Here is a 113,192-nt window from a genome sequence, read left to right as displayed (position 1 = left end):
AAGGCCGACAACGTGGTGCTGGCGCGCTACATGCAGATCATCCCGCCGGACCTGTGCCAGAAGTACCGCCACCAGGTGATCAACATCCACCACAGCTTCCTGCCCTCGTTCATCGGCGCCAAGCCGTACCACCAGGCCTCGCTGCGCGGCGTGAAGCTGATCGGCGCCACCTGCCACTACGTCACCGAGGAACTGGACGCCGGCCCGATCATCGAACAGGACGTGGTGCGCATCAGCCACCGCGACAACATCGAAGACCTGGTGCGCCTGGGCAAGGACGTGGAGAAACTGGTGCTGGCGCGCGGCCTGCGCTATCACCTGGAAGACCGCGTGCTGGTGCACGACAACAAGACCGTCGTCTTCGACTGATCGCGTAACAGGAACAAGGAACGATCCCATGCTCAAGTCCGTCCAGGTTCGTGACTACATGACCCATCACCAGGTGAGCTTCCGGCCGGACACCGACCTGTTCCTGGCCATCGAGCGCTTGCTGGAGCACCGCCTGAGCAGTGCCCCGGTGGTCGACGCCCAGGGCCACCTGCTAGGCATGCTGTCCGAGTCCGACTGCCTGCGCGGCATTCTTTCCGGTGCCTACTACGATGCTGTAGGGGGAGTGGTGGGCGCGTGCATGCGGGCGCAGCCGGGGAGCGTTTCCCCGGGCGAGGACGTGGTCGATGTCTGCCAGCGCTTGCTGCGCGAGCAGCATGAGGCCTTGCCGGTCGTGGAAGGCGGTGTGCTGGTGGGCGTGCTCAGTCGTCGTGACGCCTTGCGCGCGATCAAGGCCTTCGCCCAGCACGACGCCGGCCGCCCGACCTAGGAGCTTGAGCATGTCCGACCCTCTCGACCGCGCGACCTCGAAAGCCCCGCCCACCCTCGGCGAGGGATGCGTGCGGCGCTATGACCCCGAGGCGCTGGACGAGGAGGACGGCACCGACTTCCCGGATGCCGAAGCCCTCTGGAAGCAGATCCAGGACGAAGCCGACGAAACGAAAAAGGCGCCTTGAGGCGCCTTTTTCATTCCCGTACGGTTCAGATGCGGAAGCTGTCCACCAGGTGCTTCAGGCGCGCGGCCTGCTGTTCCAGGTCGGCGCAGGCGCGCAGGGTGGCCTGGAGGTTTTCCACGCCTTCCTGGTTGAGCATGTTGATCTCGTTGATGTCCACGTTCAGTGATTCCACCACCGAGGTCTGTTCCTCGGTCGCGGTGGCCACGGACTGGTTCATCCCGTCGATCTCGCCGATGCGCTGGGTCACGCTGGAAAGGCGCTCGCCCGCCAGGTTGGCGATGGTCACGCTTTCCTCGCTGTAGCGCTGGCTCTCGGTCATGGTGTTGACCGCCTCGCGGGCGCCGACCTGCAGCTCCTCGATCATCTTCTGGATTTCCTGCGCCGACTCCTGGGTGCGGTGGGCGAGGTTGCGCACCTCGTCCGCGACCACGGCGAAGCCACGGCCCGCCTCACCGGCACGGGCGGCTTCGATGGCGGCGTTGAGCGCCAGCAGGTTGGTCTGCTCGGAGATGCCCTTGATGACTTCGAGGATCTGCCCGATGTTCACCGTCTTGCTGTTCAGCGTCTCGATGTTGCCGCACGAGGCGCGGATCTTCCCGGACAGGTCGCTCATGGCGACTATGGTCTTCTCCACCACCTGGCGGCCGTCCTCGGACTGGTTGCGTGCATCGGAGGCCTGGTGCGAGGCATCGGCGGCGTTGCGGGCGATCTCCTGGGCGGCGGCGCCCAGTTCGTTGATCGCCGCGGCCACGCTGTTGGTGCGCTGGGCCTGCTCATCGGAGTTGCTCATCGACGAGTTGGAAGCCGACAGCACCAGCTTGGCCACCTCGTTGACCTGGCGGGTGGTGGCGGAAACCTCGCGGATGGAGGCGTGGATGCGCTCGACGAACTGGTTGAAGGACTGCGCCAGCTCGCCGAACTCGTCCTGGGAGTGCACCTCCAGGCGGCGGGTCAGGTCGCCCTCGCCCTGGGCGATGTCCTGCATGGCGCGGCCCATCAGCAGCAGCGGCTGCATCAGCACGCGGATCAGCATGCCCAGCAGGGCGATGATGATCACCACCGCGATGACGGTGACGATGATCGCCGAGGTGCGGAACTCACGCAGCATCGAGAACGCCTCGGCCTTGTCGATGGACAGGCCGATGTACCACTTCACCGTCGGCAGGCCCTTGATCGGGGCGAAGGTGAGGATGCGCGCCTGGCCGTCCAGCTCGGACTCTGAGAACTCGGGGCTGATGCGCGGCGTGTTCCTGGGGTAGATGTCCGCCAGCTTCTTCATCACGAAATCCTTGTTCGGATGAACCAGGATGGTGCCGTCCTCGCTGACCAGGAAGGCGTAGCCCATGCCCTGGAAGTCCAGCGAATTGACGATCTGCTGCAGCGTCTGCAGGCTCAGGTCGCCGCCCACCACGCCCTTGTCTCCGGCGGGGGTGGCGATGGTCATGATCAGCGTGCTGGTGGCGGCGTCGATATAGGGTTCGGTCAGGGTGGTGGTGCCGGCGGCCATGGCGTCCTTGTACCAGGGACGGGTGCGCGGGTCGTAGCCTTCGGGCATGGCATCGTTCGGGCGCATGGTGAAGGTGCCGTCGGCGCTGCCCAGGTAGGTGAAGGAGAAGGTCGAGGCCAGCACCTTCTGTTCCAGCAGCGAGGTCACGGATTCGGCTTCGGCGTGGCGGGAGATGTTCTGCGCCACGTTCTCCACCAGCAGGATCCGGCCCGAAAGCCAGTTCTGGATGTTGCTGGCGGTCACGTCCCCCATTTCCTTCAGGTAACTCTCCAGGTCGTCTCGGATCGCATTCCGTTGCAGGTAATCGTTGTAGAGCGTGAATAGCGAGAACGCCGCTATCACTACCAGAGAGGCGGCCAACAGGATCTTGTGGCTGAACTTCAGGTTCTTGGTCATGTTTTCTTGCGTCCGATTGATGCAGGTACCAGTCTTGGCGGGTCGCCGTTTTTTCTTAACGGATCCGGCGTTGAACACTGTGTCGGTACAGAACCAGTAAAGCTTGAGGATGGCGAGATGCCTGCATCCAGTTCGATAATTCTTGGCGCTGACCCTTCCGGCCAGCCGATCGCCCAGGCACTGCGCCTGGCCAACCGTCACGGCCTGGTGGCGGGGGCCACCGGCACCGGCAAGACGGTGACCCTGCAACGCCTCGCCGAAGCCTTCAGCGACGCGGGGGTGGCCGTGTTCGCCGCCGACATCAAGGGTGATCTCTGCGGCCTAGGCGCTGCCGGCGTGCCCCAGGGCAAGGTCGCCGAGCGCATCGCCTCCATGCCCTGGCTCGGACACCAGCCCAAGGCCTATCCGGTGACGCTGTGGGACGTGGCCGGCAAGAGCGGCCACCCGCTTCGTACGACACTCAGCGAAATGGGCCCCCTGCTGCTGGGCAACCTGCTGGAACTCACCGACAGCCAGCAGGCGGCCCTCTATGCCGCCTTCCAGGTGGCCGACCGCGAAGGCCTGCTGCTGCTCGACCTGAAGGACCTCAAGGCCCTGCTCAACCACCTGCGTGACCACCCCGAGCTGCTTGGCGAGGACCGTGCCCTGTTCGCCGGCGCCTCCGCCCAGGCCCTGCTGCGGCGCCTGGCCACCCTGGAGCAGCAGGGCGCCGACGCCCTGTTCGGCGAGCCGGCCCTGCAACTGGAAGACATCCTCCACCCCGACCGGGACGGCCGTGGCCGCATCCACCTGCTGGACGCCAGCCGCCTGGTGCACGAGGCGCCCAAGGTCTACGCCACCTTCCTGCTCTGGCTGCTGGCCGAGCTGTTCGAGCAACTGCCCGAGCGCGGCGATGCCGACAAACCGGTGCTGGCGCTGTTCTTCGACGAGGCGCACCTGCTGTTCGCCGACACCCCGCGTGCGTTGCAGGAACGCCTGGAGCAGGTGGTGCGGCTGATCCGCTCCAAGGGTGTCGGCGTCTACTTCGTCACCCAATCCCCCAGTGACCTGCCGGATACCGTCCTCGCCCAGCTCGGCCTGCGTATCCAGCATGGGCTGCGCGCCTTCACCGCCAAGGAGCAGAAATCCCTGCGCGCGGTCGCCGACGGCTTCCGCCCCAACCCGGCGTTCGACAGCCTGGCCGTGCTCACCGAACTGGGCATCGGCGAAGCCCTGGTGGGTACGCTGGAAGAGAAGGGCACGCCGGCCATGGTGCAGCGCGTGGCCATCGCCCCGCCGCAATCGCGCATCGGGCCGCTGAGCGAGGCCGAGCGTGCCGAGCTGGTGCGCAGCTCGCCCCAAGCCGGGCGCTATGACAAGCCCATCGACCGCGAGTCCGCCTACGAAATCCTCACCGCCCGTGCCGCCGATGCGCCCGCCGCCCCTGCCACCAAGGGCAAGGCCGCGCCCGCCGAGGCCGAGTCCGGTTTCGCCGGTGCCGCCGGCGAACTGCTGGGCAGCCTCGCCAGCCAGGCGATGAAAACCGCCGTGCGCCAGGCCGCCAACCAGCTGGGCCGGCAACTGGTGCGCGGGCTTATGGGCTCGTTGCTGGGCGGCAAGCGCCGTTGACTGCGGATTCGCCGCAACGAAAAAGGGCGCCCGAAGGCGCCCTTTTTCATGGCTGCATGGCTCAGACGATGAACTTGGTCGAGAGCCAGAACAGCGCCGCGGCCAGGGCCATGGAGGTGGGCAGGGTCAGCACCCAGGCCAGCAGGATGTTGCGCACCGTGCCGCCTTGCAGGCCGCTCTTGTTGGCGACCATGGTGCCGGCGACGCCGGAGGACAGCACGTGGGTGGTGGACACTGGCAGGCTGTAGATGTTGGCCAGGCCGATGGCGGCGGCGGCGGTGATCTGCGCGCTCATGCCCTGGGCGTAGCTCATGCCCTGCTTGCCGATCTTCTCGCCGACGGTCAGTACCACGCGCTTCCAGCCGACCATGGTGCCGATGCCCAGGGCCAGGGCCACCGCGAGGATCACCCAGAAGGGCGCGTACTCGGTGGTGGCGGTCAGGTCCTTGCGCAGCTTCTCCAGGTCCGCCTTCTCGCGGGCCGGCAGGTCGGAGAGCTTGCCCACCTTCTTCGCGGTGTCGTCCAGGCAGAGCAGGTAGCGACGGGTCTCGACGCGGGTTTCCTCGCTCATGTCGCTGTAGCTGGCCACGCCCTTGAGGTTGGTCAGCAGGCCGTCGATGGTCGCTTCGGTCTGTTTCGGATCGCAGCGGAACGCCTGGGGCATCTCGCTGATGTTGCCGCCTTTGCCCAGGGCCAGCATCTCGCCGAGGGTATCGGTGTGGCGCTGGTAGAACTGGCTCAGGTGAGTGGCGGCATCACGGGTGCGTTCGATCTGGTAGGTGGTGCTGTTCAGGTCGAGCACGAACTTCGCCGGGACGATGCCGATCAGCACCAGCATGATCAGGCCGATGCCTTTCTGGCCGTCGTTGGAACCGTGCACGAAGCTCACGGCCATGGCCGAAAGCACCAGCACCAGGCGGTTCCAGAAGGGTGGGTGCTTCTTGTCGTCGACTTCCTTGCGGGTCTCCGGGGTCTTGTGCATCTTCGACGCCGGGTAGAACCACTTCAGCGACAGCAGCAGCAGCGCCGCGACCATGAAGCCGGCGGCCGGGGAGAAGATCAGCGACAGGCCGATATCGATGGCCTTGCCCCAGTTCACGCCTTCGCCCAGGGGCAGATCGGTGATCATCGCGTTGGCCAGGCCGACGCCGAGGATCGAGCCGATCAGGGTGTGGGAGCTGGACGCCGGGATGCCCAGGTACCAGGTACCGAGGTTCCAGGTGATGGCCGCCGCCAGCAACGAGAACACCATGGCCAGACCGTGGCCGGTGTTGACGTTGATCAGCAGCTCCACCGGCAGCAGGTGGACGATGGCATACGCCACGCCGACGCCGCCCAGCAATACGCCGAGGAAGTTGAAAATGCCGGAGAGGACCACAGCGCGGTAGGGCGACATGGCCTTGGTGTAGATAACCGTGGCGACCGCGTTGGCGGTGTCATGGAAACCGTTGATGAACTCGAAGGTCAGGACGAATGCCAGGGCGAGCAACAGGCTCACGACCAGCCAGGCATCAAGCCCGCTGAAGAGATCGAACATGAAGGTTTAGTGACAGGCTGGTTAGGGGGCGCGAATTATGCCAGAAATCCGGCCCGCGCCCAGCGCCCGACTGCCGATCGGTACCTGATGGCACTGCGGCATGGCAGCGCAGCCCAGTAAAACCGGGCTGCGCGACGCATTGTTCGAAATCGTTTCAGCTGTTCTGGCCGAGCTCTTTCTCGATCTTCTGGATCTCGCGCTCGAAGGCCTGGTCCAGGTAGTTCGAGCGTTTGCGCCAGGGCTTGCGCTCGGGGTCCGGTTGCGCGGCATAGGTGGTTACTTCGCCGCCATAAACATCCTTGAATCGTTTTTCCTGGCGCTCGAGTTCGGCGCGCAGTTCGTCTTTCGTCACGTAGTGATCCGCTTCGTCTGATAGAGGTCTTGAATGAGTGTCCGGCGATGGAAGGCGCGGGGCCTTCTGCAACTTTCGCCTGTCATGGAGTTGGGCCGAATGGCCGTCTTCCATTGTCTTCACGACTATCCCGGTCGCGTTCGCCGCACCGTCGCAAGCCAGGTATGCCGCGCCTTGCGCGAATTACCGGAGAACTTGGGGAGGGGCACCGAAGTATATAGGGAAATTCACCAGAAGCTCTATCGAATAGAAAGCCGAACGCACGACGAGTTCAACTTTCGTTGCACTCGCCGTGCACTTCCCTGGTGCGTACTCAAAGGCTGCGGATGATTCGCCCGAGTGTTTCCATGGCCTGTTCGCTGCGTGCCGTCCAGGGGTGGCCGTAGTTCAGGCGCGCGCAATTGCTGAAACTTCGCGTGGCCGAGAAGATCGGTCCGGGCGCGATGCTGATGCCCTGGGCCAGGGCCAGCTGGAACAGGCGCAGCGAGTCCACTTGCGCGGGGAACTCCAGCCACAGGAAGTAGCCGCCATCGGGCCGGCTGACCCGGGTCTGCTCCGGCAGGTGGCGTGCCACGGCCGCCAGCATCGCGTTCTGCTGGCTCTCCAGGGCATAGCGCAGGCGCCGCAGGTGGCGGTCGTAGCCGCCGTGCTGCAGGTAGTCGGCGATGGCGGCCTGGGCCGGCACCGAGGCGGAGATGCTGGTCATCAGCTTCAACCGCTCGATCTCCCCGGCGTAGCGTCCGCCCGCCACCCAGCCCACCCGGTAACCCGGTGCCAGGCTCTTGGAGAACGAACTGCAATGCATCACCAGGCCTTCGCTGTCGAAGGCCTTCACCGGCTTGGGCGCCTGCTGGCCGAAATACAGCTCGGCGTAGACGTCGTCCTCGATCATCGGCACCTGGTACTGCTTCAGCAGCTCGGCCAGGCGTCGCTTGCGCGCTTCGGTAAGGCTCGCGCCCAGGGGGTTGTGGAAGTTGCTCATGAACCAGCAGGCCTTGATCGGCAACTGCTCGAGGCTGCGTTCCAGCACCTCCAGGTCGATGCCCTCGCGCGGGTGCACGGGGATTTCCACCGCCTTCAGCTTCAGCCGCTCCAGCACCTGCAGGCTGGCATAGAAGGCCGGCGACTCGATGGCCACCAGGTCGCCCGGGCGGGTCACCACCTGCAGGCACAGGTTCAGCGCTTCCAGCGCGCCGTTGGTGATCACCAACTCCTCGATGGGCAGCGGCAGGCCGCCGACCATGTAGCGCAGGGCGATCTGCCGGCGCAGGCCATGGTTGCCCGGGGTCATGTCGGAGACGGTGGAGCGCGGGTCCATCTCGCGCACCGCATGGGACATGGAGCGCGCCAGGCGTTGCAGGGGGAACAGTTCCGGGCTGGGGAAGGCCGAGCCGAAGGGCACGGTGTCCGGGTCCTTGATGGAACTGAGCACCGAGAACACCAGCTCGCTCACGTCCACCTCGGTGGTGGCCGCCTCACGGACGGGCACCTCCGGTTCCTGCAGCGGGCGCTGCACGTGCTGGCAGACGAAGTAGCCGGAGCGCGCACGGGCGATGATCAGCCCGCGGCTCTCCAGCAGGTAATAAGCCTGGAACACGGTGGAGGCGCTGACCCCGTAGGTGCGGCTGGCGTGGCGCACCGAGGGCACCTTCTCCCCCGGTGCGAGCACGCCGGTGCGGATCAGCTCGGCGATCTCATCGGCGAATTTCTCGTAGCGCTTCATCTTGTCCTGCGGGTGGGCGGCCTGGGCCGCCCACTCTAAGCGCTGCGTCGGGCCGCCGCCACAGGTGCCGTCCATGCTCAACGGTGGGGGCTGACGAAGGTGCTGTCGGCGCTGGCGCTGGCCGCATCGCCGTCCAGGCTGGTGAGGCGGAACACCAGCTCGCGGGAGCCACCGCCCAGCGCGTCGTCTTCCTGGGCCACCGAAACCGGCAGCTCGAGGATCTCGCCCGCTTCGATCTTCACCTCGGCCGGTGCCTGCAGGCGCAGGCCCTCGCCTTCGGCCAGCTCCAGGCGGTAGCGGTGGGCGAGCTGGGTCTTGTTGATCAGCTTGAGGTTGTAGATGTTCTCGATCTCGCCAGCGGCGTTCTCGCGGAACATGCCCCTGTCCTTGATCACGTCCATGGAGATTTCCGAGCGCGCCGCCAGCAACCAGCCGAACGCGCCGATCATCAGCACCAGAGCGGTGGCATAGCCAACCAGGCGGGGGCGCAGCAGGTGGGTGTGGCCACCTTCCAGGGCGCGCTCCGAGCTGTAGCCCACCAGGCCACGGGCATAGCCCATCTTGTCCATCACCGAATCACAGGCGTCCACGCAGGCCGCGCAGCCGATGCAGGCGATCTGCAGGCCATCGCGGATGTCGATGCCGGTGGGGCACACCTGCACGCACACCGTGCAATCGATGCAATCGCCCAGGCCCTGGGCCTTCGGGTCGACGCCCTTCTTGCGCGCCCCGCGGGACTCGCCCCGGGCGGCATCGTAGGAAACGATCAGCGTGTCCTTGTCGAACATCACGCTCTGGAAGCGCGCATAGGGGCACATGTGGATGCACACCTGCTCACGCATCCAGCCGGCGTTCACGTAGGTGGCGGCGGTGAAGAACAGCACCCAGAACAGCGAAATGCCGCCGGCCTGCAGGGTCAGGATCTCGGTGGCCAGTTCACGCACCGGGGTGAAGTAGCCAACGAAGGTCACGGCCGTGGCCAGGCTGATGGCCAGCCACAGGCCGTGCTTGGCCAGGTTGCGCAGCACCTTCTCCACGCCCCAGGGTGCGGCGGCCAGCTTGATGCGCTGGTTGCGGTCGCCCTGGGTGCGCTGCTCGACCCACATGAACATCCAGGTCCACACGCTTTGCGGGCAGCTGTAGCCGCACCACACGCGCCCGGCGAACACCGTGATGAAGAACAGCCCGAAGGCGCAGATGATCAGCAGCCCCGACAGCAGGATGAAATCCTGCGGCCAGAAGGTCGCGCCGAAGATATAGAACTTGCTGTCCTCCAGGCTCCAGAGCACGGCCTGGCGGCCATCCCAATCGAACCAGAGGGTGCCGAAGAACAGCAGGCACAACAGCCCGGCGCCGAGCAGGCGGAAATTGCGGAACCGCCCGGTGAAGCTGCGGGTGTGGATCGGGGCACTGGAGGCATAAAGGGACTTGCTGGCGGCGGCGGGGCGACTCGGTTGGACGACCTCTACCTGCCTGACGGGAATCATCTCGCTCATGATGCTGGCCTTTTGGGCTATGACGGCGAGGCGGACTATAGGGAGAGGCTGATACTGGAAACAGATTCAGGTGATGGGGCAAAAACCATATCAGATTGGCCGCGATGGCCGTCTGGCCCGCAAGGTGCGTGGTTTCTGGCGGGGCACGGGTGTGCCCTGTGCAGAGCGCGGCAATCGGTCGCGGGCTAGAAGCGCAGCGCCGGGCGATAACAGGCGTGGATCTGCGCCTGGCACGGGTTGACCCCGGCCAGGGGTGTCAGCAGCGGGCTCTGTAACAGGCTGATGTAGGCAGCGCCCAGGGCGCAGGTGAGCAGGGTCAGGCACAGCTTCGTTCTTATTGTCATGGTCGTTCCCCGGTGAGGTTGGACGCCGCTTTTGTTGTGCCGCCCACCCTAGGGCGCCCTGTGGCATATCGCCTCGTCCGGACGGACTAGAGGTTCGCCAGGGCCATGAACAGCGCCGCGATCGCCCGCGCCTCGTGCAGCTCGCCGCTGGCCACCAGCCCGGCGACGCCCGCCAGGGGCACCCGCAGCTGTTCCAGGGGCTCCGGCTCGTCGCCCTCGGCGGTGGCGGGCTGCAGGTCTTCGGCCAGCACCACGGTGCAGCTGTGGCACAGGTGCCCGGGGGCCAGGCTCAGGGTGCCCAGCTCACGCAGGCGCCCGGCACGCAGGCCGACCTCCTCCATCAGCTCGCGATTGGCCGCCTGCAGGCAGGTCTCGCCCGGCTCCACGCCGCCCTTGGGCAGCCCCAGCACCCGCGCCTCCACCCCCACCGCGTACTCGCGCACCAGCAGCACGTGCTGTGGGGCGGGCAGGGCCACCACCAGCACCGACTGGTAGCCGGAACCGCGCAAGCGCTCATAGACCCGCCGCTGGCCATTGCTGAATTCCAGGTGCAGCGCCTCGATCTGGAACCACGCGCTGCGGGCCAGCAATTCGGTCTTGAGGATGGTGGGTGGGCGACGCATGGCAGGTTTCCCATAGAGGATCGACCACAGCCTCGCCCCGCAGGCGCACAAGGGCATCGTCCGGACGGACTAGCGCCGAGCCCCTGCGTGCTGACGGTTTCGTAGGATGGCGTAGAGCGAAGCGAAACCCATCGCGCGGTGCCGCAAACGGGCCTGCCCCTGACCGGCACACACCCTTCGTCCAGTGCGCGCCGCTCCCTTCACCCCAGGGTCGCCACGCTCCTCAGGATCAAGCGCACCAGCATGGTCTGGCGGGTCACCCCGGTCTTGGAGAAGGTCGAGCGCAGGTGCGCCCGCGCAGTGTTGCGGCTGATGCCCAGCACGTCGGAGGCTTCGTCCAGGGTCAGGCCGTTGGCCAGCAGCATCGCCAGCTGGGCCTCCGCCGGGGTCAGGTCGAACAGCGCCTTGACGATCTCCTGCGGCGCGCTGGATTCCTGCTCCGGGTCGCTGATGAAGATCACCACCGAGGGGCACTGCTTGCCCTCGTTCCAGGCCGAGAGCGGCACCGAGCGCACGATGATGCCCAGGTCCGCCTTGCCCGAGGGGCGCTGCACGCGCAGGGCCTCCACCACCGACGGCAGGTTGTTCTTCTGCGACTGCAGGGCCTGCTTCACCAGGCGGCGGAACTCCTGGGTGTCACGCGGGTTGCCCACCTGCAGGCCATCGTTGACCAGCTTCAGGCCGTCCTTGTCCTGCAGCAGGCGTTCGGCCACGCGGTTGGTCTGCAGCACCTTGCCGTCCTCGTCGAGGATGATGGTGCCCACCGCCAACTGGTCCACCGCGCCGGCGTACAGGTTGCGCTCGGTCTCGATGCGGTTGAGCTGCATGTGCAGCTTGATGGAGCGCTCCAGGTGCGGCACGAACTGGGTCAGCAGCTGCTTGTCGCTCTCGGTGAACTCCGGGTCCTCGCGCCCCCGGCTCACGCGGATGCGGCACTGGGCGCCATCGCAGGTGCGGATGTCGGCGCCGAGGATGTGGAACACCCCCACCGGCTCCAGGAAGCTCTTGAAGAACTCCGACTCCACCCACTCCTGCCGCGACAGGAACTCGCTGTTGGTCACCACCTGGCGGTTGGGCAGGCCGACGAAGGGGTCGAGGGCGAAGAAGTGCTTGTTGTAGGACGCGGTGACCTCGGTTGAGCTGCCGGTGGTGTTCACCATCAGGCCCTCGGCGTGCTCGCTCGGCGGCCGCAGGATGAAGGTCACGTACTTGCTCTGCAGGTACTGGTTCAGGTGATTGAGGAAGGTGGCCCAGGGAGTGTCTTCGAGCGGCCCCTGATAGAGATCGCCGAGCATCCCGCTGAATTCATCGAGCGTGAGTGTGTGTGCCATGACTGAACCATCTTTTTTATTTTTGTAGTGTGCTTCTTACCGGCTGACGGGATATTTCAGCAAGGCAGATCGTCACCTTCTGTAGGGAGGCGACGATCCAGCCGGTAACGCGCTTATGCGGTTTCGGTGATGTCCAGTACGACGAAGGAGCGGGGTTCGGCGAGGTTGCCGGGCAGGTCGGCGACGTTGGTGTAGAACTGCTCGTACCACTTGCGCAACTGGTAGACCGGGCCATCGCCGTCGCACAGCAGCGGGTTGTCGACACGGGTCTTGCTGTGCCAGATGGCCACGTCCTCGTAGAAGGCGTCCTGCGCCTGCTTCACGTAGGCCTTGGCCATCTCGCGGTTCTGCTCATCGGAGAGCCCGGGGATCTTCTTCACCAGCACGCCGTAGCGCAGGGTGAAGCTGTTCAGGTCGATGGGCACGTGGCAGTTGAGCAGGATCGAATGGATGGGCACGCCGTCCATCGCTCCCGTCATCTCGGTGATCTGGTAGGCCGGGCCGTAGTAGGTGGCCACTGTCGTCAGCTCGCTGTCGCCGGAGAGGCGCGCGCTGCTGCCGCGCATCACCTGTACCGCCATGTGCCGCTCGAAGGTGTTGCTGAAGTGATTGAGGTCGGTGCCGTGTACGGCGTCGAAGTGCGCCATGTCCGAGACGTTGTCGATCAGCTCGCGGCAGTGGGTGTCGATCTTCAGCTCCGCCACTTCCCATTCGGCCCAGGCCTCGTCGAAGCAGGCATCGATGCGCGGGATGGCCTGCTCGGCGATGGGCGGGTTGCCTTCCGGGTCGTGCCACACGAACAGCAGGTTGTTCTGCTCGCAGACCGGCCAGGCCTTGATCTTCGCGCGGGGTGGAATGCGCTTGGCGTAGGGGATGTCGTCGCACACGCCGTCGGCGCGCCAGCGCCATTCATGGAAGGGGCAGCGGATGGCGTCGCCCTCCACGCAACCCTGGCTCAGGTCCGCGCCCATGTGCGGGCAATAGCCGTCGAGGATGCGGATCTGCCCATCGTCCCCGGCGAAGGCCACCAGGCGAGTGCCGAACACATCCAGGCGGTGGGCCTTGCCGTCACGGTACTGGGCCGCCAGCCCCAGGCAGTGCCAGCCGCGTGCGTAGCGCTCTTCCAGTTGCCGGGTTTCGATCCGGTGCAGGGTGCTCATCTTCTTGTTCTCCCATCAGGGTTATCGAGAGCTGCACACGGCTCAGGCAGACCGGCGCAGCGAATGCACTGCAACGGATTCTGCTGAGCCTGGATTTCCCGGCATCGTCTGATCGGACGATGGCCCCGATGGCGGCCCCGGTTCTACTGCGGGGCACAACGACACATACAAGGGGAGTCAGCCATGAACGTCGAACCCGGCCAGGTGGCGGTGATCACCGGAGCCGCCAGCGGCATCGGCCGAGGCCTGGCGCAGGAGGCCGCCGCGCGCGGCTTGCGCCTGGTGCTCAGCGACATCGACGGCCCGCGCCTGGCGGCCCTGGCCGCCGAGCTGCAAGGGCAGGGCGCGGAGGTCGCCACCCTCACCGCCGACATCAGCGACACGCAGCAGGTGCAGCAGCTCCGCGAGCTGGCGGTGCAGCGTTTCGGCGGCGTCGACCTGCTGTTCAACAACGCCGGGGTCATGCAGACCGGCTTCAGCTGGGAGATCGACCGCCGCCAGTGGCAGCGCCTGCTGGACATCAACCTCGGCGGCGTGATCAACGGCGTCCACGCCTTCATGCCGCTGCTGCTGGCCCAGGGCCGCCCGGCCCAGGTGGTCAACACTGCTTCACTCGCCGGCCTGGTCTGCAGCCCCCTGCTCGGGCCCTACACCGTCAGCAAGCAGGCGGTGGTCGCGCTCTCGGAAACCCTCCACTACGAACTCGCCCTGCAGCAGTCCCAGGTAGCCGTCTCGGTGCTCTGCCCGGGCCCGGTGGCCAGCGACATCATGGGCTCCAACAGCCCCCTCGGCGCGGCCACCCAGCAGCTCGACGCGCTGCTCGACAGCAGCATCCGCGAGGGCATGGCGCCGCGTGAGCTGGCCCGCGAGGTGTTCGCCGGCATCGCCGCCGGGCGCTTCTGGCTGCTCCCGCACAAGAACTTCAAGCCGGCGCTGGAGCAGCGCCTGGCGAGCATCCTCGAGGAGACCAACCCGGTCTTCCAGATGGCCGACATCTAAGGAACCTCTTCATGTCCCTCGATCCCCAGATCGCCGCCGTGCTCCAGCAGTTCGCCGGCATGCCGCAGCCGGACTACAGCCAGCTCGACCCGCAGCAGTACCGCCAGTTCTGCGACAACCTGATGCCGCCGGTGCCCGGCGAGCGCCTGTTCGAGGTGCGCAACCTCAAGGTCGCCGGCGCCGCCGGGCTGCTGGATGCGCGTCTGTACCGCCCCGAAGACAGCGCCGAACTGCCGCTGCTGGTCTACTTCCACGGCGGCGGTTTCGTCATCGGTAACCTCGACACCCACGATAACCTCTGCCGCAGCCTAGCCCGCCTGTGCGGCGCGGTGGTGGTCTCGGTGGCCTACCGCCTGGCGCCTGAAGCCCGCTTCCCGGCGGCGCCGGAGGACTGCTACAGCGCTACCCGCGACCTGGTGGCCCGCGCCCTGGAGCTGGGCTTCGACGCCAGCCGCCTGGCCCTGGCCGGCGACAGCGCCGGCGCTAACCTGGCCATCGCCGTCGCCCGCCTGGCGCAACTGCGGGCCGGGCCACGCATCGCCTACCAGTGCCTGTTCTACCCCGTCACCGATGCTGCCTGCGACAGCGCCTCCTACAGCGAATTCGCCGAAGGCTACTTCCTCACCCGCGAGCAGATGCGCTGGTTCTGGAGCCAATACCTGCAAGCCCCCGAGCAGGGCGCCGAGCCCCTGGCCTCGCCCCTGCGTGCCGACAGCCTCGCGGGCCTGCCGCCCACCTCCGTGTTCAGCGCCGGGTTCGACCCGCTGCGCGACGAGGGCGAAGCCTTCGCCCGGCGCCTGCAGGAGGCCGGTGTGCAGACCCGGCTGCAGCGCTGCGAAGGCATGATCCACGGCTTCATCAGCATGGCCGCCTTCGTCACCGCCGCCCAGGCGGCGCTGGAGTCCGCCGCCGCCGACCTGCGCCAGGCGCTGAGCTGATGGACAGCCCGCAGCGCCTCATCGAAGCCATGGCCAACGGTCGCATGCTGGTGATCACCGACGACGCCGACGAGGGCGAGGGCTCGCTGGTGATCGCCGCCGGCCACGCCGATGCCGAGGCCATCAACTTCATGGCCCGGGATGCGCGCGGGCTGATCTGCCTGGCGCTCACCGAAGAGCGTTGCCAGGCCCTGGGGCTGGAACTCATGGTGCCGCACTCGCGGGCCCGCCACGGCATGGGCTTCACCCTGTCGATCGAAGCGCGCAGCGGGGTCACCACCGGCATCTCCGCCGCCGATCGCGCACGCACCATCGCCGTGGCGGTGGACCCGGCCAGCGTCGCCGCCGACCTGGTGCAGCCCGGGCACATCTTCCCCCTGCGTGCCCAGCCGGGCGGGGTGATGCAGCGTGCCGGCCACGTCGAGGCGGCCTGCGACCTGGCGCGCCTGGCCGGGCTCATGCCCGCCGCCGTGCTGGTGGGCATCCTCGACGAGCAGGGCGAACCGGCCCGTGGCCAGGCGCTGCGCGACTTCGCCCAGCGCCATGGCCTGCCCCTGGGCAGCGTGGCCGATCTGATCCACCACCGCATCCTCCACGAGGGCACCATCCGCCGCTCGGGCGAGTACCCGTTGCAGACCCGCCACGGCGCGTTCCGCGTGCTCACCTACCTCGACGGCTACCAGGGGCAATTGCACCTGGCGCTGGTGCGCGGCGAGGTGAAGCGCGACACGCCCACCCTGGTGCGGGTGCAGGCGGCGGAAACCCTGCGCGACCTGCTGGACAGCCATCCTGGCCAGTGGAACCTCGACCGCTCCCTGGCGCGGGTGGCCGAGGAGGGCGCCGGCGTGGTGGTGCTGCTGGCCCAGCAGGAAGCCCCGGAGGCGGTGATCGAGCAGTTGCAGCAAGGCACGCAAAAGCCCCGGCCGCCGAGTTTTCCCCAGCGCACCCTGGGCATCGGCGCGCAGATCCTGCGCGACGTTGGCGTGCGCCGCATGCGCCTGCTGAGCTTCCCGGTCAGCTACAAGGCGGTTTCCGGCTTCGAGCTGGAGGTCGCCGAGTTCATTCCCTTCAGCGCAGCGGAGCCGGAGTAAAAATCCACGTTCTTAGAACGTGGCTTTGCTTTTGGCCCCCTAGAAGGGGCGCAATCAGACCTCGGAGAACGCAGCCGCCGCTCACTTCGGACGTAGGGTGCTGCGCGCACCTCGGACTCGCCGGAAGCACCGTGCTGGCGGTGATGGGTTTCGCTGCGCTCTACACCATCCTACGGTTCGTGCTTGCAGGTGGCAGTTGCGTTTGGCCCAGCTCCGGGGTTGACCGGGATGTAGGGTGGATGACGCTCTTTTCATCCACCAAGCGATGTCGCCGGAAAGCACATTGCATTGGTTCGAGGATGGGGCCCAACGTGCCCTCGCTCGGCCTCGCACCGTTGGGCTTCGTTCCTCAACCCACCCTACAAAAATCAAACCGCGCGCAGGGTGGACCCCGCTCCACCGGTCCACCAGCGGAGTGCCATGTCGCGCCGGGTTTCACCCGACCTACACAGCCGATCGTGAATTCGCCTGCCCAACAAAAAGCCCCCAATGCGGGGGCTTTCTGTCACGCGTTCATCGTATCGATCAGGGCTTCACGCCCAGGAGCATCAGCTTGGTTTGCACCTGCACCAAGGGTGCGGCGGTGTAGTTGCCGTCGATGGGGGTGATCACCGCCTTGCCGAGGGACAGCTGCCAGGCGTCGCCCTGCTTCTGTTCGGCGGTGGGGGCGGGCGGGGCGACCAGGTTGACCCGCACCACGCCGTCCGGCCCTTGCTGCGGGGCGAACACCACGTTGCCCCAATCGCTGATGGGGGCGAAGGCCACGCCCGTCACCTGGCCGGCTTCCAGGGCCGGGTAGTTGATGTTCAACCCGGTGTTGCCCGGCAGGCCGATGACGTTGGTGTCGCAATAGGCCTTGGCCTTGCCGTGGCTCTTCTCGCACACGCGGCGGGCTTCGGCGCCGATGGCGGCGGCGCGGCCGATCACCCGGGTGGCGAAGCGCGCGGTGTCGTCCATGGCGTCGAGGGTCTTCTTGTAGCCGGCCTGCGGGTCCTGGGCGATCAGCTTGAGGTCGATGGCGGTGGACACGGCCACCGCCGGTACGCCCTTGTACATGGCGCGTACGGCGGCGTTGACGGTGCCGGACATCTGCGTCAGCGGGCCGACGTTGTCGCCGAAGTTGGTGCCGGAGACCACCAGGTCCGGGCGGTTGTCCTTGAGTAGCAGGTCGAGGCCGACGTTCACCGCGTCCACCGGGGTGCCGATGGCTGAGGTCTTGCCGGCTGGCGGCACGTAGCCGGCAGGGGCGCCGACGCAGTACTTGCCCTGGGCCAGCTGGGTGATGGCCACGGCCTGGCCGGGTACCACGATGCTGGCGGCGCCGATGCCGCTGCTGTCGTTCTGCGGGCCGACCAGGGTCACCTGGTGGCCGGCGGCGATCAGCGCCTGGTACACGGCCTCGATGCCGGGGGCGCGGCAGCCGTCGTCGTTGGTCAGGAGAATATTCAAGGCATTGGCCTGCAGGGACAGGCCGAGAACCGCCAGGCCGATGCTGGCGCGGAGCAGTGTTGTCATTGTTATTTCCTCGTTGGATGGGCTCGGTAAAAAGCTGACCTTAAAGTCCATTTGTTACAGGTCTTCGAGGTGCGACTGCGGCGGCAGAGGGCGCCTGTGCGGCGCCCGCTGACGTCATGCCCGGGTTCAGCGGCCCTGCTTGCGCAGGCTGGCCACGGTGAAATTGCTGGCGTCGAAGTCGCTGTCGTTGAGCTTCGGCGCGTTCTGGTCGTTGATCAGGCGGTCGGCCAGGTAGGAGCCGGCTATCAGGTCGTGGTAGACCGCCACGCGGGCATGGAAGGCCTGCAGCTCATAGGCGTAGATCGAGGCCTGCATGTTGGTGCGCCACAGCTGCCCCTTGCCGTCGTAGTTGTCGGCCAGGGCGGCGGCCCAGGTGTCCTCGTCCAGGTACATTACGCGCTTGCCGTAGATATGGCGCTTGCCCGGCTTGAGGGTGGCTTCCAGCACCCACACGCGGTGCTTCTCGTAGCGCATGTACTCGGGGTTGATGTGGCCGCTGGTGGCCAGCAGCTGGTCGAGCTTCACCGCCGGGTCGTCGAGGCGGTAGTTGTTGTAGGGGATGTACAGCTCCTTCTTGCCCACCAGCTTCCAGTCGTAGCGATCCGGCGCGCCGTTGAACAGGCGGTCCTCGTCCATCACGCGGAAGCCGCCGGCGCCGTAGGGCGTGTCATAGGCCACGGTGGGTGCGCGGCGCACGCGGCGGTTGCCGGGCAGGTACTGCCAGCTCTGCCGGGGCTGGGCCAGGGGGTCGCTGTACTCGTTGCCGAGGAAGATCTCGCCCTTCTTCCGGCTCGGTTCCAGGGTGGTGATCATGAAGTGCGCCTGGGTGCCGTCGAAGCTCGCGGCGTTGCCGCTGGGGTCGGTCCAGGGCGAGAGGATCTTGTAGTTCACCAGCTCGAACTGGCGGCTGCCGTTGGCCAGGGTCAGGGCCATCTTGTAGTTGGCGTCTTCCTTCCAGGCCACGGTGTGCAGGTTGTGGTTCCACATCAGTTCAAAGCCGTTCTTCGGGATCGGGAAGGGCGGGCCGCCATAGGCCTTGGTCACGCCGTTGCCGTCATTCACCAGTTCGGCATCGAGGGCGTTCTGCCTGATCGCGTCCTCCACCCACTGGGCGTAGCGGAAGTCCCGGTGGCTGGGGTAGACCGGCATGCGGAAGCTCTGTGGATAACGCTTGAACAGCGCCTTCTGGCCATCGGAAAGCTGGTCGGCGTACTGCGCCATGTTCTCGGCGGTGATGGTGAACAGCGGCTGCTCGCCGGCGTAAGGGTCGGGGTGCTTGGTGCCGCTGCCGGCGAACTGCACGTGGGGCGGCGCGCCGCGCCACTTGCCGCTCCAGGCGGGGAGGCTGCCGTCGGCGTTGCCGGCCTTCTCGGCGCCGGTGGGGGTCAGGTCCTGGCCCAGGCGGGCCGCTTCCTCGGGGCTGAGCCCGGCCAGTGCCGGAGCGCTGGCGAGGCTGGTGGCGAGCAGGGCGCCCAGTACGGGCGAAAGGAATCTCAGGGTCATCTCGTGGCCTCCATGGGTGTTGCGGGAAATCCCCGCCCCGGTTGGGGCGGGGTGGCGACGGGGCTATTTGCCCAGCTTGCGCAGGCTGGCTGCGGTGAAGTAGCTGGCGTCGAAGCTGGCGTCGTTGAGCCGGGCCGGGGCCAGGCCATTGACCAGGCGGTCGGCCATGTAGGAGCCGGCGAGCAGGTCGTGGTAGATGGCGACGCGGGCGTGGAAGGCTTCCACCTCGTAGGCGTAGACCGAGGTCTGGGTGTTGGTCCGCCAGAGCTGGCCCTTGCCGTCATAGTTGTCGCCGAGGGCGGCGTTCCAGCTGTCCTCGTCGAGGTAGAAGCGGCGCTTGCCGTAGATGTGGCGCTTGCCTGCCTTGAGGTTGGCCTCCAGCACCCATACGCGGTGCAGCTCGAAGCGCACGTGGTCGGGGTTGAGGTGGCCGCTGCCGGCGGTCAGCTCGCTGGCGGGCAGGTCCGGGTCATCCAGGGCGTAGTTGTTGTAGGGGATGACCATCTCCTGCTTGCCCACCAGCTTCCAGTCGTAGCGGTCGGGGGCGCCGTTGAACAGGCGGTCCTCGTCCATCACGCGGAAGCCGCCGGCGCCGTAAGGCGTGTCGTAGCCGATGGTGGGCGCGCGGCGCACGCGACGGTTGCCGGGCAGGTACTGCCAGGCCTGGCGCGGCTTGGCCACCGGGTCGCTGAAGTCGCAGCTGAGGATGATCTCGCCCTTCTTCCGGGCCGGCTCCTGGGTGCTGATCATGGCGCAGGCCTGGGTGCCCTCGAAGGTCGCCGCCGAACCCTTGGGGTCGTCCCACTGGGAGAGGATCTGGTAGCCGACCTTCTCCTCCACCCGGTTTCCGTTGCCCAGCACCAGGGCCATCTTGTAGGTCGCTTCCTCCTTCCAGGCGCGGGCCGGCAGGTTCTGGTTCCACATCAGCTCGAAGCCGTTCTTCGGGATGGGGAAGGGCGAGCCGCCGAAGGCGTTGGCCACGCCGTAGCCGTCGTGCACCAGCTCGGCGTCGAGGGCGTTCTGCTTGATGTTGGCTTCCACCACGGGGGAGTAGCGGAAGTCGCGGTGGCTGGGGTAGACGTGAATCCGGTAGGTCGCCGGGTAGCGCTTGAGCAGTGCCACCTGGCCGTCGGAGAGCTTGTCCCTGTAGTGCTCCAGGTTGGCCGCGGTGATGGTGAACAGCGGTTGCTCGCCGGCGTAGGGATCGGGGCGCTTGTGGCCGGTGCCGTCGAACTTCACGTGGGGCGGCGCGCCGAGCCACTTGCCGCTCCATTCGGGAATGCTGCCATCCGCGTTGCCGGCCTTCTCGGCGCCCATGGGCGTCAGGTCACGGCCCAGGCGCGCGGCTTCCTCGGGGCCCACCCCGGCCAGCACCGATGTGCTGGCGAGGGCGAGGGCGACGAGCAGCGGTGCGTTGTTGTAAGCGTGCATCTCGACTCTCCTGCTGCGGCTCAGAAGCTGTACTTGGCGCTGAGGCCGAAGTTGTCGCGGTCGGCCAGCGGGGTGTCGCCGGCGTCGCCCAGGAAGGCGTTGTAGCGGGCCTCGATGGTGAAGTTGTTGAGGTAACGCCAGGTGGTGCCGATGCCCAGGCGGTCATCGCCTTCGCCCATGCCGAAGCTGCCGGCCAGCGACGAATCGCCGCCCAGGGACTGGCTGTAGATCAGCGGGATGGTCAGGTCCCAACCCTCGAAGAGGTTCAGGTACTCCAGCGACAGGTTGAGGGTGTAGCCCCAGGCGCTCTTGTCGTTGTAAAGCTTGTCGGTGTTGTTGGTGGTCAGCGGGAAGGCACCACCGAGGCCGTCCGGGACGAAGACGTTGAAGCTCGGCGCCTTGTCGTTGTCGAGCACCTCGTTGTAGCCCAGCTCGCCGGTCAGGGTGGTGTTGTCGGCGATGGGCAGGTTGCCGAAGGCGTGGATGAACGACACCTGCGCCTGCATGGTCTTCGCCCGCACCGCGTGCGGGGTCAGCCCGGTGTCCACCAGCACCGGCTGGCCGTCGCGGTAGCTCACCTCGCCGCTGACGTTGGTTTCGCCCACCACCGTGGAGAAGCTCGCGCCGTACAGGTCGATGTCGTCGAAGTAGCGCACCTGGTACTCGCCGCTGTTCCAGTGGCTGAGGAAGTCCAGGGTCGGCGCCTTGTCGTGGAAGCGGATGTAGTACAGGCCGAACTCGGTGTTGTTCAGCGACTCCGCCACGTAGGTCATGGCCACGCCGTACTGGCCGCTGTCGCCGGGCTTGTCGTCGTGCAGGCGGCGGGTCAGGCCGAAGGCATCGGTGAAGCCGCCTTCGTCCATCTGGTCGGTGACCGAGAAGAAGCTGCCCACGCCATCGATCTCGGTCTTGGCCCACTCATACTGGTAGTAGGCCTGCAGGCCGAGGTTGTCGGTGAGGCTGATCTGGCCGAACACCTGGCCCACCGGCAGGAAGATCTCCTTGATCTCCACCCCCGGGGTGTTGGCCTTGGTGCCGTCGGCCGGGGCCATGGCCGAGGAAATGCCGTTGCTGATGAACAGGCTCTCGCCCCAGCTCACCACCTGGTCACCCACGCGCAGGTTGAGGTCGTGGCCGCCCATGTCCCAGGCGCCGTAGAGGTAGTTGTCCAGCAGGCGGATGTCGCGGCCGTGCTGGTCGACGGTGTCGTCGGAGAAGCGGTTGGGCTTGGAGCACTGGCCGCCGGCGAAGCAGTTGGAGGTGCCGGTGCCGTTGTCGTTGCTGCGGTTGTAGACGTCGTCGTAGAAGCCGCTGGCGCGGATGAACAGGCCGAAGTCGTCACGCCAGTTGAAGTTGGCCTCGGTGAGGAAGCTGGCGCGGTTGGCAATCAGGCTGCCCCGGTCGAAGGCGTTGTTGCCGTCGTCGATGTTGGCGATGCCGGCATTGGGAAAGCCGTTGGACAGCGCATGGTCGCGGGACTCGGTGCGCCAGGCCATGGCGTAGGTCAGGGTGGTGTCCCAGGAAATCTTCAGGTCATCGCTGGGCTGGAAGGCCAGCGCCTGGCTCTGCCCGGCATGGCCCAGCGCAAGGCCCAGGCCGGCCACGCGGATGGCCAGGTGAAGCGGTGCAAGGGGTCGGCATTTTCTTGTTCTTATCATGTCGTCGCTCTCGGCGTGTCTGGGCACGGCTCGGTCCGCCAGGCCCAAGGTTGAGTTGGTGTGGCGGGCTGACTATGTGGTCACCGTTGGCGCCCAACATCGTCCGAAGGGACTACGCGATGCGGGTGTGGCGGCTTAGTCCCAACGGACGATGTTGGGGGCTGGAGCGCTGCCGAGAATCCGTCGGGACCGCGTATCCATAACAACAAGGGAGCGACCCGATGAACGCGAACCGACCGCAATGGGATGAAAGCTGCGACGTACTGGTGGTGGGCTCCGGAGCAGGCGCCATGACCGCCGCCCTGCGTGCCCACGACCTCGGTTCCAGGGTGCTGGTGATCGAGAAGAGCGATCGCTACGGCGGCACCTCGGCGGTCTCCGGCGGCGGCATCTGGGTGCCCTGCAACCACCGCATCGCCGCCCTCGGTGGCGAGGATTCGGCCGCCGAAGCCATCGCCTACATCCGCGCCGTGACCCAGGGCCAGATCGACGACGGGCGCATCGAGGCCTATGTCGAGCAGGGCCATCAGGTGGTGCGCTACCTCGAAGAGAATTCCCACGTGCGTTTCGAGGCCCAGCCGCGCTACGCCGACTATTACCCGGAGGTACCCGGCGGCAAGCCGGGCTACCGCTCCATGGACCCGCTGCCCTTCGACGCGCGCCTGCTGGGTGACGAGTTCGCCCGCATGCGCGAGCCGTCCCCCGGCACCCTGATGATGGGCCGCGTGGCCATGACCATGAAGGAGGCCCAGGTGCTGCTCTGCCGTGGCCCCGGCTGGCTGGGCCTGACCCTGCGCATCCTCTGGCGCTACTGGCGCGACCTGCCCGGGCGCCTGCGTTCCAAACGCGACCGCTTCCTCACCCTGGGCAACGCCCTGGTTGCCGCCCTGCGCTGCTCGCTGCTGGAGCGCCAGGTGCCGGTCTGGCTGGAGTGCCGCCTGGAGCGGCTGGTGGAGGAGGGCGGCCGGGTCACCGGTGCCGAGGTCATCCGCAATGGCCAGCGCCTGCTGATCGAGGCTCGCCGTGGCGTGGTGCTCGGCGCCGGTGGCTTCGAACGCAACCAGGCCATGCGCAGCCAGTACCACCCGCAGCCGTCGCAAAGCACCTGGAGCGCCACGCCGCCCTACAACACTGGCGATGCCATCCGCGCCGGCCAGGCCCTGGGCGCCGCCACCGCGCTGATGGGGCACAGCTGGTGGGCGCCGACCACCCAGGTGCAGGGCGAGGAAAAACAGCGCGCGCTGTTCGTCGAGCGCACCCTGCCGGGCTGCATCCTGGTGGACTCGGCGGGCCAGCGTTTCGTCAACGAAGCCGCGCCCTACACCGACATCGTCTACGCCATGTACGAGCACGACAGCGAGGCCGCCACCAGCGTGCCCTGCTGGCTGATCTTCGACGCCGAGTTCCGCCGCAAATACCCCTGCGGTGCCTTGCTGCCGGGCTACGCCATGCCCGACCAGCGCCTGCCCAAGCACCTGCTGGGCTACTTCCACAAGGCCGACAGCTTCGGCGAACTGGCCCGGCAGATCGGCGTCGACGCCGGCGGCCTGCTGCGCACCGTCGAGCGCTTCAACCCCATGGCGGTGGCGGGCAAGGATGAGGACTTCCACAAGGGCGAATCGCTGTTCGACCGCTACTACGGCGACCCCAGCGTGCAGCCCAACCCCTGCCTGGCGCCGATGCTGAAGCCGCCGTTCTACGCGGTGAAGGTGGACGCCGGCGACATCGGCACCAAGGGCGGTCTGCTCACCGACCCGCACGCCCGGGTGCTGCGTGAAGATCGCACGCCCATCGCCGGGCTCTACGCCATCGGCAACAGCGCCGCCTCGATGATGGGCCGCACCTACCCCGGCGCCGGCTCCACTATCGGCCCGGCCATGGTCTTCGGCTTCCTCGCGGCCAGCCATATCCACCAGCAGGAGCGGGACCCTGTAGGGGCGACTTCAGTCGCCAAGCAGGCCGCAGGCCTGCCGAGTGCCACCTAGGGGGTCGCTTCGCTGCCCTTGGCGAATGAATTCGCCCCTACACATGAGCAACCCATAACGAGGAGTTCTCACGATGAACACCCCCCAAATCGCCCTGGTCACCGGCGCCAGCCGTGGCGTCGGCAAGGGCATCGCCATCGCCCTTGGCGCGGCGGGCATGACCGTCTACCTCAGCGGCCGCTCCGCCACCGAAAGCGCCAGCCACCTGCGCGGCCAGCTGCTGCCCGGCAGCCTGGCCGAAACCGCCGAAGCGGTGAACCGCGCGGGCGGGCAGGGCATTCCCGTGCCCTGCGACCACCGCGACGACGCACAGGTGCGCGCACTCTTCGCCCGCATCGAGCGCGAGCAGGGCCGGCTCGATCTGCTGGTGAACAACGCTGCGTTGCTCCACGAAAACCTCATCGACCCCGGCCCCTTCTGGGAGAAGCCCCTGGAGCTGCTGGACATCCTCGACGTCGGCCTGCGCTCGGCCTATGTCGCCAGCTACCACGCGGCGCCGCTGCTGCTGAAGAACGGCCGGGGCCTGATCGCCTTCGTCTCCTCCTACGGCGCCGGCTGCTACATGCACGGCCCGGCCTATGGCGCGCAGAAGGCCGGTGTGGACAAGTTCGCCGCCGACATGGCGGTGGATTTCGAAGGCACCGGCGTCGCCGCCGTCTCCCTGTGGCTCGGCCCCCAGCGCACCGAACGCACCGCCATCGCCGGCGCCGCCCGTGCCGATCAGTACGAAGCCTTCCTCGCCGTGGCGGAAACCCCGGAGTTCAACGGCCGGGTCATCCACGCGCTGCTGCAGGACCCGCAACTGCAAACGCTCTCCGGCCAGACCCTGGTCACCGCCGAGCTGGCCCAGGGCTACGGCATCAGCGAAGCCGAAGGCCGCCAGCCACCGTCCTACCGCGAGATGCTCGGCGAGCCGCGCATGCAGCACCCGGCGCGGGTGATCTGAGGTTATCCACAACCGCCCGGCGTCGCTCTGGCGGGTCTTTCGCTTCTCTGTGACGCCCCTTCGCGAATGAATTCGCTCCTACACACCCTGCTGATCCAATGCACGAACATGACCGCCGCGTAGGGTGGGCTTCAGCCCACCAAAAGGCCATGCACACGACGAACCCTGGTGGGTCGCAAAAGGGCAGGGGCAGACCTTGGATTTCCCCGGCCATCAGCAGGGCCCAAAAAACCGACAGGCACCGGGCGGATCGAAGAGCGGTGGGCTGAAGCCACCCTACGCCGTTGCTGATCCAGCCCACGGACATGACCGCTGCGTAGGGTGGAGGTCGTTCTTTACCTCCACCAGGCGGAGTCGAGCCTGGAACTCTGTAGCGCTGTTGTGCACGCACTATCCGGCGTTTGTAGGGTGGGCTTCAGCCCACCAGATCCCAAGCACGTCGCCGCCATCTCGCGAATCATCGCCCAATAAAAAACGGGCCTCATGGAGGCCCGTCCGTTCATACCGCCAGGACTCAGCCCTTGTTGGCCTGCTTGCGGAAGTACGGGATCACATGCTCGCCGATGTTCTTCAGCGTTTCGATCTGCGCCCATTGCGGCACGGTGCCCATCTGGCAGATGAAGAGGATCTCGTCGGCGCCGGCGTCGATCAGGCGCTGCACGTAGCCGATGCAGTCCTGCACGGTGCCGTAGGCGTGGTTGGGGTTCATCATCGCCATGGTCGGGTCGGAGAAGTCCACGGTGACTTCCTCCGAGGCGAAGCGCGACTTGATCACCGCCTGGCCGCTGCCGTCGACGAAGGTGTCGTCCTTCCACTTCTCCGGGTCCGGGCGCTCGCCACCGGCGTACCAGTAGGCCAGGGATTCCATGAAGTAGCGCTGGCCACGGATGCCGATGGCGCGGGCCTTCTCGTTGTCATCCAGGACGATGGCCGGGCACAGCGCGGCGATATGGCGGTTGGGGCGGAAGCCCACCTGTTGCTTCTCGTCGCGGTTGTCCCAGGCCTCGTGGTACACGGCCACCTTCTTGGCGATCTCCTCCGGGCCGCCGAAGCCCAGCACCAGGGCGCCCATGCCACGGCCGCCGGCGTTCTTCAGCGACTCGGTGTTGGTGCAGGCCAGGTACATCGGCGGGTGCGGGTCCTGGTAGGGCTTGGGGTGGATGGGGCGGCGGGGGATCTTCACGAAGTCGCCGTTATGTTCGATCTCGTCCTGCACGAACATCTTCGGGATCAGGTACATGGCTTCGTCGATCTGCGGCTGCAGGGTCGTCAGGTCGTAGCCGAAGGTGCCGGCCTCCTGCTGGGTGCCGCCCTTGCCCACGCCAAAATGCACGCGGCCCTTGGACAGCAGGTCGAGGGTGGCGATGCGTTCGGCCACCTTCACCGGGTGGTTCATCGCCGGCGGCAGGCACACCACGCCGTGGCCGATGCCGATGCGCTCGGTCTTGCCGGCGACGAAGGCGAGCATGGTCTCCGGGGCGGACATGTGCGAGTAGTTGGTCAGCGCGGTGTGTTCCACGCACCAGAAGGTGTCGAAGCCGAGCTTATCGGCGAGCACGGCCTGCTCGACGGTTTCGTCGAAGATGCGACGGTCGCCCTCGCGGCTGGCGTCGATCGTCTGTGCCTCGTAGATCAGGGAAAATTTCATGCGCTTTGGCCCTTGTCGTTCTTGGTCTGGTCGGCCCGGAACATCGGGCCTTGGGCCCATGGTGTGGCAAGCAAAACGGGGCTGAATCCCCCAAACAGACTAATCCCCGCAGGTCTCCCGAACGGCACGACGCCCGCGCGGGGTGGGCGTCGTGGCAGGTTTTTTGGGGCGGGCGCGGGTGCTCGTCGGGCACGCCGACGGTGGATGAAAAGAGCGCCATCCACCCTACGCAGGGCCTGACCCTTGCGTCGGCTGGACATTGCTTTCATGTCCACCAAGCGGTGCCGAGCCGAACTCTGACGGTGGATGAAAAAAGCGCACTCACCCACGCAGGGCGTGACCCCTTGTGTAGGGTGGACATCGCTTTTCATGTCCACCAAGCGGTGCCGAACCGAACTCCGAGGGTGGATGAAAAGAGCGCCATCCACCCTACGCAGAGCGTGACCTCGTGGGTATCAAAGGAAGAAGTCGCTGCTCTCCAGGCCCATGCCCACCGCGCCGAGGTTGAGGGCGTATTTGCCGGGGCAGTTGGCGACGTGGGCGCGGCCGGTGTGGATGTCGCGGAAGGCGCGGTTGATGCCGTGCTGGCGGAAAATAGTCGAGGCGCCGCTGTTGTACATCAGCGTCTCCACCGCCTGGGCGCACTTGTCCGGAACGATGGCCGAGTCGTAGCGCATCTTCACCCGCTCGGCCATGGTCAGCGGCTCGCCGGCGCGGGCGCGCTGCATCATCAGCTCGAAGTTGCGCAGCAGCACGCTGCGGCATTCATCCACCGTGACCATGGCGTTGGCCAGGGCGCTCTGGGCGCCGGGGTCCTGGACGATCTTGCGGCCGTCGTTGACGCCGATGCGGTTCCTGTTGGCCTCGATGAACAGGTCGATGGCGCCCTGCAGCGCGCCGATGGTGGCGGACGACACCGCACGCACGAAGATCTGCCCGAACGGCAGGCGGAACAGCGGCGCGGCGTTCACCGCGTTGCCCGGGCTGTTCTGCAGGAAGCCGTCGATGGAGCGGTGGGTGCGGTACTCGGGCACGAAGGCGTCCCGCACTTGCACGTCGTGGGAGCCGGTGGCCTCCAGGCCCATCACGTCCCAGTTGTCGAGCACCTGGTAGTCGCTGCGCGGCACCAGGAAGGTGCGGTAGTCCGGCCCGTCGCCTTCCTTCTCCGGCGGCACCATGGCGCCGAGGAAGGCCCACTGGCAGTGCGTGCTGCCGGAGGAAAAGCCCCAGCGGCCGCTGAGGCGGAAGCCGCCGTCTACCCGTGTGACCTTGCCCACCGGCATATAGGACGAGGAGATCAGCACGCTGGAATCCGCGCCCCACACATCCTGCGCCGCGCGGTCATCGAACAGCGCCAGCTGCCAGTTGTGGATGGCGATCACCCCCAGCACCCAGGCCGACGACATGCAGCCCTCGGCGAGGGTCATCTGCACCTCGAAGAAATCACCGGGCTCCAGCTCGTAGCCCTCCCAGCGCGCCGGCTGGAGGATGCGGAAGAACCCCGCCTCGTGGAAATCACGCAGGGTCTCCTCGGGCAGCTGGCCATTCTTCGCGGCCAGCGGCGCGCGCTCGCGCAGCACCGGCACCAGCTCACGGGCACGTTGTTTCAGGCGTTGGCGGATCAGGTCGTGGTCGAGCATTTTTGTTGTTCTCCGGTTAAGGGCTTGCCACCTCTCGCGGGCATTCAAGCAACCGGAAAAACAGCCGGCATCCCTCAAACGGACCATATGCCGGCGCACGCACGCACCGTAGGAGCGAGCTCTGCTCGCGAAGCTTTCCATCACCCCGTAGCCCGGGCTTCAGCCCGGGGACGCCGGCCATTCCACTCCTGGGCTGAAGCCCAGGCTACGCAGCTGGCTTTCCCGTGGGAGCGAATTCATTCGCGATGCTTCGTAGGGTGGGCCGGGCGGCGCTCCGCTTCAGCCCACCGTTCTTCCCGCTCGGCTCTGGATGGAGCCCTGTAGCCCCGCGCCGACCTGGCCCCGCCTGGTGGAGGTAAAAAGCGACCTCCACCCTACGCAGCGGTCATGCCTCTGCCCCTCCTCACCCAACTAGTCCCCTCGGACGATGACCGGCCCCGGGCCCTGGCGAAGAATCGACGGCACCTGAGAACCACAAGAGGGCAGTGCCATGAGCCAGGCCGAACTGAAGGGCGAGATGCTCCAGGCGATGCGTCGCCTGGCCAAGTCCGTGACCATCATCACCACCAGCAACGGCCGCGAGCGGTTCGCCATGTCGGCCACGGCGGTGGACTCGCTCTCCACCGAGCCGCCGTCCCTGCTCATCTGCGTCAACCGCACCGCGTCGCTGCACGCCGTGCTGGAGGCCGGGGCGGATTTCTGCGTGAACATCCTCGGCCTGGAGCAGGAAGAGCTGTCGCACCTGTGCAGCGGCCCGATAAAGGGCGAGGCACGGTTCCAGCGCGGCGACTGGCGCCCCAGCCCCGGCGGCATCCCCTACCTGGGCGACGCCCAGTCGGCGATCCTTTGCCAGCAGGACGGGCGCTTCAGCTACGGCACCCACACGGTGTTCATCGGGCGCATCGTCGAGATCCACAACAGCGCTGAGATCAGCCCGCTGGTCTACCTCGACGGCACCTACACCACCACCGCCTCCTCGCTGGCCGCGGCGAGCTGAGGGCGCCATGACGGCCATGGAGCAGGACCCGCACGCCCCGCTGCGCGTGCATGACGCCGCGCAGCTGGACTGGGACGACAGCGCCGACCTGCTGGTGGTCGGCTTCGGCGGCGCTGGTGTGTGTGCCGCCATCGAGGCCGCCGAGCAGGGGCTGTCGGTGCTGGCGCTGGACCGTTTCGCCGGCGGCGGCGCCACCGCCCGCAGTGGCGGCGTGGTCTATGCCGGCGGTGGCACGCCGCAGCAGGCCGAAGCCGGCGTCGAAGACACACCCGAAGCCATGTACGCCTACCTGCGCGAAGAGGTGGGCGATGCGGTCAGCGCCGAGACCCTGCGCGGGTTCTGCGACGCCAGCCGCGCCAACCTCGCCTGGCTGGAGCGCCAGGGCGCCGCCTTCCAGGGCAGCGTGCCGCCGTTGAAAACCTCCTACCCCAGCGACCAGTACTTCCTCTACTACTCCGGCAACGAGGCGGTGCCCGAATACGCCGCCAAGGCCCGCCCGGCGCCCCGTGGCCACCGCGCCCTGGGCTCGGGCATGTCCGGCATCAACCTGTTCCGCCCCCTGGCCGCCAGCGCGCTGCGCCTGGGCGTGCGCCTGCGCAGCCAGTGCGAAGTGCAGCGCCTGGTGCTGGAGGCGTCCGGCACGGTGATCGGCGTCGAGGCCTGGGAATTGCCCACGGGCAGCCGTGCGGCGAAGCAGCATGCGCGGCTGTCGCGCTGGACCGACGCCCTCCATCCCTACGCGCCGGCCCTGGCCGAACGCTGGCGCCGCCGCCTGCGCACCCTGGAACGCGAGCATGCGCGGCGCCGGCTGGTCCGCGCCGAGCACGGCGTGCTGCTCAGTGCCGGCGGCTTCGTCTTCAACCGCGCCATGCTCGGCGTACATGCGCCGCGCTACCTCGACGGCCTGCCCCTGGGCACCAGCGGCTGCGACGGCAGCGGCATCCGCCTGGGGGCCAGCGTCGGTGGCGAGTTGTCGCGCATGGAGCGGGCCAGCGCCTGGCGCTTCATCAACCCGCCGCTGGCCTGGGCCCGTGGGGTGATCGTCAACGACCAGGGCCTGCGTTACTGCAATGAAGAGGTCTACGGCGCCAAGCTCGGCCACGCCATGGTGGAGGAGCAGGGCGGCCGCGCCGTGCTCATCCTCAACCGCGCGCTGCTGAAGGAAGCCTTCGCCCAGGTCGGCCCCGGCAAGGTGTGGAGCTTCCAGCGCCTGCCGGCGGTGCTCAACATGCTGTTCAACGCCCGCCGTGGCGACACCCTGGCGCAGCTAAGCGAGCGCAGCGGGCTGCCGCTGGGCAACCTGCAGCGCACCCTCGCCGACTACAGCGCCGCGGCCCGTGGCGAGCGCGAGGACGCCCTGGGCAAGTCGCGCGGCTTCCTTGCCGAGCTGGACGCCGGGCCCTGGTACGCCCTGGACCTGTCCTTCGCCAGCAGGCTTTTCCCCTGCCCGGTGATCACCCTCGGCGGCCTCGCCGTGTGCGAGCGCAGCGGCCAGGTGCTCGTTGCCGACGGCCAGCCGGTCGCCGGCCTGTTCGCCGCCGGCCGCAACGCGGTGGGGGTCGCTTCCAATTTCTATGTGTCCGGCCTGTCGCTGGCCGACTGCGTCCATTCCGGGCGTCGGGTCGGCGCCCATGTGGCGGGCCTGGTTCGTGCCGCTCTGGCTTATCAAGGAGAACAACAATGAAACGAGTCGAAGGCAAGGTCTGCATCGTCACCGGCGCCGCCAGTGGCGTCGGTCGCGAAGATGCACTGCTGCTGGCCAGCGAAGGCGCCAGGGTGGTGCTCACCGACCTCAACGAAGAGGCCGGCCGCCAGGTGGCCGCCGAGATCGGGGGCGATGCGCTGTTCATCCGCCAGGACATCGCCAGCGAGGCGGATTGGCAGAACGTCATCAAGCTCACCCTGGAGAAATTCGGCCGCCTCGACGTGCTGGTGAACAACGCCGCCATCCTCGCCGTCGGCAGCGTCGAGGACACCAGCCTGGAGCTGTGGCAGAAGGTGCAGCGCATCAACAGCGACGGCTACTTCCTCGGCTGCAAGTACGCCATCGGTGCGATGAAGGACAGTGGCGGCGGCTCCATCATCAACATGTCCTCGGTGGCGGCCCTGGGCGGCATGCCGGCCTTCTGCGCCTACTCCGCCTCCAAGGGCGCGGTGGCGGCGCTGACCCGCTCCGTGGCGCTGCACTGCAAGCACCAGGGCTACCGCATCCGCTGCAACAGCGTGCACCCAGACGGCATCAACACGCCGATGACCCATGCCCTGACCGGGTTCCAGTCGGTCCCCCAGGAGGAGCTGGACAAGAACCCGCTGAACCGCATGTGCTCGCCCCGGGATATCGCCGCCCTGGTGCTGTTCCTCGCCTCCGACGAGTCGCGCTTCATCAGCGGCAGCGAGCTGCGCATCGACAATGCGCAGACCATCAGCGGCCTGCTCTGAACGGAGATGGCCATGGGCAGCGCGCAGCCACTCGTGATCGAAACCCAGCAGTCCGGCGCCTTCCATCTGGAGGTGGCCGAGGTTATCGCCGAGACCCACGACAGCCGTTCCCTGGTGTTGCGGGTGCCGGCCGAGCTGCAGGAGCGCTTCCGCTACAAGCCGGGGCAGTACCTCGGCTTTCGCGTGGCGCTCGGCGGCAAGCGGCTGACGCGCTGCTATTCCATGTCCAGTTCGCCGGATTGCGACGCCCTGCCCAAGGTCACCATCAAGCGGGTGGACGGCGGGCGGGTGTCCAACTGGTTCAACGACCAGGTGCACCCGGGTGACCGACTGGAAGTGCTGCCGCCCGCCGGGCACTTTCACCTGCGCCCGGGGGAGCACGACCTGGTGCTGTTCGGCGGCGGCTCGGGCATCACCCCGGTGTTCTCCATCCTCAAGTCGGCCCTGCAGACCAGCGCGCGGCGCATCAAGCTGGTGTACGCCAACCGTGACGAGGCCTCGGTGATCTTCCGCGACGAGCTGCGCGCCATCGCCCGCGCCCAGGTCGAACGGCTGGAGGTGGTGCATGTGCTGGACTCGGTGCAGGGCTTCCTCGACGAGGGCCAGGTGCGCCAGCTGGTGCGTGGCCATGCCGGCGCGGAGTTCTACATCTGCGGGCCGGGCCCCTTCATGGACACCGTGGAGCGGACGTTGCTGGGGCTGGGGGAGGACGCCGCGCGCATCCATGTGGAGCGCTTCGTTTCGCCGCCCGACCCGGACGCCAGCGAGCCCCTGCCGGTGCCCGACGGCGCCGCCGTGGAACAGCTGCTGGTGGAGCTGGACGGCCGGCTCACCGAGGTGCCGGTGCAGCCGGGGGACACCCTGCTGCAGAGCTGCCGCGCCGCCGGTCTGGACGTGCCGTTCTCTTGCGAGGAAGGCTTCTGTGGCGCCTGCATGTGCCAGGTGGAGGAGGGCGAGGTGCTGCTCGCCCGCAACGATATCCTCAGCCCCGCCGAACTCGCCGAAGGCTGGACCCTGGCGTGCCAGGGCCGCTCCGGCAGCGCGCGGCTGAAACTGAAGTTCCCGGGGTGACAGCCGGGTGCTACCGCCCTGCGGGGCGGTGTTGAGTCTGTAGTTCTGTGCCAATTTCGCCCGGCTCCGGCCGGGCTTTTTCTTGGCGTGCCGGCTAGTCCCAATGGACGATCAATCCGCCCCGCGCCTTGGGTAGACTCCGCCGAAAGCTCCATTCCAATAACAAACGAGGAGGTTTCCCATGGCACGTCTGTCGAACAAGGTCGCCGTCATCACCGGTGCTGCATCGGGCATCGGCCTGGCCTGCGTCCGCCGCTTCGCCGCCGAGGGCGCGCAGGTGGTCGGGCTGGATATCGGCGAGCCGCGCGCGGATATCGCCGCGAGCCTGGAAGGGATCAGCCCGGCGCCGTTGTTCATGAGCCTGGATGTGCGCGACGAGGCGCGGGTCGAGGAGGTGATGCAGGAGGTGGTCAGCCGCTTCGGCCGCATCGACGCCCTGGTCAACGCCGCCGGCATCGCCAGCCGCGGCAGCATCACCGAGACCAGCACCGAGGAATGGCGCCGGGTGCTGGATATCCACCTTACCGGCAGCATGCTCACCAGCAAGCACGCGCTGCCGGCGATGCTGGCCCAGCGCAGCGGTTCGATCATCAACTTCGGTTCGATCTTCGGGCTCCAGGGTTGCGACGGCAACGCCGCCTACAACACAGCCAAGGGCGGCATCACCCAGCTCACCCGCTCCATGGCCATCGACTACGGCCACGCCAACGTGCGGGTCAACGGCCTGTGCCCGGGGCTGATCGACACGCCCATGACGCAGATGGTCAAGGAGCAGGAAGCCTTCCACGCCTTCTTCGCCTCGCAGCACATGCTCTGCCGTGCCGGGCAGCCGGACGAGGTGGCCGGCGTGGCGCTGTTCCTCGCCTCGGACGACGCCTCCTTCGTCAGCGGGCAGATGATCGCCGTGGACGGCGGCTTCTCCGCCGGCCGCCGCTTCGCACCGCCGCAGGCCTGATCCACCTTCCCCCAACCACGGCCGGGCCCTGTGCCCGGCCGCTGTCCCGTCGCGCCCGAGAAACGCCCATGCCCAACCTGGAAAGCACCTTGACCATCCCCCAGTTGCTGGCCGCTGCGGCGGTTCGTTACGACCAAGCCCCGGCCATCGAGGACGACGGCACCCGCCTCAGCTACCAGCAGCTCGACCAGCTGCGCCGCCGCGCTGCCTGTGCCCTGCTGGCGCTGGAGGTGGGCCATGGCGAGCGCGTGGCCATCTGGGCGCCGAACATCCATGAATGGATCATCGCCGCCATCGCCCTGCAGAGCGTGGGCGCGGTGCTGGTGCCGCTGAACACGCGGATGAAGGGCGCCGAGGCGGGCTACATCCTGCGCGAGAGCGGCGCCAGCTTGCTGTTCGTCATCGGCGAATTCCTCGGCACCGACTACCCGGCGCTGCTGGCGGGCGAACACCTGCCGGCGCTGCGCCGGCGCGTGTGCTTGCGTGGCGCGGCGGAGGGTTGCCTGGAGTGGGAAGCCTTCCTGGCCCTGGGCGAGGCGGTGTCGGCGGCGGCGCTGGAGCGGCGCGAGGCGCAGGTGGACGGGGAGAGCCTCTCCGACCTGCTGTTCACCTCCGGCACCACCGGCAAGCCCAAGGGGGTGATGAGCGCCCACGGGCAGAACCTGCGCATCGTCCGCGACTGGAGCGCCATGGTCGGCCTGCGCCCGGGCGACCGCTACCTGATCGTCAACCCGTTCTTCCACAGCTTCGGTTACAAGGCCGGCTGGCTGGCGGCGCTGATGGGCGGCTGCTGCATCCTGCCGCAGCAGGTGTTCGACGTGCCGGTGATGCTCGAGCGCATCGCCCGTGAAAAGGTCAGCGTGCTGCCCGGCCCGCCCACCCTGTACCAGAGCATCCTCGGCTTCCCCGGCCGAGAGCGTTACGACCTCTCCAGCCTGCGGGTGGCCGTCACCGGCGCCGCCTCGGTGCCGGTGGAAATGGTCCGGCGCATGGCCAGCGAGCTGGGTTTCGAAACCATCGTCACCGCCTATGGCCTCACCGAGGCTTGCGGCTTCGTCACCATCTGCCGCCCTGGCGATGCGCCGGAGGTGATCGCCACCACCTCCGGTCGCGCTTTCCCCGACGTGGAGGTGCGCTGTGTTGACGCCGCCGGCCACCCGGTGCCGCCGGGCCAGCCGGGCGAACTGCTGGTGCGCGGCTACAACCTGATGAAGGGCTACTTCAACAACCCCGAGGCCACGGGCGAGGCCATCGACGCCGAGGGCTGGCTGCACACCGGCGACATCGGCGTGCTCGACGAGCAGGGCTACCTGCGCATCACCGACCGCATCAAGGACATGTTCATCACCGGCGGCTTCAATGTGTACCCGGCGGAGATCGAGCAGGTGATCCTCACCTACCCGGGCGTGGCCCAGGCTGCGGTGATCGGCGTCCCCGACGAGCGCCTGGGCGAGGTGGCCATGGCCTTCCTCCTGCCCGCCGGCGGGCAGAGCCTCGACACCGACGCCTTCCTCGCCTGGTGTCGCGAGCACATGGCCAACTACAAGGTCCCACGCCGCGCACGGGTGCTCTCCGTCATGCCCCTCAACGCCGCCGGCAAGGTCACCAAGGACGCATTGCGGGCGATGGTCTGAACCTGTAGCCCGGGCTTCAGCCCGGGGATGCCGGCAACTCCGCTCCCGGGCTGAAGCCCGGGCTACGCGAAACTCATCAATCCGGAGCTCCAGGCATGCACCTGTGTCGCGCTCGACTCCGCCTGGTGGAGGTAAAAAGCGACCTCCACCCTACGCAGCGGTCATGCCCCACGCACAGCTTTAGGGCGGGTGAAACCCGCGTGGCTCCTGTGCGGACTTGTCGGGTTGCACCCGGCCTACGGGGTTCCGCGACTCCACCAGGCGGGCTTGTAGGGCCGTAGGATGGGTAGAGCTCCGCGAAACCCATCAATGCGGAGCTCCAGGCATGCACCTGTGCCGCGTTCGACTACGCCCTGGTGGAGGTAAAAAGCGACCTCCACCCTACATAGCGGTCATGCCCGTGCGCGACCGTAGGGCGGGTGAAACCCGCGTGGCTCCCGTGCACGGACTTGTCGGGTTGCACCCGACCTACGGGGTTCCGCAATTCCCAAGCCCGATGCTCCGAGCGTTCCTTGCGCGCGCCATGATGGGTTTCGCGGAGCTCTACCCATCCTACAGACGCGCCTCCACAACCCCCGCCCCATGCGCCTTTCGCGCTAGTCCCATCGGACGATGCCCCCTCCCGGTGCAGCCGATTTAATCGGTCCCATAGAGCCCGCGCCCCGTGTGCGGCGACAACGACGATGAGGAGAAGCGCATGGACATCCGTGGCCTGGGGTACGTCACCGTAGCCTCGACAGACCTGCAACGCTGGCACCGCTATGCCACCGACGTGCTGGGCATGATGGTGGAGGCCACGGCCGAGCGGCTGTTCCTGAAGATGGACGAGCGCGCCTACCGCATCCTGGTGGAGCGCGCCGACCGTGATGGCTACGGCGCCTGCGGTTGGGAAGTGGCCGGCAAGGCGCAGTTCGAGCAGGCCATCGCCGAGCTGCAGGCTGCCGACGTGGACGTGCAACGCGGCAGCGCCGCCGATGCCGCCGCCCGCAAGGTGCAGGCGCTGGCGCGCTTCGCCGACCCGGATGGCAACCGCCACGAGCTGTTCTGGGGCCCGCTGCAGGACTTCGCCCCCTTCGCATCGCCCGCCGGCGTCTCCGGCTTCGTCACCAGCGCGCTGGGCATGGGCCACGCGGTGCTGCCGGCGCCGAGCTTCGACCGCTGCCTGGACTTCTACGAGCGGGTGATGGGCTTCGGCCTGTCGGACCTGATGAAGGTGCGCTTCACCCCCGACCCGGCCGAGCCTGAGAAACGCATCCACTTCCTCCACTGCAACAACGCCCGGCACCACTCGCTGGCGCTGTTCGAATGCCCGATCCCTTCCGGCTGCGTGCACCTGATGGTGGAGGTCAACAGCCTCGACGACGTCGGCCGTGCCCACGACCGCATGCTCGCCCATGAGGTGAAGCTCTCCGCCACCCTCGGCCGCCACGTCAACGACGGAATGACCAGCTTCTACATGCAGACCCCCGGCGGCTTCGACCTGGAGTACGGCTGCGGCGGCAAGGTCATGGACTGGGAAGCCCACACCCCCTTCGAAAGCACCGTGGTCAGCCACTGGGGCCACGACTTCAGTGTTGGCCGCGGCTAAGGAGCACCCCATGGACAAACGCATGACGGCAGCCGACGCGGTCGGCCAGCTGCGCGACGGCATGACCATCGGCATCGGCGGCTGGGGCCCGCGCCGCAAGCCCATGGCGCTGGTGCGCGAGATTCTCCGCTCCGGCCTCAAGGACCTCACCCTGGTCGCCTATGGCGGCGCCGACGTGGGCATGCTCTGCGCCGCCGGCAAGGTGCGGCGGCTGGTGTACGCCTTCGTCTCGCTGGACTTCATCCCCCTCGAACCCTACTTCCGCAAGGCCCGCCAGGCCGGCGCCGTGGAGGTGACCGAGATCGACGAAGGCATGCTCCTGCTCGGCCTCAAGGCCGCGGCCATGGGCGCGCCCTTCATCCCCACCGCCGTGGGCCTGGGCACCGACGTGCTGCGCCTCAACCCGCAGTTGAAGCTGGTCACCTCGCCCTACGACGACAGCCGCGACTGGGTCGCCATGCCGGCCCTGAAGCTGGACGCCGCGCTGGTCCATGTCGACCGCGCCGACGCCCGGGGCGTGTGCCAGATCGCTGGGCCCGACCACTACATGGATGACCTCTTCGTGCGCGCCGCCGACAAGGCCTATGTCAGCTGCGACGAACTGGTGGACAGCGACTGGTTCCACCAGGACCCGATGCGCGCCCGCCAGGTGTTCTGGGAACGCAACCTTACCAGCGCCGTGGTGCACCTGCCGGGCGGGGCGCACCCGTCGTCCTGCGCGCCGCTGTACGGCTTCGATACCGCGCACTTCAAGGCCTACAACGCCTCGGCCAGCGAGCCGGACGGCTGGCTCGACTACGTGGAGCGCTACGTGAACTGCGGCGAGGACGAATACCTCGCACGGGTCGGCGGGCTCAATGCCATCCGCCAACTGCCACTCCCGGTTTTTTGAATCGAACATCGAGGAGGCCGAGATGACTGCCACCAAACAACCCTACAGCCTCGCCGAGCTGATGATCTGCGCGGCCGCCGAGGCCTTCGCCGACGACGGCGAGGTGCTCGCCACCGGCATCGGCGTGCTGCAGCGCCTGGCCGCGTCCCTGGCCATGCTCAACAGCAACGCCCGGCTGATGATGACCGACTCCGAAGCCTTCATGGTCGCCGAGCCCGTGCCGCTCGGCCCGCGTGACGGCTACCAGCCTCGCTACGACAGCTGGATGGGCTTCTCGCGCATCTTCGACAACGTCTGGAGCGGCCACCGCCACGCCCTGGTGGGCCCGGTGCAGATCGACCGCTACGGCCAGGCCAACATCTCCTGCATCGGCGACCACGCCCGGCCGAAGTCGCAGATGCTCGGGGTGCGCGGCTTCCCCGGCAACTCCATCAGCCACGCCAACTCCTTCCTGGTGGCCAGCCACAACCGCCGCGTGTTCGTCGACGGCGAGGTGGATGTGGTCGCCTCGGTGGGCTACAACCCGGCGCGCCTGGCGCGGGGCTGGTCGCTGGACGAGATCGACATCCGCCTGATCGTCACCGACCTCTGCGTGCTGGATTTCCACGGCCCCGAGCGGCAGATGCGCATCCGCTCGCTGCACCCCGGCGTCAGTGTCGACGAGGTGCTCGACGCCACCTCCTTCCCGCTGCACGTGCCGGGGAGCATCCCCACCACGGCGGCGCCGACCCTCGAACAACTGATCCTCATCCAGCAGCTGGACCCGCACAACCTGCGCGCCAGCCAGCTCAAGGACAACCCGCCGGGCGTGCGCGCCCTGGCCACGGCCCACTAGGCGGAGCAGCCCATGAACCACGAACAGGCCGAAGAGCAGGTGGTGCGCTACGAGGTGCAGGGCCCGCTGGCCCTGGTCACCATGCAGCGCCCCGAGTACCACAACGCGCAGAACTCGCGCATGACCTACGCCCTGGACGCCGCCTTCCGCCGCGCCTGCGACGACGACGCGGTAAAGGTCATCGTCCTCGCCGGGGCCGGCAAGCACTTCTCCGCCGGGCACGACATCGGCACCCCGGGGCGCGACGTCGACCAGAGCTTCGAGCGCGCCAGCCTCTGGTACGACCACGTCGGCAAGCCGGGCGGCGAGTTCCTCTACGCCCGCGAGCAGGAGGTCTACCTGGGCATGTGCCGGCGCTGGCGCGACATGCCCAAGCCCACCATCGCCATGGTCCAGGGCGCCTGCATCGCCGGCGGCCTGATGCTGGCCTGGGTCTGCGACCTGATCATCGCCTCGGACGACGCCTTCTTCTCCGACCCGGTGGTGCGCATGGGCATTCCCGGCGTCGAGTACTTCGCCCATGTGCACGAACTCAACCCGCGCATCGCCAAGGAATTCCTTTTCCTCGGCGAGCGCATGGGCGCCGAGCGTGCCTGGCAGATGGGCATGGTCAACAAGGTGGTGCCCCGCGACGTGCTGCTGGACGTGACCCTGGACGTGGCCCGGCGCATCGCGCAGATGCCGCGCCTGGGTCTGCAGCTGACCAAGCAGGCGGTGAACAACGCCGAGGACCTGATGGGCAAGCGCGCCACCATGGACATGGTGTTCGGCCTGCACCACTTCGCCCACGCCCACAACGAGCTGGTCAGCGGCGACAAGCTGGGCGGCTACGACGCCCGCGCCATGGCGCAATCCCAGCGCAACCCGTCGGAGGCCTGATGGCGATCTCCCTGGACACCCGCCTCACGCACCTGCTCGGTTGCCGCTACCCGATCATCCAGACCGCCATGGGCTGGGTCGCCGACCCCAGGCTGGTGGCCGCCACGGGCAATGCCGGCGGCTTCGGCTTCCTCGCCGGGGCGACCATCGAACCGGCGCGCATGGAAGAGGCCATCCTGCAGACCCAGCGCCTCAGCGACCGGCCCTTCGGCGTCAACTTCCACATGTACCAGGCCAACGCCGGCGAGATCGTCGAGCTGGTGCTGCGCCACGGCGTGCGCGCGGTGAGCTACAGCCGCTCGCCGGGCAAGGCCATGATCGGCCGGCTCAAGGATGCCGGCGTGGTCTGCATTCCCACGGTGGGCGCCCTCAAGCACGCGGTGAAGGCCGTGGAGATGGGCGCCGACGCGGTGACCGTGCAAGGCGGGGAGGGCGGTGGCCACACCGGCTCGGTGCCCACCGCCATCCTCCTCGGCCAGGTGGTGGACGCGGTGGACGTGCCGGTGGTCGCCGCCGGTGGCTTCAAGGACGGGCGCGGCCTGGTCTCGGCCCTGGCCCTGGGCGCCGAAGGCATCGCCATGGGCACGCGCTTCCTGATGAGCGCCGACAGCCCGGTGCCGGCGGCCACCCTGGAGCGCTACCTGAAGGTGCGCGACCCGGCGGCGATCATCGTCAGCCGCGCCATCGACGGCATGCCGCAACGGATGATCCGCAACGAACTGCTCGACGCCCTGGAGCGCTCCGGCGGGCTCGGCCGCCTGCTGCTGGCCCTGCGCAGTGCCCTGGCCTACCGCCGCCACAGCGGTGCCAGCGTCGCCGGGTTGCTGGCCAGCGCCCTGAAGATGCGCGGCAACGATGGCCTCAGCGCCGCACAGACGCTGATGGCCGCCAACGCGCCGATGGTGATCCAGAAGGCCATGGTCGACGGCCAGCCGGCCGAAGGCGTGCTGCCCGCCGGCCAGGTCGCCGCCGCCATCGACGGCCTGCCGGGCTGCGCCGAACTCATCGAATCCATCGTGCAGCAGGCCGAGCAACGGCTCGCCGAGCTGTGCCGCCGTGCGTCCTGAGGGGGATAAGGCCATGACCACACCGTTTCACGTCAGTCTCGACAACGGCATCGCCGAGATGGTCTTCGACCACCCGCCGGTGAATGCCTTCGACAGCCGCGGCTGGGCCGCCATCGCCGCCGAGCTGGAGCGCCTGGGCGCGGCGCCCGAGGTGCGCGTCATCGTCATCCGCGCCGAAGGGCGGGGCTTCTGCGCCGGGGTCGACATCAAGGAGCTGGCCGCCGACGACAGCCTCATAGTCGCGGTGAACAAGGGCAACTACGACAGCTTCCGCGCCGTGCACCGCAACCCCAAGCCGGTGGTCATCGCCGTGCACGGCTTCGTGCTCGGCGGCGGCATCGGCCTGTGTGGCGCGGCGGACATCCTCGTCGCCTCCGAGTGCGCGCGCTTCGGCGTGCCCGAGGTGGACCGTGGCGCCATGGGCGGCGGCGCCCACCTGCAGCGCCTGTTCCCGGTGCAGAAGGTGCGCCACATGTACTTCACCGGCGAGCTGATCGACGCCGCCGAGGCCCACCGCCTGGGCGCCGTGGAGCGCGTGGTGCCCCGCGAGCGGCTGCGCGACGCGGCCCTGGAGATCGCCGCCAAGATCGCCGCCAAGAGCCCGGCCATGATCGCCCTGGCCAAGGAAGCCCTCACCGGCATCGAGGACGGCAACCTCGAGGACAAATACCGCTGGGAACAGGGCTTCACCCTGCAGGCCTACCGCTCGCTGGATTCCCAGGAATCCCGCGATGCCTTCGTCGACAAGCGCGCCGCCAACTTCAAGGGCTGACACCTATGCAACTGACCTACACACCGGCGCAACAGGCCTTCCGCGAGGAAGCCCGCGCCTGGCTGGCGGCCAACGTGCCCGCCCAGCCGCTGCCCTCCTTCGATTGCGAAGAGGGCTTCCGCCTGCACCGCGCCTGGGAAGCCCGGCTCAACGAGGGCCGCTGGGGCATGGTCACCTGGCCCAAGGCCCTGGGCGGGCGTGGCTGCGACCTGATCGAATGGCTGATCTTCGAGGAGGAGTACTACCGCGTCGGCGCCCCGGCCCGGGTCAACCAGAACGGCATCTTCCTGCTCGGCCCCACGCTGATGGAATTCGGCACCGCCGCGCAGCAGGAACGCTTCCTGCCGAAGATGGCCACGGGCGAGGAAATCTGGGCCCAGGGCTGGTCCGAGCCGAACGCCGGCTCCGACATGGCCGCCATTCGCTGCCGCGCCGAGCGCCAGGGCGCGCATTACGTGATCAACGGCCAGAAGACCTGGTCGACCCGCGCCGTGTGGGCCGACTGGCTGTTCGGGCTGTTCCGCAGCGACCCGCAATCCAGCCGCCACCACGGCCTCACCTTCATCCTCCTGCCGCTGGACAGCCCGGGCATCACCATCCGCCCCATCGCCCAGCTCAACGGCCTGCCGGGCTTCGCCGAGATCTTCTTCGACGATGTGAAGGTGCCTGTGGATAACGTCCTGGGCGGGGAGGGCATGGGCTGGCACGTGGCGATGTCCACCGCCGGGTTCGAGCGCGGGCTGATGCTGCGCTCGCCGGCGCGCTTCCAGGAAACCGCACGGCGGCTGGTGCAGCTGTACCTGGCCAACCGCGAGGCCGCCGACCAGGACCCGGCCATAGGCGAGGCGGTGATGCGCGCCTGGCTCGACGCCGAGGCCTACACCCTCAACACCTACATGACCGCCTCGCGGCTGGTGAAGGGCGGCAAAATCGGCCCGGAATCCTCCACCAACAAGATCTTCTGGTCCGAGCTGGACCAGCGCATGCACGAGACGGCGCTGTCGATCCTCGGCCTGCGCGGCGAGCTGCTGCCCGAAGCGCCGGATGCGGGGGACGTCGGCCACTGGCTGGACGGCTTCCTCTTCGCCCAGGCCGGGCCCATTTACGCCGGCACCAACGAGATCCAACGCAACATCATCGCCGAGCGGATGCTCGGCATGCCGCGCGCATAACGGGGACGCCATGGACTTCACATTCAGCGACGACCAACAGCTGTTCGAGGAAAACGTCCGCGCCTTCCTCACCAACGAAGTGACGCCGGAGCGCATCCGCGAACTCTGGCAGGTGGAGGGGGGCCGCAGCGACGAACTCTGGGCCCAGCTCACCGAACTGGGCCTTACCGCCGTCACCGTGCCGGAAGGCTTCGGCGGCCTGGACATGAACGAGCTGGACTTCATCCTCCTGGCCCAGGAATGCGGCTACGCGGCCCTGCCCGAACCGCTGGTGGACACCATGCTGGTGGGCGTGCCGCTGCTCGCCGGCCTGGGCGCCGACCAGCTCGACCTGCAGGGCGAATGGCTCACCCGCATCGCCGAAGGCAAGGCGCGCCTCGCCGTGGGCCAGCCGGGCAACCCGCTGGTGGCCGATGCCCACGTCGCCGGCCTGCTGCTGTTGCCCCATGGCGACGAGGTGCACGCCCTGCGCCGCGAGCAGGTGGACCTCACCCGTAACGAGTCCGTCGACCCCAGCCGCCAGCTGTTCCGCGTGCACTGGCAGCCTTCCGCCGCCACCTGCGTGGCCACTGGCGAGCAGGGCCGCGCGCTCTGGGCCGGCGCCTGCAACCGCGGCGCCCTGGGCACCGCCGCGCAATCCCTGGGCCTGGCCCGGCGCATGGTCGACCTGGCGGTGGACTACAGCTTCGAGCGCAAGCAGTTCGGCAAGCCGGTGGGCTCCTTCCAGGCGGTGAAGCACCTCATGGCCAACGTCGCGGTGCAGATCGAATTCGCCAAGGCGCCGCTCTACCGCGCCGCCTACGCCGTCGCCCACAACCTGCCGGGGCAGGACGCCCAGGTCTCCCACGCCCGCCTGGCCTGTGCCGAGGCCGCGCTGCTGGCGGCGAAGAACGCCATCCAGGCCCACGGCGCCATGGGGTACACCTGGGAAGTCGACCTGCAGCTGTTCATGAAACGCGCCTGGGCCCTGGACAAGGTCTGGGGCGACCGTGGCTGGCACAAGGCGCGGGTGCGCGAGGCGCTGTGCTCGGGCGCCATCACGCCCGGGGCCGGCAACACCTTCTAGCCACACAAGACCTACAAAATCCCAAGCGAGACCCGCCATGCCCGAAGCCTACATAGTCGATGCCCTGCGCACCCCCACCGGGCGGCGTAAGGGCGGCCTGAGCCACATCCACGCCGCTGACCTCGGCGCCCACGTGCTGCGCGAGCTGGTGGCGCGCAACCCCATTCCCGAGGCCGACTACGACGACGTGATCTTTGGCTGCGTCGACACCATCGGCCCCCTGGCCGGCGACATCGCCCGCACCTGCTGGCTGGCCGCCGGCCTCGACCAGGCCGTGCCCGGCACCACCATTGACCGCCAGTGCGGCTCCTCCCAGCAGGCCGTGCATTTCGCCGCCCAGGCGGTGATGAGCGGCACCCAGGACGTGGTCATCGCCGGTGGCGTGCAGACCATGACGCAGATCCCCATCTCCTCGGCCATGATCGCCGCCGAGCCCCTGGGCTTCAGCGACCCCTTCTCCGGCTCCGCAGGCTGGGTGAAGCGCTACGGCACGCAACCGCCGACCCAGTTCCGTTCCGCGCAGATGATCGCCGAGAAGTGGGAGCTCTCGCGCCAGGCCCTAGAGGCCTACGCCCTGGAATCCCACCGCCGCGCCCTGCGCGCCATCGAGCAGGGCCGCTTCGCCCGCGAGATCGTCCCCCTGGCCGGCGTCGAGCACGACGAAACCCCGCGCCACACCAGCCTCGACACGATGGCCGAACTGGACTTCCTGTTCGGCTGCGACCGCGTCACCGCCGCCGTCTCCAGCCAGACCTGCGACGGCGCCAGCGCGCTGCTGGTGGTCTCCGAAGCCGCGCTCAAGCGCTACGGCCTCACGCCCCGCGCGCGCATCCACCACATCAGCGTGCGCGCCGACGACCCGGTGTGGATGCTCACCGCCCCCATCCCCGCCACCGCGTACGCCCTCAAGCGCGCCGGCATGCAACTGGAGGACATCGACCGGGTGGAAATCAACGAAGCCTTCGCCTCCGTCGCCATGGCCTGGCTGCAGGAAACCGGCTACCCCCACGAGCGCACCAACGTCAACGGCGGCGCCATCGCCCTCGGCCACCCCCTGGGCGCCACCGGCACCCGGCTGATGTGCACCCTGCTGCACGAGCTGGAACGCAGCGGCGGCCGCTACGGCCTGCAGACCATGTGCGAAGGCGGTGGGCAAGCCAACGTGACCATCATCGAACGGCTCTGACGGGACGCGTCAACGCTGCTGCGCTCGGTGATGCTGCGTTGGCGGGGCGGCCGAAAATGCTCATTTACCTTCGTAAACTCCGCTTTTCGACCTCCCCGCCGCCTTACCTGACCTTCGCTCGCGACGCGTTGAACGTGCCCCGGAGAACCTGCTGTACCCAATGAATCAAGCGACGGAGAATTGAAATGCCAATCTGCCAAGACCGCATCGTCCTCATCACCGGCGCCGGCGGCGGGCTGGGCCGCGCCTACGCCCTGGCCTTCGCCGCCGAGGGCGCCAAGGTGGTGGTCAACGACATCAACCTGCCCGCCGCCGAAGCGGTGGTGGCGCAGATACGCGCCGAGGGCGGCCAGGCCATCGCCAACAACGGTGACATCACCGACTACGCCGCCGCCGGCGACATCCTCCGCCAGGTGCTGGACACCTACGGCGACCTGCACGTGCTGGTGAACAACGCAGGCATCTGCCGCGACCGCATGTTCGCCAGCCTCGGCGAAGCCGACTGGGACGCGGTGATGGCCGTGCACCTCAAGGGCCACTTCTGCCTCGCCAGCCACGCCGTGAAGCACTGGCGCGAACAGGCCAAGGGCGGCGCCCGGCTGCAAGCGCGCATCATCAACACCAGCTCCGGCGCCGGGCTGCAGGGCTCCATCGGCCAATCCAACTACGCCGCCGCCAAGGGCGGCATCGCCTCCCTCACCCTGGTGCAGGCCGCCGAACTGGCGCGCTACGGCATCACCGCCAACGCCCTGGCCCCGGCCGCACGTACCGGCATGACCGAAACCGTGTTCGCCGAGGTGATGAAAAAGCCCGAAGACGGCTTCGACCACTTCGCCCCCGAGAACGTCGCGCCCCTGGTGGTGTGGCTCGGCTCCGAAGCCTCCCTGGGCGTCACCGGGCACCTGTTCGAAGTGGAAGGCGGCAAGCTCTCCATCGCCGACGGCTGGCGCAAGGGCCCGGAATTCGACAAGGGCGCGCGCTTCAACCCCGAAGAATTGGGCGGCGTCATCGACCGCCTGCTGGCCGACGCCACCCCACCGCAGAAGGTGTACGGCAGCTAGCGAGCTGCCGCGTGGGAGCGAATTCATTCGCGAAGGACCTCCCACCCGCACCGACCGCCCCGGCATACAGCTGTAGGGGCGATTTCAATCGCCCAGGGGCAACGCCGTTGCCCCACACGCAGCCGCTACTTAATCCGGCGAAACCGGAAAGCCCGGTGGCTGCGCGGGGAAGCGCTCAACAGGGAGCACCTGGTCCTTTCCCGCCCAATACAGCAAACCGTCGGGTTCGTATTGAAGGGGGATATCGCACCTCTTCATGAGGAACTCTTGGCAGTAGATTTCAGAGGCCTGCGCCGGGTAGGGCTCGAATACGAACCTGTAGGTTCTTTCTTCGCCCGATCCCTTGATGCTGTAGGTGATGGATGGGGCCGGCTTGTCGCCGGTCAGCAGGATTTTCAGGGATGACTTCGGCTCGATGATTTCGCAGATCGTCACTATGTAGTTCAGGTTGCAGACCTGGATGCGCGCATCGCTGTTGTTGAATACGATCATTTCGACCAGAAACGAGCATCCCGACAGGGCAAGCGTGGCGGCCAGTACGGCGAGCAGTCTGAGCATGGGGTTTGTACGCATCCGTGGTGGTGGTCTTTCATCCCAGGAGCAGGGTGGCGGGCACCGCTCTTCTGAGCTGTCAGAGGCTGCAAGCTCTCAAACTAAACCAGTTCTTATAGAAGACGTTGATATCTAGGTTCTGTACGAAAAGTACTGCCGCAGGCATCGCAGCGTGCAAGCCAGCGTGACCATTGCGGCAAAACTCCTGGCGAGCTTGTCGTAACGGGTGCCAATTCTCCGGTTCTCTTTTAGCCAGCCAAACATCCGCTCGATGATGTTCCGCTGCCGGTATTTCGGACGATCAAACAGTCGGGGTAGTCCTGGCTTGGGTTTGCGCTTCATGGCGCGCTGCGGAATCACCGGCTGCATGCGGTAGCGGTCGCAGTACTGGCGCAGATGCTCGGCATCGTAACCTTTGTCTGCCAGTAACCAACGGCAGCGCTTACGAGGTCGTCCCGACTTTCCGGGGATACGTACCTGATCTAAGAGTGGCTGAGCATGGCCAATGTCGCTGGCCTGCCCGGGTGACAGCATGAAGCGGAGAGGTATCCCGTTGGCATCGCAGATCAGGTGAATCTTGGTGGTTAGGCCGCCTCGGCTACGTCCCAATGCATGATCTACCGGTTCTTCTGGCCCCCCTTTTTCCCGGCGCCAGAAGAGGCTCGGGTTGCACGCACCGCGGTGGAGTCGATCATCCACGTATCCAGGTCGATCAGGCCTTCCTGATTCAACCGGACGTGCAATCGCTCAAGTACTCGGTTAAACGTGCCGTCGTCTCGTCAGTCACGGAACCGTTGATAAACCGTCGACCACGGGCCGAAACGTTCCGGAAGATCACGCCAGGCGGCTCCGGAGCAGAGGATCCAAAAGATGCCGTTGAGCACCAGCCGATCATCACTTCGAGGTCGGCCCATCTTCTGTTCCGGGGCAACCAGATCCTTGATCAACTCCCAGCCCGCATCTGGGAGTTCGTAGCGCCTTGCCATGTGGGCCTCCAGCCAATCATGGTGGCGATTCTACCTGTACCGACTTTTCGTACAGAACCTAGAAAAGCTTTCACTGAATTCTTATTTTTTAATTTTAAGTGGTTCTCGTTTTTCTTTTTGGGAAATTTTTGATTGAAGTGTCTTCCCTACTATGTATGTAAAACCAACCTTCTTTTGGTTTTGTGGGTATTGCTGAATTAATTGCAAATAGAATAAATGCAGTAATGCCAAAGATCTCAGTTGCTAAAGGCTTATCGAGGTAGGGACAGTAAAAAATCATCGACCAGCTTAAACAAGAGATCTGTTGGGTCGTCTCCCTCTTCTTTCATTTGAAGCATATTGCATACTTCGTTGTCATCTATTGATAGAATTAATTTTCCATGTTCGCGCATCGCTCCTTGCATCATGCTAATGGCATTTTTATCTGCCCCAAGTCTGGTGAAAATAATTGCAACCCTTCTTAGTCCGCGCTCGAGAAGATATTTTTCAGTCGTGAGAATTTGTCCTTGTTTGATCTTTGAGGAGTAATTTTTGAATTCAAAAATGATATAACGGCTATTTAAGTTATCTACTAAAAACTTCCAGAACTCTGTGGTTGGACTAACTCTGCAAACGAAGTCATAGCGGCTTGCCCCGCCATCAGTGCTTTTTTGCTTATGCCAGCCTTTAAGGTCATTGGGGAATAGGTACATTAAAATTTCCGCGCATATAGCTTCATATAGTGCCCAATGTGCCTTGCCCTTTTTAATTGATTTGAGCTTTTCGCAAAGCTGAGTTCCTGTGGAGTCAATCTGCGGGGTTGGCTTTTCGTCAAGCTTCTTGTCTCTGTTTTTTAGCTCTAATCTTGTTGATTGTTGATCAACTATAAAGTCCGGATCTAACTCAAGTAGTGCATCAAGTTCATCCAGAAGGCTAGGGTTCGTGGATGCCAAATTTCTTAAGTCAATTCGGTCCACAAAAACTATGCTGTATTTCTGCTCTAATGCGAGTCGAAATTCAGAGGTCAATATGCTTGATGTAACCAGCATGCCTTTTTCAACATTGCTCCTCAAACCATTCACGACGACTCTTGTGGCTGCAGACTCGATTAGCGATGGACGAGTTCTAGCGGTTCTGTAATATTTAACTTCAATTGCCCAGCTTTCATTAGTTAGCCTTCCAAGGAAGTCGAAGCCCTTATCTCCGCGTGTAGAGTTGAGCTGGATTTGAAAGTTATTTTCCTCGAGGATTCTACGTGCAAGACTTTCAAATCGTTTCCATGTTGGTTCTTCGAAATTCATGGTGTGTTGAAGTCCTTGAGGTAGCTGGTTGTTAGGGGGGGTTATTATGTATTTCGACGGATTATATGATTAGCAGGTTGTCTGATTTGGGGGATGATTTGAGCTCAAAAGTTCTATAGCCCCCATTTACGAAAAATACTGCATGCTTTCTGATGCCAGGTGCAGGAGAGCCCATGTCGTAGTTATATAGGCTGCCATCTACATCTTTCTTGGCAAGCTGATAGATATCCCCCTCTTGAAAGATAAAGTCGCTGGGGGTTATAGAGTAATCACCTCCCTCAATGATTGTGTTGGACTGGTTTACTGATGCCGCGCCAATTGGCGGAGTTACTTTAAACCAGTCGCTTCCATTCATTTGATGCGCGAGTTTGTGTGAGACTTCTATTTTGAATAGATGGTTAAGTAGGGAGTTGTTGAGGTGGTCTCTGACATAACTTGGTTGGTAGAATATTATTGCGTCAATACCATGGTTAGGGTCTTCAGTTATATTTTTTGCGTATTCTGAGATGTGTTCGTAATCTGCGCTTACATGTGTGCGTAGAAATATTATACGTGATACGGAGTTATCGGGGTTTGAGTGTTTTTTTATATTGGCAACTGCGTCTTTTAGACGATTTTTATATCTGTTTTTTTCAGAGTCTGGGCTTGGGCATTGAACAAAAACTATATCTGATGTGTGTGTTGGGGCTAGATCATAGACGCTGTGGAATATTGGGCGAGTATGGATTTGAATTCCTTTGACATTAGCAGAGCTTGGTGTGGCACCTAGGTGCTTTATTGTTTTTTCAATCGTATCAAAGTCATTCTCTGTTAAAGGGGTAGTGCTGGAAATATGAAGTTCTAGGTTAGATCTCTTCGATTTTAGGTGGTTTATCCACAGTCGTCTAAGTCGGACGCATCTAGCGTTGGTCTGTTTGTGGTAATCCGAAATGTCAATATTCTTTACGGAAATTAACTGGCTTGTATTGTTCGGATAAAGAACGGAAAAGTCATACCCCGGCTGCTTTTTTTGTGCTGGCAGAATTTTTGATTTATAAAGCCCAAAAAAACCGTAATATAGTATTTCCGTAAAAAAGCCATGTGCTTTTTCAGGCTCGTTTCGGATTCTTTTAATGGTCCCTTTCAACCAAGCTAGGTTCTCATCAGAAAATTTTTCTAGACATTTACCAAGTGTGTATAGCTCGACTGTGGCCAGGCGATCAGGTCTTTGCCATAGTTGCTGTATTCGGTGCCTTGATTTTCCATTAAGATAGTTTTCATTGAAGTGGCTAACGATTAATTCAAATATATAGCTTGCATCATCGTTTTCACTTAAGTCCGAAAGGTCTCTTCCTTTTATCATTAAGTATTCCTTGAGTATTTAAGGGCTGAGTTGGGGCATATAAGATGACTATTTCTAGATGCCTGCATTGGTACAGTCATCAAGTCACTTCCTTACATAACTCTTCTTCCCCCCCCGGCGTCAGGCAATAAACCCCGCCACGCGGTCCGGTACAGAACGTACTGGTACCGCATGCGCATCCACTGGACGAGTCGGCAAATCGACGCAGGGAGGGCGTTGCCTGATTGGGCGCTGTGCGTGAGGTGCCGAGGTAGGTGGGGCAACTGCGCTTCGATCCACTGATCGAACCGTCATTGCAGAGAAACAGGTCGCCGTCGCACCGGGCGATGCCGCCCTTGCTGCCGGAGCAAGGCGTATTGCCGGCGTACGCGGGCTGCGAAAGCGCCGCGAACGCCAAGGCGAGGAGGAGAAGGAAGCGGAGTGATTCGGGCACTTTGAGCATCCTTGCAAGTGATGGCTCGATGCTATCTCTCTAGTCCTGCCTCGGACAAGGTATTGGCGGGCAATTGCATGCTGCTTCCCCTGTTTTCCCGCTCAGTCTGTAGGGGCGATTTCAATCGCCCAAGGGCAACGCCGTTGCCCCAAAGGCCCCTCCCTATTCCGAGAGGGGCCAGACCCGGATCAGCTGGTCCAGAGGGGCAGCGCGCCCATCTTCATCAGTTGCCAGAAGTCCTGCTGGTTGCTGCGGCACAGGTCCACCATCACATCCATCAACGCACCCTCGCGGACGTCGTTGAGAAAGGGGCCAGGAGTACCTTCGCGCCGGCCCGCGTTGTCCTGGATGATCGCCGCGATCATATGCACCGCGTTCAGCCGTGAGTCCAGGCGCTCCAGCAGGTCGTGCAGGCGTTGCTGCTGCGTATCCGTGCTCATGCCGATACCTCCTTGCCGCTGGCCATGAACAGCGGCAAATCCCGCCAGGCCACCCACAGCTCGCCCTGCCAGCGCACCACGCCCAACTGCCGGCCCTCGTAGATCAGCGTTTCTCGAGTGGGGGTCGCATCGGGCGTGCGGTGATAGTCGTGCAGCGTCGGCACCAGCACCTCATTCAGCCAGCGACCCACCTCACCGTGCTTCGGCTTGCCGAACTGGAACAGCGCCCGGTAGGCGCCGATATCACTGATCACCACCACCTCTTCGTGGAAGTCATCGGTGTAGCCGAGGGAAAGGGTCTGCTGCTCGTGCGGCTCCAGGGCCGGGAGCAAAGGGAGGGCATCGGCCAAGCCGATCAACTGCGCGAAATCATGGGCGACGAACCAGGGTTGGTTGTCGATCATCACGGCGCGTAGGCGTTGGTGGTGGTGATAGAAAACGAAGGGGGTGAATACCTTTTTCATGGTGAATCTCCTCTTGCGATAGGAAGACTCCACCACCCGCGCTGTCATCGAGGGTGGCAGATCGCGCGGGGTTGACAGACCGAGGCAAGAGGACCCGGCAGACCACGAGGGTCTCCCCACGCGATCCGCCATAGAGCGTTGCAGTTGAAAACTGCATGCGAGCAAGGGCCTGCAGAAGCCATTCGCCGCTTCCGCATGCACCGTTGAGGCGCAATCGCGCCTCTTGCTTTCAGGCTGTCAAACCCGGCCACGGGATTGACCGTGGCCCGGGGAGGATAGGGAGGAGAGACTTTGAGGGCAAGGGCCTGGCAGTAGTCCGCCAGAACGATCGTTGGTGGCAAACAAAAATTGGCCTTCTCAAGTTAAGCTCAAGGCTTGGCCTAAGTCTCTCAATCGTTGGAGCTATTATTTACATGGGACGGACCTGCGTTGATCAAGATGCTGCAAAAATGGATGAGCTAATTGCAGCGCGTAAATATGATGAAATTGAAAAATTTATAGAGTTGTTGGGTTGTCGGTCGTACGGTGACTCTGAATTACGGGCGCATAATTACTATGTCGTTGGAAATGGTTACGCTGCACTTTCTGATCGATTGAAATCTCCTTGGAGTGAGAGATCTGGACTTCAAGTTAAGTTTTTCAAGAAAGCCCTATATGAGCCAGGATTCTCTGCGCTTAGTAGTGACTTGCGGAGTCGAGTGTATACAAATTTAGCTAATGCTCTTTGTAGGCAGGGGCGGTATCTCGAGGCTGTGGTTGAATATGATAGGGCTATAGCTATTTTCAACAACCCAGTGGCGTTTCTTTGTAAGGGGCAGGCTCTTCTTGAGTTTTCACGCGGCCTATATGATGAGGGGCATGGAATTTACTTTCAGAAAGAAGCTTATCCAATATTGAAATATGTTTATGAACACAAGGAGAATTTGTTCGATAAAGACCATCTGGCCACTATGAATGCTGCGAGGCATTTAATAGATTTTATCCAGTATTTTGATGAGAATTTTGAAGAAATTTGTGAGGCTTTCCCTCACTTGTCTACCATCCAGGGGCAAGTGGGAAAATCGCAGAAAGAGCGTTTGTATAAGCAGTGGTGTTTAGAGAATCGCCTTTTCATAAACGACTTGAACGAGATTTCTAACGACCCGGTTGCTGCTCGCGATGTGATGAGCACTCCCAGTGTGCGTTATTCGATTAATCCCTTGGTCGGTGTGGCCGAAAGTTTATGGTTAAGCGGTGGGTTCTCTGAGATTAAACACCAGTATGCGCACGCTAGATTTACTTATTTTGAAGCGATTGATAGTAAATACGCCAAAAAAGAGATATCTCATTATGCGAGTCATGACCTTTTTCTGACAAATTCTCTGGATTATTGTCTATATCGTCGTGATATCGAGCAGATTAAAATTTGCTTTAGGTTGCTGTATTCTTGTTTTGATAAGTTGGCTGTGCTTCTTTATAAGTATTTGGAGCCGGGCTCTACTGCTAGAGTTCATTTTTCCAATGTATGGTATGTGAGTGGGAAGGTAATTAGGGACAGATTTTTAGACTCAGAGAATCCTTTTCTTTTGGCCTTGTATTGGTTGTCCAGGGAAATAAATGATAATGAAGCTGAAGGGCATGATCATTGGATGGATCCAAATGCAGGGAAGCTGGCGGATATAAGGAACAAAATGGAGCATAGTGGCTTTAAGGTCGTTGTTGATGATCTTTATAAGATTACTAGAGCTTTTGAGCTTCAGTGTGAAAACGAAAAGTATGCGGAAATTTTAATTCGCATTAAGGAATGTGAGAGAGTGCTCAAGGGTGGAGTTCCGAAGGCGGAGCAAAAGAAAATAAAACTCAAAATAGCTGCTGATCAAGCCTTGCTTGAGGGGAAGGAAAATTTAAAAGGATACCCTCTTGTAATTACAGATAAGGAGCTGCGAAATCAAACATTGAGGCTCATGAGAAAGGTGCGGTATGCAATGGTTTATACGTCTCTTGCGATTTATTACGAGGAAGAGAGGCGAGATAAGTCAGGGATCGCCATCCCTTACGAAACTCCTATTTATTGAGCCTTTCTAAATAAATAAAGAGTTTAAGCCTGGCGCGAACGATGCCCGAGAAGCGAGAGCCCAGGCTGATCTATCGAGAGATAAGAACAACCCACTGGAGTGCGAACGGCAAAAGGTGAGTGCGGGAGTATCTATTGCCACGTTGCAGCTGCCTCATCACACGCATGTCACTCCCCGTCGTCCATCCGGACGATTCCTCCTTCCCCACAACCCGCCAGACTGCCGCCCAGCCCAGTAATCACCACAAGGCAGTCCCATGGAATTCGCGTTCAGCGATGAGCAGGAGATGATCCGCGAGTCCGCCGAGAGCTTTCTCGCGGATGTATCCGACTCCGCCGCCGTGCGTGCGGCGATGGCCTCCGAGCGGGGGTATGACCCTGCGCTGTGGCAGCGCCTGTGTACGGAGATGGTGTGGCCGGCCATTCATATTCCCGAGCAGTACGGCGGGTTGGGGCTGGGGTTCGTCGAGCTGGCGATTCTGCTGGAGCAGATGGGCCGGCGGCTGTTCTGCTCACCCTTTTTCGCCACGGCCTGCCTGGCCACGCCGGCGTTGTTGCTGGGCGGCAGTGATGCGCAGAAGGCGCGCTGGTTGCCGCAGCTGGCCGACGGCAGCCTGACCGCGACCCTGGCCTATGCGGGCAATAACCGCGAGGGGCTGGAGGCGGTGCAGGCGAACGTGCGCGCTGAGGGGCGGGGCTTTGTGATCGAGGGGCGCTTGCGCCAGGTGCTGGATGGCCACGAGGCGGGGCTGCTGGTGGTGGCCGCTCGGGGCGATGAGGGCGTCGAGCTGTTCGCCGTGCCCGCCGATACGCCCGGCATCCGCCGCCGCCTGGTGCCGACCCTGGACCCGACCCGCAAGCTGGCCCAGGTGGATTTCGAGCATGTGTATGTACCGGCCGATGCGCGCCTGGGGGCGGCGGGGCAGGGTGGGGCGTTGCTGGAGCAGGTGCTGCAGCTGGCCTGCGTGGCCCTGGCGGCAGAGCAGACCGGCGGCGCCCAGCAGGCGCTGGACCTGACCCTGGCCTACACCGCCGAGCGCCAGCAGTTCGGCCGCGCCATTGCCAGCTTCCAGGCCATCAAGCACCGCGCCGCCGACATGATGCTGGAGGTGGAGTGCGCGCGCTCCGCCGCCTATTACGCCGCCTGCGTGGCCGAGGAAGCGCTGGCCGCCAATGGCGATGCGACGGTCGCCGCCGAGTTGCCGCTGGCCGCTGCCCTGGCCAAGTCGCGTTGCTCGGAGGCGTTTTTCCACTGTGCGGCGGAGTCGATCCAGCTGCATGGCGGCGTCGGCTTCACCTGGGAATACGACCCGCACCTCTATTTCAAGCGCGCCCGGGCCAGCGAGGCCCTGTTCGGTGCGCCGGCCTGGCACCGCGAGCGCATCGCCGCCGCCCTCCTGGGAGATATCGCATGAAGATCCGTTTCAGCGAGGCGGACGAAGCCTTCCGCCTGGAGGTGGCCACCTGGCTGGCCGACAACCTGTGCGGCGAGTTCGAGCCGCTGCGCTTTCGCGGCGGGCCGGGGGACGAGCACAGCTTCCCCGAGGAGCGCAAAGCCTGGGAACGTAAGCTCGCCGAGGGCCGCTGGACCTGCGTCGGTTGGGCGCCGGAGCATGGCGGCCGGGGGCTTTCCATCAGCCAGCAGGTGATTTTCCACGAGGAGTACGCCCGCGCGGGCGGGCCCGGGCGCATGGGCCATATCGGCGAAGGGCTGGCCGGGCCGACCATCGCCGCCTTCGGCACCGAGGAGCAGAAGCGCCGCCTGTTGCCGGGCATCGTCAGCGGCACCGAGTTCTGGTGCCAGGGCTATTCGGAGCCCAGCGCGGGCTCGGACCTGGCCAATGTGAAGACCCGCGCCGTGCTGGAGAACGGCCAGTGGCGCATCAGCGGGCAGAAGGTCTGGACCTCGCTCGCCCACGAGTCCGAATGGTGTTTCGTGATCGCCCGCACCACGCCGGGCAGCGTCGGCCACCAGGGGCTGTCGTTCCTGCTGGTGCCGATGCGCCAGGCGCAGGTGACGGTGCGGCCCATCGAGCAGCTCACCGGCACCTCGGAATTCAACGAGGTGTTCTTCGACGAGGCGCTCACCGACGGGGCCAATATCCTCGGTGCGCCGGGCGATGGCTGGAAGATCGCCATGGCGCTGCTGGGCTTCGAGCGCGGCGTGTCCACCCTTGGCCAGCAGATGCTGTTCCACAACGAGCTGGAAGAGATCATCCGCATCGCCCGCGCCAACGGGGCGGCCCGCGACCCGCTGCTGCGCCAGCGTATCGCCGAGGCCTGGGGCGGGTTGCGCATCCTGCGCTACAACTCGCTGCGCATGCTCTCCGGTGCCCAGGACGGTTCGCTGCGCCGCGAGGCGATGATCTACAAGCTGTGCTGGGCTGATTGGCACGTGGCGCTGGGCAAGCTGGCCATGGACGTGCTCGGCCCCGACGCCGAACTGCTCGACGGCGCGCCCTACGAGCTGGGGCGCCTGCAGTCGATGTTCCTCTTCAGCCGCTCGGATTCCATCTACGGCGGCAGCAACGAAATCCAACGCAACATCATTGCCGAACGCGCGCTGGGCATGCCCCGCGAGCCGCGCGTGCGCGCCTGAGAGGTCACTGCATGAACGTCCCCAACTACGTACCCGGCCACGGTTTGCTGCGTGGCCGCTCGGTGCTGATCACCGCCGCCGCCGGTGCCGGCATCGGTTATTCCGCCGCCCTGCGCGCCGCCGAGGAAGGCTGCCGCGCGCTGATGATCAGCGACATCCACGAGGGCCGGCTGCAGGAGGCGCGGGAAAAGATCCGCGCCGCCACGGGCCTGGAGCAGGTGCACGCGCAGGTGTGCAACGTCACCGACGAAGCCCAGGTGCGCGCGCTGGTGGAGGCCGCCGAACGCGAGCTGGCGGGCGTGGATGTGCTGATCAACAACGCCGGCCTCGGCGGCTCGCGCCTGCTGGTGGAGATGAGCGATGAGGAATGGCAGCGGGTGCTGGACGTGACCCTCACCGGCACCATGCGCATGACCCGCGCCATGCTGCCGAAGATGATGGAGCGCCAGGGCGGGGTGATCGTCAACAACGCCTCGGTGCTCGGTTGGCGCGCGCAGAAGGAGCAGAGCCACTACGCCGCCGCCAAGGCCGGGGTGATGGCGCTGACCCGCTGCGCGGCGGTGGAGGCGGCTGAGCATGGCATCCGCATCAACGCGGTGAGCCCGAGCATCGCCCTGCACGACTTTCTCAAGCGCTCGGCCCCCAGGGAGCTGCTGGACCAGCTCGCCTCCCGCGAGGCCTTCGGCCGCGCCGCCGAGGTGTGGGAGGTGGCCAACGTGATGATGTTCCTGGCCAGCGACTACAGCTCCTACCTGACCGGCGAAGTGCTGTCGGTCTCCAGCCAGAGGGCCTGAGCATGACCCGCATCTTCGAAACCCCCACTGTGCTGTTGCAGCGGGTGGGCGAACCACTGGGCGAGAGCGAGTGGATCACCCTCGACCAGGCGCGCATCGACGGCTTCGCCGAGGCCACGGGCGACCACCAGTGGATCCACGTAGACCCGGTGCGTGCGGCCAGCGGCCCCTTCGGCGCCTGCATCGCCCACGGCTACCTGACCCTGGCGCTGGTGAACCTGTTCCTGCCGCAACTGCTGGAGGTGCGAGGCGTGGCCATGGGCGTGAACTACGGCTGCGACAGGGTGCGCTTCCCCAACGTGGTGCGCGTGGGCAGCCGCGTGCGCGGCCGCGCCGAACTGGTGGCCGCCGAGGAAGTGAAAGGCGGCGTGCAGGCCACCGTGCGCGTGAGCGTGGAGATCGAAGGCGAAGAGCGGCCGGGCTGCGTGGTGGACACCATCAGCCGGTATTACGCGGCCGTGTGAGCGCTTTTGTTGGGGCGAATTCATTCGCCCAGCAGGCCTCAGGCCTGCCCTGCAAACCGCGATGGGGCAGCTGCGCTGCCCTTGGCGAATGAATTCGCCCCTACAGGGCACTGATGAATCCGGAGTTATCCATGAAAGAAGCCGTAATCGTTTCCACCGCTCGCACGCCCATCGGCAAGGCCTTCCGTGGGGCGTTCAACGACACCGAGGCGCCGGCGATGGGCGGGCATGTGGTGGGCGAGGCGTTGCGCCGCGCCGGCATCGCCCCAGGGGAGGTGGACGATGTGATCATTGGCGCCGCCGCCCAGCAGGGTACCCAGGCCTATAACCTCGGGCGGCTCTGCGCCATGGCCGCCGGGTTGCCGTCGAGCGTGGCCGGCATGGCGGTGGAGCGCCAGTGTTCCTCGGGGCTGATGAGCATCGCCCTGGCAGCGAAAGGCATCATCTGCGACGAGATCGACATCGCCGTGGCCGGTGGGCTGGAGTCCATCTCCCTGGTGCAGAACAAGCACAAGAACAGCTACCGCAACCAGTCCGAGGCGGTGCTGTTGCACGACCCGCGCGCCTACATCCCGATGATCGAGACCGCCGAGATCGTCGCCGAGCGCTACGGCATCAGCCGCGAGGCCCAGGACGAATACGCCTACCAGAGCCAGCTGCGCACCGCCCGGGCCCAGGCCGCCGGGCTGTTCGACGCCGAGCTGGCACCCCTGGCCGCACAGCGCCTGGTGGTGGACAAGGCCAGCGGCGAGAGCCGCCACGAGCCGGTGACGCTGACCCGCGACGAGTGCAACCGCGCCGACACCAGCCGCGAGAGCCTCGCCGCCCTGGCGCCGGTGTGGGCGGGCGGCCAGTGGACGGGCCCCGGGCGCTTCATCACCGCTGGCAACGCGTCGCAGCTCTCCGACGGCGCCTCGGCCTCGGTGCTGATGAGCGCCCAGGAGGCGGCGCGCCGTGGCCTGGAGCCTTTGGGCCTGTATCGCGGCCTGGCGGTGGCCGGCTGCGACGCCGACGAGATGGGCATCGGCCCGGTGTTCGCCATCCCCAAGCTGCTCAAGCGCCACGGCCTGAGCGTAGATCACATCGGCCTGTGGGAGCTGAACGAGGCCTTCGCCTGCCAGGTGCTGCATTGCCGCGATGTGCTGGGCATCCCGGACGAGCGCCTCAACGTCAACGGCGGCGCCATCGCCATCGGCCACCCGTTCGGCATGTCCGGTGCGCGTATGGTCGGCCATGCGCTGATCGAGGGTAAGCGCCGTGGCGTGCGCTACGTGGTGGTGAGCATGTGCATCGGCGGCGGCATGGGGGCCGCCGCTCTCTTCGAAGTCGCTTAAGGAGCTTTCTATGATCAGCCCGCAACAGATCCAGCAGACCATGGCGCGTTACATCGAACTGGTGGACGCCTGCGATATCGACGGCATCGTCGCGCTTTATTCAGCCGAGGCCACGGTGGAAGACCCGGTGGGCAGCCCGCTGCACCGTGGGCGCGAGGCCATTGCGCAGTTCTACCGCGAGGGCCTGGGCCGCGCCAACGCCCGCGCCCGGCAGACCGGCCCGGTGTCCGCCAGCCACGCCGGCAGCGGGGCGGTGCCCTTCTGCGTCGACGTCGACTGGAACGGCGCGCCCTGTTCGATCCAGGTGATCGACGTGATGGAGTTCGACGACGACGGCCTGATCCGCTCCATGAAGGCCTATTGGGGCGAGGCCAACCTGGTGCCCCGGGACCCGTCATGAGCCCGGAGTCTGCGGCTCGGGATTGATGGGTTTCGTACCTCGCGTAACGCCGCTCGACCCATGCCACGGACACGCGTTCGTAGGATGGGTAGAGCGCAGCGAAACCCATCAAGGCGCTTCAAGTCGGAACGGTGTTTCCGGAGCCTGGCACCTACGGATTCACGCCGGCGGCACTGAGGAATGCCGGTTTCTCCCCGCCGCCATGCACGCAGATATCCGCGCCGCTCACGTAGCTGGAAAGCGCTGACGCGAGGTAGAGGCAGGCATCGCCTATGTCCTCCGGCGTGGCCATGCGTTGCAGGGGAATGCCCGCCGCCACCCGCGCGACGCCTGCGGCATCGCCGTAATGCAGCTCGGCCTGCTCGGTGAGGATGAGCCCGGCGGTCACCGCGTTGACCCGCACCTTGGGCGCCCATTCCACCGCCAGGGAGCGGGTGAGGTTGAGCAGCCCGGCCTTGGCCGCGCCATAGGCGGCGGTGCCGGGGGAGGGGCGGGTGGCGCTGACGCTGCAGATGTTGATGATGACGCCGCCTTCGGTCTGCCCTTGCATCACTCCGTTGGCCAGCTGGCAGAGGTTGAGCGGGGCCAGCAGGTTGAGGCGCAGGATGGATTCCGAGAAGCGCGGCGAGGCCGTGGCCGCCTCGGCATGGGGCGCGCCGCCGGCGTTGTTGATCAGCACGTCCAGCCGGCCGAAGCGTGCTTCGATGCCGTTCACCAACGCCTGTAATTGTTCGATGTCGCGCACATCGCAGGGGATGAAGTGGGCGCTGCGCCCTGCGTGGCTGGGCAGCTCATCCGGCGCCTGGCGCCCGCAGATCACCACCTCGCCGCCCTGCTGCAGAAAGCGCAGGCTGATGCCCCGCCCCACGCCCTTGCCGCCGCCCGTTACCAGCACCACCTTGCCGGTGAAATCCAGTGCATCGCCCATTGCCGCATCCTCTTCATTTATAGATGCGTGCAGGCTAGGGCTTGCCCGCCCCGCTGCCGACGTCCGAGGGGACTAGGTGCGCGATGGACCTGTAGGGGCGAATTCATTCGCCCAAGGGTGGCGAAGCCGCCCCCGGTGAGGTTCGTTGGGCAGACCTGCGGTCTGCTTGGCGAATGAATTCGCCCCTACATCGATGTGCCAGGGCATGTGGATAGTCGCGGTGTGGGACTCCGATGGTGGATGAAAAGAGCGTCATCCACCCTACATCCCGGTGGTATCTCGGTGTGGCTGTAGGTTGTTGTGGGAAGGGGGAGTGCCGGGGCGCTGCTAGTCCTCTCGGACGATGTTGCCCAGCGGGGTGGGCCGAATAATCCGGCTACGACAACCAACCGAGGAGAGCTCCATGGGCGCGCTACCGCAAGGGCGTTTCGTCACGCTGCCGGATGGCCTGCGACTGCACTACCTGGACATCGGCGAGGGTGAGCCGGTGGTGTTCATCCACGGCAGCGGCCCGGGGGCCAGCGGCCACAGCAACTTCAAGCAGAACCACCCGGTGTTCACCGAGGCCGGCTACCGCTCGATCGTGCCGGACCTGCCCGGCTATGGCGCCTCCGACAAGCCGGAAACCGTCTACAGCCTGGACTTCTTCGTCGCCGCCCTGAGCGGCCTGCTGGATGCCCTGGATATCCAGCGCTGCGTGCTGGTGGGCAACTCCCTGGGCGGGGCCATCGCCATCCAGCTGGCGCTGAACGAGCCCAAGCGCGTTAGCCGCCTGGTGCTGATGGCGCCCGGCGGGCTGATGGAAAAGGAGCAGTACTACCTGCAGATGGAGGGCATCCAGAAGATGGGCGCGGCCTTCGCCAATGGCGAGCTCAACGACGCCGCCGGCATGCGCCGCCTGCTGGGCCTGCAGCTGTTCGACCCGGCGCTGATCACCGATGAAACCGTCAACGAGCGCGTGGCCGTGGTGCAGCAGCAACCGCGCTGCGTACTCGGCAGCATGCAGGTGCCCAACCTCACCGAGCGCCTGGCCGAGCTGGCCTGCCCGATCCTCGGTTTCTGGGGCATGAACGACAAATTCTGCCCGGTATCCGGTGCGCAGACGCTGATGGAGCGCTGCCGCGACATCCGTTTCGTGCTGCTCAGCGAGTGCGGGCACTGGGTGATGGTGGAGCACCGCGAGCTGTTCAACCGCACCTGCCTGGACTTCCTCGCGGAGGGCCGGCCATGAACGAGGTGCTGCATCGCCTGCATGGCGAGGCGCTGTACCAGGCGCTGATCGGCGGTCGCACCCTGGAGCCGCTGACCACCCGCTGGCCCGAGATCACCCTCGACGACGCCTACCGCGTGTCCCTCTACGCCATGGAGCGGCGCGTGGCGGCGGGGGATGTGGTGGTGGGCAAGAAGATCGGCGTCACCTCGGTGGCGGTGCAGCGCATGCTCGATGTGCACCAGCCGGACTTCGGCTTCATCACCCGCGACATGGCGTTCGAGGACGGCGCGCAGATTTCCCTCTCCGCCAACCGCCTGATCCAGCCGCGCGCCGAGGGCGAGATCGCCTTCCGCCTCAAGCACGACCTGCAGGGGCCGGGCGTCACCGAGCAGGACGTGCTGGAGGCCACCGCGTACGTGATGCCCTGCTTCGAGATCGTCGACTCGCGCATCTACGACTGGAAGATCCGCATCCAGGACACGGTGGCCGACAACGCCTCCTGCGGGGTGTTCGTGCTCGGCCGCGAGCAGGTGGACCCGCGCGAGCTGGACCTGCCCAACCTGCGCATGCAGGTGTTCAAGAACGGCACGCGCATCAGCGAGGGCCTGGGCTCGGCGGTGCAGGGCAACCCGCTGACGGCGGTGGCCTGGCTGGCCAACACCCTGGGCGCGCTGGGCATTCCCTTCAAGGCGGGCGAGATCATCCTCTCCGGCTCGCTGGTGCCGCTGGAGCCGGCCCGCGCCGGCGACGACTTCTCACTGACCATCGACGGCCTGGGCAGCGCCCAGGTGTCCTTCCGCGACTGACCGGGGCACGAACATGAACAGGAAACTCAAGGCGGCCATCATCGGGCCGGGCAATATCGGCACCGACCTGCTGATCAAGATGCGCCGCTCGGAATGGATCGAGCCGGTGTGGATGGTGGGCGTCGACCCGACCTCCGAGGGCTTGAAGCGCGCCGCCGAATTCGGCCTGAAGACCACCGCCGAGGGCGTCGACGGCCTGCTGCCGCATGTGCTGGACGACGACATCCGCATCGCCTTCGACGCCACCTCCGCCTATGTGCACGCGGAGAACAGCCGCAAGCTCAATGAGCTGGGGGTGATCATGGTCGACCTCACGCCGGCGGCCATCGGCCCCTTCTGCGTGCCGCCGGTGAACCTGCGCGAGCACGCGGCGACGCTGGCGATGAACGTCAACATGGTCACCTGCGGTGGCCAGGCCACCATCCCCATGGTGGCGGCGGTGTCGCGGGTGCAGCCGGTGGAGTACGGCGAGATCGTCGCCACCGTGTCGTCCGGTTCGGTGGGGCCGGGCACCCGGCAGAACATCGATGAATTCACCCGCACCACCGCCGGCGCGGTGGAGAAGATCGGCGGCGCCAGGCGCGGCAAGGCGATCATCGTCATCAACCCGGCCGAGCCGCCGCTGATGATGCGCGACACCATCCATTGCCTCACCGAGGGCGAGCCGGACCAGGCGGCGATCCGCGCCTCGGTGCTGGAGATGGTGCGCGAGGTGCAGCGCTACGTACCGGGCTACAAGCTGATCAACGGCCCGGTGTTCGATGGGCGCAAGGTCTCGGTGTTCATCGAGGTGGAGGGGCTGGGCGACTTCCTGCCCAAGTCCGCCGGCAACCTGGACATCATGACCGCCGCTGGCCTGCGCACCGCCGAGATGTTCGCCGAAGAGGCCCACAAGGGCGCTCTGAAACTACCCGCCCGCTGATTGGAGAACCCCATGAACCTGCAAGGTAAGCACGTGCGCCTGCACGACATGAGCCTGCGCGACGGCATGCACGCCAAGCGCCACCAGATCAGCCTGGACGAGATGATCGCCGTGGCCACGGGGCTCGACGCCGCCGGGGTGCCGCTGATCGAGATCACCCACGGCGACGGCCTGGGCGGCAGCTCGCTGAACTACGGCTTCCCGGCCCATTCGGACGAGGCGTACTTCGATGCGGTGATCCCCAGGCTCAAGCAGGCCAAGGTGTCCGCCCTGCTGCTGCCGGGCATCGGCACGGTGGAGCACCTGAAGATGGCCCACGGCTGCGGCGTTTCCACCATTCGCGTGGCCACCCACTGCACCGAGGCGGACGTTTCCGGCCAGCACATCGGCATGGCCGCGAAGATGGGCCTGGACACCGTGGGCTTCCTGATGATGGCGCACATGGTCAGCGCCGAGAAACTGCTGGAGCAGGCGCGGCTGATGGAGAGCTACGGCGCCAACTGCATCTATTGCACCGACTCGGCCGGCTACATGCTGCCCGACGAGGTGAGCGAGAAGATCGGCGTGCTGCGCGCGGGGCTGGAGGCGGGCACCGAGGTGGGCTTCCACGGCCACCACAACATGGGCATGGCCATCGCCAACTCCCTGGCCGCCATCGAGGCCGGCGCGGCACGCATCGACGGTTCGGTGGCCGGGCTCGGCGCCGGGGCGGGCAACACGCCGCTGGAGGTGTTCGTCGCGGTGCTGGAGCGCATGGGGGTGAACAGCGGCATCGACCTCTACCGCATCATGGACGTGGCCGAGGACCTGGTGGTGCCGATGATGGACCAGCCCATCCGCGTCGACCGCGACGCGCTGACCCTGGGCTATGCCGGCGTGTACAGCTCGTTCCTGCTGTTCGCCAAGCGCGCCGAGCAGAAGTACGGCGTCCAGGCCCGCGAGTTGCTGGTGGAACTGGGCCGGCGCGGCACCGTGGGCGGGCAGGAAGACATGATCGAAGACCTGGCCCTGACCCTCTCCCGCCAGCGCGGCGTGCTGCCCACGTAGCCCGGGCTTCAGCCCGGGGCGGGCGGTGCTCCGACCACCGCCCTTTTCCCACCACTGATCAGAAACCCGCCCCATGCGCCGAACCCGGCCATGGGGCGGTTGCCCAACGGACGTATCATCGGCACACAACCCTCAGCGAGGTACGGCCATGAAGCTCTTCCGTTGTGCGCTGCTGGCCCTGGTGGCGAGCGGCGCTATTCCCGCCCTGGCCGCCGAACCGAACGGGCAGCAGACCATCCGCGTCATCCCCAAGACCTACGTCAGCCCCGGCGCCAGCGGCAGCGTCGACACCTACGAAAGTAGCCAGCGCTACGACGTGTACGGCGGGCAGCGCGTGCCCAGCGACATCAACTCCACGCGCAGCAGCTCCGACTACAGCACCCAGGATATCCAGCAGCGCGGCGGCATCCGCCAGACCACCGAATACCCCAACGGCCTGATCATCGAGCGGGTACCGGGGCAGGGCACCACGCAGTATTACCGCCGCGAGTGATCCGTCGTTGTTTCTGTGGGAGCGAATTCATTCGCGATGCCAGGCCGCCGGCCTATCGCGGATGTACCCGCAGCGTAGGGTGGACCACGCTTCATCGGTCCACCAATCGAGGTCATGCCGGGCATCGCTGGTGGATGAATAAAGCGCCATCCACCCTACGCAGCGGTCATGAACCTGCCTGTGGATTGTCGCCTCTCCCGTGGGAGCACATTCATTCGCGATCGGTTTTTCCCGATGGCACCTCTGCGCCGATCTTCCGCTTCGCTTGGCTCTCCCGCTGCGAACGTGCTGCGAAAAAAAGCCTGTTGGCGACCGACGGGGGCTGAATCCACGGGCTTTTTGTTCTCTATAATGTCGACCCGTTCGCAACGGCGATCTTCATCCCAATCTGTATCTGGTAGCCCGTCACGTGAAAATCCGAACCTCGCTCTTCAAGGCCCTGTTCCTCTGCACCAGCCTCGCGCTGGCCAGCCCTGCCAACGCCCAGACCCCCGCGCCCCTGCGCGACCCGGCGCAACTGCAACTCGCCTCCGGCAGCGCCATGCTGCTGGACCTGAAGACCAACAAGATCATCTATTCCAACAACCCCGACCTGGTGGTGCCCATCGCCTCGGTCACCAAGCTGATGACCGCCCTGGTGGTGCTCGAAGCCAAGCAGTCGATGAGCGAAGTCATCGCCATCGACATCAGCCAGACCAAGGAAATGAAGGGCGTGTACTCGCGCGTGCGCCTGGGCAGCCAGGCCACCCGCCACGACATGCTGCTGATGGCGCTGATGTCGTCCGAGAACCGCGCCGCCGCGACCCTGGCCCACCACTACCCGGGCGGCTACCCGGCCTTCATCGCCGCGATGAACGCCAAGGCCCGTGCCCTGGGCATGAAGCACACCCGCTTCGTCGAGCCCACCGGCCTGTCGCTGAACAACGTCTCCACCGCCCATGACCTGGTGCAGCTGCTGGTGGCGAGCAACAAGTACCCGCTGCTCAGCGAGCTCAGCACCACCAAGGAAAAGACCATCACCTTCGTCAAGCCGCGCTACAGCCTGGGCTTCAGCAACACCAACCACCTCACCCGCAAGGCTGACTGGAACATCGAGCTGACCAAGACCGGCTTCACCGACGAGGCCGGCCACTGCCTGGTGATGCGCACCCGCATGGGCAACCAGCAGGTGGCCATGGTGCTGCTAGACGCCTTCGGCAAGTACACCCACTTCGCCGACGCCACGCGCATGCGCCGCTGGGTGGAAACCGGCAAGAGCGGCCCCATTCCGGTCGCTGCCAAGGCCTACCGCCAGCAGAAGGACTCGGCGCGCAAGCAGCAGATGATCGCCACGCCGAACTGATCCGGCGCGTCGCTCTTCACGTCCAGTGATCCAGGCCGGTGGGGTTCAACCCTGCCGGCCTTGTCGTGCTCAGGCGATTTCGGCGAAGCGCTCGATGGGTGGCTGCTCGCGTTGTTCGGCCTGCCAGAGGTCGTAGCTGCCCTGCATGGCCAGCCACATGCGCGCGGTGCTGATGCCGGCGCGTTCGAGCCGTACCGCCAGGTCCGGGCTGATCGGCGCGTGGCCGTGCATGATCCGCGACAGGGTTTCGCGGGCGATGCTCAGGCGCCGAGCCATCTCCGCGATGCTGATGCCCAGCGTGGGCAGCACATCCTCGAGGAGGATTTCGCCCGGGTGGGGAGGGTTGTGCTGGGTCATGTCGGCCTCCTCAGTGGTAGTCCAGGTAATCGAGCAGTTCGACGTCGTTGTCGATGAAACGGAAGATCACGCGCCAGTTGCCGCTGATGCTGATCGACCACCAGGACTCCAGGTCGCCTTTCAGCGGGTGCAAACGCCAGCCCGGGATATTCAAGTCGGCCGGCCCGTGGGCGTTTTCCAGCATCAACAGGGCGCGGGACAGACGCTTGGCGTGCTCCGCGATGATGCCCTTCGTCGAGCCCGTCTCGTAGAAGAGACGTAATCCCTTGTGCCTGAAGCTCCTGATCATGGCGAAGAATCGTGATCCATTGGGTCACGCTTTGCAAGCCACTGCCCGGCACCTCACCCCAGCATCACCGGCAACAGCACCGCCGTCGCCACGCCTGCCAGGCTCATGGCCAGGGCGGCGAAGGCGCCGGTCTCGCTGTTTTCCTGCAGCGCCTGGGCGGTGCCGACGGCGTGGGCGGTGAGGCCCAGGGCGAGGCCGCGCGCGGCGGGGTGGGTGACCCGTGCCATGCGCAACAGGGCCGGGCCGAGGGCGGCGCCGAGCACGCCGGTGATCATCACGAACACCGCCGCCAGCGAGGCGCTGCCGCCCAGTTGCTCGGCCACCAATATGGCGATGGGCGAGGTCACCGATTTCGGTGCCAGGGTCATCAGCATGGGGTGGCCGGCACCCAGCAGGTGGGCCAGCAGCAGGGTGAGCGCCAGGGTCACCGTGCCGCCCACGGCCAGGGCGATGAGCACCGGCCAGAACAGCTGGCGGATGCGTGGCAGGTTCAGGTACAGCGGCACCGCCAGGGCGACGGTGGCCGGGCCCAGCAGCAGCCAGAGCATGCTCGAGGCGCTGCGGTAGGTGGCGTAGTCGATGCCGCAGGCGAGCAGGGCGGCGACCACCAGCAGGGTGCCCACCAGCACCGGTTGCGCCAGCACCGAGCGGGTCTTCTCGAACAGCAGCAGCGCCAGCTGGTAGGCGCCCAGGGTCAGGGCGAGGTGGAACAGCGGGTGGTCGCTGACGCCGGGCAGCAGCGGGGCGCTCATGGGCGGTGCTCCGGGCGGCTGCGGCGGATCAGCACCTGCATCAGCCAGCCGGTGAGCGGGATGCCCACCAGAAGGGAGCCCAGCAGCGCGGCGGCGATGGCCCAGAAGTCCCGGCCGATGGTTTCCACGTGCAGCATGATCCCCACCGCCGGCGGCACCAGCAGCAGGGGCAGGTATTTCAGCAACTGGCCGCTGGCATCCCCCAGCGTCGCCGGCACCCCGCCGCGTAGCACGAGAAAAGCCAGCAGCAGGAGCAGGCCGAGCACCGGCCCCGGCAGCAGCGGGAGGAGGAAGTGGTTGAGGGCCGAGCCCAGGAGCAGGAACGACAACAGCAGGAACATCCCGCGCAGCATGGCGACGCTTTCCGAGTGACGAGTCGAGGGAGCGTCACTATGAAAGGTGCACGGTCCTGGAAAACAGCGCCAGTTGCCGGGGTAAAAGGCGGTGCAGACGGCGGCGTCAGGCCAGCCAGTCGTCCTTGTCGTCGGGCTCCTCGTCGGGCGCGAGCCCGTGGATGAGGTACCAGCGCACGGCGAGGTGGACCCCGACGGCGGCCGTGACCACCAGCAGGATGTGCAGCGACTCCGAATCCATGAGTTCCCCAGGGCAGTGAGGCGACTGCTGTAACGCTATCTGCCCGGGCGGGCGTTGAACAGGTGCAGTGGGCGGTGTTTACCGCCGGCACAGTCGCCGCGACTGGCTATAACGGCTCGGAATAGTTGCTTCGGGCATTTCTATTTTCAGGTAATGGCGACTGAGGGGTAGCATCCGCTCACCCTAATGCGAACAGGTGCCCCGGACCCGAGCCGGGAACCTGTGCAACCGATAAGAACAAAGCAGTCAAGGAATCGCCATGTCCAGCAGCGCCCCTCTCACCCGCGATGATTTCGTGCGCCTCGACAACGAGGACGGAATGGGTCAATTCCGCGCCCGTTTCGACCTGCCGCCCAACGAGATCTACCTCGACGGCAACTCCCTCGGCGCGATGCCGGCCCACGTCCCGGCGCGCATCGACAGGGTGATGCGCAAGGAATGGGCCCATGGCCTGATCCGCTCCTGGAACGACGCCGACTGGTACCCGGCCCCGCAGCGCACCGGCGGCAAGATCGCCCGCCTGATCGGCGCCCAGGCCCACGAAGTGATAGTGGCCGACTCCACCTCCATCAACCTGTTCAAGGTGCTGGTCGCCGCCACCCGCATGCAGCCCTCGCGCAAGGTGATCCTGGCCGAGCGCGGCAACTTCCCCACCGACGTCTACATCGCCGATGGCGTGGCCGAGCTGACCGGCTGCGAGCTGCGCTGCGTGGAGCCGGACGCGGTGCTCGACGCCCTCGACGAGAGCGTGGCGATCCTGTCCCTGACCCACGTGAACTTCAAATCCGGCCGCCGCTACGACATGGCCGCCATCACCGCCCGCGCCCATGAAGTCGGCGCCCTGGTGGTGTGGGACCTGTGCCACTCCGCCGGCGCCATGCCCATCGAGCTGAACGGCGCCAACGCCGACTTCGCCGTGGGCTGCGGCTACAAGTACCTCAATGGCGGCCCCGGCGCGCCGGCCTTCGTGTTCGTCGCCGAGCGCCATATCGCCCAGGTGCGCCAGCCGCTGACCGGCTGGCACGGGCACGCCAAGCCCTTCGACTTCAGCCACGACTACGCGCCCCACGCCACCATCGACCGCATGCTGGTGGGCACCGCCCCGCAGCTCGGCGTGCTGGCCCTGGAGGCGGCGCTGGAGGTGTTCGAAGACGTCGACATGCAGGCCCTGCGCACCAAGAGCGTGGCCCTGTGCGACCTGTTCATCCAGCTCTGCGACCAGGAGCTGCAAGGCCTGGGCATCGAGTTGCGCACCCCGCGCGACGCCGAGCAGCGCGGCAGCCAGGTGTCCCTGGCCCACGCCGACGCCTACCCGGTGATGCAGGCGCTGATCGCCCGCGGCATCGTCGGCGACTTCCGCGCGCCGGACATCCTGCGCTTCGGCTTCACCCCCCTCTACACGCGCTACCAGGACGTCTGGGAATGCGTGGCGGCACTGCGTGAAATCCTCGAACGAAAAGAATGGGACCGCCCGGAGTTCCTGGCCCGTAAATCGGTGACCTGAGCCCCCCGCCAAACCCTGGAGCAAGAATGCGATGACAAAAACAACAAGCTCATTCGAACAATTGGTAGACCGGGAAAAAGGCCTCAAGCAGAGCCTCACCAGCGGGCAGCTGTCGATGATCGCCATCGGTGGCGCCATCGGCACCGGCCTGTTCCTCGGCAGTGGTTTCGCCATCGGCTTCGCCGGGCCCAGCGTGCTGGTCAGCTACGGCATCGGCGCGCTGATCGCCCTGCTGCTGATGGGCTGCCTGGCGGAAATGACCGTGCGCCACCCGACCTCGGGCTCGTTCGGTTCCTTCGCCGAGTTCTACGTGTCACCCGGCTTCGGCTTCGCCATCCGCTACGCCTACTGGTCGTCCATCGTGTTTGCGGTGGGCACCGAGATCACCGCTGCGGCCATGTACATGAAGTACTGGTACCCCGAGGTGCCGGGCGGCTACTGGATGGTGGCCTTCTCGGTGGCGCTGATCCTGGCCAACGCCTTCAGCGTCAAGGTGTTCGGCGCCATCGAGTACGTGTTCTCGCTGCTCAAGCTGTGCGCCATCGTGGTGTTCATCCTGCTCGGCGCCTGGGTGGTCTACGGCGCGCCGGCGGATTCCGCCATCGGCTTCGCCAACTACAGCAACGACCGGGGCTTCTTCCCCAACGGCTTGTGGGGCACCTGGGTGGCGGTGATCGTGGCCTTCTTCAGCTACCTCAGCATCGAGATGATCGCTGTCGCCGCCGGTGAGGCGAAGGACCCGCAAAGCGCGGTGACCCGTGCCTTCCGCATCACCGTGGTACGCCTGGTGGTGTTCTACCTGCTGACCATCGCCCTGGTCCTGGCCATCGTGCCTTGGGGCCAGAACAACGGCGGCCAGAGCCCCTTCGTCACGGTGATGGAAGCCACCGGTGTGCCCTATGCGGGCGCGGTGTTCAACGCGGTGATCCTGATCGCGGCGCTGTCGGCGATGAACAGCCAGCTGTACATCACCACCCGCCTGATGTTCAGCCTGTCCCGGGCCGGCCAGGCGCCCAAGGTGTTCGGCACCCTGAGCGGCAAGGGCGTACCGCTGCCGGCGCTGCTGCTGTCTTCGGTTGGCATCGCCCTGGCCACCCTTCTGTACCTGGCGTACCCGGAGAAGGCCTTCACCCTGATGATGTCGATCGCCATGTTCGGCGCGATGTTCACCTGGGCGGGCATCTTCCTCACCCACCTGTTCTTCCGTCGCCGCCAGGGCGGCCAGCCCCTGGCGTTCAAGCTCTGGGGCTACCCCTGGACCAGCCTCGCCGGCCTGCTGCTGATGCTGGCGCTGATGGTCACCACGCTGTTCACCGAGGAGTTCGCACCCACCCTGCTGTGCGGCCTGCCGTTCCTCGCGGTGATCCTGCTGATCTACGCCCTGCGCTTCCGGCAACGGGCGCCGCTCGAAGGCGACGCGCCCAAGCCGCTGCCGATCCAGCGTTGATCCCCGGGCCAGGGACGGCCCGCACCCCCTGATGGCAACAGCGCCCACCCGCCGTGGGCCGGTGCCTGCGCGCGCCCCGGGATAGGGCGTGCCGCGAAGAACAACAAGAATTCACGAGGCTCGAACCATGTTGCGCAGAACCCTCCCGGCATTCCTGCTGGCCGCCTGTGCCTGCCCGCTCGCCCTTGCGGCGAACGAGCCGGCGCCGGGCTTCGTTGCCGGCAGCCAGGCGACCCTGTTGCTGCGCAACTCCTACTTCAACCGCAGCAAGGAGAACGGCCGCCGCGACGCCCGCGACTGGACCCAGGGCTTCGTCGCCCAGTACGCCTCCGGCTTCACCGAAGGCACCGTCGGTGTCGGCCTCGACGGCTTCGCCTACCTCGGGCTGAAGCTCGATGCCCCGGCCAACAAGACCGGCACCGGCAACCTCCCGGTGCACGACGACGGCCAGCCCGCCGACGAGTACGCCAAGACCGGCGCCGCCCTCAAGCTGCGTTACTCGCGCAGTGTGCTCAAGCTCGGCGAGCAGCGCCCCGACACCCCGGTGTTCGGCGTCAGCCACTTCCGCATCGTGCCGCAGACCGCCACCGGCATTGCCCTGGTCAGCCAGGAGATCGACGGGCTCGACCTGCAGGCCGGGCATTTCACCTCGTCCACCAGCCCGGTGACCACCAACGGCGACGGCGACCTCTGGGCGGTGATGGCGGGCGTCACCACCCCGCGCGCCGATTACCTGGGTGGCCGCTACCGGGTCGCCCCCGGCCTGGACGTGAGCCTCTATGGCGCGCGCTTCAAGGACATCTGGGACCAGTACTACGCCAGCCTCGACGGCCGCCACGCACTGCCCGGTGACCGCGAGCTGGGCCTGACGCTGACCCTCTACCGCACCACCGACAGTGGCCAGGCGCGGGCCGGCGAGATCGACAACACCACCCTGGGCGCCGCCACCTGGCTGCGCAGCGGCGCGCACCGCTGGCTGCTGGGGCTGCAACGGGTGGGCGGTGATACGCCGTTCGACTACCTGGGTGTGGGCGACAACGACCGCAATGGCCGCAACGGGCGGGACCAGGGCGCCTCCATCTACCTGCCCAACGCCGCCCAGTTCGCCGACTTCAACGGCCCCAATGAGCGCTCCTGGCAGCTGCGCTACGACCTGGCGCTGGAGCGCTACGGCGTGCCCGGCCTGTCGCTGATGGCCCGCCACGTGCGCGGCTGGGGCATCGACGGCAGCCAGATTCCCGCTGGCAGCCCCTACGCCGGGCGCTACGGCGCCGATGGCGAGCACCGCGAAACCAACCTGGAACTGCGCTACGTGGTGCAGGCCGGGCCGGCCAAGGGCCTGAGCCTGCGCGCCCGCCAGGCCTGGCACCGCGCCGACCGCGACCAGGGCTCGGGCGACCTCGACGACTTCCGCCTGATCACCGACTACCCCATCGACCTGTTCTGACCGGCCAGCACGCCTGGCCGGGGGCTTCACCCACACCGATTTCTGCAATGGCAAGCACTGCCCAATCGGGCACAACTGACGGAGTGAATAATGAAAACAAGGCTGCTCCCTTCCAAGGCTCGCGTTCCGTTCATCCAGACCGGCGTCGCGGCATCCGTGATCCTCGGCATGTTGCTGGGCGGTTATGCCCGCGCCGAGGAACACGGCCCGATCAACATCGTCGACCCCTTCGTGAAGCGGCAGACCGAGCTCTCGCCGGACAGGACCCCGCCGGAACCGGCGCCGGGCAGCTACGGCCTGGACAAGAAGACCGGCGTCTTCACCCACCCGGCGGCCACGCCCTTCTCCCACGGCGGCCAGCCCTTCGCTGGCCAGCTCGACTACTGGGACAGCAAGACCTACATCAAGAACATGAAGGTCGAGGCCTACTACCCCATCGTGGTCGAGCCCTTCCACACCTGGCAGAACATCGTCGACTTCGACGGCAAGCGTTACCTGTACCAGTACGTGCGCCGCAGCCTGAAGATCTTCGACATCACCCATCCCAAGGACGTGAAGCTGCTGCTCACCCGTGGCGAGACCTGGGGCCCGAACGGCCCGGGCGAGGAGCAGAACCCCTACCCGGCGGACGACATGTTCGGCGCGGCCTCCATCCAGTGGAACAAGAAGCTGGGCAAGAACATCATGGTGCAGTCCTTCGAGGTGCGTCGCTTCGGCGTGCTGGAAGACAAGTACCGCGAGCCGGACAAGGTCGAGGCCATCCGCAAGTCCAAGCACCTCAAGGGCTTCAAGGTCTACGAGATGAACGGCCCGCTGCCGGCGGACTGGAAGCTGATCGCCACCCGTACCACCGACATCGAGCACCCCAACGCGCCCATCGGCGAGCAGGAAGGCTCCGGCGTGCGTGACATCCCGGCCTACTTCGGCGGCGATGTGATGTACGTGGCCGCCGCGCCCAGCGACAAGTACGCCCTCACCGAATACCCCAACGACCTGTACAACGCCGGCTACCAGTCCTGGGACATGTCAAACCCGGCCGATCCCAAGCTGCTGGACGTGCTCACCGTGCCCGGCCAGATCGTCGGCGACCCCGAGCACGAAGCCGTGTTCAAGGCCAACCCGCGCGCCGGCAACCGCGCCTCCTGGATGGGCGCGCGCATGTCGCTGTTCATCCCCAAACCGGTGGAGCAGGGCGGCAAGTACGGCTACGCGGCCATGGGCGGCATGGGCCTGTACGTGGTCGATATCACCGATTCGAAGGCGATGAAGGTGGTGGGGCACGTGGACTTCCCGGTCAGCGTGGCCGGCACCGAAGGCGACAACATCGACGTCTCCCAGGTGGAGAAGACCGGGCTGGTGTACTTCAGCGGCTACCCGCTGTCCGAGGACTGCTACGAGGCCTACAAGGACATCTACGCGGTGGACGTGAGCAACCCGGCCAAGCCCGCCATCCAGCACGTGCTGCCGCGCCCGACGCCGCCGGCCGATGCCGCCTTCACCGACTTCTGCCAGCGCAAGGGCAGCTTCGGGCCCAAGCGCACCGGCTACTACACCCAACCCGGCGTCTCCCGCGAGGGCATCCTGCCGTACGCCTTCTACAACGCCGGCGTGCAGGTGTTCGACGTGCGTGACCCGGCCAAGCCCACCATCGGCGCCTACTTCGTGCCGCCCTTCGACACCAAGAACGTGGCCAGCTACGCCGTCGGCAACCTGACCCACAGCGCCTACACCGAGTACGACCGCAACCTGATCTGGGTCTTCACCAACCACGGCTTCTACGCACTGTCGACGCCGTTGCTGGGCACGCCGAGCTTCGATGCACCGAAGAAGCCCTGGCCGTCCCGGGACTGACCCTGCGGCTCCATAACAACAAAACCCAATAAGAAAAATAGAGCGCGCGGCGGCGGGGAGATGGCCGCCGCGTGCTCACCCTGTTCGATCGGAGCAACCCATGCGCAAACTTCTACTCGCACTTCCGCTTGTGAGCGGGCACGCCTTCGCGGGAATCGAGATATCCGGGATCATCGACGTCACCTACGAGGTGGCCACGTCAGGGGGGGACACCGTGGAGCGGGTCACCGGTGCCGGTCTCAGCGCCAACCGCATCCAGTTCAAGGCGGACCAGGCGCTCACCGACGACCTCTCGGTGAAGGGCGTCTACGAGGCGATGTACAACCCCCATTCCGATGACGATATGGGCAAGCGCGAAGCCTATGCCCAGATCATTTCCAAGCGCTGGGGCACCCTCAGTGCCGGGCGCCAGGACACGCCCTCGGCCAACGCCTACGGCTACGCCGACCCGCTGTTCGGCAACGAATACAGCCTGATCAACAACGTCAGCGTGTTCTATGCGCCCTGGCGTGAAGACCGCTCGCTGATGTACATCAGCCCGCGCATCGAGGGCTTCGAGTTCCGCGGCATGGCCACCCAGGGCGAGAAGGACGGCAGCCGCGACGGCCGCGTCTACAGCGTGGCGCTGGACTACTGGGCCGACAGCCCCTGGTACTTCTCCGGCGCCCTGGACCGCAAGTACCAGCGCAACCTCTGGGACAAGGACACCATGGAGTACGCCACCGACCTCTACCTGACGGCGGTGTACAGCATGGGCAAGACCGACCTGACCGCCGTCTACCACCGCTACACCGGCTACTACGCCTATGCGCCCTGGGTGGATTTCGAATCCAACGGCAGCGACCTGCAGCTGGGCCTGCGGCACAACTTCGGCAACAAGCACAACGTCGCCGTCAGCCTGATCTACAAGGACGACCGCAAGGACGAAGCCCTCAGCGACGCCGCCGGCATCAACCTCGGCTACATCTACAACTACGACGAGAACATCGACCTCTACGGCGTCTACGCCTACATCCACCACAAACGTGATTCGGATGTGCGTTACCCCATCAGCTGGAACCTGGAAAGCCCGCTTTCCGACGAAAACCCCGAAGGCATGCAGCTCGGCGTGCGCTTCAAGTTCTAGCCCCATCCCGCCACACTCCCACCCGCGACAGGACGCTGCCGCGGGTTTTTTATTGCCCGTGATTCGGCGGTGATGGGTTTCGCGGCGCTCAACCCATCCTCGGGGTTGACCGGGATGTAGGGTGGATGACGCTCTTTTCATCCACCARRCGRTGTCGCCNGGAAAGCACAYTGCGTTGGCAGCCCTGCGGYCTGCTTGGCGAATGAATTCGCCCCTACNGGGACCGCGTGKCCGGTAGGTCGGGTGCAACCCGACGTRGGCGGYGCATGGGGCACGTCCGGTGCGCGCCGGTCACGCCGATTGGTGGATGGGTGAAGCGTCATCCACCCTACGCGAGGCCKGGCCGACGGGCCGGAGTTGGGGCATGGCGGTGATGGGTTTCGCGGCGCTCAACCCAGCCTCGGAGTTGACCGGGATGTAGGGTGGATGACGCTCTTTTCATCCACCAAACGATGCTGCTGGGAGCACCGTGATGGCAGCCCTGCGGCCTGCTTGGCCAATGAATTCGACGCTACAGGGGCCGTGCGGCCGGTAGGTCGGGTGCAACCCGACATTGTGGTGCAGGCCCTCGCGGGTTTCACCCGCCCTACGGAAACCACGCTCACAAAAAAGCCCCGGTCCGACAGTGCGGGCCAGGGCCTGAGAAGGAGGCGTGATGAAGGGGTGGATCAGATGCCGAAGAACTCCCGGGCGTTGCCGGCGCAGATGCGCGCCTTGTCGGCATCGTCCAGGCGCGGGTGTTCGAGCACGCCGGAGCCGATGCGCTGTTCGCCCAGGGGGAAGGGCGAGTCGGAGCCGAGCATCACCCGGTCCGGGCCCATCACGTCCACCAGCAACTGCAGGGCGCGGGGGTCGAACACGGCGGAGTCGACGAAGAAGCGCTTCACGTAGCTCGAGGGCAGTTGCGGGCAGTCCTCGCGGACGATGTCGCGGTGGCGCCAGGCGTTGTCGACGCGGCCGAGGAGGAAGGCGAAACCGCCGCCGCCATGGGCGAAGCAGATGCGCAGCGACTCGGGGATGCGCTCGAAGGCACCGGAGAGGATCAGCGAGAGGATGCCCAGCTGGGTTTCCGCCGGCATCGCCACCAGCCAGGGCAGCATCCATTTGCGCATGCGCTCGCCGCCCATCATGTCCCAGGGGTGCACCAGCACCGGGATGCCGTCGTTGGCGCAGTGGCTGAGGAAGGTCACCAGGTTGTCGTGGTCCAGGTCGTGGTTGCCCACGTGGTTGCCGATCTGCACGCCGACGTGGCCGGCGGCCTTGGCGCGGCTGGCCTCGCGGCAGGCGGCGTCTATGTCCTGCAGGGGCACCTGGGCCAGCACCTTGAGGCGGTCCGGGGCGCGGGCGGTCATCTCCAGGGCGCGGTCGTTCATCAGCTGGGCCCAGGGCAGGGCGCGTTCGATGGGCGCGTCGTAGGCGAACATCACCGGGGTGGCGCACATGATCTGGATGTCCAGGCCCTGCTCGTCGAGGTGCTCGATGCGCCGGACCGGGTCCCAGAGCACGTCGTGCACCGGACGGAAGGGCTTGTCGCCGACCATGATCTGGCCGCTGCGGCCATCGCTGTGCAGCCAGGGCGCGCGCTCGGGGTTGAGCCGTGCGGCTTCCTCCCGGGTGATGGTGGGGAAGAAGTGCGAGTGGATATCGATTTTCATGCTTGGGCTGCCGCCTCCAGGGTCCGGTGCCAGGTCTGCCAGTCACGGCCGGGGTGGATCTCGCCGCATTCGCTGCAACGGCGCTCGGCGTCGCGGGTGGCGTAGAACTGCTCGTACACCGGGGGCAGGTCGTTGACGATGCTCTGCAGCTGCATCTCGTAGCGCTTGATCACCGTGCCGCAATGGGCGCAGCTCCACTGCAGGGCATCGAACAGGCCGGCGGGGCGCTGGCGCTCGATCACCAGGCACAGGCTGCCGGGCTCGGGGCGTTGCGGGGAGTGGATGACATGGGGCGCCATCAGGTAGATGTCGCCCTCGCGCAGGTCGATGCGCTCGTAGCGGCCACGGTCCCAGATGTTCAGGTAGGCGTTGCCCTTGAACTGGTAGAAGAACTCCTCCACCGGGTCGTCGTGGAAGTCGGTGCGCTGGTTCGGGCCACCGACCACGGTGACCATGAAGTCGGCGTCCTGCCACACCTGCTGGTTGCCCACGGGCGGTTTGAGCAGGTGCGCGTGCTCCTCGATCCAGCGGTTGAAGTTGAGCGGCGGGCTGAAGTGGTGTTTGTCCATCTTGTTGTTCTCAGCGATTGAGCGGGGCGTAGGCCACGGCCTTGATTTCGATGCGCAGGTGCGGGTGCGGCAACTGGTGCACGGCGACGGTGGTGCGGGTCGGGCCGCTCTCGTCGAAGTACTCGGCGTAGACCTGGTTGTAAGGGCCGAAGTCGTTCATGTCGACCAGGAAGGTGCTGATCTCCACCAGGTTCTGCAAGGTGGCGTGCTCACTGGCGAGGATGTCGCGGATGTTTTCGATCACCGCGCGGGTCTGGGCGCGGATGTCCAGGTTGGTGGTGCCCATGGCGTCCACCTCCACGCCTTCGAAGCTGTTGTCCGGGCGCCGCGAGCTGGTGCCGGAGACGTAGAGGAAGTCGCCGGCGCGCTTGATGTGCGGGAAGCGCCCGCGTGGGGTGGCCTTGCCGGCCACGACTGTGGAGCGGTTGTCACTCATGCTCGGGTTCCTTGTTGGGGCGCGCGGGCGGCGCTGCAGGTGAAGCCGCATTCGCCGTAGCCGGCGATCTCCACGCTGACGTGGGCGCCCGGGGTCAGGGCTTCGGCGGCGGTGGCGGCGCCGGCCATGATCAGGCTGCCGGCGGGCAGGGCGATTTCGGCGCGGGCCAGCAGCTGCGAGGCCTGCACCAGGCTGCGCAGCGGGTGGCCGAGGATGGCGGCGGTGGAGCCGGCCTGGACCACGCGGCCGTCGATGCGCATCAGCACGCCGGCATTGGCCAGCCCGGCGAAGTCCCGCGACCAGGCGCCGACCACCAGGCCGGACGAGGAGCAGTTGTCGGCGACCACGTCTTCCAGGCTGAACTTGAAGGCCTGGTAGCGCGAATCGATGATCTCGATGGCCGGGGCCACGGCCTCCAGGTAGTCGGCCGCCTCCAGCTGGGTGAGTGGGCGTTCGATGGCGCGGCGGGTGACGAAGCACACCTCCGGCTCGGCGCGCGGGTGGATGAAGCGGCCCAGGTCCACCACGCCGCCGTCCTCTTCCAGCATGGCGTCGGTGAGCCAGCCCCAGATCAGGCTGTCGACGCCCATCTGGATCATCTTGGCGCGGCTGGTGAAGCCCAGCTTGACCCCGATCATGCGCTCGCCGTCGGCGTAGCGGCGGGCCATGGAGGCACGCTGGATCAGGTAGGCCTCGTCGAGGCTGAAGGGGCTGCTGGCGCTGAACTGCGCCAGCGGCTCGGCCTGGCGGGCGGCGCGGTCGAGGGCGGTGGCGATGCGGGCGATATCGGTGCTCATGGGCGCGGCTCCTGGCGGCGGGCAAGAAGGTCGAGGGCGACGTCGACGATCATGTCTTCCTGGCCACCGACCATACGGCGCTGGCCCAGCTCGACGAGGATGTCCACGGTCTTCAGGCCGTAGCGGGCGGCGGCCACTTCGGCGTGACGCAGGAAGCTGGAGTACACGCCGGCATAGCCCAGGGCCAGGGTTTCGCGGTCGACGCGCACGGGGCGGTCCTGCAGCGGGCGGACGATGTCGTCGGCGGCGTCCATCAGCGCCAGCAGGTCGGTGCCGTGGTGCCAGCCCAGGCGTTCGGCGGCGGCGATGAACACCTCCAGCGGCGCGTTGCCGGCCCCGGCGCCCATGCCGGCGAGGCTGGCGTCGATGCGGTCGCAGCCTTCCTCCACCGCGGCGATGGAGTTGGCCACGCCCAGGGAGAGGTTGTGGTGGGCGTGGATGCCGGTGGCGGTGGCCGGGTCGAGCACGGCCTTGAGCGCGCGGAAGCGCTCGCGGATGTCCTGCATGCCCATGGCGCCGCCGGAGTCGACCACGTAGATGCAGGTGGCGCCGTAGCTTTCCATCAGCTTGGCCTGGCGGGCGAGGCCGTCGGGGGTCTGCATGTGGCTCATCATCAGGAAGCCGACGGTGTCCATGCCCAGGTGGCGGGCGTATTCGATGTGCTGGCGGGAGACGTCCGCCTCGGTGCAGTGGGTGGCCACGCGGACCACCCGGGCGCCGGCGGCGTGGGCCGCCTTGAGGTCGTGCACCGTGCCGATGCCGGGCAGCAGCAGGGTGGCGATGCGCGTGTGCTGCAGCACATCGGCGGCGGCCTCGATCCATTCCAGGTCGGTGTGGGCGCCGAAGCCGTAGTTGAAGCTCGAGCCCTGCAGGCCGTCGCCGTGGGCGATTTCGATGGAGTCCACGCGGGCCTGGTCCAGGGCGCGGGCGATGGTCTGCACCTGCTCCAGCGAGTACTGGTGGCGGATGGCGTGCATGCCGTCGCGCAGGGTCACGTCGGAGATGTACAGCTTCTTGCCGGGGGTGGCGGTCATGGCGTGCTCCTCAGCGGTTCAGCAGCGACTGCGCCATGCGTTCGGCGGTGGCCAGCGCGGCGGAGGTCATGATGTCGAGGTTGCCGGCGTAGCTCGGCAGGTAATGGGCGGCGCCTTCCACTTCGAGGAACACCGAGGTCTTCAGCCCGCTGAAGCGGCCGTGGCCGGGGAGGGTCAGCGGCGCCGACTCGGGGATCACTTCGAACTGCACCTGCTGCTTGAGGCGGTAGCCCGGCACATAGGCCTGCACGGCGGCGACCATTTCTTCGATTGAGGCGGCGACCTGCGCCTGGTCCACCGCTTCGCTGAGCACATAGACGGTGTCGCGCATGATCAGCGGTGGCTCGGCGGGGTTCATGATGATGATCGCCTTGCCCTTGGCCGCCCCGCCGATTACTTCGATGGCCTTGGAGGTGGTTTCGGTGAACTCGTCGATATTGGCGCGGGTGCCGGGGCCGGCGGACTTGCTGGCGATGGAGGCGATGATCTCGGCGTAGTGCACGCGGGCCACGCGGGACACCGCCGCCACCATGGGGATGGTGGCCTGGCCGCCGCAGGTGACCATGTTGACGTTGGTCTGCTGCAGGTTCTGCTCCAGGTTCACCACCGGCACGCAGTAGGGGCCGAAGGCCGCCGGGGTCAGGTCGATCAGGCGGATGCCGGGCTTCACGCTGCGCAGGTAGGCATCGTTCTGCACATGGGCGGCGGCGCTGGTGGCATCGAAGACGAAGTCGATCTCGGCGAATTCGGGCAGGCGGGTCAGCCCTTCCACGCCTTCGTGGGTGGTGGCCACGCCCAGGCGGGCGGCACGGGCCAGGCCGTCGGAGGCGGGGTCGATGCCGACCATGGCGGCGATTTCCAGGTGCTGGGCGTTGCGCAGGATCTTGATCATCAGGTCGGTGCCGATGTTGCCCGAGCCGATGATCGCGGCCTTGAGTTTCTGTCTGTTCATGGGGGCTCCGGTCATTGCGCGGCGGCGAAGGCGGCGGTGACGCTGCCCAGGCCCTGGATGTGCGCGGTGAAGCTGTCGCCCGGTTGCACGGCGACCATCGGCCCCAGCGCACCGGTGAGGAGGATGTCGCCGGCACGCAGCGGTGCACCGTGGCGGACCATGGTGTCGGCCAGCCACAGCGCGGCGTTCAGCGGGTTGTCCATGCACGCGGCGCCGGCACCGACCGACACCGGCTCGCCGCGCAGGGTCATGCTCATGCCGCAGCGCACCAGGTCCAGCTTGTCCAGGGTCACCGGGCGGCTGCCGAGCACGAACAGGCCGGAGGAGGCGTTGTCGGCGATGGTGTCCACCAGGCGGATGTCCCAGTTGGCGATGCGGCTGCCGACCACCTCGATGGCCGGCAGGGCGAAGGCGGTGGCGCGGATCAGGTCGGCCACGGTGTGGCGCTCGAAGCACAGGTCGTGTTCCAGCACCAGGGCGATCTCCGCTTCCACCTTGGGTTGCAGGGTGTCGTCCCAGGCGATGGGCTGGCCGTCGCCCCGGGCCCGCTCGGCGAACAGCAGGCCGAAGTCCGGCTGATCGACGCCCAGCTGCTTCTGCACGGCGCGGGAGGTGAGGCCGATCTTGTGGCCCACCGGGCGCAGGCCGGCGTCGATGGCGGCCAGGGTGTTGTAGCGCTGGACGGCATAGGCCAGGGCGACCGGGTCCTGGGTCGGGTCTTCGGCCAGGGCGGCGGCGATCAGGTCGCGCACCGGGGCGCAGGGCTGGCCGCTGCGTTCCGCCTGGCGCAGGCGGCTGGCCGCTTCGATGAGTGCTGCATGCATGGTGGGGCTCCCGCTCAGGCGTTGACGCAGATGGTGGTGATCTCGGAGTAGAAATCCAGGGAATGGCGGCCGCCCTCGCGGCCGAGGCCGGACAGGCGCGCGCCGCCGAAGGGCGTGCGCAGGTCACGGAGGAACCAGGTGTTGACCCAGACCATGCCCACGTGGAAGCGCCGCGAGACCTTGTGCGCGCGCTTCAGGTCGCGGGTCCACAGGGCCGTGGCCAGGCCGTAGGCGGAGTCGTTGACCCGGCGCACCACCTCGTCCTCGCTGTCGAAGGGAGCGATGTGGCAGACCGGGCCGAACACTTCTTCGCGCACGCAGCGGGCGTCGTCGCCGAGGCCGGTCCAGATGGTCGGCTGTACATAGGCGCCGTTGTCGCGCTCGTCGCCGAACACCGGCACGCCGCCACCGGTGACTTCGACGGCGCCTTCGCTGCGGGCCAGTTCGAAGTAGCCGAGCACCTTGTCGCGGTGCTTGTGGGAGATCAGCGAGCCCATGTTCACGCCGTCTTCGTCGGGGTAGCCGATCTTCAGTTTCTCGGCGCCGGCCTTCATGGCGGCGACGAAGCGCTCGTAGATCGGCCGCTCGACATAGACGCGCTCCGAGCACAGGCACACCTGGCCGGAGTTGGTGAAGCTGGAGCGCAGCACGCCGGCCACCGCCGCGTCGAAGTCGCAGTCGGCGAAGACCACCGCCGCGTTCTTGCCGCCCAGCTCGAAGGAGACGTCACGCACGCCCTCGGCGGCGGCCTTCATGATGGTGGCGCCGGTGCGCGACTCACCGGTGAAGGTGATGGCGTCGACGTCCGGGTTGCGGGTGAGGAACTCCCCGGCGGAGTTGGGGCCGAAGCCGTGCACCAGGTTGAACACGCCGGCGGGCAGCCCGGCTTCCTGCATCACCTCGGCCAGCAGGGTGGCGCTGGAGGGCGAATCCTCCGACGGCTTGACCACCACCGAGTTGCCGCAGGCCAGGGCCGGGGCGACCTTCCAGGTGAGCAGCAGCATCGGCAGGTTCCACGGCGAGATGATCGCCACCACGCCGTGGGGCTTGCGCACGGTGTAGCTGAACACCTCGCTGCCATCGGCGGCGCGCATCTCGAAGAACTCGCTGCCGGCCTGGCGCACCAGTTCGGCGAAGGTGCGGAAGTTGTGCACGCCCCGGGCGATATCCAGGGTGCGCGCCTGCTGCACCGGGCGCCCGGTGTCGGCCACCTCGGCGGCGACGAACTCCTCGAAGCGGCGCTCGATGCCATCGGCGATGCGCATCAGCATGTCGGCGCGCTGGCTCGGGCTGAAGTCGGCCCAGGGCCCTTCCTGCGCGGCCTTGGCGGCGGCGACGGCGCGCTCCACCTGGCTGGCGTCGGCTTCGCAGACCTGGCTCAGGACGCGCCCGTCGATGGGCGAAACATTGGGGAAGGTCTTGTCACTGGCGACGAATTCGCCCGCGATGAAATGGCGCAGCAAGGGCAGGGGAGTGGACACGACAACCTCCGATTCTTGGATTTCGGAGAAGTCTAGGGAAGGCGCCTATAAGGGAATAATGAAAGCCTTGAGGTTGACTATTCTGCTTTGGAATAGCTGGCTGGCTCGGTCACCTCCCCCCCGGCTCGGCGCCCTCTGGGAGCGCAATCATCGATGTAGGCGGGTGAAACCCGCGAGCCCCGTGCACGAAAGCCGTCGGGTTGCACCCGACCTACGGGCCGGCCACCCAGCACACGACACGCCCGGTGCGCCCCGCCGCATGGGTTTCGCTTCGCTCTACGCCATCCTACGAAAGCCGCCGCATCGGTCAGGCCGGCGTGCCCTGATCATGCTCGCGGCTGGCCTGTTCCAGGCATTCGCGGAACAGCCGGGCGGCGGGGCCGAGGTCGCGGTTGGCAGCGTGGAAGTAGCCGATGTTGCCGAACTGCAGCGGGGTGCCCAGGTCGAGGGCGCGCAGCATGCCGGCGTCGGCGAACTGGCGGGTGGCCTCGTAGGGCATCAGGGCCACGGTTTGCTGGTCCTGCATGAGGCTGATGTTGGTGAGGATCGACAGGGATTCGACCACGTTGGCCGGGGTGCCCAGGTCGGCCTCGGCGAACAGGCGGTCGGCGGTGCGGCGCAGCAGCGAGTCGCGGGTCGGCAGCACCCAGGGGTAGCCGTGCAGTTCCGCCAGGCTCACCGGCGAGCGGCCTTGCAGCGGGTGCTGGGCGCCGGCCACCACGCACAGGGCCTCGCCATAGAGCACTTCCACTTCCAGCATCGGCGATTCGTTGCGCCAGCCCCAGTCGTCCGGCACGCGGCCCACCACCAGGTCCACCTCGCCCACGGCCAGGGCCGGGAACAGCTGGTCCATCTGCCCCACCCGCAGGGACACCAGCACGCTGGGCGCGCGTTGCTTGAGCAGTTGCATGGCGCGCGGCAGCAGCGAGCTGGAGGCGGAGATCAGGGTGCCGACCATGACGTGGCCGGAGGTGCCTTCCTGGAAGGCGTTGACCTCGTCGGTGAGCGAGCGCAGTTCGGCCAGCAGCGACTTGGCCCGGCGCACCACCAGCTCGCCCAGTTCGGTGGCGGTGACCCCGCGGTTGCCACGGATCAGCAGCGGGGCGTCGAAGTAGGATTCCAGCTCGTGGATGATCTTGGTCACCGCCGGCTGGGTCAGGTTCAGCGCCTGGGCCGCGCGCAGCAGCGAGCCGCTTTGCAGCACCTGGTCGAACACCACCAGCTGGTAGAACTTGAGCTTCCGCGCCACGGACATGGGGGTGAATTTCATGCGGTGCCTCGACGGGTCAAAGGGCGGTGGGGTGCGCAAAGCACCGCATGGTAATCAAAAGCGGGGACGAGCGGGGGATGTGGATGATGGTGCCTGCTGGAGAGTTTTTGAGTCCAGCGGGTCGCCGAGTTTTGAGGGTGGTTGTGCCGTAGGGTGTGCCGTGCGCACCGCCGCACGGTGCTTCCGGCGAGCTTCAGGTGCGCACAGCACACCCTACGTTCGAAGTGAGCGGCGGCTGCATGCCCAGAGGCCCGGTTGTGCCCTTTGGCTATGGCCTCAGGACTGCATCTCGCGCAGGGCGTCGCGGCTGAGGCTGATCCATTCGCCGTGCAGGTTGCGGTAGTGCTTGGGGGAGCGGCGGGCGTAGTGCTGGATCTGTTCCAGCAGCTCGCGGGCTTCGCGCTGGCGGCCCAGCTGGCGGAGCATCAGGGCGTAGCGGTAGTTGGCTTCGGGGCCGGTGTAGTAGCCCGAGAGGGCGCGGTATTCCTCTTCCGCTTTCGTGGTGTCGCCGAGGCTTTCCAGGGCGCGGGCGTAGAGCAGGTGGCCGTCGGCGGAGCGGTAGTCGGGGTTGTGCTGGATCAGCCGGTCGAGGGTGTCGCGGCAGCCTTGTGCATCACCCTTGGCGAACTGCGCCTGGGCGAGGCCGAGGAGGATGTCCGGCGCTTGTGCGTGGATGCCGCGCAGGGCGGCCTGGTAGTGGCTGGCGGCTTCGTCGGCCCGGCCCAGGCGCAGCAGCTCTTCGGCCAGCTGCACACGGGTTTCGCGGGTGTCGCGCAGGTCCAGCTCGTCACGCAGGGCACGCAGATGGCGCTCGGGGTCGAGGGTGTCGTGCAGGCGGTTGACGGTGCGCCGGCCGGTGCGGCTGCCGAGCAGGTCGGGGAGCATGATGCCGAGGAAGTAGATCAGGCAGCCGAGGCCCGGCAGCGCGATGATCAGGTACAGCCAGTAGCGCTCCTGGCCGCTGCGGACGACGTGAAGGCCGCAGGTGACCTGGCAGGCGATAACGAGCAGGGCGAGCAGTGGCATGGCGGTTTCCAGTCCCTTGGAGAGTCGATGGGCGCCGCCCGGAAAGGGCGGGATGCCTATGAGAACACGGTGCTCGATACCTGTCAGGTGACCTGATTCTCATCACTCGAAAGAGGGCGAAAGCATCGAACGCGGGCATTGCCAGCAGGAACGGGAATCAACAATAATGCGACTTATTCTTATTTGACTCCTGGGTCTACCCCACGTGGCCACCTCTCCTGATCTCAATGCTGCCCTGGTGACGCTCTATCACGAGAACCATCGCTGGTTGCGCGCCTGGCTCTATCGCCAGTTGCGCTGCCCGCAGGATGCTGCCGACTTGACCCAGGACACCTTCATGCGCGCCCTGACCTCGCGCCAGCTGGGGCAGTTGGAAGAGCCGAGGGCGTTCCTCAATACCCTGGCCCGGCGCCTGCTGTGCAGCTTCTGGCGCCGCCGCAAGGTGGAGCAGGCCTATCTGCAGGCGCTGACCGAGCTGCCCGAGCAGTTCGCGCCTTCCGAAGAGGACATCGCCCTGGTCAGCGAGGCCATCGATGCCATCGACCGGCTGCTCGACGGCCTGCCGCAACGGGTGCGTCGCGCCTTCCTGCTCAACCGCCTCGATGGCATGCCACAGCAGGCCATCGCCGATCACCTGGGGGTTTCCCTGGCCACCGTCGAGCGCGACCTGCGCCGTGCCTTCGTGCACTGCCTGAGCGCGAACCCGGAGCTGCCATGAGCCACGCCGAACTCGACCTGCACACCCGCACCGCCATCGACTGGATGCTGCGCCTGGACCCGGGCCGGGTGACCAACCACGACCGCCAGGACTTCAAGCGCTGGCTGGCCGACGACCCGGCCCACCTGGTGGCCTGGCAACGGGTCAGCGGCCTGCTGCAACAACCCCTGGCCGACCTGCAGGGCGCCGAAGGGCGTAGCCCCGGGCAACTGCGTGCCGCCAGCCGGGCACTCTCCGCCCCCGACTCGCCACAGCGGCGCAAGCTGCTGCGCGGCGGCCTGGCCTTGCTGGTGCTGGGCGCCGGCAGCGGTGCGCTGGTCAACCGCGTGACCCCCTTGGCGGGCCTCACCGCCGATGTGCACACCGCCACCGGCGAGCGCCGCACCCTGCAGCTGGAGGACGGCAGCCGTCTGGTGCTCAATGCCCGCAGCTCGGTGGATATCCGCTTCGACGGCACGCGCCGCCTGGTGCGCCTGCGCGAGGGTGAGCTGCTGGCCAGCGTGGCGGCCGATGCTACCCGGCCCTTCATCATCGCCACCGCCCAGGGCGAAGTCCGCGCGCTGGGCACGCGCTTCCTGGTGCGCCAGGAGGAATCGCGCAGCCTGGTCTGCGTGCAGGAACACCACGTGCGCATCGACTGCCATGGCGGGCAGCACGGCGAGCTGAGCGAAGGCCAGGCGGCCTGGTTCGGCGCCTCGGGCATCCAGCCGGCCCCTGCCAGCCTGCTGACCCGCGCGGCCTGGGTGGATGGGCGCGTGGAGGTCAACGACGAGCCCCTGGGCCATCTGGTCGAGGCCCTGCGCCCCTACCATCGCGGCCTGCTGCGCATCAGCCCGGAAGCCGCGCAGGTGCGGGTGTTCGGCGTGTTCCCCCTGGACGACAGCGGCGCCGCCCTGCAATCCCTGGCCGAAACCATGCCGGTGCGCGTGCGCCGCTACGGCCCCTGGCTGACCCTGGTCGATCGCGCCTGATCGCCCATGGAGTGGCTCCGTGCGTAGGGTGGATGACGCTCTTTTCATCCACCAGCGGTGTTGCCTGCGAGCACGAAATGGTGGACGGGTGAAGCGTCGTCCACCCTACGGCCGGCGCGCGCGGAGTTGGTCGGTGTGTAGGGTGGATGGCGTTTTTTCATCCACCAAAGGGCGCCAAGGACGGGCTCGAAGGCGCGGCCATCGAACAAATGCAAAAAATTCGCAAAAACGATGAGGGGTTTATTCGCCTCGTTGGACATGGATAAGGCAAACCCGACACACAGAACAAGGAGCCCTTCATGTCGTCCCCCCTTCTGCGCCCTGGCCTGCTGGCCCTGGCAATCGCCTTCGCCAGCGCCGGCCAGCCGCTCGTGGCCCTGGCCGAATCCAGCACCAGCCAGGCTGCCGTGCGCAGCTATGACATCCCCGCCGGCCCGCTGGGCGAGACCCTGGCGCGCATCTCCCGCGAGAGCGGCCGCACCCTCTCTGCCGACCCGGCGCTGGTCCAGGGCAAGCGGGCACCGGCGGTGCGCGGCCAGTTCTCGGCCGAGCAGGCGATGCAGCAGGCGTTGGCAGGCAGTGGGCTGGCACTGATCGTCACGGGCGGCGGCACGCTGTCGCTGGTGCCCATGGCAGATGGTGAGGGGCTGGAGCTGGGCGCAACGACCATCACCAGCTCGCTGCTGGGCGATACCACCGAGGGCACCGGTTCCTACACCACGGGTTCGACCCGTACCGCCACCAAGTTGCCGCTGTCCATCCGCGAGACGCCGCAATCGGTCAGCGTGATCACCAGCCAGCGCATCCGCGATCAGGAAATGGTCAGCCTGGAAGACGTGCTGACCCAGGCCCCCGGCGTGCTCTACAAGAAGAAGAGCAACTCCTCGGACGAGGAAGTGGGCATCTTTTCCCGGGGCATGAAGATCGAGAACTTCCAGGTCGACGGCATCCCCACGGTCTTCGAACCCTCCATGAGCAGTCAGTCCAACGACATGGCGGTGTATGACCGGGTCGAGATCGTGCGCGGCGCCACCGGCCTGCTCAGTGGCATCGGCCAGCCTTCCGCCACCATCAACATGGTGCGCAAGCGCCCGACCCGCGAGTTCGCCGCGTCCGTCCAGGGCAGCGCCGGCTCCTGGGACAACTACCGCACCGAGGTGGATGTCTCCGGCCCGATGAACGAGCAAGGCACCCTGCGTGGCCGCCTGGTGGGCGCCTACCAGACCGCCAACTCCTTCACCGACCGCCTCAGCATCGAGCGCCAGGTGGCCTATGGCGTGATCGAGGCGGACCTGAGCGAGCGCGACACCGTCAGCTTCGGCATCGACTACCAGGTGCGCAACTGCGACGCCTGCGGCTATTTCGGCTTCCCGGCCTTCTACAGCAATGGCCAGCGCACCGACTTCAAGCGCTCCTTCAACTCGGCCGCCGACTGGAGCTACGCGGATCGCCAGCGCACCTCGATCTTCGGCACCTACGAGCACCGCTTCGATAACGAGTGGATGGCCAAGGTCGCCGTCACCAACGTGCGTGACGACAACGACGTCGAGTACGGCTGGTTCAGCAGCAATGGCTACCCCAATCAGCAGACCGGTGCGGGCACCAGCCTGTATTTCGCCAAGTGGCCGAGCAAGCCCGAGCAGAACTCGGTGGATGCCTATGCCTCCGGTCCCTTCAACCTGTTCGGCCGCGAGCACGAGCTGGTGGTGGGCGCCAGCGCCATGCGTTACCGCAGCAACACCGGTGCCTACCCGCTGTGGGTGGACCGCAGCGGCAGCGGCTGGGACCCGAGCATTCCCAACGTCTTCGAATGGCGCGGCGACATCTCCAAGCCGCCGTTCAACCGCATCGGCGACCTGGAGTACAGCCAGCGCCAGTACGCGGCCTACAGCACGGCCCGCTTCACGCTCACCGATGACCTGTCGCTGATCCTCGGCAGCCGCCTGAGCTACTTCAAGGTCGACCAGGCGTCCGCCTATTACGGCTACGACCCGACCTCCCTGAAGAAGCGCGAGAACGGCGAGCTCACGCCATACGCCGGCATCGTCTACGACCTGGACGACAATCACTCGGTCTACGCCAGCTACACCAGCATCTACAAACCGCAGTCGAGCAGGACCGTCGAAGGGAAATTCATGGACCCCACCGAAGGCGACAGCTACGAAGTGGGGGCGAAGGGCGAGTACTACGACGGCCGGCTCAACCTCACCGCTGCGCTGTTCGAGTCCAAGCTGAGCAACTACGCGGTCGGCACCGGGCTGTACGACGCCTTCGACAACGAGCTGGTGCGCCCCGCGAACATCAAGATCAAAGGCCTGGAGCTCGAAGTCGCCGGTGAACTCATGCCGGGCTGGCAAGTGCAGGCGGCCTACAGCCACGTGAACACCTACTACCCGCAAGGCGTCGATGTGAACGTCGGTTTCCCACGCAACAACGTCAAGCTCTTCACCACCTACGACCTGACGGGGGACCTGAACCGTCTCACCCTCGGCGGCGGCGTGCGTTGGGAAAGCGCGACCCGCTACGGCAATACCCAGGTGATCCCCGGCACCACCCTGCAAGCCAAGCAGGGCAGCTACGCCCTGGTGGACCTGCTGGCGCGCTACCGCTTCGACGAGCACTTCACCGGCACCCTCAACGTCAACAACCTGTTCGACAAGGAGTACTACGCCAGCACCAGCGTCTACAGCGACCTCTACGGTGAGCCGCGCAGCCTGACCGCTTCGCTGCGCTGGGAATATTGATCGCAGCCGCTCAGGCCCCGGGCTGAAGCCCGGGCTATGGCGTGACGCTGTGCGGGTGGAGGTCGCTTTTTACCTCCACCAGCGGTGCTTCATGTGAGTACGAATGGTGGACGGGTGAAGCGTCGTCCACCCTACGGCTGGCGCGCGCGGAGTTGGTCGGTGTGTAGGGTGGATGACGCTCTTTTCATCCACCATCGGTGTTGCCTACGAGCACGAAATGGTGGACGGGTGAAGCGTCGTTCACCCTACTGCTGGCGCGCGCGGAGTTGGTCGGTGGGTAGGGTGGATGACGCTTTTTTCATCCACCAGCGGTGCTGCCGGCGCGCACCGGTAGGGTGGGCCAGGCGGCGCTCCGCTTCAGCCCACCGATTGCCGATTGCGCGCCCTCAGAGCCCCTTGATCTGCTTGTAGTCCAACTCGGCGGTGTGGCCGGCGCCGAGGTCGAGCAGCACGTAGAACTCGCCGTCCGGGCGGGGGAAGGTGAAGCGCGAGTCCGCGCCGAGCTTGCCGGCGACCACTACCTTTTCGTCGTAGCCGATCACGTCCAGGGTCACGTCCGGGGCGGCGCTGCCGTTGGAGAGGCCGCCGGTGCAGCGGATCTGCCCTTCGGCGATGGCTTCGCACTCGACGAAGGCGTTGTGGGCGAAGGCGGTGGGGGTGGCGAGCAGCAGGGCGCTCGCCAGCAGGGTGGGGTAAAGGGGCTTCACAGCGTGTCTCCATTGCGGGCCAGCCATTTGATCATCGACGGCGAGACTTCCTTCAGGGGGATGGACGCCTGGTGCACGCTGCCGTCCCAGCCTTCCACGGTCAGCCACAGGGCGTCGTCGGCGGTGGTGCCCGGCGGGATGCGCACTTCGGCGAACAGCCGGTAGGGGCTGCCGGACAGCAGCGAGCCGGCGGCGCGCAGGCTGCGTGGCTTGCCGATGCGCAGGTAGGCGGCCTTCACCTGGCCGATGCACTCGGCGCAGAAGGCCAGGGTGATTTCCTTCATGTAGCCGGCCTTGCCGTCGCGTTGCGGCTCGTGCAGCTCCCATTCGGCGATGCGTGCGGTCCAGGGGCCGACCGGGTATTCGCCGATCACCCGCTCGCCCAGGCCCTGCAGGCCACGGTCGAGGCTGACGTCATGGAAGTAGGCGGGCATGAAGCCCAGCGGGATCAGCACCAGCAGCGCGCTGAGGTGGAAGCGCCACTTGAGCCACAGGCGTTTGAAGCGGGACTCGGGAATCAGGGCTGCGTTGCTCATTCGGTCGCCTCCACGGCGGTGGCGGCGGGTGTCGGGCGGGGTTTGCGCTTGAGCGCCTTGGCGGTGGCGATCACCGTGCGCTTGCTCCAGATGAGCAGGCCACTGAGCACCATCATGCTCAGCAGCAGGCCGAAGAAGAACCAGATCATCTTCACCCAGATGCCACCGAAGTCACCGGTGTGCAGCGGGCGCATGGACTCGGTGACGAACTCCAGGGGCGTGCGGTCGGCGAGCAGGCGCGAGCCCACCAGTTCGCCCGTGTAGGGGTTGAGCTCGGCGGTCTGGAACATCAGCGGGTACCAGCCACGGCCGCCCACTTCCATCGGCGTGTAGGCATCGGGGGCGAACATCACGAAGCTCACGTCGAAGCCGGGAATGGTCTCGGTGGCGGTGGCGACCGCCTGGTCCATGGTCACGCGCGGCACCGGCTGGCCGGGTTGCACCAGGGGGATCTGGTCACGCGGGATCAGGGTCGGCAGGCCCTCGCTGGAGATGGAGATGTGCGCGTCGGCGAGGATGGCGCGGATCAGGAACCAGATGCCGGTGATGGAAATCACCGCGATGAACCAGATCGACCAGATGCCCGAGAGGCGGTGGAAGTCGCCCCAGAAGATGCGCGCGCCCTGGCGGATGCGCAGGGTCGGCCGCAGGAAGCCGCGCCAGAAGCGCTTGTACACCACCAGCCCGGTGATCAGCGAGGCCAGCATCGGCAGGCCCAGCAGCGACACCAGGTACCAGCCCCAGCTGTAGCCGTTGGTGAAGGGCACCAGCCACCAGCCGTGCAGGGCACGGGTGAACTGACGGAAGTCGAACAGCGGGCTGCTGCCCTGGATCTGCCCGGTGTAGGGGTTCACGTACAGGGTCGCGGAGCGCGTGTCGGGGTAGGTCACCGATGCGGTCAGGGCGAAGTGGCTTTCCTCGGGCTTGGCCAGCCACTCCACATCGGCGGTGGGGTCCTGCTTCTCGATGGCGGCGAGTATCTGGTCGAAGCTCATCAGCTCGGCGTCATCCGAGGGCGCGGTGGCGCGCACGTCGGGGTTGGCGAGCCAGATGATCTCCTCGCTGAGCACCGCCAGGGTGCCGGTGATGCACACCAGGAACACGAAGAACCAGATGGGCAATGCCAGCCAGCTGTGGACCAGGAACCAGGTTTTCGAACGGGACTTCTTCGACATGGGCAACGATCTTGGTAGCGGAATCAGGGCCACCGGCCTCGGCCGGTCACGGGTTCGGTTACGCCCGACCAATGGAAAAGCACCCGCCGGCTCCAGTGAGCTGGCGGGTGAAAACCAAAGGAACGACAGCTCGAAGTCGAGGGGGCGTTACATTCAGGACGGACGAGAGGGGCAAAACCCGCAACTGCAGATGCAAGAAAATGTTTCCGTCCGACTGGCGGTGGGTTAGACGGCCGAACTCTCGCTTGCCTCCAACTGCTCCAGCAACCACTCGCTGAAGCTGCGCGTCAGCGGGCTGAGCTCGCTGTCGCGATGGATCAGCCAGGCCCACTTGGGGCCACGGATGGTCTGTTCCACCAGCGGTTGCAGGCGATTCTCGGCGCGGGCCTTCTGTGCCAGCAGCTGGCTGACCAGGGCGATGCCGAGGCCGTCGCAGGCGGCGTCCAGCAGCAGGCCGGGGTCGGAGAAGTTGAGGCCGCTGCTCTGCTGGCCGACGTCGATGCCGGCTTCCAGCGCCCAGTGGCTCCAGTCCATTTCCCGTTCGCCGTGCAGGGTGGTGCGCTGCGCCGGCGGCGTGGCCAGCAGGGACGGGTGGCAGGCGGGGTAGAGGCGGTCGGCGTGGAGCACGCGAAAGCTGCATTCGGCCTGGGCGGTGATGTCGTCGCGCACGGCGATATCGATGGTCTGGGTGGCCATCTCTGGCGGCTCGTCGGTGGTGAACAGCCACAGGTCCACCTCCGGGTGCTGCTGGCGGAAGCCGCCCAGGCGCGGCACCAGCCAGTGGCGGGCGAAGGCCGGGCTGGTGTTGACCACCAGTTGGTTGGGCTTGCGGTACTGCTCCAGCCGGCGGATGCCCACGGCCAGTTGCTGCAGCAGTGCCTGGGTGGTGCCGAGCAGGTCGTGCCCGGCATCGGTGAGGGCGACGCTGCGGCCGTTGCGGTGGAACAGCGGCTGTTCGAGGAAGCCTTCGAGGCTGCGGATCTGCTGGCTGATGGCCGATTGGGTGAGGTGCAGCTCCTCGGCGGCCTTGTGGAAGCTGCCGAGGCGGGCGGCGGCTTCGAAGCCGCGCAGGGCGTTCAGCGGGGGCCAGTGCTTGAGCATCTCTGATAAGCCTGTCTGATCATAAATGTGGAAAATCTATCGTTTGTTGCGCCGAATTCACAGGCTTAGCATGGCATCCATTACCGCAATCGCGGTTTTCAGTGATAACTAAAACTTAACTGAAGGCAATCGTCATGCAGCAGCAACACGCGCAGCAGAGCGGCTGGGTCATGCCCGCCGAATGGTCCCACCACGCCGCCACCTGGATGGTCTGGCCGCACAACCAGCCGCTGTGGGAAGCGGGCTGGGGCGTGACCCTGGCCGCGGTGCAGGAGGACTTCGCCCGCGTCGCCAACGCCATCGCCCGCTTCGAGCCGGTGAAGATGGTGGTGGACCCGAGCGCCGTGGAGCGTGCCCGCGCCCTCTGCGGCCCGGGCATCGAGCTGCTGCCCCTGGCGGTCAACGACAGCTGGTGCCGTGACTCCGGCCCCAGCTTCGTCTGCCACCCGCAACTGGGCGTGGCCGGCGTCAGCTGGCGCTTCAATGCCTGGGGCGGCAAGTCGGCCCACGACCTCGACGAGGGCCTGGCCCGTCGCGTGCTCAACGGCCTGGGGCTGGACTGCTTCGGCACCGCACTGAGCAACGAAGGTGGCGCCATCCACGTCGACGGCGACGGCACCCTGATCACCACCGAGTCGGTGCTGCTCAACGCCAACCGTAACGCGGGCATCAGCAAGGCCGAGGTGGAGGAGATCTTCGCCCGCCTGCTGGGGGTGAAGAAGACCATCTGGCTGCCGGGCGACCCGGACCACGTCACCGGCGACATGACCGACGGCCACGTCGACGGCGTCTGCGCCTTCGCCCGCCCCGGTGCGCTGCTGGTGGATGCCACCCGTGACGTCTCCTCGGTCTACGCCCAGGTGGCGCGGGAGAACCGCCGTGCCCTGGAACTGGCCACCGACGCCCGTGGCCGCCATTTCGAGATGCTCGAACTGTTCGAGGCCAGCGACGCGGTGGACACCGAGGCCGAGGTGTTCTGCGCCTCCTACACCAACTTCTACATCGCCAACGGCGCCATCATCATGCCGGCCTACGGCATCGACGCCGACGACGAAGCCGCCGCCACCCTGCGCCTGGCCTTCCCCGGCCGCGAGGTGGTGCCGGTGCGCATCAACCAGCTGGCCCACGGCGGCGGCGGGGTGCATTGCATCACCCAGCAGCAGCCGTCCTGGCCGCTGAAGGGGATGTGAGATGGCCAAGCTGACCGTCGCCACCACCCAGATGGCCTGCAGCTGGAACCTCGCACGCAACCTCGACCAGGCCGAGCGCCTGGTCCGTGAGGCGGCCGCCCGGGGTGCCCAGGTGATCCTGCTGCAGGAGCTGTTCGCCACCCCCTATTTCTGCATCGAGCAGAACCACCGCCACCTGGCGCTGGCCGAGGAATACGCCCAGAGCCAGGTGCTGGCGCGCTTCGCCGACCTCGCCGGGGAGCTGGGCGTGGTGTTGCCGCTGAGCTGGTTCGAGCGCGCCGGCAACGCCTTCTTCAACTCCCTGGCCATGGCCGACGCCGATGGCCGCCTGCTGGGCGTGTACCGCAAGACCCACATCCCCAACGCCATCGGCTACCAGGAGAAGGAGTACTTCAGCCCGGGCGACACCGGCTTCCGCGTCTGGGACACCGCCCACGGCCGCCTCGGCGTGGGTATATGCTGGGATCAGTGGTTCCCCGAGACCGCGCGCTGCCTGGCCTTGCAGGGTGCCGAGGTGCTGTTGTTCCCCACCGCCATCGGCTCCGAGCCCGGCGCCCAGGGCCTGGATTCCCGCGACCACTGGCAGATGACCATGCGCGGCCACGCCGCCGCCAACATCCTCCCGGTGGTGGCGGCCAACCGCGTCGGCCGCGAGGTGGCGACCACCGACCCGGAGCTGCAGATGAGCTTCTACGGCTCCTCCTTCATCTGCGACCACAAGGGCAAGTTGCTGGCCGAGGCCGACCGCGAGGGCTCCACGGTGCTGCTGCAGGAGCTGGACCTCGACGCCATGGCCGAGGAGCGCCTGGCCTGGGGCATCTACCGCGACCGCCGCCCGGAGATGTACGGCCCGATGCTCGGCCTCGACGGCCAGCGCACCCACGTCACCTGGCAGAACACCCGAGGAGCCTGAGCATGCGTGCCTTCCGATCGCTGTTGGTCACCGCCGCCGCCCTGGCCTGCCTGGCCGGCAACGCCCAGGCGGAGGAGAAGATCCTGCGCCTGTACAACTGGGCGGATTACTTCGCCGAGGACACCCTCAGCCGCTTCACCGCCGAGACCGGCATCCAGGTCGTCTATGACGTGATGGATGGCAGCGAAACCCTGGAAGCCAAGCTGATGGCCGGCAACAGCGGCTACGACCTGGTCTTCCCCGGCGACACCGTGGCCGAGCGGCTGATGCGTGCCGGCGCCCTGCAGAAGCTCGACGCGAGCAAGCTCACCGGCCTGGACGACATCGAGCCCGGCCTCAAGCGCCTGCAGACCCGCTACCCCTACTCGCGCCACGCCGTGGTGCCCTACACCTGGGGCACCATCGGCATCACCTACAACGCCGCGATGATCGCCCAGCGCCAGGCCGACGCGCCGGTGAACAGCCTCGATCTGCTGTTCAAGCCGGAGCTGGCCGCGCGCTTCGCCGATTGCGGCATCTCGGTGATCGACTCCCCCGACGAGGTGCTCGCGGTGGTGCTCAACTACCTGGGCCGCGACCCGCGCAGCGCCAAGGCGGAGGACCTGGCGGCGGCCACCGCGCTGCTGAGCGCGATCAAGCCCTACATCCGCAAGTTCCAGTCGCAGCCGGTCACCGACCTGGTCAACGGCAACCTCTGCCTGTCCCTGGGCTACAGCGGCGACGTCACCCAGTCGCAACGCGCGGCGGCAGCAGCGGGCAAGCCGGTGGACTTCCAGTACCGCATCCCCCGCGAGGGCACCACGGTGTGGATGGACACCATGGCGATCCCCGTCGATGCGCGGAACCCGGAATACGCCTATGCCTTCATCAACTTCGTGATGCGCCCGGAGAACATGGCCGCCATCAGCAACTTCACCGGCTACCCCACCTCCAGCGCCAAGGCGCGGCCGATGGTGGACGCCGACATGCGCGGCAACCCGGACATCTACGTCGACGATGCCGCCTACGCACGGCTGATCCCCGGGCGCGACATCCCCCAGCGCGACATGCGAGCCCGCATGCGTGCCTGGACCAAGTTCAAGACCTCCACCCACTGAAATGACCGCCGGCGCCCCGCGCCCTGGAGAACTGCCATGCCTTCGCGTCGTGACTTCATCAAGCACCTCACCGCCGTCGCCGGCCTCGGCGCGGTCGCCAGCCTCGGGCTCGGCATCTCGCCAGCCCGTGCCCAGGCCGCCCTGCGCGGCGGCGCCTGGCGCATGCCGGACGAGAACGGCGTGCACGCCTGCAGCTACGTCAGCTTCGGCGCCCAGGCGGCGATCTGGGAGGACTTCACCGCCGACGTGCAGGAGTGCATCGGCCTGATCGCCCGCACCATCGCCACCTACGAGCCGGTGGTGGTGCTGCACCGCCCCGGCCAACTGAGCCTGGCCAAGCAGAAGTGCGGCACGCGCAACACCCGCTTCGTCGAGATGCCCCTGGATGACGTATGGATGCGCGACATCGGCGGCACCTTCGTGGTGGATGGGCAGGGCGGCCTCGGCCTGGTGGACTTCAACTTCAACGGCTGGGGCAACAAGCAGCAGCACAGCAAGGATGGCGAGGTGGCCGGGGAGGTCAGCTACGACGCCGACGCCAGCTACATCGCCAGCCAGCTCACCGGCGAAGGTGGCGGCATCGAGGTGGACGGCGCCGGCACCGGCATCATGACCGAGAGTTGCTGGATCAACAGCAACCGCAACCCCGGCATGAGCAAGGCCCAGGTGGAAGCCGAGCTGATGAGCAACCTCGGCCTGCGCAAGATCATCTGGCTGCCCGGCATCAAGAACAAGGACATCACCGATGCCCACGTCGACTTCTACGCGCGCTTCGTCAAGCCCGGGGTGGTGGTCGCCAACCTCGACAACGACCCGCAGTCCTACGACTACGCGGTGACCCGCAAGCACCTGGAAATCCTCAACAAGGCCACCGACGCCGACGGCCGCAAGCTGCAGGTGCACACCCTGCCGCCGCCCCGCACCCTGCGCAACAACCGCTTCACCCGCAACAACCCGGACTTCGCCCCCGGCTACATCAACTACTTCCCGGTCAACGGCGCGGTGATCGCCCCGCAGTTCGGCGACGCCAGCGCCGACGCCTTCTGCCGCGACCTGCTCACCCGGCTCTACCCCGGGCGCAAGGTGGTGCAGATCAACATCGACGCGGTCGCCGCCGGCGGTGGCGGCATCCACTGCGTCACCTGCCACCAGCCGAAGGTGTAGACGGGCGGTCCCGGTCTTGAAGGGGGCCCGGTTTTAGGGTGGGCTTCAGCCCACGCGGTGCTTTTGCTGGTGGGCTGAAGCCCGGGCTACGGATCTGGGCCGGACTGTAGGGTGGATGACGCTCTTCTCATCCACCAGCGGTGCTACCTGTGGCACCGGGCAGGGGCAGCCCTGCGGGCTGCTTGGCGACTGAAGTCGCCCCTACGGGGCGGGTGCAAGGCCGGTGATGGGTTTCGCTGCGCTCTACGCCATCCTACGGTTCGGGTGCGGGGCCTGTTGGGGCGAATGCATGCGCCCGCTTTTCCACCCGGTTCGTGTCACACCCGCTCCATTTGTTTACGTGCGAAAAGTTGACACATGGACATGTAAACAAACACGACATAGCGTGACTCCCCGGATGCTGAATCAACTTCTGGGGAGCCCGGACATGTTGTCGATCGAACTGATTGTGGAAAACCTCGCCAGCAGCGCCCTGGTGCTGTGCTGCATGCTGGGCCTCGCCTGGCTGGCCTATGGCCCGGCGGAGCGAGGCTTGCGTGGCTGAGGCGTGCGTCAGGCCAGGTCGGAAGGCGAGCGGCGGACGAACTTGATCTTGTGGGTGAAGGTCGGTTTGCGCGTCACGCTGATGGCCCGGCGGGTCACCGCGTCGAGGGTGATGTTCCAGTAGCCGGTGCTGGGCACGGTGATGCGTGCCGGGAACTTGTCGAAGGCCCCACCGTGGTAGGTGTGGCGGCCACCGTTCTTGAAGCTGCGAAAGTTCGCATCGTTCATCAGGCGGATGTTGCAGACCTGCGAACACTCGATGACCACGATGTCGCCTTCGTTGAGGTGTTCGCGCTGGTGGATGAACTTCATGTACCGCTCCGGAGCTGGTAAAGCGAAAGGCGCAACGATATCACGCCACCCCCCTGGCCCGCTCGGGCCGCAAGGCCGGATGGCGTGTGTGCCGACGGGCTGCGTCAGGTGCTGCGCATAGTTGCCATATCCCTGAACCAAGTATTTGATTTATCCGATGTTTCCCCGCGTTCCCCTTGGCTAGAGTCGGCCGCACAACGACCAGAACAAGCCGAGACACCTATGGACGACCTGCTGCCTGCCTGCTGCGACACCCCGCCTGCCTGATCCAGCCCCGTGACCGTCACCCCGCGCCAACCCTGGCTGCGCCTTCACGTTCTGGATGAGGAATTTCCATGCATCAAACCCCGACTACCCAAGCCCCGCGTCCGAAGATCGAGGTGCGCTCCATCGACTACGTGCCGCGCAGTGAGCGCCACGGCAAGGTCTGGCACCAGGGGCCGTTCTGGTTCACTGGCAACTTCGTGCTCACCACCCTGGTCACCGGTTTCACCGGGCCGGCCCTGGGGTTGGGGGCGCTGCCCTCGATGCTGGCGATTCTGATTGGCGTGGCCATCGGCACCTTCTTCATGGCCTTCCACGCCAACCAGGGGCCGCGCATGGGCCTGCCGCAGATGATCCAGTCGCGGGCGCAGTTCGGCTTCCGGGGCGCGGTGGTGCCCTTCATCGCGGTGGTGGGGGTGTACATCGGCTTCAACGTGTTCAACGTCATCCTCGCCACCGATGCCATCAACACCGTGCTGCCCGGCGCGCGTACGCCCTGGTACCTGCTGCTGGTGGGCCTGGCGGTGCTGCTGGCGATCGTCGGGCACGACCTGCTGCACCGGGTGCAGCGCTGGCTGACCTGGCTGATGATCGCGGTGTTCGGCGTGCTGACCTTGCTCGCCATCCGCGAGCTGCGAGCCGATGCTGCGCTGGCCGCCGGGCCGTTTTCCTGGAGCGCCTTCCTGGTCCAGCTGTCGGCGGCGGCGGGTTACCAGATCAGCTACTCGGTGTATGTCTCCGATTACTCGCGCTACCTGCCGGAGAACACGCCGCCCGGCAAGGTGATCTTCTGGACCTACCTGGGCGCCGGCGGCTCGGCGCTGTGGCTGATGTCCCTCGGGGCCTTCCTTGCCTCGGCGCTGCCGGCGCCGGACGCCATCGGCAGCATCCGCGAGGTGGGCAACCGCCTGTTCGACGGCTTCGGCACCTTCGTCGTGCTGATCGCCGTGCCTTCGCTGGTGGGCATCATGGCGGTGAACTGCTACGGCGCCATGCTCACCAGCGTCAGCGCCATCGATGCCTTCACCAAGGTGAAGCCGACGCTGCGCCTGCGGGTGACCGGCATCCTGGTGATCGCGGCGATCATCCTCGCCGTGGCGCGGCTGATCCCCGAGAGCTACCTGGGCAGCTTCAACACCTTCGTGCTGCTGATGCTGTATTTCCTGGTGCCCTGGACGGCGGTCAACCTGGTGGACTTCTACCTGGTGCGGCGCGGGCACTACGCCATCGGCGAGATCTTCAACCGCGATGGCCTCTATCGTGGCTGGTCGGCCGCCGGCCTCACCGCCTACGGGCTCGGTCTGCTGGCGATGGTGCCCTTCATGGCCCTGAGCTTCTGGACCGGCCCCTTCACGGCAGCCCTGGGTGGCGCGGATATCGCCTTCGCCGTGGGCCTGCCGGTGGCCGGCGTCAGCTACTGGCTGCTAAGCCGGCGCCTCGACCTCGCCGCCGAGCGCCAACTGGCCGAGGCGGATAAACAGCACCTGGAGCAACTGGGAGAACAGCCATGAGCACGCAGAAGACAGTCACGGTGGCCTGCTGCCAGGTCGCCCCGCGTATCGGCGAGCTGGAGTACAACCGCGCCCTGGTCGAGCGCGTGGTGCGCCAGGCGGCGCAGCGCGGAGCCCGGGTGGTGGTGCTGCCGGAGCTGGTGCAGAGCGGCTACCTGTTCCGCGACCGTGCCGAGGCGCAGGCCCTGGCCGAGACGCCGGACGGCCCCAGCCTGCGCCTGTGGATAAGCCTGGCCGCTGAGCTGGATATCGTGCTGGTGGCGGGTTTCTGTGAGCGGCGCGAAGACGGCACGCTGGCCAACAGCGCGGCCCTGGTGGATGCCGGCGGCCTGCGCGCGCTGTACCGCAAGGCGCACCTGTGGGATGGCGAGAAGGCGATCTTCAGCCCCGGCGATGCCGCGCCGCCTGTGGTGGACACGGCCTTCGGGCGCATCGCGGTGATGATCTGCTATGACCTGGAGTTCCCCGAGTGGGTGCGCTTGCCGGCACTGGCCGGCGCCGAGCTGCTCTGTGCCCCGGTCAACTGGCCCCGTGGCCCACGCCCGGCGGGCGAGCGCCCCGCCGAAGTGGTGCGGGTACAGGCCAATGCGGCGGTGAACCGGATGACCATCGCCGCCTGTGACCGCCACGGCCACGAGCGTGGCGTGGATTGGGTCGAGGGCTCGGTGCTGGTGGGCGCCGACGGTTATCCCCTGGCCGGGCCGGCGGGCGAGGGCGGCGAGCAGCTGTTGCTGGCCTCGCTGGACCTGGGGGCGGCGCGGGACAAGCGCATCAGTGGGCATAACGATGTGCAGGGTGATCGGCGGCCGGAGCTTTATGCCGGGGTGTTGGCTGTGCAGGGGAGGGCCCTGGGCTGAAGCCCAGGCTGCAGGGTGACCGGCGTAGCCCGGGCTTCAGCCCGGGAACGGCTGCTCAGCTGTAGAGCCAGCGCCCCAGTTCTTCCAGGTTGGCGACCACGATCTGCTGCGCCACCGGTTTGGCCTGCACCTTGTTCGGGTCGATCTGGTAGCGCTGCAGCACGTACTGCACCAGGGCGCCGCGGCTGTGGATAACCAGCTGGCCGCCCTGCATGCCGTAGTCCGCCTCGATGATCGCCTGCTGCGCCGGCTTGAGCCGTGCATCGGGGGTGAGGATCACCTCCACCGCGGTCATCCAGCCTTCGTCGCCGTCGCGGCCCTGCTCGGATTCGTCCATCAGGTCGGGCTCGCCACGGAAGCGGCTGAGCACGAAGTCGCGGTAGTCGCGGTTCTTCTCGCAGTAAGCGCGCACGTGCCAGCGCATGCCGGTGAAGATCAGCGTGTGCGGGGCGATGACGCGGGTTTCCGATTCCGGGTGGGCCAGGGACACGTACTCGGTTTCCAGGCGCAGGCCTTCACGGCAGGCCTGGAGGAGGGGGCGCAGCACCTCGGGGCGGATGCTGCGGTCCGGCACCTGCAGCACCTCGGTGTGGGCATAGGCCAGGGCCAGGCCCTCGATGTGCGGCGAGCGTTCGCGGTTCTGATCCAGCAGGTGCAGGTAGGCGCTGGCGCTGCCGTCGATGAACAGCGGCTTGAAGCCCTTGCCGGGTTTGTAGCCCTTGAGGTGCTTGTCGTAGACGAGGTTCTTCGGCGCGTGCTCGTTGAGGTAGGCGTTGATGTCCTTGGAGGCTTGCTGACGGCTGATGCCGAAGCTCTGCATCAGGTGGTTGGTGGTCAGTCGGCCTTCCCACCAGGCCACGGTTTCGATGAGCCGGTAGCGCTGGGCGAGGTCCCAGCGGACGTGGTCGATGGAGCGCTTCATGGCGATGCACCTGGCGGGACGGAACCTTGGGTATAGGCCAGGTGCGTGGATATGTCCATGAAGGCGACATGTCGCCTTGCGCAAGGGTTCCCCTTCAGGCCTTCCCCTTCAATACAGATGCTTGAGGTCGTGCCGCACCACCGCGTCCACCACCAGGGTGGTGGCCTTGCCCAGCAGGCCGGTGCCGTTCATGTGTTCGGCCAGCATTTTCGGGAAGGAGGGGATGTCGCTCGGCGCCAGGTGGGTTTCCGGGCGCCACAGGCCGGCTTCGACCAGCTCGGGCGCCTCGACGAAGGCGAAGCGCTCCACCTCCATCAGGGTGCCCAGCACCGGGGCCTTGCCGTTCACCGAGAGCGGGCCCAGCAGCTGCGGGTCGGCGCTCACCTGGGCGCGGCCGGTGACGCTGAGCACGGTCGCCGAGCCCGGCAGCAGGAAGGCCAGCTTCAGTTCGTCGCAGGCGAGGATATTGCTCAGCGACACCGCCACCTTGTTGCCCGGCCGCTCGGGGATCAGCAGCCGTTGTCCATCGATGACGCCGATGAAGCCTTCCGGGTCGCCGCGTGGCGAAATCTCTGTGGCGCCCTCGGCGTTGCGCGTCAGCATCAGCAGGTAGGGCGAACGGGCGATGAAAGCCTGCGCGGCGTCGGAGAGCGCGCCTTCGCCCCGTTCGGCCGGCCACCCGTCGAGGTGTTCGCGCGGCGTCCAGAAATCCGCCCGCACCATGGCCCGCGAGCAGTGCAGGAACAGCGCATCGGCCTGGAACTCCAGCACCACGCCTGCCTCCACACCCCGTGGATGGCAGCGGCCATTGGCGCGCAGGGCGAAACCGATGCCCGACATGATGAAGAGCAGGCTGCAGGGCCTGGGCGTCTGGCCGTCCATCCTGGGCAGGTGCAGGCCGGATGGCCAGGCGAGGCGGATGCGGTTGCCTTCGGCGAGGATCACCGGCGTGGCGTGCAGGTCGAGGAAGGCGATGTCGCTGTCGGCGCCAGCCAGGCCGACGGTGCAGACGCTGGCGTTGCGGATGATGGTCAGGCAATGGGCGTCGATCACCGGTTGCAGGCGTTTCTTCATCAGCGCGCGTGGCTCGCTGATCAGCTGGCGCAGGGCGCTGAGGGATTGGATGCGGTGGTTGGGCATGGCGCGGCTCCTGATGGCGGATGCCCCGATGCTAGGGCCGCGCCGCCCGCAGCGGCATGGCGCGCGGTTTCAATCCACATGGCGTTCGGTTGCAATCGCCTCGCAGGGCTGTCTAGCTGCACATGGCAACCTGAAACGCCCGTGCCAGAGCTTGTGCAGCACTCGCCACTGTGACGGAAAGCAATATGTGTGACGGGCGTTGCGTTCAGACTGTGCGGCAGATCCGGACCCGGTGCCCGCCAGGGGCGGTGGGAGGCAGCGCCATGTCGCTGTCGCGCACCTGGCAACCAAGGGGCACTGTGAGAATCCGGGCAGCGCCGCGGTCGACCCGTGGCCACACCGCCAATCGACAATAAGGAATGCTCCATGGATGTTGCTGTACGACGTGCCCTCGGTTTCCTCCTGGCCTGCGCCAGCCTGCCCGCCTCGGCGGAGTTCGTCACGGTGATCACCTTCGGTGGCGCCAACAAGGACGTGCAGAAGGAAGCCTTCTTCAAGCCCTTCAAGGCGAGCACCGGCAATGCCGTGGTGCACGGCTCGTACAACGGCGACCTGGACAAGCTCAAGCACATGGTCGAACTCAGCCACGTGACCTGGGACGTGGTGGAGATGGAGGCGCCGGAACTGGCGCGCGGTTGCGAGGAGGGGCTGTTCGAGAAGCTCGATCCGGCCTTCCTCGGCAACCCCGGCGATTTCGTGCCCGGCACCATCCAGCCCTGCGGCATCGGCATCTTCGTCTGGTCCACGGTGCTCGCCTATGACTCGGCGAAGATCAAGAACGCCCCCAGCGGCTGGAGCGATTTCTGGGACCTGCGCAAATACCCCGGCAAGCGCGGCCTGCGCCATGGCGCCAAGTACAACCTCGAGTTCGCCTTGATGGCCGACGGCGTCGCGGCGAAGGACGTCTACCAGGTGCTGGACACCCCGGCCGGCGTCGAGCGCGCCTTCCGCAAGCTCGACGAGATCAAGTCCAGCATCGTCTGGTGGAAGGCCGGCGCCGAACCGGTACGCGCCCTGCAGGAGGGCAAGGTGGCCATGAGCGCCGCCTACAACGGCCGCATCGCCACCGCGCAGAAGGAAACCCGTTCCCTGGCCATGGTCTGGACCGGCAGCATCTACGACTTCGACTACTGGGCCCTGCCCAAGGGCTCGTGGAAGGGCGACCTGGCCAAGACCTTCGTCGCTTTCGCCAGCCAGCCGGAACGCCAGAAGGCCTTCGCCGAAGGCATCTCCTACAGCCCGGTGAACAACAAGGCGATCGCCATGATCGACCCCGCCATCGCCGCCACCCTGCCCACCGCCCCGCAGAACATCAGCGGCGCCCTGCCGATGAGCGTGAAGTTCTGGGCCGCCCACGGCGAGCTGGAGCAGCGCTTCGAGAACTGGGTGCAGAACTGATCCCCGCACGGAGCTGACCTGCGTGGATGACGCTTTTTCATCCACCAGCGGTGTCGCCTGTGAGCACGAAATGGTGGACGGGTGATGCGTCGTCCACCCTACGGCCGGCGTGCATGAAGTTGGCCTGTGCGTAGGGTGGATGACGCTTTTTTCATCCACCAGCAGTGCTGCCTGTGAGCACGAAATGGTGGACGGGTGGGGCGTCGTCCACCCTACGGTCGGCGTGCACGAAGTTGGTCGGTGCGTAGGGTGGATGGCGCTCTTTCCATCCACCAGCGGTGTTGCATGTGGGTACGAATGGTGGACGGGGGAAGCGTCGTACACCCTACGGTTGCTCATGCTCCGGCGTGGGGGCTTCGGTGTCCTCACGCGGCGGTCTTGCCTTGAGCCAGAGGCCGAATTCCTTGACCACTTCCACCACCTTGCGCAGGCGCTGGCCGTCTTCGGTGAGCTGGTATTCCACCCGCACCGGCACTTCCGGGTAGACAGTGCGCCGCACCATGCCGGCCTCTTCCAGGGCGCGCAGATCGAGGGTGAGCATGCGCTGGGAGATGTGCGGGATGTCGCGGCGCAGGTCGTTGAAGCGCTTGGTGCCGTCCAGCAGGTAGGACACCAGCAGCAGGCGCCAGCGGCCGCCGAGCAGGTGCATGGCTTCCTCCACCGAGCAGCCGGATACGTTCTTTTTCATGGGGGTTCCAGGTATATATTTTGTACCTAAGCTACAGATTTCTCCCTTCTTCAAAAAGAGAACCGCTGCGTCGATACTCCCGCCGCGCCCCCATTCCGGGGGTGGCCCGTGCAAGGAGTCGCCATGAAGCTGTACTACGCCCCCCGTACCTGTTCGCTGTCGCCGCATATCGTGCTGCTGGAGCTGGGCCTGCCGTTCGAGGCGGTCCGTGTGGATAACCGCAGCAAGCTCACCGAGCACGGCGACGATTTCCTCGTCATCAACCCCAAGGGCTACGTCGCCGCGCTGGAGCTGGACAATGGCGAAGTGCTGACCGAGGGCACGGCCATCGTCCAGTACCTGGCCGACCTGCGGCCGGAGTCCGGGCTCGCGCCGGCCAACGGCACCCTGCAGCGGGTGCGCCTGCAGGAGTGGCTGAACTTCATCTCCGGGGAGATCCACGCCGGCATGAGCCCGCTGTTCAACGCGGCGATCCCGGAGGAGGTGAAGACGATCTTCCGGGTGCGGCTGTTCAAGCGCTTCGACTACCTGGAAAGCGTACTGGGCGAGGCCGACTACCTGCTGGACGGGCGCTTCGGCGTGGCCGATGCCTACCTGTTCACCGTGCTCGGCTGGGTGGATTTCTTCGCAATCGAGCTGGCGCCCTGGCCGGCGTTGGCGGCGTTCCGGGCACGCATTGGGGCGCGGCCGCAGGTGCAGGCCGCGATGCGCGCCGAGGCGGCCTGAGGCGAGCCCCTCTGCGCTGGCGGCGATGCCTGCCAGGCGGTACTGTCCGCGCAGGAACAAGGAATGCCTGCCATGAGCCCTACCAGCGTCTCCGCCCTCGCGGTGCTCGACCTGCATGACCTGCTGCTGCAACTGGGCGCCGTCGAGGCGGCGCAGTTGCAGGCCGTGGGGCTGTCCCGTGATCGTCTGCTGGCGTCGTGCGACCCGGCGCTGCCGTTGCAGGAGCAGCGCCTGGACGAACGCCAGTTGCTGGGGCTCTGGCAACTGGCGGCGGGCAACCCGGCGTTGCCGCATATCGGCGTGCTGATCGGCCAGGCGTTCAACCCGGAGAAGCGCGGCCTGCTGGCCAGCCTGTTGTTCCAGTGCGCATCGGTGGGGGAGGCGCTGTCGACCTTCCTGCAGCACGGCGCGCTGATGAACCCCTCCGAACACTGGACCTCCCGCGACACCGATGGCTGCCTGTGCCTCGAACTGGCGTTCGCCGCCGGGCGGGGTTATCCACAGGCGGCGGTGGAGCGCAGCCTGGTGGCGCTGGTGCGTTGGGGGAGAGAACTGGCGGGGGAGGGCTTCGTGCCCGAGCGGGTCGAGTTCGCCGCCACGCGCCCAGCCTATGCGGGATATTTTGCCGAGGCGTTCGGTGCCGAGGTGCAGTTCGGCTGCCCCGCCAACCGCCTGTACCTCGCCCATGGGCAGCTCGCCCGCCCCATCCACAGCGCCAACCCTTACCTCAAGACCCTGCTCGCGGAGCGGGCGCGGACAGCCCTGGAGCAGGTGAGGGCGGAGGGCGACCTGGCCGAACGGGTGCGCCTGATGATCCGCGCCGATCTCGCCGGCGGGCCGGGCATCGAGTCCCTCTGCGAGGCCCTGCACCTCAGCCGGCCGACCCTCTACCGACGCCTGCGTGAGCAGGACACCAGCTTCACCGAGCTGCTGGAGCAGGAGCGCAGCCAGCTGGCCTTGCAGCGGGTTCGCTAGGGTGACCCGCTGCAGGCGATCAGCGAGGCGCTGGGGTTCAAGGATGTGAGCACCTTCCACCGCGCGTTCCGTCGCTGGTTCGGCCATTCGCCGGGGGCGGCACGGCAGGGCGGGTCGGCGCCCTAGCGAGGCGCTCATCCGCGGTGGCGAAACAGGGCTGGCGCATCGGACGACCGTTTTTTCTCCATCGGGTTCGAGCGCAGCGTGACGACCCGTCCGAAAGTTCAGTGCAGATTGCATGGCCCACCCGGGGGTATCGTGCAAATTGCAACTGGCACATTGATGTCAAAGATATATAGGTCATTGAATTTTATGATTTTTTTTATTCAGCTCAACTGGCACAGCGGGTGCAATGGTTTGAGCTCAAAGAAAAAAATAAGGGAGCAATGACAATGCAGATCGCCATCAAAGAATTCTTCGACGCATTCCCCGGCTTCGAGGTGTCCATCAAGCCCCGTCCCGACGGCATGCTGCTGCTTACCCTGGGCAAGCAGGGCGAGGCCGCCATGAGCAAGGCCATCCAGAGCGATGCGGTGTTCTGCAAGGAACGTGTGCGTGGCCTGATCCGTGACGTGATGCGCGAGATGAAGCTGGCCTCCGGCGAGGTCACCTGGAAAGGCGAGGGCAATATCTGGCTTACCCGCGAGCTGCCCACCTTCACCGGCGGGCCGATCCAGATGACCGCCGCCAAGACCCTGGTGGAGCGCCGCAAGCTGGAGCGCCAGAGCAATCGCCGCGCACTGGTGAGCTGAGTTCCTCGGGCAACGTGCGCAGCAACCGTTAGGGAATTTTTCGCGATCCTTGCGCTCAATCCATCATGAAATCCACGGCGATAAACCGGGTCGTTCGTCACGATTGTGGCGCCGCTTTCTGTTAGTTTGTCGCCCTTGAATCAATGGAATGCGCGGCTCCAGAACGGCCGGCAACGGTCGCTGACCCCTTCGGTGAACCGGCGGGACGGCAGTGGGGCATCGAAGGAGATCGCGTTTTGACACCCAGCGACAGTGTCGCGGCACTGGCCACCGCAAGCGAGAACTGCGCGCGGGAAGCCATTCGCATACCCGGCAGCATCCAGCCACACGGCTTCATGCTGGTGTTCGACGAGGCCGATGGGCGCGTGGTGCAGGCCAGCGCCAACGTCATCGATTGGCTCGGCCTGCCCGTCGAGGAACTGCTCGGCCGCCGTTTCGACGAACTCCTGCAGGACAGCGAGGTGCTGCACAAGCACCTGGCGCAGCTGGATGACGGCGAGCACAAGCCCTTCCACATCGGCGATGTGCTGTTCACCTGCGGCACCCGCGCCGGGCAGCCGACCGCGATGATGGTGCACCGCCACGACCAGGTGCTGATCGCCGAGTTCGAGCCTGCCGCCGAGGGGGGCGCTGCGGATGGCGGTATCTACCCCCTGTTGCGCGGTTTCATCGGCCGCCTGCAGGAGGCCGAGAGCATCGAGGCGCTCTGCCGTTTTGCAGTGGCCGAGCTCAAGCGCGTCACCGGCTTCGGTCGGGTCAAGGCCTACAGCTTCGACGCCGAAGGCAACGGCCTGGTGCTGGCCGAGGAGGCCGACGCCGGCTACCCGCGCTACCTGGGCCTGTGCTTCCCGGCCTCCGATATTCCCCAGCAGGCCCGCGCGCTCTACTGCGCCAACCGCATCCGCGTGATCGAGGACGCCAACTACCAGCCTTCGCCCCTGCAGCCGGTGGACAACCCGCTCACCGGGCAGCCGCTGGACCTGAGTTTCGCCGCCCTGCGCAGCGTTTCCCCGGTGCACCTGCAGTACATGCGCAACATGGGCACGATGGCCTCGATGTCCATTTCCATCGTCGTCCGTGGCCGGCTCTGGGGGCTTATCTCCTGCCATGACGAGCAGCCCCGCACGGTGGGCTTCCAGACCCGCATCGCCTGCGAACTGATGGGCAGTGTGTTGTCGCTGCAGATCGAAAGCCGCGAAGCCCACGGCCAGACCCAGCGCCTGCTCGGCCTGCGCCAGCACATCGTGCACATGCTCTCGTCCATGGCCGACCGCGACAGCGTCGCCGCCGGCCTGCTGGCCTTGCCGGACACCTTCCTGGGGTTCGCTCGCGCCAGTGGCGCCGCGATCATCTCCGCCGCCCGTTGCGACCTGGTGGGGCAGACCCCGCCCGAGGCCCAGGTCAACGCTCTGGTGCATTGGCTGGCGCGGCGCGACGGCGAGGTTTTCCACACCGACAACATCGGCCGTGACATCACTGAGCTGCCCGAGCTGGCCCGCCACATTGGCGGCGTGCTGGCGGTGGCCATCTCGCAGATCCACTCCCATTACCTGCTGTGGTTCCGCCCGGAGCAAGTGCGCACCGTCGAGTGGGCCGGCAGGCCGGAGAAGAGCATCGGCCCAGGTGGCGCGCTCAACCCGCGCAGCAGCTTCGAGAGCTGGCAGGAGACGGTGAAGGGCTACTGCACACCCTGGGACCCGCTGGAGGTGGAAGGGGTTGCCGAATTGCGCACGGCGGTACTCGGCATCGTGTTGCGCAAGGCCGAGGAGCTGGCCCAGCTGGCCGGCGAGCTGAAACGATCCAACAAGGAGCTGGAAGCCTTCTCCTACAGCGTTTCCCATGACCTGCGCGCGCCCCTGCGGCACATCGCCGGCTACGCCGAGCTGCTGGGTGAGTTCGAGGGCGAGCGCTTGTCCGAGCGGGGCCTGCGCTTCCTCGACCATATCGGCGAGTCGGCGCGTTTCGCCGGTACCCTGGTGGACAACCTGCTGAGTTTCTCGCAGATGGGCCGTGCCGCCCTGCGCCTCTCCGATGTCGACCTGCAGGCGCAGGTGGAGGCCATCCGCACCGAGATGGCGCCGGACTTCGAAGGGCGTCGCGTCGAGTGGCGCATCGAGGGGCTGCCGGTGGTCACCGCCGATGCCGCTTTCCTCCACCTGGCGATGCGCAACCTACTGTCCAACGCCATCAAGTACAGCCGCGATCGCAGCCCATCGATCATCGAGGTCAGCGCCCGTGTTGAAGGCAACGAGGTGGTGGTGGCCGTGAGCGACAACGGCGTGGGCTTCGACATGGAGTACGCCGGCAAGCTGTTCGGCGTGTTCCAGCGCCTGCACCGCATGGAAGAGTTCGAAGGCACCGGCATCGGCCTGGCCAGCGTGCGCCGCATCATCGAGCGCCACGATGGCCGGGTCTGGGCCGAGGGCCGGTTGGATGAAGGCGCGACTTTCTATTTCGCACTGCCCCTGCGTGGGCAGGATGTACCGCAACAGTCCCCATGAGGATCGACGATGCTCAAACCCATCCTTCTTATCGAAGACAACCCGCACGACCTCGAACTGACCCTCGTGGCCCTGGAGCGCAGCCAGCTCGCCAACGATGTGATCGTTTTGCGTGATGGCGCCGAGGCGCTTGACTACCTGTTCCGCCGCAACGCCTACGCCGGGCGCGACGACGGCAACCCGGCGGTGATGCTGCTGGACCTCAAGCTGCCCAAGATCGACGGCCTCGAGGTGCTCAAGACCGTGCGCGAAAGCGCCGAGCTGCGCAGCATCCCCGTGGTCATGCTCACCTCCTCGCGGGAGGAGCCCGACCTGGAGCGCGCCTACGCGCTGGGGGTGAACGCCTACGTGGTGAAACCGGTCGAATTCAAGGAATTCGTCGCGGCCATCTCCGACCTGGGCATCTTCTGGGCCGTGCTGAACGAGCCGCCGCCCGGCTCGCTGCGCCTCCAGCGCCGCCCGGTCACCTGAACCGCGACACCCGCCACACCTCGGCCCCGCGCCGGGAAACAGGAAGCCACGACGACCGTCCATGCCGCCGAAGCCTTTGAACCTGCTGTTAGTCGAAGACAGCTCCCGTGATGCCGAGCTGGCCCTGCTGACGCTCGAACGCAGCGGCCTGTCGGTGGAGTCCACCCTGGTCTACCACCACCGGGCCGTGGAAGAAGCCTTGCTGCGCGGGCAGTACGACCTGATCCTCTGCGACTTCATCCTGCCCGGCTCCTCCGGTGCCCAGGCCCTGGAAGTGGCGCGACGTCTCGCACCCAAGACCCCGTTCATCTTCCTCTCCGGCGTGTTCGGCGAGGAGCACGCGGTGGAGATGATGCGCCAGGGCGCCATCGACTACGTGCTCAAGCAGAACCTCAGCCTGCTGCCCAAGGCGGTGACCCGCGCGCTCTCCGAGGTGCACGAGCGTCGTCGCCGGCGGATGGCCGAAGAAGCGCTGATGGAAGTGGAGGTGCGCGCACGCCTGGCCATCGACTCAGCGCGCATGGGCATGTGGGACTACCAGCCCGAGGGCGACCGGGTCATCTGGGATGAGCGCTGCAAGGCGCTCTACGAGCTGCCCCAGGACGCCGAGATCAACCTGCGTACCTTCCTCGACCGCTGCCACCCGAAGGACCGCCCCTACCTCGAGCGCAAGATGAACGAGGCGCTGTCCCAGGACAGCGGCAACGAATACCAGGTCGAGTACCGCCTGCAATTGCCCGGCGGCCGCGAGCGCTGGGTACAGACCAGTGGCCGGGCCTTCTTCGAAGATGGCCGCTGCGTGCGCTTCATCGGCGTGTTGCAGGACATCAGCGAGCAGAAGTACGCCACCGAGGCCCTGCAGCGCCTCAACGAGATGCTGGGCGAGCGCGTGGAGCGCCGTACCCGCGAGCGCGACCGCACCTGGGAACTCTCCCGCGAGCTGCTGGCGGTGCTGCGTTTCGACATGACGCCCATCGCCCTCAACCCGGCCTGGGAAGAGACCCTCGGCCTCACCCGCCAGCAGCTGACCCGTGTGCAGCTCTGGCAACTGATCCACCCGGACGACATCGACGCCACCTTGCAAGAGGCCGAGAACATCGCCAACGGCAACGTCTCCACCCGCTTCGTCAACCGCATGCGCCACAAGGATGGCGAGTACCGCTGGCTGTCCTGGACGGTGGTCCCCGACGAGGGGTTGATGTATGCCGCCGTGCGTGACATCAGCTCCGAGCGTGCGGTGATGGACGAACTGGCCACCACCAACCAGCAGCTGCGCGAAGAGATCCGCGAGCGCCAGCGCGCCGAAGCGGCCCTGCATCAGATGCAGCGCCTGGAGGCGGTGGGGCAGCTTACGGCCGGCGTGGCCCACGACTTCAACAACCTGCTGACGGTGATCCTCGCCAGCACCACCTTCATCGAGCGCGACCTGGCCCGGGGCACCTTCGAGCGCACCCAGGGCCGCCTGCAGAACATCAAGGAGGCCGGCGAGCGTGGTGCCAAGCTCACCGGCCAGTTGCTCGCCTTCGCCCGGCGCCAGCGCCTGGAGCCGGTGGCGGTCAACCTCAACGACACGGTGCAGGGGCTGCTGGACATGCTGCAGCGCACCCTGGGTGGCGCCATCTGGATCGAGACCGACACCGCTCCCGGCCTGTGGGGCGCACTGGTGGACCCGACCCAGACGGAGATGATCATCCTCAACCTGGCCATCAACGCCCGCGATGCCATGCCCGCCGGCGGCTCCCTGCGCCTGAGCACCTCCAACCAGGTGATCAGCGAGCCCGCGCAGCGCCCCGAAGACCCGGAGCCCGGCCCCTACGTGGTGCTGGCGATCACCGACTCGGGCAGCGGCATGAGCGACGAGGTGCTGGCCAAGGCCTTCGAACCCTTCTTCACCACCAAGGAGGTGGGCAAGGGCTCCGGCCTGGGGCTGGCCCAGGTGTTCGGTTTCGCCAAGCAGTCCGGCGGTGGCGTCAGCATCGAGACACAGGAAGGGCGGGGCACCACGGTGAAGGTTTTCCTGCCCTGCATCCAGGCCGATGCCGGCGAAGAACAACCGGAATTGCACCTGCCCGCCGACCCCCCGCTGGGTGGCCCGAAGCGCACCATCCTGCTGGTGGACGACGACGACAATGTGCGTGAGGTGACTGCGGCGCTGCTGCACGCCCTTGGCTACCAGGTACGCGAGGCCGAGAGTGCGGCACGGGGCCTGGAAAAGCTCGATGACGGCGTCGACCTGTTGCTCACCGATTTCGCCATGCCCGCCATGAACGGCGCCGAGTTCGCACGCGCGGCGCGGCAACGCTACCCGCAGTTGCCGGTGCTGTTCATCACCGGCTATGCCGAGCTCGATGAGCTGGATGTGGGCGACAGCGTGATCGTGCAGAAGCCCTTCCGCGATGAAGAGCTGGCCACCAAGCTCAGCGCTGCACTGAAAGGGGCGGCGGCATGAGCCTGCGCCAGTTCC

The 113,192-nt window shown here is 66.4% G+C and carries 105 protein-coding genes and 4 pseudogenes (2 of these 109 cut by a window edge); 61 read left to right on the top strand and 48 right to left on the bottom strand.

The window, feature by feature from the left end:
* The 3 genes in view from purU to RTW82_RS21595 are tightly spaced (at most 28 nt apart) and all read left to right on the top strand, a layout consistent with a single transcriptional unit that may run on beyond the window.
* A protein-coding gene (gene purU, locus RTW82_RS21605; protein WP_021218048.1) for a formyltetrahydrofolate deformylase crosses the window boundary here: on the top strand, positions 1-369 show its 3' end. 483 nt of this gene lie to the left of the window's left edge; only the last 369 of its 852 coding nucleotides appear in the window; its start codon lies off the left edge, out of view; its stop codon occupies positions 367-369.
* Positions 370-397: 28 nt separating this feature from the next.
* On the top strand, positions 398-817 hold the full coding sequence (locus tag RTW82_RS21600) for a CBS domain-containing protein (protein WP_021218047.1): 420 nt from the start codon (positions 398-400) through the stop codon (positions 815-817).
* 10 nt (positions 818-827) lie between these two features.
* Positions 828-1,004: a hypothetical protein gene (locus RTW82_RS21595; protein ID WP_021218046.1), complete on the top strand. Its 177-nt coding sequence runs from the start codon at positions 828-830 to the stop codon at positions 1,002-1,004.
* Positions 1,005-1,029: 25 nt separating this feature from the next.
* Here the strand turns inward: RTW82_RS21595 and RTW82_RS32250 are convergent, their stop codons facing one another.
* A complete protein-coding gene (locus RTW82_RS32250; protein ID WP_371877133.1) occupies positions 1,030-1,794 on the bottom strand; it encodes a methyl-accepting chemotaxis protein in 765 nt (254 codons plus the stop codon).
* 90 nt (positions 1,795-1,884) lie between these two features.
* Positions 1,885-2,907, bottom strand: a pseudogene (locus RTW82_RS32245) (cache domain-containing protein); the annotation flags it as partial.
* A gap of 117 nt (positions 2,908-3,024) precedes the next feature.
* Here RTW82_RS32245 and RTW82_RS21585 point away from each other — a divergent pair.
* Positions 3,025-4,515, top strand: coding sequence for a helicase HerA-like domain-containing protein (locus RTW82_RS21585; RefSeq protein ID WP_184492152.1), 1,491 nt, complete (start codon positions 3,025-3,027; stop codon positions 4,513-4,515).
* 61 nt (positions 4,516-4,576) lie between these two features.
* Here the strand turns inward: RTW82_RS21585 and RTW82_RS21580 are convergent, their stop codons facing one another.
* From RTW82_RS21580 to RTW82_RS21545, 8 genes are all read right to left on the bottom strand, one after another.
* Entirely contained in the window at positions 4,577-6,052 is a 1,476-nt protein-coding gene (locus RTW82_RS21580; protein ID WP_263400446.1) for an inorganic phosphate transporter, read from the bottom strand.
* A 154-nt stretch (positions 6,053-6,206) separates the two neighbouring features.
* Entirely contained in the window at positions 6,207-6,404 is a 198-nt protein-coding gene (locus RTW82_RS21575) for a hypothetical protein (protein WP_021218042.1), read from the bottom strand.
* Between the two features lie 313 nt (positions 6,405-6,717).
* Positions 6,718-8,127, bottom strand: coding sequence for a GntR family transcriptional regulator MpaR (gene mapR / locus RTW82_RS21570; RefSeq protein WP_271661273.1), 1,410 nt, complete (start codon positions 8,125-8,127; stop codon positions 6,718-6,720).
* Between the two features lie 77 nt (positions 8,128-8,204).
* On the bottom strand, positions 8,205-9,623 hold the full coding sequence (ccoG, locus tag RTW82_RS21565) for a cytochrome c oxidase accessory protein CcoG (protein WP_271660174.1): 1,419 nt from the start codon (positions 9,621-9,623) through the stop codon (positions 8,205-8,207).
* Positions 9,624-9,808: 185 nt separating this feature from the next.
* On the bottom strand, positions 9,809-9,967 hold the full coding sequence (locus tag RTW82_RS21560) for a hypothetical protein (protein WP_271660175.1): 159 nt from the start codon (positions 9,965-9,967) through the stop codon (positions 9,809-9,811).
* 86 nt (positions 9,968-10,053) lie between these two features.
* Positions 10,054-10,590 carry an ADP compounds hydrolase NudE gene (nudE, locus tag RTW82_RS21555; RefSeq protein ID WP_316926434.1) on the bottom strand — a complete coding sequence of 179 codons (537 nt, stop codon included), beginning with the start codon at positions 10,588-10,590 and terminating at the stop codon, positions 10,054-10,056.
* Between the two features lie 200 nt (positions 10,591-10,790).
* Complete coding sequence (locus RTW82_RS21550; RefSeq protein ID WP_316926433.1) at positions 10,791-11,921, bottom strand: LuxR C-terminal-related transcriptional regulator; 1,131 nt, start codon at positions 11,919-11,921, stop codon at positions 10,791-10,793.
* A gap of 113 nt (positions 11,922-12,034) precedes the next feature.
* Entirely contained in the window at positions 12,035-13,081 is a 1,047-nt protein-coding gene (locus tag RTW82_RS21545; RefSeq protein ID WP_316926432.1) for a Rieske 2Fe-2S domain-containing protein, read from the bottom strand.
* Positions 13,082-13,264: 183 nt separating this feature from the next.
* Here RTW82_RS21545 and RTW82_RS21540 point away from each other — a divergent pair, with 183 nt between their 5' ends.
* Genes RTW82_RS21540 through ribB form a run of 3 tightly spaced genes read left to right on the top strand, consistent with a single transcriptional unit; the run spans position 13,265 to position 16,109 of the window.
* Complete coding sequence (locus tag RTW82_RS21540; RefSeq protein WP_316926431.1) at positions 13,265-14,080, top strand: SDR family NAD(P)-dependent oxidoreductase; 816 nt, start codon at positions 13,265-13,267, stop codon at positions 14,078-14,080.
* Positions 14,081-14,091: 11 nt separating this feature from the next.
* Positions 14,092-15,018 (top strand): alpha/beta hydrolase, encoded by a 927-nt coding sequence (locus tag RTW82_RS21535; protein ID WP_316926430.1) that lies wholly within the window; start codon positions 14,092-14,094, stop codon positions 15,016-15,018.
* Positions 15,018-16,109: a 3,4-dihydroxy-2-butanone-4-phosphate synthase gene (gene ribB, locus RTW82_RS21530; RefSeq protein ID WP_316926429.1), complete on the top strand. Its 1,092-nt coding sequence runs from the start codon at positions 15,018-15,020 to the stop codon at positions 16,107-16,109. The genes RTW82_RS21535 and ribB overlap by 1 nt, the downstream gene beginning before the upstream one ends.
* Before the next feature lie 525 nt (positions 16,110-16,634).
* Here ribB and surE read toward each other — a convergent pair.
* The 4 genes from surE to RTW82_RS21510 all read right to left on the bottom strand — a co-directional run bounded on the left by surE (position 16,635) and on the right by RTW82_RS21510 (position 22,216).
* Positions 16,635-17,624 (bottom strand): 5'/3'-nucleotidase SurE, encoded by a 990-nt coding sequence (gene surE, locus RTW82_RS21525; RefSeq protein ID WP_316926428.1) that lies wholly within the window; start codon positions 17,622-17,624, stop codon positions 16,635-16,637.
* A 126-nt stretch (positions 17,625-17,750) separates the two neighbouring features.
* Positions 17,751-19,127 carry a DUF1329 domain-containing protein gene (locus RTW82_RS21520; protein ID WP_316926427.1) on the bottom strand — a complete coding sequence of 459 codons (1,377 nt, stop codon included), beginning with the start codon at positions 19,125-19,127 and terminating at the stop codon, positions 17,751-17,753.
* A 63-nt stretch (positions 19,128-19,190) separates the two neighbouring features.
* A complete protein-coding gene (locus RTW82_RS21515) occupies positions 19,191-20,558 on the bottom strand; it encodes a DUF1329 domain-containing protein (protein WP_316926426.1) in 1,368 nt (455 codons plus the stop codon).
* A 20-nt stretch (positions 20,559-20,578) separates the two neighbouring features.
* A complete protein-coding gene (locus tag RTW82_RS21510) occupies positions 20,579-22,216 on the bottom strand; it encodes a DUF1302 domain-containing protein (protein WP_316926425.1) in 1,638 nt (545 codons plus the stop codon).
* Between the two features lie 221 nt (positions 22,217-22,437).
* Between RTW82_RS21510 and RTW82_RS21505 the strand changes: the two genes are divergently transcribed.
* Entirely contained in the window at positions 22,438-24,201 is a 1,764-nt protein-coding gene (locus RTW82_RS21505; protein WP_316926424.1) for an FAD-dependent oxidoreductase, read from the top strand.
* 73 nt (positions 24,202-24,274) lie between these two features.
* Entirely contained in the window at positions 24,275-25,147 is an 873-nt protein-coding gene (locus RTW82_RS21500; protein WP_316926423.1) for an SDR family NAD(P)-dependent oxidoreductase, read from the top strand.
* Positions 25,148-25,661: 514 nt separating this feature from the next.
* Here the strand turns inward: RTW82_RS21500 and RTW82_RS21495 are convergent.
* Positions 25,662-26,795, bottom strand: coding sequence for an LLM class flavin-dependent oxidoreductase (locus tag RTW82_RS21495; protein ID WP_316926422.1), 1,134 nt, complete (start codon positions 26,793-26,795; stop codon positions 25,662-25,664).
* 455 nt (positions 26,796-27,250) lie between these two features.
* Positions 27,251-28,435: a flavin-dependent monooxygenase gene (locus RTW82_RS21490; protein ID WP_316926421.1), complete on the bottom strand. Its 1,185-nt coding sequence runs from the start codon at positions 28,433-28,435 to the stop codon at positions 27,251-27,253.
* Positions 28,436-28,925: 490 nt separating this feature from the next.
* Here RTW82_RS21490 and RTW82_RS21485 point away from each other — a divergent pair, with 490 nt between their 5' ends.
* The 16 genes from RTW82_RS21485 to RTW82_RS21410 all read left to right on the top strand — a co-directional run bounded on the left by RTW82_RS21485 (position 28,926) and on the right by RTW82_RS21410 (position 46,049).
* On the top strand, positions 28,926-29,432 hold the full coding sequence (locus RTW82_RS21485) for a flavin reductase family protein (RefSeq protein WP_316926420.1): 507 nt from the start codon (positions 28,926-28,928) through the stop codon (positions 29,430-29,432).
* A gap of 7 nt (positions 29,433-29,439) precedes the next feature.
* On the top strand, positions 29,440-31,116 hold the full coding sequence (locus RTW82_RS21480) for an FAD-binding protein (RefSeq protein WP_316926419.1): 1,677 nt from the start codon (positions 29,440-29,442) through the stop codon (positions 31,114-31,116).
* Positions 31,113-31,871, top strand: a complete 759-nt coding sequence (locus tag RTW82_RS21475) for a glucose 1-dehydrogenase (RefSeq protein WP_316926418.1) — start codon at positions 31,113-31,115, stop codon at positions 31,869-31,871. Before RTW82_RS21480 ends, RTW82_RS21475 begins: the two co-directional genes overlap by 4 nt.
* A gap of 12 nt (positions 31,872-31,883) precedes the next feature.
* On the top strand, positions 31,884-32,942 hold the full coding sequence (locus RTW82_RS21470; protein WP_316926417.1) for a ferredoxin--NADP reductase: 1,059 nt from the start codon (positions 31,884-31,886) through the stop codon (positions 32,940-32,942).
* Between the two features lie 181 nt (positions 32,943-33,123).
* Positions 33,124-33,897 (top strand): SDR family oxidoreductase, encoded by a 774-nt coding sequence (locus tag RTW82_RS21465; protein WP_316926416.1) that lies wholly within the window; start codon positions 33,124-33,126, stop codon positions 33,895-33,897.
* A gap of 68 nt (positions 33,898-33,965) precedes the next feature.
* Entirely contained in the window at positions 33,966-35,531 is a 1,566-nt protein-coding gene (locus tag RTW82_RS21460; protein WP_316926415.1) for a FadD3 family acyl-CoA ligase, read from the top strand.
* A gap of 697 nt (positions 35,532-36,228) precedes the next feature.
* Positions 36,229-37,119 carry a VOC family protein gene (locus RTW82_RS21455; protein WP_316926414.1) on the top strand — a complete coding sequence of 297 codons (891 nt, stop codon included), beginning with the start codon at positions 36,229-36,231 and terminating at the stop codon, positions 37,117-37,119.
* Between the two features lie 10 nt (positions 37,120-37,129).
* Positions 37,130-38,011, top strand: a complete 882-nt coding sequence (locus RTW82_RS21450; protein ID WP_316926413.1) for a CoA transferase subunit A — start codon at positions 37,130-37,132, stop codon at positions 38,009-38,011.
* Between the two features lie 22 nt (positions 38,012-38,033).
* Positions 38,034-38,846 (top strand): CoA-transferase subunit beta, encoded by an 813-nt coding sequence (locus RTW82_RS21445; RefSeq protein ID WP_184492294.1) that lies wholly within the window; start codon positions 38,034-38,036, stop codon positions 38,844-38,846.
* Positions 38,847-38,858: 12 nt separating this feature from the next.
* A complete protein-coding gene (locus RTW82_RS21440) occupies positions 38,859-39,725 on the top strand; it encodes an enoyl-CoA hydratase (protein ID WP_316926412.1) in 867 nt (288 codons plus the stop codon).
* Positions 39,725-40,792 (top strand): nitronate monooxygenase, encoded by a 1,068-nt coding sequence (locus RTW82_RS21435; RefSeq protein ID WP_316926411.1) that lies wholly within the window; start codon positions 39,725-39,727, stop codon positions 40,790-40,792. The genes RTW82_RS21440 and RTW82_RS21435 overlap by 1 nt, the downstream gene beginning before the upstream one ends.
* Positions 40,793-40,805: 13 nt before the next feature.
* A complete protein-coding gene (locus RTW82_RS21430; protein ID WP_271660200.1) occupies positions 40,806-41,564 on the top strand; it encodes an enoyl-CoA hydratase family protein in 759 nt (252 codons plus the stop codon).
* 5 nt (positions 41,565-41,569) lie between these two features.
* On the top strand, positions 41,570-42,736 hold the full coding sequence (locus tag RTW82_RS21425; protein ID WP_316926410.1) for an acyl-CoA dehydrogenase family protein: 1,167 nt from the start codon (positions 41,570-41,572) through the stop codon (positions 42,734-42,736).
* Between the two features lie 10 nt (positions 42,737-42,746).
* On the top strand, positions 42,747-43,802 hold the full coding sequence (locus tag RTW82_RS21420; RefSeq protein WP_316926409.1) for an acyl-CoA dehydrogenase family protein: 1,056 nt from the start codon (positions 42,747-42,749) through the stop codon (positions 43,800-43,802).
* Positions 43,803-43,839: 37 nt separating this feature from the next.
* On the top strand, positions 43,840-44,988 hold the full coding sequence (locus tag RTW82_RS21415; RefSeq protein WP_316926408.1) for an acetyl-CoA C-acetyltransferase: 1,149 nt from the start codon (positions 43,840-43,842) through the stop codon (positions 44,986-44,988).
* A gap of 185 nt (positions 44,989-45,173) precedes the next feature.
* Positions 45,174-46,049, top strand: a complete 876-nt coding sequence (locus tag RTW82_RS21410; RefSeq protein WP_316926407.1) for an SDR family oxidoreductase — start codon at positions 45,174-45,176, stop codon at positions 46,047-46,049.
* Positions 46,050-46,178: 129 nt separating this feature from the next.
* Here RTW82_RS21410 and RTW82_RS21405 read toward each other — a convergent pair whose 3' ends face one another.
* The 7 genes and pseudogenes from RTW82_RS21405 to RTW82_RS21375 form a co-directional block, all read right to left on the bottom strand.
* Positions 46,179-46,607, bottom strand: coding sequence for a hypothetical protein (locus tag RTW82_RS21405; RefSeq protein WP_316926406.1), 429 nt, complete (start codon positions 46,605-46,607; stop codon positions 46,179-46,181).
* Between the two features lie 126 nt (positions 46,608-46,733).
* A pseudogene (locus RTW82_RS21400) lies at positions 46,734-47,587 on the bottom strand (IS5 family transposase).
* A gap of 251 nt (positions 47,588-47,838) precedes the next feature.
* Positions 47,839-48,867, bottom strand: a complete 1,029-nt coding sequence (locus RTW82_RS21395; RefSeq protein ID WP_316926405.1) for a restriction endonuclease — start codon at positions 48,865-48,867, stop codon at positions 47,839-47,841.
* 61 nt (positions 48,868-48,928) lie between these two features.
* Positions 48,929-50,209 carry a hypothetical protein gene (locus RTW82_RS21390; protein ID WP_316926404.1) on the bottom strand — a complete coding sequence of 427 codons (1,281 nt, stop codon included), beginning with the start codon at positions 50,207-50,209 and terminating at the stop codon, positions 48,929-48,931.
* A gap of 84 nt (positions 50,210-50,293) precedes the next feature.
* Positions 50,294-50,651 (bottom strand): annotated as a pseudogene (locus RTW82_RS21385) (hypothetical protein).
* A gap of 179 nt (positions 50,652-50,830) precedes the next feature.
* Positions 50,831-51,082 (bottom strand): hypothetical protein, encoded by a 252-nt coding sequence (locus RTW82_RS21380; RefSeq protein ID WP_316926402.1) that lies wholly within the window; start codon positions 51,080-51,082, stop codon positions 50,831-50,833.
* Complete coding sequence (locus RTW82_RS21375) at positions 51,079-51,546, bottom strand: Bro-N domain-containing protein (RefSeq protein WP_316926401.1); 468 nt, start codon at positions 51,544-51,546, stop codon at positions 51,079-51,081. The genes RTW82_RS21380 and RTW82_RS21375 overlap by 4 nt, the downstream gene beginning before the upstream one ends.
* Positions 51,547-51,701: 155 nt before the next feature.
* On the opposite strand from RTW82_RS21375, the gene RTW82_RS21370 reads away from it, so the two are divergent.
* The 7 genes from RTW82_RS21370 (at position 51,702) to RTW82_RS21340 (ending at position 59,190) form a co-directional block, all read left to right on the top strand.
* Positions 51,702-53,600, top strand: a complete 1,899-nt coding sequence (locus RTW82_RS21370; protein WP_316926400.1) for an LA2681 family HEPN domain-containing protein — start codon at positions 51,702-51,704, stop codon at positions 53,598-53,600.
* Between the two features lie 256 nt (positions 53,601-53,856).
* Positions 53,857-55,014 (top strand): acyl-CoA dehydrogenase family protein, encoded by a 1,158-nt coding sequence (locus tag RTW82_RS21365; RefSeq protein WP_316926399.1) that lies wholly within the window; start codon positions 53,857-53,859, stop codon positions 55,012-55,014.
* Positions 55,011-56,198: an acyl-CoA dehydrogenase family protein gene (locus RTW82_RS21360; protein WP_316926398.1), complete on the top strand. Its 1,188-nt coding sequence runs from the start codon at positions 55,011-55,013 to the stop codon at positions 56,196-56,198. Before RTW82_RS21365 ends, RTW82_RS21360 begins: the two co-directional genes overlap by 4 nt.
* Before the next feature lie 11 nt (positions 56,199-56,209).
* Positions 56,210-56,992 carry an SDR family oxidoreductase gene (locus RTW82_RS21355; protein WP_111264712.1) on the top strand — a complete coding sequence of 261 codons (783 nt, stop codon included), beginning with the start codon at positions 56,210-56,212 and terminating at the stop codon, positions 56,990-56,992.
* A gap of 2 nt (positions 56,993-56,994) precedes the next feature.
* The gene (locus RTW82_RS21350; protein WP_316926397.1) at positions 56,995-57,456 is read left to right on the top strand and encodes a MaoC family dehydratase; all 462 of its coding nucleotides are present in this window, start codon (positions 56,995-56,997) and stop codon (positions 57,454-57,456) included.
* A gap of 131 nt (positions 57,457-57,587) precedes the next feature.
* Positions 57,588-58,790, top strand: coding sequence for an acetyl-CoA C-acyltransferase (locus RTW82_RS21345; protein ID WP_316926396.1), 1,203 nt, complete (start codon positions 57,588-57,590; stop codon positions 58,788-58,790).
* A gap of 10 nt (positions 58,791-58,800) precedes the next feature.
* Entirely contained in the window at positions 58,801-59,190 is a 390-nt protein-coding gene (locus RTW82_RS21340) for a nuclear transport factor 2 family protein (RefSeq protein ID WP_316926395.1), read from the top strand.
* Between the two features lie 151 nt (positions 59,191-59,341).
* Here RTW82_RS21340 and RTW82_RS21335 read toward each other — a convergent pair whose 3' ends face one another.
* Positions 59,342-60,118 carry an SDR family oxidoreductase gene (locus tag RTW82_RS21335; RefSeq protein ID WP_316926394.1) on the bottom strand — a complete coding sequence of 259 codons (777 nt, stop codon included), beginning with the start codon at positions 60,116-60,118 and terminating at the stop codon, positions 59,342-59,344.
* Between the two features lie 403 nt (positions 60,119-60,521).
* Here RTW82_RS21335 and RTW82_RS21330 point away from each other — a divergent pair, with 403 nt between their 5' ends.
* The 6 genes from RTW82_RS21330 (at position 60,522) to pbpG (ending at position 65,941) form a co-directional block, all read left to right on the top strand.
* On the top strand, positions 60,522-61,349 hold the full coding sequence (locus RTW82_RS21330; RefSeq protein WP_316926393.1) for an alpha/beta fold hydrolase: 828 nt from the start codon (positions 60,522-60,524) through the stop codon (positions 61,347-61,349).
* On the top strand, positions 61,346-62,137 hold the full coding sequence (locus RTW82_RS21325) for a fumarylacetoacetate hydrolase family protein (RefSeq protein ID WP_316926392.1): 792 nt from the start codon (positions 61,346-61,348) through the stop codon (positions 62,135-62,137). Before RTW82_RS21330 ends, RTW82_RS21325 begins: the two co-directional genes overlap by 4 nt.
* A 13-nt stretch (positions 62,138-62,150) precedes the next feature.
* Complete coding sequence (locus RTW82_RS21320; RefSeq protein WP_316926391.1) at positions 62,151-63,059, top strand: acetaldehyde dehydrogenase (acetylating); 909 nt, start codon at positions 62,151-62,153, stop codon at positions 63,057-63,059.
* Between the two features lie 12 nt (positions 63,060-63,071).
* Entirely contained in the window at positions 63,072-64,106 is a 1,035-nt protein-coding gene (gene dmpG, locus RTW82_RS21315) for a 4-hydroxy-2-oxovalerate aldolase (RefSeq protein ID WP_316926390.1), read from the top strand.
* 148 nt (positions 64,107-64,254) lie between these two features.
* Positions 64,255-64,599 (top strand): hypothetical protein, encoded by a 345-nt coding sequence (locus RTW82_RS21310; RefSeq protein WP_316926389.1) that lies wholly within the window; start codon positions 64,255-64,257, stop codon positions 64,597-64,599.
* A 409-nt stretch (positions 64,600-65,008) separates the two neighbouring features.
* Positions 65,009-65,941: a D-alanyl-D-alanine endopeptidase gene (pbpG, locus tag RTW82_RS21305; protein ID WP_263401281.1), complete on the top strand. Its 933-nt coding sequence runs from the start codon at positions 65,009-65,011 to the stop codon at positions 65,939-65,941.
* A gap of 69 nt (positions 65,942-66,010) precedes the next feature.
* Here pbpG and RTW82_RS21300 read toward each other — a convergent pair whose 3' ends face one another.
* The 5 genes from RTW82_RS21300 to RTW82_RS21280 form a co-directional block, all read right to left on the bottom strand.
* Positions 66,011-66,298, bottom strand: coding sequence for a HigA family addiction module antitoxin (locus RTW82_RS21300; RefSeq protein ID WP_043242556.1), 288 nt, complete (start codon positions 66,296-66,298; stop codon positions 66,011-66,013).
* Between the two features lie 10 nt (positions 66,299-66,308).
* A complete protein-coding gene (locus RTW82_RS21295; RefSeq protein ID WP_043242561.1) occupies positions 66,309-66,587 on the bottom strand; it encodes a type II toxin-antitoxin system RelE/ParE family toxin in 279 nt (92 codons plus the stop codon).
* Positions 66,588-66,640: 53 nt separating this feature from the next.
* Positions 66,641-67,339 (bottom strand): LrgB family protein, encoded by a 699-nt coding sequence (locus tag RTW82_RS21290; RefSeq protein WP_316926388.1) that lies wholly within the window; start codon positions 67,337-67,339, stop codon positions 66,641-66,643.
* On the bottom strand, positions 67,336-67,692 hold the full coding sequence (locus RTW82_RS21285) for a CidA/LrgA family protein (protein WP_316926387.1): 357 nt from the start codon (positions 67,690-67,692) through the stop codon (positions 67,336-67,338). The genes RTW82_RS21290 and RTW82_RS21285 overlap by 4 nt, the downstream gene beginning before the upstream one ends.
* 106 nt (positions 67,693-67,798) lie before the next feature.
* On the bottom strand, positions 67,799-67,933 hold the full coding sequence (locus RTW82_RS21280) for a hypothetical protein (RefSeq protein WP_271660225.1): 135 nt from the start codon (positions 67,931-67,933) through the stop codon (positions 67,799-67,801).
* A 259-nt stretch (positions 67,934-68,192) separates the two neighbouring features.
* Between RTW82_RS21280 and kynU the strand changes: the two genes are divergently transcribed.
* The 5 genes from kynU (at position 68,193) to RTW82_RS21255 (ending at position 75,308) form a co-directional block, all read left to right on the top strand.
* A complete protein-coding gene (kynU, locus tag RTW82_RS21275) occupies positions 68,193-69,437 on the top strand; it encodes a kynureninase (RefSeq protein WP_316926386.1) in 1,245 nt (414 codons plus the stop codon).
* 31 nt (positions 69,438-69,468) lie between these two features.
* On the top strand, positions 69,469-70,884 hold the full coding sequence (locus RTW82_RS21270; protein ID WP_031287232.1) for an amino acid permease: 1,416 nt from the start codon (positions 69,469-69,471) through the stop codon (positions 70,882-70,884).
* Between the two features lie 127 nt (positions 70,885-71,011).
* Positions 71,012-72,331 carry an OprD family porin gene (locus RTW82_RS21265; RefSeq protein WP_316926385.1) on the top strand — a complete coding sequence of 440 codons (1,320 nt, stop codon included), beginning with the start codon at positions 71,012-71,014 and terminating at the stop codon, positions 72,329-72,331.
* Positions 72,332-72,421: 90 nt separating this feature from the next.
* Positions 72,422-74,182 carry a hypothetical protein gene (locus RTW82_RS21260; protein ID WP_021218027.1) on the top strand — a complete coding sequence of 587 codons (1,761 nt, stop codon included), beginning with the start codon at positions 72,422-72,424 and terminating at the stop codon, positions 74,180-74,182.
* 100 nt (positions 74,183-74,282) lie between these two features.
* Entirely contained in the window at positions 74,283-75,308 is a 1,026-nt protein-coding gene (locus tag RTW82_RS21255) for a porin (RefSeq protein ID WP_021218026.1), read from the top strand.
* A gap of 668 nt (positions 75,309-75,976) precedes the next feature.
* On the opposite strand, the gene RTW82_RS21250 is transcribed toward RTW82_RS21255, so the two are convergent.
* The 10 genes from RTW82_RS21250 to RTW82_RS21205 all read right to left on the bottom strand — a co-directional run bounded on the left by RTW82_RS21250 (position 75,977) and on the right by RTW82_RS21205 (position 85,352).
* Positions 75,977-76,963 (bottom strand): amidohydrolase family protein, encoded by a 987-nt coding sequence (locus RTW82_RS21250; RefSeq protein WP_184491926.1) that lies wholly within the window; start codon positions 76,961-76,963, stop codon positions 75,977-75,979.
* On the bottom strand, positions 76,960-77,532 hold the full coding sequence (locus RTW82_RS21245; protein WP_316926384.1) for a 3-hydroxyanthranilate 3,4-dioxygenase: 573 nt from the start codon (positions 77,530-77,532) through the stop codon (positions 76,960-76,962). Before RTW82_RS21245 ends, RTW82_RS21250 begins: the two co-directional genes overlap by 4 nt.
* Before the next feature lie 10 nt (positions 77,533-77,542).
* Positions 77,543-77,968, bottom strand: a complete 426-nt coding sequence (locus RTW82_RS21240) for a RidA family protein (protein ID WP_316926383.1) — start codon at positions 77,966-77,968, stop codon at positions 77,543-77,545.
* Positions 77,965-78,765 (bottom strand): 2-keto-4-pentenoate hydratase, encoded by an 801-nt coding sequence (locus RTW82_RS21235; protein WP_316926382.1) that lies wholly within the window; start codon positions 78,763-78,765, stop codon positions 77,965-77,967. Before RTW82_RS21235 ends, RTW82_RS21240 begins: the two co-directional genes overlap by 4 nt.
* Positions 78,762-79,799: a 4-hydroxy-2-oxovalerate aldolase gene (dmpG, locus tag RTW82_RS21230; protein WP_316926381.1), complete on the bottom strand. Its 1,038-nt coding sequence runs from the start codon at positions 79,797-79,799 to the stop codon at positions 78,762-78,764. Before dmpG (RTW82_RS21230) ends, RTW82_RS21235 begins: the two co-directional genes overlap by 4 nt.
* Before the next feature lie 10 nt (positions 79,800-79,809).
* Positions 79,810-80,751 (bottom strand): acetaldehyde dehydrogenase (acetylating), encoded by a 942-nt coding sequence (locus RTW82_RS21225; RefSeq protein ID WP_316926380.1) that lies wholly within the window; start codon positions 80,749-80,751, stop codon positions 79,810-79,812.
* 11 nt (positions 80,752-80,762) lie between these two features.
* Positions 80,763-81,575 carry a fumarylacetoacetate hydrolase family protein gene (locus tag RTW82_RS21220; RefSeq protein ID WP_316926379.1) on the bottom strand — a complete coding sequence of 271 codons (813 nt, stop codon included), beginning with the start codon at positions 81,573-81,575 and terminating at the stop codon, positions 80,763-80,765.
* A 14-nt stretch (positions 81,576-81,589) separates the two neighbouring features.
* Positions 81,590-83,056, bottom strand: coding sequence for a 2-hydroxymuconic semialdehyde dehydrogenase (locus RTW82_RS21215; protein WP_043242572.1), 1,467 nt, complete (start codon positions 83,054-83,056; stop codon positions 81,590-81,592).
* 307 nt (positions 83,057-83,363) lie between these two features.
* Positions 83,364-84,326: a LysR substrate-binding domain-containing protein gene (locus RTW82_RS21210; protein WP_316926378.1), complete on the bottom strand. Its 963-nt coding sequence runs from the start codon at positions 84,324-84,326 to the stop codon at positions 83,364-83,366.
* Between the two features lie 276 nt (positions 84,327-84,602).
* Entirely contained in the window at positions 84,603-85,352 is a 750-nt protein-coding gene (locus RTW82_RS21205) for a tetratricopeptide repeat protein (protein ID WP_271660229.1), read from the bottom strand.
* A gap of 205 nt (positions 85,353-85,557) precedes the next feature.
* Between RTW82_RS21205 and RTW82_RS21200 the strand changes: the two genes are divergently transcribed.
* Positions 85,558-86,070: a sigma-70 family RNA polymerase sigma factor gene (locus RTW82_RS21200; RefSeq protein WP_316926377.1), complete on the top strand. Its 513-nt coding sequence runs from the start codon at positions 85,558-85,560 to the stop codon at positions 86,068-86,070.
* Positions 86,067-87,041 (top strand): FecR family protein, encoded by a 975-nt coding sequence (locus tag RTW82_RS21195; protein ID WP_316926376.1) that lies wholly within the window; start codon positions 86,067-86,069, stop codon positions 87,039-87,041. Before RTW82_RS21200 ends, RTW82_RS21195 begins: the two co-directional genes overlap by 4 nt.
* A 44-nt stretch (positions 87,042-87,085) precedes the next feature.
* On the opposite strand, the gene RTW82_RS21190 is transcribed toward RTW82_RS21195, so the two are convergent.
* Positions 87,086-87,301: a hypothetical protein gene (locus RTW82_RS21190; RefSeq protein WP_316926375.1), complete on the bottom strand. Its 216-nt coding sequence runs from the start codon at positions 87,299-87,301 to the stop codon at positions 87,086-87,088.
* A gap of 39 nt (positions 87,302-87,340) precedes the next feature.
* On the opposite strand from RTW82_RS21190, the gene RTW82_RS21185 reads away from it, so the two are divergent.
* Entirely contained in the window at positions 87,341-89,785 is a 2,445-nt protein-coding gene (locus tag RTW82_RS21185; protein WP_316926374.1) for a TonB-dependent siderophore receptor, read from the top strand.
* Positions 89,786-90,171: 386 nt separating this feature from the next.
* Here the strand turns inward: RTW82_RS21185 and RTW82_RS21180 are convergent, their stop codons facing one another.
* The 4 genes from RTW82_RS21180 to RTW82_RS21165 form a co-directional block, all read right to left on the bottom strand.
* Positions 90,172-90,492, bottom strand: coding sequence for a hypothetical protein (locus RTW82_RS21180; protein WP_316926373.1), 321 nt, complete (start codon positions 90,490-90,492; stop codon positions 90,172-90,174).
* On the bottom strand, positions 90,489-91,028 hold the full coding sequence (locus tag RTW82_RS21175) for a thiamine pyrophosphate-binding protein (protein ID WP_316926372.1): 540 nt from the start codon (positions 91,026-91,028) through the stop codon (positions 90,489-90,491). Before RTW82_RS21175 ends, RTW82_RS21180 begins: the two co-directional genes overlap by 4 nt.
* Positions 91,025-92,203: a PepSY domain-containing protein gene (locus RTW82_RS21170; RefSeq protein WP_316926371.1), complete on the bottom strand. Its 1,179-nt coding sequence runs from the start codon at positions 92,201-92,203 to the stop codon at positions 91,025-91,027. Before RTW82_RS21170 ends, RTW82_RS21175 begins: the two co-directional genes overlap by 4 nt.
* A gap of 225 nt (positions 92,204-92,428) precedes the next feature.
* Entirely contained in the window at positions 92,429-93,304 is an 876-nt protein-coding gene (locus tag RTW82_RS21165; protein ID WP_316926370.1) for a LysR substrate-binding domain-containing protein, read from the bottom strand.
* Positions 93,305-93,438: 134 nt separating this feature from the next.
* Between RTW82_RS21165 and RTW82_RS21160 the strand changes: the two genes are divergently transcribed.
* The 4 genes from RTW82_RS21160 to RTW82_RS21145 are packed head-to-tail and all read left to right on the top strand — an operon-like array spanning position 93,439 to position 97,668.
* Positions 93,439-94,494, top strand: coding sequence for an agmatine deiminase family protein (locus tag RTW82_RS21160; protein WP_316926369.1), 1,056 nt, complete (start codon positions 93,439-93,441; stop codon positions 94,492-94,494).
* 1 nt (position 94,495) lies between these two features.
* Complete coding sequence (gene aguB / locus RTW82_RS21155) at positions 94,496-95,407, top strand: N-carbamoylputrescine amidase (RefSeq protein WP_316926368.1); 912 nt, start codon at positions 94,496-94,498, stop codon at positions 95,405-95,407.
* A gap of 2 nt (positions 95,408-95,409) precedes the next feature.
* On the top strand, positions 95,410-96,504 hold the full coding sequence (locus tag RTW82_RS21150) for an extracellular solute-binding protein (protein ID WP_316926367.1): 1,095 nt from the start codon (positions 95,410-95,412) through the stop codon (positions 96,502-96,504).
* 36 nt (positions 96,505-96,540) lie between these two features.
* Complete coding sequence (locus tag RTW82_RS21145) at positions 96,541-97,668, top strand: agmatine/peptidylarginine deiminase (RefSeq protein WP_263401266.1); 1,128 nt, start codon at positions 96,541-96,543, stop codon at positions 97,666-97,668.
* A gap of 552 nt (positions 97,669-98,220) precedes the next feature.
* Here the strand turns inward: RTW82_RS21145 and RTW82_RS21140 are convergent.
* Positions 98,221-98,567, bottom strand: a pseudogene (locus tag RTW82_RS21140) (DUF1883 domain-containing protein).
* Between the two features lie 291 nt (positions 98,568-98,858).
* Between RTW82_RS21140 and RTW82_RS21135 the strand changes: the two are divergent.
* Positions 98,859-100,298, top strand: coding sequence for a cytosine permease (locus tag RTW82_RS21135; RefSeq protein ID WP_316926366.1), 1,440 nt, complete (start codon positions 98,859-98,861; stop codon positions 100,296-100,298).
* On the top strand, positions 100,295-101,155 hold the full coding sequence (locus RTW82_RS21130; protein WP_316926365.1) for a nitrilase family protein: 861 nt from the start codon (positions 100,295-100,297) through the stop codon (positions 101,153-101,155). Before RTW82_RS21135 ends, RTW82_RS21130 begins: the two co-directional genes overlap by 4 nt.
* A 55-nt stretch (positions 101,156-101,210) precedes the next feature.
* Here RTW82_RS21130 and RTW82_RS21125 read toward each other — a convergent pair whose 3' ends face one another.
* Positions 101,211-102,083: a helix-turn-helix transcriptional regulator gene (locus tag RTW82_RS21125; RefSeq protein WP_184491974.1), complete on the bottom strand. Its 873-nt coding sequence runs from the start codon at positions 102,081-102,083 to the stop codon at positions 101,211-101,213.
* A 102-nt stretch (positions 102,084-102,185) separates the two neighbouring features.
* Complete coding sequence (locus tag RTW82_RS21120; RefSeq protein ID WP_316926364.1) at positions 102,186-103,217, bottom strand: pyridoxamine 5'-phosphate oxidase family protein; 1,032 nt, start codon at positions 103,215-103,217, stop codon at positions 102,186-102,188.
* Between the two features lie 366 nt (positions 103,218-103,583).
* On the opposite strand from RTW82_RS21120, the gene RTW82_RS21115 reads away from it, so the two are divergent.
* Positions 103,584-104,615 (top strand): ABC transporter substrate-binding protein, encoded by a 1,032-nt coding sequence (locus tag RTW82_RS21115; protein WP_316926363.1) that lies wholly within the window; start codon positions 103,584-103,586, stop codon positions 104,613-104,615.
* A gap of 325 nt (positions 104,616-104,940) precedes the next feature.
* Here RTW82_RS21115 and RTW82_RS21110 read toward each other — a convergent pair whose 3' ends face one another.
* Positions 104,941-105,303 (bottom strand): helix-turn-helix domain-containing protein, encoded by a 363-nt coding sequence (locus tag RTW82_RS21110; protein ID WP_316926362.1) that lies wholly within the window; start codon positions 105,301-105,303, stop codon positions 104,941-104,943.
* Between the two features lie 123 nt (positions 105,304-105,426).
* Between RTW82_RS21110 and gstA the strand changes: the two genes are divergently transcribed.
* The 8 genes from gstA to RTW82_RS21075 form a co-directional block, all read left to right on the top strand.
* Positions 105,427-106,029 (top strand): glutathione transferase GstA, encoded by a 603-nt coding sequence (gene gstA / locus RTW82_RS21105; RefSeq protein WP_316926361.1) that lies wholly within the window; start codon positions 105,427-105,429, stop codon positions 106,027-106,029.
* A 72-nt stretch (positions 106,030-106,101) separates the two neighbouring features.
* Positions 106,102-107,004 (top strand): AraC family transcriptional regulator ligand-binding domain-containing protein, encoded by a 903-nt coding sequence (locus RTW82_RS21100; RefSeq protein WP_316926360.1) that lies wholly within the window; start codon positions 106,102-106,104, stop codon positions 107,002-107,004.
* 9 nt (positions 107,005-107,013) lie between these two features.
* A complete protein-coding gene (locus tag RTW82_RS32240) occupies positions 107,014-107,130 on the top strand; it encodes a helix-turn-helix domain-containing protein (protein ID WP_410478830.1) in 117 nt (38 codons plus the stop codon).
* Between the two features lie 266 nt (positions 107,131-107,396).
* Positions 107,397-107,756 (top strand): DUF3509 domain-containing protein, encoded by a 360-nt coding sequence (locus RTW82_RS21095; RefSeq protein ID WP_021218755.1) that lies wholly within the window; start codon positions 107,397-107,399, stop codon positions 107,754-107,756.
* A 236-nt stretch (positions 107,757-107,992) separates the two neighbouring features.
* Positions 107,993-110,257: an ATP-binding protein gene (locus tag RTW82_RS21090; protein ID WP_316926359.1), complete on the top strand. Its 2,265-nt coding sequence runs from the start codon at positions 107,993-107,995 to the stop codon at positions 110,255-110,257.
* A 9-nt stretch (positions 110,258-110,266) separates the two neighbouring features.
* Positions 110,267-110,728 (top strand): response regulator, encoded by a 462-nt coding sequence (locus RTW82_RS21085; protein ID WP_021218753.1) that lies wholly within the window; start codon positions 110,267-110,269, stop codon positions 110,726-110,728.
* 61 nt (positions 110,729-110,789) lie between these two features.
* Entirely contained in the window at positions 110,790-113,177 is a 2,388-nt protein-coding gene (locus tag RTW82_RS21080; protein WP_316926358.1) for a response regulator, read from the top strand.
* A protein-coding gene (locus RTW82_RS21075; protein WP_316926357.1) for a biliverdin-producing heme oxygenase crosses the window boundary here: on the top strand, positions 113,174-113,192 show its 5' portion. 542 nt of this gene lie beyond the right edge of the window; 19 of the gene's 561 nt are visible here — the first part of the coding sequence; its start codon is at positions 113,174-113,176; its stop codon lies off the right edge, out of view. The genes RTW82_RS21080 and RTW82_RS21075 overlap by 4 nt, the downstream gene beginning before the upstream one ends.

Source organism: Pseudomonas sp. zfem005, from assembly GCF_032621735.1.
GTDB classification, from domain to species: Bacteria; Pseudomonadota; Gammaproteobacteria; order Pseudomonadales; family Pseudomonadaceae; genus Metapseudomonas; species Metapseudomonas solani.
Note: the sequence above shows the minus strand (reverse complement) of the source record. Positions and strands in the feature narration are given on the sequence as shown.

Coding starts and splice junctions, on each gene's coding strand:
- RTW82_RS21600 (WP_021218047.1), top strand. CDS start 398: ATGCTCAAGTCCGTCCAGGTTCGTGACTACATGACCCATCACCAGGTG.
- RTW82_RS21595 (WP_021218046.1), top strand. CDS start 828: ATGTCCGACCCTCTCGACCGCGCGACCTCGAAAGCCCCGCCCACCCTC.
- RTW82_RS32250 (WP_371877133.1), bottom strand. CDS start 1,794: ATGAGCAACTCCGATGAGCAGGCCCAGCGCACCAACAGCGTGGCCGCG.
- RTW82_RS21585 (WP_184492152.1), top strand. CDS start 3,025: ATGCCTGCATCCAGTTCGATAATTCTTGGCGCTGACCCTTCCGGCCAG.
- RTW82_RS21580 (WP_263400446.1), bottom strand. CDS start 6,052: ATGTTCGATCTCTTCAGCGGGCTTGATGCCTGGCTGGTCGTGAGCCTG.
- mapR (WP_271661273.1), bottom strand. CDS start 8,127: ATGAAGCGCTACGAGAAATTCGCCGATGAGATCGCCGAGCTGATCCGC.
- ccoG (WP_271660174.1), bottom strand. CDS start 9,623: ATGAGCGAGATGATTCCCGTCAGGCAGGTAGAGGTCGTCCAACCGAGT.
- RTW82_RS21560 (WP_271660175.1), bottom strand. CDS start 9,967: ATGACAATAAGAACGAAGCTGTGCCTGACCCTGCTCACCTGCGCCCTG.
- nudE (WP_316926434.1), bottom strand. CDS start 10,590: ATGCGTCGCCCACCCACCATCCTCAAGACCGAATTGCTGGCCCGCAGC.
- RTW82_RS21550 (WP_316926433.1), bottom strand. CDS start 11,921: ATGGCACACACACTCACGCTCGATGAATTCAGCGGGATGCTCGGCGAT.
- RTW82_RS21545 (WP_316926432.1), bottom strand. CDS start 13,081: ATGAGCACCCTGCACCGGATCGAAACCCGGCAACTGGAAGAGCGCTAC.
- RTW82_RS21540 (WP_316926431.1), top strand. CDS start 13,265: ATGAACGTCGAACCCGGCCAGGTGGCGGTGATCACCGGAGCCGCCAGC.
- RTW82_RS21535 (WP_316926430.1), top strand. CDS start 14,092: ATGTCCCTCGATCCCCAGATCGCCGCCGTGCTCCAGCAGTTCGCCGGC.
- ribB (WP_316926429.1), top strand. CDS start 15,018: ATGGACAGCCCGCAGCGCCTCATCGAAGCCATGGCCAACGGTCGCATG.
- surE (WP_316926428.1), bottom strand. CDS start 17,624: ATGACAACACTGCTCCGCGCCAGCATCGGCCTGGCGGTTCTCGGCCTG.
- RTW82_RS21520 (WP_316926427.1), bottom strand. CDS start 19,127: ATGACCCTGAGATTCCTTTCGCCCGTACTGGGCGCCCTGCTCGCCACC.
- RTW82_RS21515 (WP_316926426.1), bottom strand. CDS start 20,558: ATGCACGCTTACAACAACGCACCGCTGCTCGTCGCCCTCGCCCTCGCC.
- RTW82_RS21510 (WP_316926425.1), bottom strand. CDS start 22,216: ATGATAAGAACAAGAAAATGCCGACCCCTTGCACCGCTTCACCTGGCC.
- RTW82_RS21505 (WP_316926424.1), top strand. CDS start 22,438: ATGAACGCGAACCGACCGCAATGGGATGAAAGCTGCGACGTACTGGTG.
- RTW82_RS21500 (WP_316926423.1), top strand. CDS start 24,275: ATGAACACCCCCCAAATCGCCCTGGTCACCGGCGCCAGCCGTGGCGTC.
- RTW82_RS21495 (WP_316926422.1), bottom strand. CDS start 26,795: ATGAAATTTTCCCTGATCTACGAGGCACAGACGATCGACGCCAGCCGC.
- RTW82_RS21490 (WP_316926421.1), bottom strand. CDS start 28,435: ATGCTCGACCACGACCTGATCCGCCAACGCCTGAAACAACGTGCCCGT.
- RTW82_RS21485 (WP_316926420.1), top strand. CDS start 28,926: ATGAGCCAGGCCGAACTGAAGGGCGAGATGCTCCAGGCGATGCGTCGC.
- RTW82_RS21480 (WP_316926419.1), top strand. CDS start 29,440: ATGACGGCCATGGAGCAGGACCCGCACGCCCCGCTGCGCGTGCATGAC.
- RTW82_RS21475 (WP_316926418.1), top strand. CDS start 31,113: ATGAAACGAGTCGAAGGCAAGGTCTGCATCGTCACCGGCGCCGCCAGT.
- RTW82_RS21470 (WP_316926417.1), top strand. CDS start 31,884: ATGGGCAGCGCGCAGCCACTCGTGATCGAAACCCAGCAGTCCGGCGCC.
- RTW82_RS21465 (WP_316926416.1), top strand. CDS start 33,124: ATGGCACGTCTGTCGAACAAGGTCGCCGTCATCACCGGTGCTGCATCG.
- RTW82_RS21460 (WP_316926415.1), top strand. CDS start 33,966: ATGCCCAACCTGGAAAGCACCTTGACCATCCCCCAGTTGCTGGCCGCT.
- RTW82_RS21455 (WP_316926414.1), top strand. CDS start 36,229: ATGGACATCCGTGGCCTGGGGTACGTCACCGTAGCCTCGACAGACCTG.
- RTW82_RS21450 (WP_316926413.1), top strand. CDS start 37,130: ATGGACAAACGCATGACGGCAGCCGACGCGGTCGGCCAGCTGCGCGAC.
- RTW82_RS21445 (WP_184492294.1), top strand. CDS start 38,034: ATGACTGCCACCAAACAACCCTACAGCCTCGCCGAGCTGATGATCTGC.
- RTW82_RS21440 (WP_316926412.1), top strand. CDS start 38,859: ATGAACCACGAACAGGCCGAAGAGCAGGTGGTGCGCTACGAGGTGCAG.
- RTW82_RS21435 (WP_316926411.1), top strand. CDS start 39,725: ATGGCGATCTCCCTGGACACCCGCCTCACGCACCTGCTCGGTTGCCGC.
- RTW82_RS21430 (WP_271660200.1), top strand. CDS start 40,806: ATGACCACACCGTTTCACGTCAGTCTCGACAACGGCATCGCCGAGATG.
- RTW82_RS21425 (WP_316926410.1), top strand. CDS start 41,570: ATGCAACTGACCTACACACCGGCGCAACAGGCCTTCCGCGAGGAAGCC.
- RTW82_RS21420 (WP_316926409.1), top strand. CDS start 42,747: ATGGACTTCACATTCAGCGACGACCAACAGCTGTTCGAGGAAAACGTC.
- RTW82_RS21415 (WP_316926408.1), top strand. CDS start 43,840: ATGCCCGAAGCCTACATAGTCGATGCCCTGCGCACCCCCACCGGGCGG.
- RTW82_RS21410 (WP_316926407.1), top strand. CDS start 45,174: ATGCCAATCTGCCAAGACCGCATCGTCCTCATCACCGGCGCCGGCGGC.
- RTW82_RS21405 (WP_316926406.1), bottom strand. CDS start 46,607: ATGCTCAGACTGCTCGCCGTACTGGCCGCCACGCTTGCCCTGTCGGGA.
- RTW82_RS21395 (WP_316926405.1), bottom strand. CDS start 48,867: ATGAATTTCGAAGAACCAACATGGAAACGATTTGAAAGTCTTGCACGT.
- RTW82_RS21390 (WP_316926404.1), bottom strand. CDS start 50,209: ATGATAAAAGGAAGAGACCTTTCGGACTTAAGTGAAAACGATGATGCA.
- RTW82_RS21380 (WP_316926402.1), bottom strand. CDS start 51,082: ATGAGCACGGATACGCAGCAGCAACGCCTGCACGACCTGCTGGAGCGC.
- RTW82_RS21375 (WP_316926401.1), bottom strand. CDS start 51,546: ATGAAAAAGGTATTCACCCCCTTCGTTTTCTATCACCACCACCAACGC.
- RTW82_RS21370 (WP_316926400.1), top strand. CDS start 51,702: ATGCGAGCAAGGGCCTGCAGAAGCCATTCGCCGCTTCCGCATGCACCG.
- RTW82_RS21365 (WP_316926399.1), top strand. CDS start 53,857: ATGGAATTCGCGTTCAGCGATGAGCAGGAGATGATCCGCGAGTCCGCC.
- RTW82_RS21360 (WP_316926398.1), top strand. CDS start 55,011: ATGAAGATCCGTTTCAGCGAGGCGGACGAAGCCTTCCGCCTGGAGGTG.
- RTW82_RS21355 (WP_111264712.1), top strand. CDS start 56,210: ATGAACGTCCCCAACTACGTACCCGGCCACGGTTTGCTGCGTGGCCGC.
- RTW82_RS21350 (WP_316926397.1), top strand. CDS start 56,995: ATGACCCGCATCTTCGAAACCCCCACTGTGCTGTTGCAGCGGGTGGGC.
- RTW82_RS21345 (WP_316926396.1), top strand. CDS start 57,588: ATGAAAGAAGCCGTAATCGTTTCCACCGCTCGCACGCCCATCGGCAAG.
- RTW82_RS21340 (WP_316926395.1), top strand. CDS start 58,801: ATGATCAGCCCGCAACAGATCCAGCAGACCATGGCGCGTTACATCGAA.
- RTW82_RS21335 (WP_316926394.1), bottom strand. CDS start 60,118: ATGGGCGATGCACTGGATTTCACCGGCAAGGTGGTGCTGGTAACGGGC.
- RTW82_RS21330 (WP_316926393.1), top strand. CDS start 60,522: ATGGGCGCGCTACCGCAAGGGCGTTTCGTCACGCTGCCGGATGGCCTG.
- RTW82_RS21325 (WP_316926392.1), top strand. CDS start 61,346: ATGAACGAGGTGCTGCATCGCCTGCATGGCGAGGCGCTGTACCAGGCG.
- RTW82_RS21320 (WP_316926391.1), top strand. CDS start 62,151: ATGAACAGGAAACTCAAGGCGGCCATCATCGGGCCGGGCAATATCGGC.
- dmpG (WP_316926390.1), top strand. CDS start 63,072: ATGAACCTGCAAGGTAAGCACGTGCGCCTGCACGACATGAGCCTGCGC.
- RTW82_RS21310 (WP_316926389.1), top strand. CDS start 64,255: ATGAAGCTCTTCCGTTGTGCGCTGCTGGCCCTGGTGGCGAGCGGCGCT.
- RTW82_RS21300 (WP_043242556.1), bottom strand. CDS start 66,298: ATGACCCAGCACAACCCTCCCCACCCGGGCGAAATCCTCCTCGAGGAT.
- RTW82_RS21295 (WP_043242561.1), bottom strand. CDS start 66,587: ATGATCAGGAGCTTCAGGCACAAGGGATTACGTCTCTTCTACGAGACG.
- RTW82_RS21290 (WP_316926388.1), bottom strand. CDS start 67,339: ATGAGCGCCCCGCTGCTGCCCGGCGTCAGCGACCACCCGCTGTTCCAC.
- RTW82_RS21285 (WP_316926387.1), bottom strand. CDS start 67,692: ATGCTGCGCGGGATGTTCCTGCTGTTGTCGTTCCTGCTCCTGGGCTCG.
- RTW82_RS21280 (WP_271660225.1), bottom strand. CDS start 67,933: ATGGATTCGGAGTCGCTGCACATCCTGCTGGTGGTCACGGCCGCCGTC.
- kynU (WP_316926386.1), top strand. CDS start 68,193: ATGTCCAGCAGCGCCCCTCTCACCCGCGATGATTTCGTGCGCCTCGAC.
- RTW82_RS21270 (WP_031287232.1), top strand. CDS start 69,469: ATGACAAAAACAACAAGCTCATTCGAACAATTGGTAGACCGGGAAAAA.
- RTW82_RS21265 (WP_316926385.1), top strand. CDS start 71,012: ATGTTGCGCAGAACCCTCCCGGCATTCCTGCTGGCCGCCTGTGCCTGC.
- RTW82_RS21260 (WP_021218027.1), top strand. CDS start 72,422: ATGAAAACAAGGCTGCTCCCTTCCAAGGCTCGCGTTCCGTTCATCCAG.
- RTW82_RS21255 (WP_021218026.1), top strand. CDS start 74,283: ATGCGCAAACTTCTACTCGCACTTCCGCTTGTGAGCGGGCACGCCTTC.
- RTW82_RS21250 (WP_184491926.1), bottom strand. CDS start 76,963: ATGAAAATCGATATCCACTCGCACTTCTTCCCCACCATCACCCGGGAG.
- RTW82_RS21245 (WP_316926384.1), bottom strand. CDS start 77,532: ATGGACAAACACCACTTCAGCCCGCCGCTCAACTTCAACCGCTGGATC.
- RTW82_RS21240 (WP_316926383.1), bottom strand. CDS start 77,968: ATGAGTGACAACCGCTCCACAGTCGTGGCCGGCAAGGCCACCCCACGC.
- RTW82_RS21235 (WP_316926382.1), bottom strand. CDS start 78,765: ATGAGCACCGATATCGCCCGCATCGCCACCGCCCTCGACCGCGCCGCC.
- dmpG (WP_316926381.1), bottom strand. CDS start 79,799: ATGACCGCCACCCCCGGCAAGAAGCTGTACATCTCCGACGTGACCCTG.
- RTW82_RS21225 (WP_316926380.1), bottom strand. CDS start 80,751: ATGAACAGACAGAAACTCAAGGCCGCGATCATCGGCTCGGGCAACATC.
- RTW82_RS21220 (WP_316926379.1), bottom strand. CDS start 81,575: ATGCATGCAGCACTCATCGAAGCGGCCAGCCGCCTGCGCCAGGCGGAA.
- RTW82_RS21210 (WP_316926378.1), bottom strand. CDS start 84,326: ATGAAATTCACCCCCATGTCCGTGGCGCGGAAGCTCAAGTTCTACCAG.
- RTW82_RS21205 (WP_271660229.1), bottom strand. CDS start 85,352: ATGCCACTGCTCGCCCTGCTCGTTATCGCCTGCCAGGTCACCTGCGGC.
- RTW82_RS21195 (WP_316926376.1), top strand. CDS start 86,067: ATGAGCCACGCCGAACTCGACCTGCACACCCGCACCGCCATCGACTGG.
- RTW82_RS21190 (WP_316926375.1), bottom strand. CDS start 87,301: ATGTCCAACGAGGCGAATAAACCCCTCATCGTTTTTGCGAATTTTTTG.
- RTW82_RS21185 (WP_316926374.1), top strand. CDS start 87,341: ATGTCGTCCCCCCTTCTGCGCCCTGGCCTGCTGGCCCTGGCAATCGCC.
- RTW82_RS21175 (WP_316926372.1), bottom strand. CDS start 91,028: ATGAGCAACGCAGCCCTGATTCCCGAGTCCCGCTTCAAACGCCTGTGG.
- RTW82_RS21170 (WP_316926371.1), bottom strand. CDS start 92,203: ATGTCGAAGAAGTCCCGTTCGAAAACCTGGTTCCTGGTCCACAGCTGG.
- RTW82_RS21165 (WP_316926370.1), bottom strand. CDS start 93,304: ATGCTCAAGCACTGGCCCCCGCTGAACGCCCTGCGCGGCTTCGAAGCC.
- RTW82_RS21160 (WP_316926369.1), top strand. CDS start 93,439: ATGCAGCAGCAACACGCGCAGCAGAGCGGCTGGGTCATGCCCGCCGAA.
- aguB (WP_316926368.1), top strand. CDS start 94,496: ATGGCCAAGCTGACCGTCGCCACCACCCAGATGGCCTGCAGCTGGAAC.
- RTW82_RS21150 (WP_316926367.1), top strand. CDS start 95,410: ATGCGTGCCTTCCGATCGCTGTTGGTCACCGCCGCCGCCCTGGCCTGC.
- RTW82_RS21145 (WP_263401266.1), top strand. CDS start 96,541: ATGCCTTCGCGTCGTGACTTCATCAAGCACCTCACCGCCGTCGCCGGC.
- RTW82_RS21135 (WP_316926366.1), top strand. CDS start 98,859: ATGCATCAAACCCCGACTACCCAAGCCCCGCGTCCGAAGATCGAGGTG.
- RTW82_RS21130 (WP_316926365.1), top strand. CDS start 100,295: ATGAGCACGCAGAAGACAGTCACGGTGGCCTGCTGCCAGGTCGCCCCG.
- RTW82_RS21120 (WP_316926364.1), bottom strand. CDS start 103,217: ATGCCCAACCACCGCATCCAATCCCTCAGCGCCCTGCGCCAGCTGATC.
- RTW82_RS21115 (WP_316926363.1), top strand. CDS start 103,584: ATGGATGTTGCTGTACGACGTGCCCTCGGTTTCCTCCTGGCCTGCGCC.
- RTW82_RS21110 (WP_316926362.1), bottom strand. CDS start 105,303: ATGAAAAAGAACGTATCCGGCTGCTCGGTGGAGGAAGCCATGCACCTG.
- gstA (WP_316926361.1), top strand. CDS start 105,427: ATGAAGCTGTACTACGCCCCCCGTACCTGTTCGCTGTCGCCGCATATC.
- RTW82_RS21100 (WP_316926360.1), top strand. CDS start 106,102: ATGAGCCCTACCAGCGTCTCCGCCCTCGCGGTGCTCGACCTGCATGAC.
- RTW82_RS21095 (WP_021218755.1), top strand. CDS start 107,397: ATGCAGATCGCCATCAAAGAATTCTTCGACGCATTCCCCGGCTTCGAG.
- RTW82_RS21085 (WP_021218753.1), top strand. CDS start 110,267: ATGCTCAAACCCATCCTTCTTATCGAAGACAACCCGCACGACCTCGAA.
- RTW82_RS21080 (WP_316926358.1), top strand. CDS start 110,790: ATGCCGCCGAAGCCTTTGAACCTGCTGTTAGTCGAAGACAGCTCCCGT.